A 115,343-nucleotide genomic window follows, 5' to 3' on the forward strand; every position below is an offset into this window, starting at 1 on the left:
TAAAGCACTGACTACCTCGCTAAATGTGGCAAAACAGTTTGATTTTTCAGTTATGGCCAAGCTCTCTGGCATGGGCGCCAAACAACTGCATGCCCTTAATCGGGGTTATTTAAAAAATCAAAGCTCTCCCCATGGACCGCACACTCTGTTATTACCTATAGAGCAACAAGCTTTATTAAAAAACCGCTTTTTTAAAGCCAATTTTGCAGGCGAATACATCGTTAAGAAAAATGACACGCTGTACGGTATTGCTAGGCATTTTGGCCTGCCTTTAGAAGTATTAAAACAGCTCAATAATAAGCAAAATAACTTTATTGGCGTTGGCGAAAAGCTTATTTTAGGGGAGCCGCAAACGTTGCCTGAGTCGCTCACTATTAACTATAAAATAAGCCCTTATCTAGAACAAAAAGAGCAAATCATTCCAACCATCGAGGTAGATTACCACGTAAAACCCGGTGACAACCTTTGGAATATAAGTCAGTTATACGGCGTTGCTCATAGCGATTTAGCGCGTTGGAATAAATTATCTGCCTCAAGCGTATTAAAACCTGGTACTCAGTTGGTTTTATTTATACCCCAAGCTGCGACACCTAAAACCACACCGGCTAAAAAAGATCTGTTACTCGACTTACAAAATACATTAAATCATCCCCGTTAAGTTTCTAAAGCGCAGTATTTCGCGTAAAATTGCTTTTTAATTTATTTAAATCTTAAAGAGACATGCATGCAAATCAGTAAAAATTCGGCCGTTGAATTTCATTACACCCTTAGCGAAGCCGGTGAGCAAATAGAAAGTAGCCTTAACGACGCGCCATTAAGTTACATTCACGGCAGCGAAGGCATGCTACCCGGTTTAGAAACCGCACTTGAAGGTAAAACTGCTGGTGATAAATTTAGCGTAACGTTATCTCCAAGTGAATCATACGGTGAGCGTGTTGATGACTTAATTCAGCGCATTCCGCTTAAGCACCTTCAAGGTGATGTAAAAGTATGGAAACCAGGCATGACTGCTATGGTGCAATCAAACCAAGGTCGCCACCAAGTAACCATTGTAAAAGTAGGCCGCTTTAATGCTGATTGTGATTTAAACCACCCATTTGCTGGTAAAACGCTGACTTTTGATGTTGAGGTTGTCTCAGTTCGAGAAGCAACAAACGAAGAGATTTCTCACGGCCATGTTCATGCTGAAGGTGGTTGCGGCCACGCACATTAATTGCTAATTAAAGGAACAAGTATGTCAAAAGTTGCAATAGTAACCGGTGGCTCTAAAGGCATTGGCTTTGCTGTGGTTCAGCGATTATTAACGAGCGGCTATCAGGTTCATAACCTAGATATTGAACCCAGTAAGAGTGGTGTTTTTCATCAATGTGATGTTAGTAATGTAACCGCCGTACGCCAGTGTATACAGGCTATTATTGAAAAAACACAACGCATTGATGTACTTGTTTCAAATGCTGGCAAGCACCTAAGTGCCACAATTGAGCAAACCGATGAAGCGACATTCGATGCGTTAATGGCACTGAATGTTAAAGGTGCGTACGCGGCTATACAAAGCGTATTACCAGCCATGAAAGCACAACAAGATGGCGCTATTGTGTTAATTGCCTCAGATCAGGCCATTATTGGCAAACAAAACTCATTTGCTTATAACCTGACTAAACATGCATTGGCTTCGATGGCTAAAACCACCGCCTTAGATTACGCAAGCTTTAATATTCGCACTAATGCCGTGTGTCCTGGCACCATAGAAACGCCATTATTTCATAATGCGATTGATGCATACTGCAAAAAAAGTGGCGCAAATAAGGCAGATATTGTTGCCGAAGAAGCTGCTTTACAACCACTTAATCGTTTAGGCCAAGCCGATGAAGTTGCAGCACTGGTAAACTTTTTAGTAAGTCCAGAAGCCAGCTTTATTACCGGCAGTTTGCAACGCATTGATGGCGGTTACACAGCGCAATGAGTACTAAAATTATTGACCCGCATGTGCATTTTTTTAATTTGCTGGAGGGTCAATACACCTGGCTGCAAGGTGCTAACCCACCCGCTTGGCCTAACTTAGATAAAATAAAACAACCGATTAGCGTTGCTGAACTAATCAAAAGTACGGACTTTGAACTCGTTGGTTTAGTGCATATAGAAGCTGGCTTTGATAATGAGCAACCTATTAATGAATTAAACTGGTTAGCAAAGCATATAAAAAGGCTACCTTACAAAGCGATTAGCTTTGCAACAATTAACCAGCCAAATAACGGATTTAAACTAGCACTTAAACATCTAAAACATTCATCCCTTGTCGGCATTAGAGATATCACTGAAGGTCATGATGCCACGCGCTTATTGAACCCTCATTGTCTCGATAACCTGCGCCACTTGAGCCACTTAAAACTGCATTTTGAAGCGCAATTTGAAATAGAAAACCTCAACATCACCGAGCAACTTATTTCTTATGCCAACCAAGTTAGTGACTTACAAATCATCATTAATCACGCAGGGCTTGCACACAACCTTGCTAACTGGGCAACTGCAATTGAACTACTTGCAAAACAGCCTAATGTTGCGATGAAGTTTTCAGGCTTTGAATTACTAATGCTTAATAGCGAGCAGCAAACCCAATGTTTAACACATATTTTAAAGCATTTTGGTATGCAAAGAGTGATGTTTGCCAGCAACTTCCCCGTGTGCCAAATTAACATTAACTACAATGAGTTATGGCAACATTATCGCAGCCTATGTAGCGATGAGCTTACATGGCAACATTTGAGTTACAAAAATGCAGCGCGACTCTATCAACTCTAAATAAAAACCGCTATATTTAGCTCAACAGTTTAAAAAACGAGCATGCGTATGGCCATTTTTAATTCATCTTCTCTCAAATACACATTACTCCCTTTTTCGCTAGCCACTTTATTAACAGGTTGTGGCGGTGGAGGTAGCGACAATGCGACCAATCCAACAACTAATAACGGTGGCTGGACTTCTGGTGTATTTGCTAGCTCAGGGCAATTTAAAGGTCAATGCCAAGCAATTAATGAAAAAAACTGGCTGCGCTCTTGGAGTAACGAAACCTACTTATGGTACGACGAAATTATTGATACTAATCCGGCATTAACGTCAGGTGTCATTGATTACTTTAATACTTTAAAAACGGAGCAACTGACTGAGTCGGGTGCGAAAAAAGATAACTTTCACTTTAGTTTGCCAACCGATGAGTGGCAAAGACAAAATCAATCAGGCCTAAGCTTTGGTTATGGCTTTAATATAAAAATAATCGCTGGTAGTGCGCCGCGCCAAGCAATTGTTAGCTATACCGAGCCAAATACCCCTGCTAGTAATCAAAATATTATTAGGGGCTTTGAGCTTTTAGAAGTTGATGGTGTTGATTTTATTAACACGACCTCATCAAGCGAGGTAGCTATTATTAACGCAGGTTTATTCCCAGAACAAACAGGTAAAGTTACCGAATTTGTATTTAGGGATATCAGCACTAATGAAAATCGCATTGTTACGCTCACATCTCAAAATATCGAGTCGCAACCAGTAATGAACGTACGTACTGATTTAGCAAACGGCGATGTGGGTTACTTTCAATTTAATAGCCACAACGCGATAGCCGAAACGCAGCTTTACAACGCCTTTAACCAACTCGCTGCCAGCAGCATTAAAGATTTAGTCATTGATGTGCGCTATAACGGCGGTGGTTTGTTACAAATGGCCAGCCAAGTAGGCTATATGGTGGCAGGTAGCAATACCCAAGGCAAAATATTTGAACGCACTATTTTTAACGATAAATACCCCAATACCAACCCTATCACAGGGCAAACACTGACCCCCATGCCCTTTACAAATCGTTTTGTCGGGTTTGAAAATAACCCTGCAATAGCTGCAGGCACCCCATTACCAACGTTAAATTTAGATCGGGTATTTGTACTCACCACCAGCAGTACCTGCTCAGCCAGTGAGGCTATAATTAACGGGCTGCGCGGAGCCGATGTTGAAATCATTCAGATAGGGGCTGGCACCTGTGGTAAACCGTATGGCTTTTACCCAACCGATAACTGCGACACTACTTATTTTACCATTCAATTTACTGGCGAAAATAACAAAGGTTTTGGTGAATATTCAGATGGCTTTGCACCGCAAAATACCATTGATAATGCGCGCCAGCCCGTACTTATTGCAGGCTGTGCTGTTGCCGATGACTTTAGCAAACGCTTAGGTGATGCAAGTGAAGGCTTACTTAATACCGCACTTAGTTATAGAGCAACCGGCAGTTGCCCAGCCCCAAGCTCAATAAATAGTGTTCTCGGTTTTGCGCCCACTATCGCCACCGATATGCCTGAAGTAAAAGACGCGCGAATTCAGACTGTACTTAAACAGAATATTATTCTTAGCGATAACATGAGATAAGCAATGAAGATTTTATTAGCAATAACTGCAATTTCGCTATTTTTAAGTGGGTGCTTAGCACAAAGCTCAGAGCCCACACCTAAATTGCAACATGCGTTACTAATTGAGCCTAATAGCGCTAAAGTAGCCGACGCAATTGCGCAGCTGCTGCATAGCTCGCAGGTTCAATTAGCAGACGATGTTTTTGTCACCTCAAGCACGGTTACCCTTGAGCAACTTAATCATAAAGATCCTCAGGGCAACCCTATTTTGGGCAAGCAACTTAATATGCCAGATCAATTTGAGCTCGTGACTAAGGGAGAGCGCTGTTTTGTTCGCCACCTTGATAGCAAAGCAACCATTGAACTAAAACAAGTACTTTGTAAAATAAACCCACAGCGATAAAAAAGCCGGTAAGTGACAACTCACTTACCGGCTATTTCTCAACAGAGTAAACTATTTTATTTCTACGCGTTGTGAGCGCATTACAATTTCATCGTTAAGCTCAATCCCAAGACCTGGTTCTTCAGATACTTCAAAAAAACCATTTTTAGGTTGTGGATCTTGTAAGCATAGCTCTCTATTCCACTTTTTAATCGCGTAAGTATGATGCTCGTGAATTAAAAAGTTAGGGATCGCTGTTTCTAAGTGCAATGATGCCGCCGTTGCAACCGGCCCTCCACATACGTGTGCCTGAATACGCACATCAAAAATATCAGCGTAATCACATACTTTTTTAGTTTCGGTAAAGCCACCACATAAGCCGATATCTGGCTGTAGTACATCAATACTTTGATCTTCTAAATAAGGACGTACACCCCAGCGGTTATACAAGCGCTCGCCGCCTGCAATAGGCACAGCCACTTTGTCAGCCACTTTGGCATGTAATGAATGGTTTAGGTAATTCACCGGCTCTTCAAAATACATACAGTCAAATTCTTCTGCAATTTCACCAATTTGAATTGCCGATGTCGCCCCTGGTAAGCTATGACATTCAAAAATAATATCTACTTCGTCACCCACGGCTTCACGAATAGCCTGCATACGAGCGCGGTATAGTTTCATTTCTGGACGAGAAATAATATTTGTGCGGTCGTAATAGGTGTTGCCGTCTTTATCGTATTGAATTGGATCGACCTTTACCGCATCGTAACCTTCCGCCACCGCTTTTAGTGCCGCTTCTGCATATTCTTGTGGCTGTACCAGCGCTTTAAATTCACTGTCCCAGTCAAACTGCAGCTGTGATGCATAAGTACGCAGCTTGTCGTTAACTTTACCACCAAGCAACTGATACACAGGTAAACCTAATGCTTTACCTTTTATATCCCAAAGTGCCGTATCAATCGCACTCATTGCTGCGTAAACCACCGGCCCACCGCCTAGACCCCAAAAACTTTCACGCAACATGCGCGACCATAGTTTTTCAGTTTGAAACGGGTCATGGCCAATTAAAAAGGCATCGGCCATTTCTTTGATCATCGCAGCAGCTGCACTGTGGCCTAAATCGTATGCAAGACCTGCTTCACCCACACCGCTAATACCTTCATCGGTATGAATTCGAACAAATACCGGCGTCCATGCAGGACGATCAGGGCAATGAATATCAAAGACTTCAACGCGATTTACTTTCATAAAAATTCCTTATTAACCTTCAGTGGGTTATTTTGCAAAACTAGGATCAAGACGATACGCTTTTCGTAACATGGCAGGCCATGCTAGCTGGCCCCCTGTACTGCCGCTGTGAACGACGTTCGCTTGGTTATAAATGTTATCAATAATAGCTTGAGGCACAGCAGTCGCTTCTTGCGCACTTGATTGAATGGCTAACTGTATTTCACAGGCACGCTGAAGGTCATAAAAGCGCATAAACGCATCGCCTACCGTTGGGCCTACTGTTAAACCGCCGTGGTTGACCAATAGCATATGATTGGTGGTGCCTAAATCTGTTTGCAGGCGTTTACGCTCATCGTCATTCACCGCTAGACCTTCATAGCCATGGTAAGACAGAGACGGCAATGAAAACATCGAATACTGACTTAGCGGTAACAGCCCTTCTTTTTGTGTTGCAACCGCAATCGTTTCTTTGGTGTGCAGGTGTATAACGCAATGTGCATCCTCACGTACTTCGTGAATGGCACTGTGAATAGTGAACCCTGCAGGGTTAATATTAAAGGGTGTATCGTCAATAATGCGGCCATTTAAATCTACTTTGACTAAGTTAGATGCAGTGATCTCATCAAACGTTAAGCCAAAGGCATTCACTAAATAATGATCAGTGCCCGGTAGGCGAGCAGAAAGGTGCGTATAAATTAAATCCCCCCAACGAAAATGGTCAACTAATCGATAACATGCGGCTAAATCAACACGTAGTTGCCACTCTTGTTCTGATACTTTATTTTTTAAATTGAGCTGGGGTAAATCAAACATAACAAGCCTTTTAAAACACAGCATAGCGCTAGTGATTGTAGATGTTTAGAAGTCTAAATGAGTATTAGCATGATCGCAATCACCAAATAAAAAAGCCACACATAGGTGTGGCTCTTTTTAATTAGCGTTAACGATTATTGTACTTTTGATAGGTAATCGGCAATCGCTTCAAACTCTTCATCAGTCACAGTCGCAACCATCGCTTTCATCGCCATAGACATACCGTTGTTACGAGCGCCTGACTTGATGTCTTTCATTTGCGCTACTAAATATTCTTTGTTTTGACCATTTAGTTTAGGGTACATCGCCATAATAGGTGCTTTACCTTCTTCACCATGACATGTTTGACAATTTTTAGCTGTGTAAAGTGCAGCGCCATCTGCAGCGGCTGCTGAAAATGAAAAACTTGCGGCTAAACCAATACCCGCGCCTAATAAAAGTGTTTTTATCTTGCTCATTGTATTTACTCTTCTTTTTACGGTTAAAAAAACGGTTGTGATTATTGTAGTCAATAAATCTTTAAAAAGCATACGTCCTTGGTAAGGTTTGACGATCAATCAGAACAAATACGTGTATCCCTCATAAAACACATACTAGCTTGCTTTAACTGAGCAGATACTTAATAGGCTTACCAAATAAGATCGTCTGGCACTTCAAAATCAGCATACGGATCGTCTTCATCTTTGGCTTTATTTTCAGGCTCAACATGAAACACAATATACTTTTCATCCACCTCAGCCACTTTACGCGCAGGCTCATCTTCTAATACGTAAAACTGACCTTCTAACACACAAATAGCTAAACGCCCGCCCGAGAGCGCCTTTTGCGTTTGCTCATTCACATCAAGCCCTTTCACTTTATTTTCATAAGTGAAGTTAAAGGTACGCTCACCGCGAATTGACTCTTGATTATGATGCTCTAAAATTTGCTTCACACGCGCGACTTGTTCGCGCTGCTTTAATTCTTCTTGGCGCGCTTTATTGAGCTCTTCAGCTTTTTGCTGCTGCTCCAACTTAGTTTGCTGAATATGCTTTTGTAAATCGTTCGGGTTGCTCGTCGCTCCCTTCTTTTGCTTTTTCTGTTGCTTGCGCTTTTCTGATTTAGCAACTTTAGCTTTATGTGATGTTGTTAAACCAGCTTGGAGCAATTGCTCTTGTAGTGACCCCATGGCGTGTTCCCACTAAAAACGAATATTAATGCTATTTTAATCACCAACGAGCGTAAATAACAGCGCTATTGGTATTAATCTAACAAACTACTGAAAACAAAGCATGATTTAGCGCAATAAAGGTTAATTTATGAAAACCCTAGCAGTTTTGTATATAATGCAGCTCAACTAATAAGCAATGTATATGGCAGTTAATGCGCTTACCTCACCTACTTATCTGTTCGGTTTTCATTTTTTTTGTTTTATACGCACCACAGCCATTATTAAGTTTATTTGCTACTGAATTTAATGTTGCTCCTGCTGTTGCAGGCAGCTTAATGACGGCCACTATGTTGCCTTTAGCTATTGCCCCTTTGGTGTATGGACTGTTTTTAGCTAAGCGAAACCCTTTATTGATATTACGCTTCGCTATGTTGTTACTGGGTGTGGGTTGTATCTTATTTATTTATGCCCCGAGTTTTGAATTACTTCTACTGGTAAGGTTTTTACAAGGACTGACTTTACCTGCCGCATTGACTGCCATGACCAGCTTTATTGGTATGAGCTATCAAGCCGATACATTACAAAAAAATATGACGCTATATATAGGTAGTACGATTGTCGGTGGTTATTTTGGTCGTGTATTGGCTGCGCTCTTTAGCGATGTTTGGTCGTGGCAGAGTTTTTATTACCTAATAGCAGCCATGCTGATTATTCTAGCGTTAAGTATTCCCCATAAACGTTTTAATCTCGTTAAATCAACCGAGGTTTTATCGCCATTAGATTATATAAAACAACTTAAAGAGGGCTCTGCACTTAAGCTCTATGGTGCCATTTTTTGTATGTTTTTTTGCTTTGCAGCATTATTAAACTACTTGCCTTTTATTTTAAAAAATACCTTTTTAATTAATAACACGCGCGACATTGGCTTTGTTTATAGTGGCTATTTGGTGGGTGCTTTGGCTTCTATTTTCACTCCTTGGCTATTAAAAAAAATGACTTCAGCCTGGCGATTGTTGGCCGCGGTATTCGTGTTTTATAACCTCAGTGTTGTGTTATTAATGAGTCATTCACTGTTGTTGTTTTTAATTGCATTCACACTCTTTTGCGGCGCTATGTTTGTGATTCATTCCACAGCGGCACCACTGGTTAATAAAATCAGTCACGCACCGCCAAGCGTTACCAACGGGTGCTATGTATCATTTTATTACAGCGGCGGCGCACTGGGCTCGTTATTACCAGGGGTGGTTTATCAAACTCATGGACAAACGGCGTTTATGGCAACATTACTCGCTGTATGTTTGTGTGGACTGGGGCTTATTTTGTGGGCTCAACGCGATGGCAAAAACATCACCCGCGGCTGATGCTCAGTAAAGTCAAAAAAACGCAGTAAATCAGGCTTAGTTAATAACCATGTTTGGGTATTTTCAAACGGGTGGCAATGAAATAAATCGCCAAACCAAATATCTTGATCAAGCCAAAGCGTTACATCACGCTGTTTGTCGTTCATTAAGCTGAGCATTGACACGCAACCTGGTGCAACCTTTAAGTACTTAGCCAAGCGCTCATTAGAGGCAAAGCCTAAGCGCGATAGCCCTTGCTGTACGGCAAGTGACTTTAAATCCAACTGTTTATCATGCGCGGTGATCACTAAAAAATGACGCTTACCTTCATTGTCTCGCAAAAATAGGTTTTTTAAACGTGTTCCTGGGCGATTTACCATCAGTTCATCGGCATCTAAACTGCCATGTAGCGCTGGATGTTCTATTACGTCATATTCTATATTTAGTTGGGTTAACACTGCCGCTAGTTTTTGTTTATCCGCTAACATATTACAAACAACGCCCTCTTAATTGCACACTTAAATCACGCCATAGTACTTCGTTTATTTCATGCTTATCTGCACAATAGTTACGCTGTGCTAGTTCTTTATTAAGAAACTCTACCGCTTGATCTTCTAATTGTAATTTTAAAACACTCGACTCTTCAAAATGCTCTTGCTCAGCAAAACGCTGAACATCACTACGGGTTAGTTTTTTATTGATATTAATTTGCTCACGACTTTTAGCCTTTACAGAAACCACATAAGCAAAAAGCTTGTTACCTTGCTCATCAAGGGTGTCATAAAATTGTTTATTATTAATTTCGTAGGGCGGTTCATCTACTGAACTGGCACAACCAAAAAGGAAAATCATGAAAACTAACGCGTATTTTTTCATCATGTATTGTCGTTTTAGTAAATATTGAGCTCGAGTTTAACAAAAATTAGTTAAAACGGAAAAATTTGTGAAAAAATACTTGACCAAAATCGTAAAAATATTTAAAGTTCACCCCGCTTGAGACTCAGCACTTAAGCATTTACATTATATGTAAATTAGGAATGTGGGGCTATAGCTCAGCTGGGAGAGCGCCTGCCTTGCACGCAGGAGGTCAGCAGTTCGATCCTGCCTTAGCTCCACCACTTTACTTTCCTACTCTATCCCCTAAGTAATATCCTTATTTTTATATTCTAAATAAATTTCTCTGTTAATAATTTTTTGCCCTGTTTTAATCTTTATGTTTGCTTAGTTGTTTGATTTTGCTAAATCGAGATCAAAAATGCCGAGCAAAAGCCCGGCATTTTTATCGTTTATTAGGTTGGGTAAGTTATTCGCGAACTTGACCAACACCATTAACTAAATATTTCTCAGTCGTTAGTGACTCAAGCCCCATTGGACCATAAGCATGCAACTTAGTCGTTGCAATACCAATCTCGGCGCCTAAACCTAGTTGTGAGCCATCAGAGAAACGTGATGACGCATTAACCATAACAACCGATGCATCCACACTACGTTGGAATAACTCTGCCGCAGCATCGTTTTTAGTACAGATAACTTCGGTATGATTTGAGCCAAATTGAGCAATGTGCTCAACGGCTGCATCAAAACTTGGCACAATACGAATTGCTAACTCTAAGTCTAAGTACTCTTCACCAAATTCGTTATCAGCAAGTACAGTGGCATTATCAAAATATTCAGCCGCTTTAGCGTCAGCATTAATTTTTACACCTTCTTGACGAAGTACAACTGCACACAAATTTAAAAACTCATCAGCAACATCTTGGTGTACTACTAACCCTTCTAAGGCATTACATACACCAGTACGCTGAGTCTTACCATTAAGTAGTAGATTAAGTGCCACTTCTAAGTCTGCATCTTTATCTACGTATAAATGACACACGCCTTTAAAGTGCTGAATAACAGGAATTGTACTGTTTTCTGTTACATAGTTAATAAGCCCTTCACCGCCACGTGGGATAATTAAATCAATACTGTCGCGTTGCTGCATTAATTCCATTAGTAAAGCACGGTCAGGATCTGGAATAACTGAAATTAGCGCCGTTGGCAAACCATGTTTAGTAAGCACGCTGTGCATTACACTAGCAATGGCTTGTGAGCTTTTAAGCGCTTCTTTACCACCGCGCAAAATAACACCATTACCCGACTTAAAGCACAATGCACCCGCGTCAGCCGTTACATTAGGTCGTGCTTCGTAAATCATACATACCACGCCCAGTGGTACACGCATTTTTCGAATTTTAATGCCATTTGGACGTTCAGTGATATCACGTAACTGGCCAACCGGATCATCAAGTGAAACAATCACTTCGATACCTTCAGCCATCGCTTCAATGCGCTCATCATTCAATGTTAAACGGTCTATCATTGACGCTGCTAAATTATTGTCACGCGCAGCGCTTAGGTCACTTTCGTTTTCTTTGATTATAAATTCTTTTTGATCTCTTAATGCCGCTGCCATATCGGTTAACACGTTGTTTTTAGTCTCGGTATCGAGTAAAGCAAGTGTATGTGCAGCTTTTGCTGCTTGGCGTGATATATCCGTAATTAAACTCATGACTTCTCCAATAATGCGATATCTTTTTCTGAAATAATTGGTCCAATTGAATCCTGCATTTTTTCGCTGAATTCACTCTGCTCGTTGTCTGCAATAAAGTTTAACAAGCAGCTACTGTAATTTGCTGTGGCTTTAGCTAAACGCGTACCATCTTCACTGCGAACTAAGATAGTATCGCCCACAGCAAACTCGCCATGTACTTCCTTGATCTCATCGCCTCGTAAACAGCCGTCTTCGCCTTCTAGCGAATCATCAAATGACCCATCGACAACCACTTCACCTTGTTCATTTGCGGTATGTGTCATCCAGTGAATAGAGTCTTGCATTGGTTTTTCATAAGGCAAGAACACACTACCTGGATTTTCGCCCGCTAATAAACGAGTAAAGGTTTCTTCTTTAAAGCCATTAATAATATACGTTGCAATACCATGTGATGTGGCTTTTTCTGCCGCTTCAATCTTGGTTTTCATTCCACCGGTGCCTACTGCACTGGTAGCACATCCTGCCATAGCATAAATAGAATCATCAATTGATTTTATTTCAGGCAATAATACGGCATCGTCATGCAGATTTGGATTTTTGTCGTACAGCCCATCTACATCTGAAAAAATCATTAATGCGTCAGCGTCAGCGGCAGCTGCCACCATCGCTGATAAGTTATCGTTATCACCCACTTTTAAATCATCTGTTGTCACCGCATCATTTTCATTAATGATAGGTAGCACGCCGTGCTCTAGCAAGGTAAATACGGTTTCACGGATACTCTGGTAACGCTCACGGTCACGTAAGTCACCATGAGTTAATAATAGCTGCGCTGATGGAAAATCAAAGAAACGATCCCACATGGCCATCATTTCTGTTTGCCCTGCTGCTGCCATGGCTTTTTTCATAACAACTGAGCGCGGCTTCTCTGATGGAAATAAATGCGAGCCTGCCGCTACAGAGCCTGATGACACTAAAATAACCTCTATACCACGTGCGCGACAGTGAACGATAAACTGTGCGATGGTTAACAAGTAGCGTGAACGACAGCCATCTTGATCGGGTGCAATTAAGGCACTGCCCACTTTAAGTACGATACGTCGCCAATTTAACTTTTGCATAAATGCTCAACTTTCCATTTTATTTGTATTCATCACACTGATGAATGAAACCAGGTCGCTATGTTTAAAACATAACGTCGAATTTGTTTATCATTGCCCACACTTTTTTTACACACGCGTACACCGTCTCTAAAACCATTGTTTTAAATTGAGATGCAAAAAATAAATAGTATTAACCCAATAAAATTGGATTGTACTAACTAAAAAAATATAAAGTGTTGTTTATGTATCGCTGTAAAAAGCTGTGTGCGGCTTTTTTATTAACAACATACATAGAGCCTCTTAAGTCTGGTACACCAACAGATAGGGTGATGACTTAAGGACCGAGATTTAACCGCCACGATGGGGATTAAATATTGAAAGGTAATAATTCAACTCAAACTTTAATTTATGTGCGTTACGCAGATAAACACCTTGAGCAAAACTATACCAAAGAGTTCGGTAAATGATATTTTATGTTCGAACATTATAAAACATCGCTGAAACAATCACTAAGAGAGTTAAGATGTTTATATCTAACACGTTTACTTACTTAAATAACAAACTTTATTAGATAACTAATTATTCGAACACGAAGTATAATACGTTAAAATAGCCGCTTAGATCAAGGCTAAAATTAAAGCTAAATAGGTCATAACAGACAAGGCATGCACATTTTGCAATAGATATCATAAAGTTAGACTACTATAAATAGTAATTATAGAGACTATAACTTTGATAACACTCTCAAAAAAGACGTTAACACTAAATAAATAAACATTATTTATTAGCTAAATTTAATTTACACGTGTATACCCACTGTATTACTGGTTGGTAACCGTTATACTTTTAAACATTATTAAAATTAAGGAGTTTTTACTCTATGTCAGCAATTTATATAGCCGGTATTGCACTGTGTTCAGTGTTAGCCCAATGGGTCGCTTGGGCGTTTAGAGTACCCGCTATTCTGTTTTTATTGCTTACAGGGCTTTTATTAGGGCCATTTAGTGGCGTATTAGACCCTGATGCATTATTAGGTGATTTACTTTTTCCTGTGGTCTCTTTGAGTGTCGCTGTGATTTTATTTGAAGGGTCCTTAACTTTACATTTTCGAGAACTTAAAGGGATCAGTAAAGTCGTCAGAAACCTCTGCTCTATTGGTATGCTTACAACTTGTATTGTTATTAGTTTTAGCGCCTATTGGTTACTCGAGTTAAATTGGCGAGTTGCTGCAGTACTTGGCGCAGTGCTTGTTGTTACGGGGCCAACCGTTATTGCTCCATTACTTAACTCGATGCGACCTACCCAGGATATCGATCGTATTTTACGCTGGGAAGGCATAGTAATAGACCCCATTGGCGCTTTATTTGCAGTACTAGTGTTTGAAGCCGTAATGCTGGTTGGTCAGGGTGAAGTACTTAGCCATACTATCGTTGCACTGGTTAAAACCGTTGGCGTTGGTTTAAGCATTGGTGTGGTTTCGGGTTGGATCACGACGCAACTAATGCGCCGAGAATGGCTGCCATTTGAGCTACATAAGTTTGGTATTTTAGCGTTAGTGTTAATTAGCTTTTCTATTTCAAACCACATAAGCCATGAGTCAGGCTTACTGGCTGTGACGGTGTTTGGCATTTGGTTAGCTAATCAAGATGACTTGGAAATAGATTCGGTACTCGAGTTTAAAGAAGATTTGTCGATGATTTTAATCTCGACTTTATTTATTTTATTGGCCGCAAGACTACAACTCTCTGATTTAATGATGCTCGACAGCGACGTATTTATATTTTTAGCTATTGTGCTATTTATTGCGCGCCCATTGTGTATTGCTATTTCAACCTTTGGTACAGACTTACCGATGAAATCACGCCTAGTACTTGCTTGGATTGCACCTCGCGGTATTGTTGCAGCAGCCGTTGGTTCAGTATTTGCGCTGAGTATGATGGAAGCGGGAGTGGCCGATGCCGAAAAAATGGTGCCACTCATATTTACTGTTATTATTGTTACTGTGGTACTGCAAAGCTTAACGGCTATCCCTGTTGCGAAACTACTTGGAGTGCGTCAACCATCCCCTAATACTATTTTAATCATTGGTGCAAACCATGTATCGCGTGCAATTGCACGTGGCTTAAAAGAGCAAAATATTCCTGTTCATCTATCAGATCCTGCTTGGGAGAACTGTAGAATGGCGCGCATGGATGGCCTTCCTTGTTATTACGGTAACCCGCAATCGGAGCATGCTGAACGTTATTTACCTTTAACCACGATTCGCAGTGTTTTAGCGCTTTCACCTAATCGCCACCACAACGCATTAGGGGTGCAGTACTTCTCTCATTTATTAAATGAAAAAAATGTATTTTCACTACGTTCCTCTTCATCACATGCTAAAGCAAATAAAGACAGTGCGACGTTTTTATCACGACAAATTCTGTTTGGTGAAAACGGCGCATATGCACGCTTAAGCAGTGTTATTGCCAAAGGCGGTAAAGTGAGTGCAACACGTATATCTGAAGAGTTTAGCTGGCAGCAGTATTTAGAAATGAATCCTGAAGCGATTCCACTGCTTATTCTCAAAGGGGATAAAGACAGTGATGAAGACGCACCAGTGAAAATGAGGCCTTTTACCAGTGATATGGAAAAGCCACCACAAGAGGGTGAACGAGTAGTTGCATTGCAACCGCCTAAAATATCGCTATTAAAAGATCCGGCCAATAACAAAGCCAAAGACAATAAAAAAGATGAGTAATAACTAAAAAGCGAGAGTGCTAAAAAAAGCACTCTCACTTTTTTATTTACAAACCTAAACTCTGATTAAGAGATTTACTAACATATTAAATCATAGTCATAATTAGGTTTATTTTCTCTAGCTAGAGTTTAGGTTACATAGGTAAGCGCGCGCGGGTAACGACACTAGCTGGCATTTTTTCAGCAAGTTTAGTTAATGCTCGCTCTATTTTTTTATGTGTCGCTTTATCGGCTACCGTGGTGTTAAACAGCCAACGATAAGCATCTTCAAAGTCTCTTGGACTACCATAGCCTTGATTAAACAAGCCCACTAATCGTAATTGCGCTTTTAAGTTACCTTGCGCTGAGGCCTCACGGAGGTAGGTTATTGCCATGGCTTTGTCTTTTTGGACTAACTGCCCAACATCGTAATAGCGACCTAGCTGCTCTAATGCTGCCGCTAAGCCCTGCTCAGCCGCTTTTTTCATGTAATACACACCTAAAGCTACATCACGCTCAACACACACCTTGTAGGCGAGCATATCACCGTATAAAAATTGATACGACGGCAATGCCATTTTATTGGCTCGCGCTTCTATATCTTGCACTAACTGGCAATTATCTGCCTTCACGCGGGCTAGATGAGTGTTCTCATTAATTAAAGCTATTAACTCAGATTCAGTATACAGCGGCACAGCTGCAGGGCTTTCTTCAGCTAAGCTATTGCTTATATTAAATAAAGAAAGTGTAAGTAGTGATAATGACCACACTGAGCAACGAGAAGATAAACGCATATTAACCACTTTAAAAATAAACTTACCAAATAATATACAAAGATCGTTCCACTATTAATAGGTATGCTTTTTTATAGACATAAAAAAAGCTGCACATGGCAGCTTCTTTTCAACATAAACCCAATTATGCAAATGGGCTACGAAGTATCATGGTTTCAACACGATCTGGACCTGTAGAGATAATATCAACAGGAACGCCAGTGATTTCTTCAATACGTTTAATGTAATCAATTGCTGCTTTAGGTAAACCTTCAATCGATGTTACACCCACGGTATTTTCAGACCAACCAGGCATTTCTTCGTATACTGGTGTTACTTTATCGTAACCTTCAGCCGCTAATGGCGTAACGTTAGTCACAGTACCATCTTCAAGCTTATAACCAGTACAGATTTTAAGTGTTTCTAAACCGTCTAAAACGTCAAGTTTAGTTAAACAAAATCCTGAAATGCTGTTAATTTGAACTGCACGGCGCATAGCCACTGCATCTAACCATCCAGTACGACGTAAACGACCAGTAGTAGCACCAAACTCATGACCTTTGTCACCTAAATGCTTACCTACTGGGTCTTGTTTTTCAAGGCCATCGTAAAGCTCTGTAGGAAAAGGACCTGAACCTACACGTGTTGTGTACGCTTTAATGATACCTAGTACATAATCAAGGTGTAATGGGCCAAAACCCGCACCTGTAGCAACACCACCAGCAGTCGTGTTTGAAGATGTAACATAAGGATAAGTACCGTGATCGATATCAAGTAATGTACCTTGTGCACCTTCAAATAAGATGTTGTCACCGGCTTTACGCGTTTGATCTAAAAGCTCAGTTACATCAACTACCATTGCTTTTAAGATGTCAGCAACAGCCATTGCGTCATCAAACGTTTTTTGAAAATCTACTGCATCTACTTTGTAGTAGTTCACTAATGTGAAGTTGTGGTATTCCAATACTTCTTTTAACTTAGTAGCAAATAATTCAGGATTGAATAAATCGCCAACACGTAAACCACGACGTGCTACTTTATCTTCATACGCTGGACCGATACCACGACCCGTTGTACCGATTGGTTTATCGCCACGCGCTGTTTCGCGAGCTACATCTAATGCAACATGGAAAGGCAATATTAGCGGACATGCTTCACTGATTAAAAGACGTTCGCGTACTGGTACGCCACGCTCTTCAAGCATGCCAATTTCTTTCATTAGCGCTTCTGGTGATAAAACAACACCATTACCAATCACACATTTAACATTGTCACGTAATACACCCGATGGAATAAGGTGTAGAACTGTCTTTTCACCGTCGATCACTAAGGTATGGCCAGCGTTATGACCACCTTGATAACGAACTACTAAAGATGCTTTATCTGTAAGGAGGTCAACTACCTTACCCTTACCTTCGTCACCCCATTGGGTGCCTAGTACAACAACGTTTTTACCCATTGCAAATTCACTTAGAGAAAATTAGGACGAGATTTTACCAGAAAACTAAAGCAAAGTTCACCCCGTTTAGCTTATTTTTTCCTCGTGCCCTTAGTAAACATCAGTGTTTAGCTAATAATCACATAAATAACAGTGATTTATAAGATTAAAATTCAGATAACAAAAAGCCCTGCAATTGCAGGGCTTTTTAAATTTAACTAAAGCTGTGATTACTGAGCTTTCGCGCCTTTCATGTATTGGAAGAAGTCGCTATCCGGTGATAACACCATCACGTCTTGCTTTCCTTTGAAAGTTTGCTTGTAAGCTTCTAAAGAGCGAACAAAGCTAAAGAACTCAGGGTCTTTATTATAAGCACTAGCGTAAATCGCAGCAGCATCAGCATCGCCTTGACCACGAACAGAACGCGCATTACGTTCTGCATCAGCAAGCATTACTGTTACACGGCGGTCAACACCTGCACGAATCGTTTCTGCTTTTTCCTGACCTTCAGAGCGGTGCTCTTTAGCAACGGCAGTACGCTCAGCACGCATACGTTGGTAAATAGAGCTACTCACCTCTTGAGGTAAGTTAATTTGCTTAACACGTACATCAAGTACTTCAATACCCAGCTCACTAGCACTTTCAGAGGCTTGTACTAACGCTTCTTCCATCAGCTCGCTACGTTCACCCGATACAATTTCACGAATAGTACGAGTACCAAAGTTAGTACGTAGGCCATTATTTACTTTTTGCTTAAGCAGTGTTTCAGCGTATTGCTTATCACCACGTGCACGCAGGTAAAAAGAGCTAAAGTCGTTAACACGCCATTTTACAAACGAATCAACAATTAAGTCTTTTTTCTCGCTAGTTACAAAGCGATCCGGTGTGCCATCTAGCGTTTGAATACGCGCATCAATGCGGCGCACTTGGCTAAAAAATGGCACTTTTAGATGTAGACCTGGGCCATAAACTACCGCTTGATCATCACTGTCTTTTTGTACTTTGCTAAATAAAAGTACAATCGCCTTTTGGCCTTCAGAAACCACAAATACTGACGAGAAACACATTACAATGGCAGCTAATAGGATTACTAAACTAAAGTTTTTCATTATGCTTATCTCCCGTCGTTGAAGCGATCATTGTTAAAGCGATCGTTACCACTATTAACAGTGCTGTTACGTGACGTATTTACCTTGTTACGTAAATCGTTAATATCGCTTGAGCTAGGTAAAGCAACGCGTGTTGATGAACCCTGTTTTTCCATGATTTTATCAAGTGGTAAATACATCATGTTGTTACCGCCCTTAACGTCAACCAATATTTTAGAGCTATTACCTAATACTTCTTGCATTGCGTCTATGTATAAACGCTCGCGTGTTACTTCTTTAGCTGCTTGGTATTCTGGAAGTAATTTCTCAAAACGAGCCACTTCACCTTGCGCTTCTAAAGTAATACGCTCTTGGTAACCTTCAGCCTCTTGCGTCATACGCGTTACTTGACCACGCGCACGCGGTTCAATTTCACGGGCATACGCTTCGGCTTCACGAATAAAGCGTTGTTCATCCTCTTGGGCTGCAATTGCATCATCAAACGCATCTTTAACTTCCATTGGCGGACGTGAATCCTTGAAGTTAACGTCAGTTACGATTAAACCTAAGTTATAAGGTTCGATGATTTGATTTAGCTCATCCCAGGTATTTTGACGCACAACTTCACGGCCGTTAGTCAGTACTTGGTCCATTTTTGAATGACCAACAACATAACGCAGTGCACTATCTAATGCTTCTTCAAGGCTGCTGTCAGCGTTAGTGACACTAAACTTGTATAAGTATGGGTCGATTACTCGATACTGTACTTCAAACTCAACGCTTACTACGTTTTCATCTTCAGTTAGCATAAAGCCTGATGCTGATAACGAACGAACAGCTTCGATATCGACTGGAATAACCGTCTCAACAAAGGTCATTTTCCAACGCAAGCCTGGATCTGCAATTCGGTCAAACTTACCAAATTGAAGAACGACACCGCGTTCAGCTTCTTTCACCGTATAAATACCGCTTAACGCCCACACAATGGCAGCGATAATAAGTACAAATGAAATACCGGCTCCGCCAAGTCCACCGCCGCTACCATTGCCGGATTTTTTACCGCCAAATAAGCCGTTAAACTTGTTACTGAATTTACGGAACACCTCGTCTAAATCAGGTGGGCCTTGATCACGTCCGCCTTTGTTATTCCACGGATCTTTGTCATTGCCATTATTACCCGGTTCATTCCAGGCCATAGCTATACTCCATTGTTATCTAAATAAATTCGGAAATTGTGTTAAATCTAACAAATCTTATGCATTTCTTATACTAAAACCGACATTAATCTTTCAGTTTTTAGTCGCAGCTAATAAAACTTTCAATCTCTGGGCCAAAATCTTTAATCAAACGATTCCACTCAATCATAGGTAATCGCACATCTAGCAACCAATTACCTTGCTCATCAAAACGTTCGTTATGTACTGCACTTAAGTTAAATAAAGATGCTCTTAAACGTCCATACTGAGGAGCCAGTATTAAAGTTTCACTCAACATCTTTTTAGCTAGTAGGTCACTAATAGCCTCACTTAGCAGCTCGCAACCTTCACCTGTTTTTGCTGATAACCATACCCTTATAGGTTGGCCTTCGTCATCGCGATCAATACGTGGGGTTACATCATCCAGCGCATCAATTTTGTTGTATACAAGTAATTGCGGTACATCATCAGCTTCAATTTCTTTGAGTACTTCTTGTACCTGTTCAATATTTTCTTTTCGACGAGGGTCGGCTACATCTATCACGTGTAATTGTAAATCAGCCTCTCGCGTTTCTGTCAGCGTTGCTTTAAATGCAGCCACTAAGTCATGCGGTAAGTGGCGAATAAACCCTACAGTATCCGCTAAAATAACCGAACCAACATCGCCAATATCTAATTTGCGTAAGGTTGGGTCTAGTGTTGCAAACAACTGATCAGCGGCATACACATCAGAATTTGTAATACGGTTAAATAAGGTTGATTTACCCGCATTAGTATAGCCCACTAAAGAAACCGTTGGGATCTCATTACGAGTACGTGCTCGTCTACCTTGCTCACGTTGTACGCCAACTTTAGCCAAACGGGCGCGTATATTTTTAATACGTGCACGTAATAAACGTCGATCGGTTTCTAACTGCGTTTCACCAGGACCACGTAAACCAATACCGCCTTTTTGGCGTTCAAGGTGGGTCCAACCTCGGATTAAACGAGTCGACATATGACGAAGCTGCGCTAACTCAACTTGAAGTTTACCTTCGTGAGTACGTGCGCGCTGAGCAAAAATATCGAGGATAAGTGTGGTTCTATCAAGCACCCGACATTGGCAAACACGCTCTAAATTACGTTCTTGAGACGGACTTAACTGATGGTTAAAAATGACAACATCGGCATTGTGGATTTTGACAATTTCAGCTATTTCTTCTGCTTTGCCGGTACCGACAAATAGCTTCGGATGTGGTGCTTGACGGCTGCCTTGCACAACCGCCAAACTACTAACACCAGCAGAAGATACCAACATTTCTAATTCGTGGAGATCTTCACGATCCCCCTCTTTAGGTAAGTCGATATGGACTAAAATTGCCTGTTCGCCAGATTCATAGCGGTCAAACAAGCATTACGCTCCTAATTTAAAAGTTTCCAGCTTCAGGTTCTTCAGTGTCTTCATTTCCCTGAACACCTTGGAAGTTGACTGCGCGTGCAGGTACAACTGTAGAAATTGCATGTTTATACACCATTTGGTTAACAGTGTTTTCCAGCAAAATTACAAATTGGTCAAATGACTGAATTTTACCTTGTAATTTTATGCCATTTACCAAAAAAATTGATACTGGAATGCGCTCACGGCGTAGTGCATTTAAAAATGGGTCTTGTAACGATTGGCCTTTTGCCATGTTATTATTCCTTCGTTCTAGGTGTTATTATAATTAAGTGGCTGAACTGATTTAACAAAGATAAATTTTGTTCAACTACTACTAGCTTAGCGAACTTACTACACGATGCAAGTTTTCTTCATCACCTGTTGTTAACCATGTAACATCAGGCCAGCTTCTTAACCACGTTAATTGACGTTTAGCCAATTGACGTGTGGCTGCAATGCCGCGAAAAATCATTTCATCATGATCAATTTCACCCGCAAGGTAATCCCACATCTGTCTATAACCTACACAACGAATAGAAGGCATATTGGGATGTAAATCCTCACGTAGATATAGGGTCGAAACTTCTTTTTCAAACCCCTGTTCAATCATTATTTTAAACCTTTCTTCAATTCGATGATGTAATTCACTGCGATCATCGGGTGCAATTGCAAATTGATGAAAAGTATAGGGTAATGCTGGCTGCTTTTGCTTTTGCAATTCAGTCATCGTTTTACCTGTTATACGGTAAACTTCCAAAGCACGATTAATTCGCTGCGAATCATTTTCACTCATCTTTTGTGCGGCTTGCGGATCAACTTTAACCAGCTCTTTGTATAAATAAGGCCAGCCATGCTCTTTAGCTTGTGTTTCTAGTTCGGCTCTAACGTCTGCATCGGCCTCAGGTAATGGCGACAACCCATCAATTAGCGCTTTGAAGTACATCATTGTACCTCCAACCAATACAGGCACTTTACCTTGTTGATGAAATTTATCAATTTTTTCTATAGCATCACGTCTAAAATCAGCAACCGAATACGTTTCACTCGGATCAAGTAAGTCAATTAAATGATGTGGGGCACGAGCTAATTCGTCGGCATCAGGCTTAGCCGTACCAATATCCATACCTTTATAAACAAGCGCAGAATCAACGCTAATAATCTCAGTATTTAAATACTCACACAGTGAAATTGCCAATGCTGTTTTACCAGCAGCGGTTGGGCCCATTAAAAATATGACCGGTAAATTACTCAACACGAATACCTTAATTAAATTGCGTTAGATAAGAGTTTAGATCTATTTTAACTGCTTTTTCTCGCAAGCGTTCAATTGTTTGCGGATTATTTTGTAAGCGCGCTTGCTGCTCTAAAAAGGCATTGCTCGCATAGAACCGTGCGGGAATTATATTTACCTGCCATCGTAGCCATTCATCAATACTTGCTAACTGAGCCTTACATCCCTCAAGCAATGCATCTATTGCAGCACTTACATCTAATAAGTACAGACTTGTAGGCAACTTCTTTACCATAACAAACTGCTTTTCTATTAATAACTCAAAACCTAGTAAGGTAAACCAAGACTGCTGAGCAGCAAGAAGCGCCGTGTCTTGTTTTGATACGTTGACACGCACAGGCAATAGGAGTGCTTTACCTTCAAGGCTGCCGTGCTCTTTTATTTGTGTATGCCAATCATCCGCTAATGCGTATTTAAAGTGTGAACAATAAAGTTGATTTTCATTATTGAACACGCAAACGCCCTTTTCAATGCTTATTATATCGACAGTGCGCAGTGCTGTATCTGATACTTGCGTCTCATTAGGTTGTAGAAATGCTGACGCAGTATCAAAGTGCTGCGCTTGTTGCTCATTCACGCCCTGAAAAAACGCATTCACATCATGGTAATTTTGGCTTTCAGCACGCACCTGTCTACCCCCACCTTGACGACTGCCACTATAAGAGGCACTACTTGTAGATGGCGAATGACTTGGTTGTAATGACGACTTAGGATAATCAAAAAGTTCACTACTGGAAGTGTGTTCTTGGTTAAACGATGTAACTGGTGAATGATGAGCGTGAGCGGCTGGCGAATTAACAAACTCAGCTTGAAGTGGCACCACAACTTGTTTAATAGCTTGTAAAATAAAGTCATGTACCAAACGACCTTGATGAAAACGTACCTCATGCTTTGCCGGGTGCACGTTAACATCCACTTGGCGTGGGTCTATATCTATGTAAATCACAAATCCGGGAAGTTCTTGCTCGCCACTGACCTCTTCAAATGCTTGACGAATAGCATGCAGAATAAGTTTGTCGCGCATCATACGATTATTGACATAGGTATACTGAGTAGTATTAGCCGATCCAACTGGCAATACCCAACCGTGTAGTTGCAACCCAGCCTCACCCGATTGAATATGCAATCCTTGCTCAGCAAACGCTTTACCCGCCACTTGTGCGACTCGCGTAATCGCTTGAGCGGGATCAGTTTTAGCGCGATACTGGCGCACCACTTTTTCATTATGGGTTAATGTAATTGATACATCAAAACGGCTCAGCGCAATACGCTTTATAAGCTCATCAATATGACTAAATTCGGTTTTTTCAGTGCGTAAAAACTTACGTCTTGCTGGGGTGTTAAAAAATAAATCTTTAACTTCAATTGTGGTACCGCTAGGGTGAGCAACCGGCTTTACCTCTACGGCCATATCTCGGCCTTGTGCAAAGGCTTGCCAAGCAGCTTCTTGATTTTCGGGTTTAGAGCTTAAGGTTAAGCGAGATACCGAACTAATAGATGCTAAGGCTTCCCCCCTAAAACCAAGAGAACAAATATTTTCTAGGTCGTCTAGGGACTTTAGTTTACTGGTTGCATGGCGGGAGAGCGCTAATGTGAGCTCATCCTTTGCAATACCCGCTCCATTGTCGCGAATACGAATTAACTTGTGGCCCCCGCGTTCAATATCTATTTGAATACGTGTCGCGCCTGCATCAAGGCTGTTTTCTACTAACTCTTTAACCACCGATGCGGGACGCTCAACAACTTCACCCGCCGCAATTTGGTTTGCTAAGCGCGCAGGTAATATTTCAATACTCATAACAACCTTAAATGTGTGCGCTTTTAAAATTAACTCTGAGGAATATCAAGTTCCTGACCAATAAATAGCGTATTTGAACTGAGCTTATTAACTTGTTTTATTTTACTGATACTCACGCCATATCGACCTGCCAACATGCTCAGTGACTCACCAGGGCGTACTTTATGTTTTGTTGGGTATTGAGACTTTAATGACGCAAACAGTGAGTCGTCAGGCGGGTTACGTAAATAGTAATTTTTAATTGAGGTAAACATGGCTTTAGCTAAGCGCTCTTGATGATTGGCACTTTTAAGCAGTCGCTCTTCACGTGGATTAGAGATAAACCCAGTTTCAACCAAAATAGACGGAATATCTGGCGACTTTAATACTGCAAGGCTGGCATGTTGCGGCTCTTTTTTATGAAGTTTAGCCACCTTTCGTAGCTCTTTAACTACTTCCTCAGCCACATTTAAGCCGGTTTTCATGGAGTGATCCATCGACATATCAAGCAAGGCTTGAGCTAAGTACTTTTCATTTGCAGCATCTTTAATTACATCGGCAGCACCGCCAAGTAACTCAGAGTGTTTTTCTTTATCCTCAATCCATTTACCAATTTCTGAATTGGCACGTCGCAGCGACAACACCCATACAGAAGCACCATTTGGCCCAGGGCTGGTAAACGCATCTGCATGAATAGAAACAAAAAAGTCTGCTTTTTTCTGACGTGCGCGGTTGGTACGTGTATTGAGTTTTACAAAGTAATCGCCACTGCGAACCATACGCGAAATCATGCCTCGCTCAGCATCAATCATCCGCTCTAAACGCTTGGCAATTTGCAGTGTAATGTCTTTTTCGTAAGTGCCTGTCGGGCCAATGGAGCCAGGGTCTTCACCGCCATGCCCTGCATCAATAGCAATTACAATATCGCGCTCTTGGCTTAATTGGCGTTTTTTAGCCGCCGTTTGCGCAGGGGTAATTGCACCTTTAGCTTGGCTTTTATCGTATAAATCGACCACCAATCTATTTTTATAAGGGCCTGTGGGGGCTAGTGCAAATATAACCGGTTTAACTGGCCCATTTAATTCAAACACTAAACGCACGCTGTGGTTATTTTTAGGTTTTGAGTAACGTAACTTACTAACAATTTGGTGTTTTGGTGGCACACCTGGCAATGTTTTCAACTCATCAGTGTTTTCTAAATCAACCACTAAACGGCTTGGATTTTTTAGCATAAAGTAGCTGAAATCGGGTTTATCGTCGAGATCAAACACCACCCGGGTGCTATCAGGGGATGGCCAGACACGCACACTATTAATAGTGTTTTGCGCCCACAATGGCAAGCTCACTGTAAAAACCATGAGGTAAATAAAAAGTTTAACTAAACCACGACTCATTTTGATAATCACTGCCTTAACTATTTTATTATCTATTATTTAGTTTTTCGACAATTGCTACACCACGCTCACTCGCACTGTTAATAACAATTTTACGCTCATCACCTACATAACTTAGCGTAGCATTTAGATCGGGAACAGGAATAAATTCTCCGCCTTTTTCCGGCCACTCAACAATACAAGTTGCCGTTTCTGAAAAATAATCACGAATTCCCATAAATTCAAGCTCTTCTGGGTCACCTAATCGGTATAAGTCAAAATGATAGACATTGCCACGCACAAGCTCGTAAGGTTCAACAAGTGTATAAGTGGGACTTTTAACCTTACCTGTATGACCAAAACCTTGCACTATACCGCGAGTAAATGTCGTTTTACCGGCCCCCAAATCACCATGCAAATAAATAACTGCGCCCTGTTCTATTATGGCAGCTAATTTATTACCCATAGCAACAGTGGCATTTTCATCGACTAAATGAAAATCAAAACTACACGACATGATTACCTCAAAATTTACGAAAAGCGCATATTTGTTAATCATACCAGATTATTTATTTAAGGTGATACTGCCTCTTTTTTAAAGATAAAAAAACCGGCCTGAGCCGGTTTTTAATTAGCATGAACTTTACAGCCCTAATTTCTTCTCAAGGTAGTGGATATTTGTACCACCGTTTTTGAAGTTTTCATCTGCAAGAATGCGTTTATGCAATGGCGTATTCGTTTTAATACCGTCGATTACCAGCTCATTGAGTGCATTACGAGCACGGGCAATAGCAACATCACGGTTTTCACCGTAAGTGATCAGCTTACCAATCATAGAATCGTAATGTGGCGGTACCGTGTAATCAGCATAAATATGGCTGTCCCAACGAATACCTAAACCACCAGCTGGATGAAAGCGGGTGATTTTACCTGGCGATGGAATAAAGGTTTCAGGGTCTTCAGCATTAATACGACACTCAATAGCGTGGCCACGAATAACAACGTCGTCTTGAGTGAATGATAATGGCTGACCAGCGGCAATTTTTAGCTGCTCTTTGATTAAATCCACACCGGTAACCATTTCAGTCACTGGGTGTTCAACCTGAATACGGGTATTCATTTCAATGAAGTAAAACTCGCCGTTTTCGTATAAAAACTCAAACGTACCTGCACCACGATAACCAATTTCGATACATGCACGTGTACAACGCTCACCAATGAACTTACGTACTTCTGCAGTAATCCCTGGTGCTGGCGCCTCTTCCACTACTTTTTGGTGGCGACGTTGCATTGAACAATCACGCTCACCTAGATGAACCGCGTTACCTTGACCATCGGCCAATACTTGTACTTCAATGTGGCGTGGGTTTTCAAGGAATTTTTCCATGTAAACCATGCTGTTGCCAAAGAACTGCTTAGCTTCTTGCTGCGTAAGCGCAATCGAGTTGATTAACTCAGCCTCGTTGCGTACAACACGCATACCACGACCACCGCCGCCGCCAGCTGCTTTAATAATTACCGGGTAACCAATACGCTTCGCAATTTGCATGTTGCGTTCTTTATCATCCGATACCGGACCATCAGAACCTGGCACACATGGAACACCGGCTTTACGCATCGCTTCGATAGCTGATACTTTGTCCCCCATTAGGCGAATAGTGTCGCCACGAGGACCAATAAATACAAAGCCACTTTGCTCAACTTGGTCGGCAAAGTCGGCATTTTCAGCAAGAAAACCATAACCTGGGTGAATAGCGACCGCATCAGTTATTTCAGCTGCGGCAATAATGCGTGGAATGTCTAAGTAACTTTCAGTTGCTGCTGGTTTACCAATACAGATGGTTTCATCTGCTAGTAATACGTGCTTAAGATCGCGATCCGCCGTTGAATGCACAGCAACCGTTTTGATCCCAAGCTCTTTGCAGGCGCGCAATATACGAAGTGCAATTTCACCTCGGTTTGCAATGACTACTTTATCTAACATGAGAGTTGGCCTTTTACGTTGCGCTATTATTCAATGATGAATAAAGGTTGATCAAATTCTACTGGCTCGCCGTTTTCTACTAAAATAGCTTTTACTGTACCGGCTTTATCTGACTCAATTTGGTTCATCATTTTCATTGCTTCAACGATACATAATGTGTCGCCAACTTTAACCTGTGAACCGACTTCAACATATGCTGGCGCTTCTGGAGAAGCTGCTGCGTAAAAAGAACCTACCATAGGTGATTTAACTTGGTGTCCTGTAGGACCTGCCGCTGGTACTTCAGACTCTGCTACAGGTGCTGCTGGTGCAACCGCAGGAGCGGGTGCTGGAGCATATTGCTGTGGAGCAAATTGCGCGTACGCAGGACCGGCACTCATGTTGTTACGGTTAATACGTACTGATTCTTCACCTTCAGTGATTTCTAGTTCTGCAATACCTGATTCTTCTACTAATTCAATTAGTTTTTTGATCTTGCGAATATCCATAAACGACCCGCCTATTAGTTTGTTAGTTTAAATTTAGTTTGAGTTTTGCAATCGGCTCACCGCTGCATGTAAAGCAGCGTGATAGCCCATTGCACCTAATCCACAAATAACGCCTTGCGCCACATCAGAAAAATAAGAATGATGGCGAAACGTTTCACGTGCATGCACATTACTTAAGTGCACTTCAAAAAACGGAATATCAACGCTTAGCAATGCATCACGTAATGCGACGCTTGTGTGCGTAAATGCTGCAGGGTTAATAATGATGTAATCAACCGCTTGCCAAGCATCATGAATGCGTTCAATGAGCGCTTGCTCACTATTACTTTGAAAATGCGTTAACGCCACATCTAAACTATTAGCAGCGCTATTTAACTCGCTCATAATATGCTCTAAAGAGTGCGAACCGTACTTATCGGGCTCACGCTTTCCTAGCATGTTTAAATTTGGGCCATTTATAACTAAAATCTTTAATTTTGCAGCCATAATACGCGATATATCCTATAAGTAATGAGTTAAGCGGTTACCAACTAATTTTTCACTAAAAAGTAAGCTGAAAAAAGTAAGATAGCAACAATTTCTCACGTTAACCAACTATTATAGTGATTTCGAAGTAAATAGCAGCAAAATACTGGTCTAATCTCTATTTTGGGGACAAATCTTGAGGGGGGAATAATGGCACAACATTAACAATCATGTTGTGCCATATAGAATGGTTATTCAGCGCTGGCACGCACTGCAGCAAGGTGCTTAGCGAAATCATCCGCATTTAAAAAGCCAGTAACACGTTGTGCACTTAGCTCTTCACCTTGAGTATTGAAGAATAAAATACTCGGTAAACCAAACACTGAATATGCTTCCATTAGCTCAATTGTTTCATTATCGCTTTGGGTTAAGTCAATTTGAATCAGTTGGTAATGGCTAAACTCACTTTGTACTTGCGGGTCGGGAAAGGTGTAATGCTCAAACTCTTTACACGCTACACACCAGTCAGCGTATAAGTCCACCATAACCATGCGCCCTTCGCTATTTGCTTGTGATACGGCTTGTTTAAGCTCAGCTAAATTGGCAACATGTTTAAACTCATTGTTTTGCGAGGTTGTTTGTAAACTCACGGCTTGTGTTGGCCAAAAATAGTTTTTGGTTAAATTAAAGCCGGTAAGCACTAATAAAACAGCCATAAACCACAATAAGGTTTTTAATTTACCTTGTGCTTGAGCGCTTTGCCAATAATGGAAATAAAGCGCTGTGGCGATAGCTAATAAGCCTGCCATAAGCATAATAATTTCAATATCTATAATGCGCTCTAGCAAAATAAGTGGCACAACTAACATAATAAAACCAAATAAGGTTTTGACTTGTTCCATCCAGCCGCCAGCTTTCGGTAATAGCTTACCTCCCGATGTACCTAATAATAACAGCGGTAGCCCCATACCTAAACTCAGTACGTAAAGTGTTAGCCCGCCGACTAGGTAATCGCCGCTTTGTGCCACAAATAATAATGCGGCTGATAAAGGCGCTGTAGTGCAAGGTGATGCAATAAGCCCTGATAAAACCCCCATCAAGAACACCCCAATATAGTTACCGCCTTTTTGGTTGTTGCTCACTTGGGTTAGCTTGTTCATCATGCCGTTGGGTAACTTTATTTCGTACCAACCAAACATCGACATAGCCAGCAGTACAAACAATAAGCTAAAACTAATTAATACATATGGATGCTGTAAATAGCCTTGCACTTGCCCGCCTAACGCAGCAACCACAAGCCCTAATGCTGCATAGGTAACCGCCATGCCTTGAATATAAACAAATGATAGGGCAAATGCTTTTTTGGTAGATAGGTTCTTTTGACCCGCAATTAAGCTAGATAAAATAGGGAACATCGGAAATACACACGGTGTAAATGCCAAACCCACACCCACGGCAAAGAAAATAGCTAAGTTAACCATTAAGCTTTGGCTGGCTAACTGCTCTGTAAATGTGAGCTCTTTATCAGGTGTTGATCCAGTTGCTGGTTTTTCTGCAGATTGGCTAAGTGCTGCAAATGCACTGCTTGCTGCGGTATTGTCATTAGTATTAGTTTCACTTGCCAGTACACTTAATGGAATGCTGATGATTTCAGGTGGATAACACAGCCCTGCTTTTGCACAGCCTTGATAACGCACCTTAACAACGCCATCTTCACTCACATTACTTAGTTTGCTGATAACGCTAAGAGAATTTAAAAACACCTCAGTTTTGCCAAAAAATTCATCTTCAATTATTTCACCAGCGCCCAACTCAGGCACGTCAATGCTGGCACCTTTGGCAATAATTTCTATTTTATCTTTATATAGGTAATAGTCATCAGCGATATCCCAACCAACAAATAACGTACTTCCTTGCTGGTCAAAATCAAATACAAACGCTTCATTTACCGGTAAAAATGTGTGCTGAGTCGGTTTTAGAAAATCATCAAGGGTATTTTGTGCCGCCCAAGCAGGCGCCATTAATACGCTTAATAAAAAAAATAAAATAAAGCGCATTAATGAAGCACCTCGTCCATCCAATTAAAGTAAGCCAAGTTACCCGTTGCTACATCAACAACTTGTATTTCTGGTACTTCGTAGCTGTGAAGATCTTTTAAGGTTAAAAATACATCGTTCATTTTGTCAGCCTTAGTTTTAATTAGCAGCTTTACTTCAGTTGCTTCAGCTACTTCACCTTCCCATATGTAAATAGAAGTCATGGCCGGTAAAATATTTACACAAGCAGCTAATTTCTTTTCAATTAGCGCCATAGCCAATAAACGGGCTTCATCGTTATCTTTGCAAGTGGTAAAAATAAGTTTAAATTGCGTTGTCATAGTGAACCTTTACTTGTTTACAGGGGTCTAGCCCCATAGTAGCTGATAGCGGGTATAATGTGTAGACACGAACTCTGTCTGCATTTTGGGTCTTTGCAGTAAATTGATTTAAACCCGCTACCTTTAACTCAACTAACACTAAAGTTTATTACTTACTCTTATTAGCTTGAAAATAGACCCGACAACCCTCACTTATATTTCATTAGCACCTTAATAAGTGTCATTTTTTTAGAGAGTCTTATGTTTAGAATTTTATTTTTGCTGTTTATCATCATCCCTATTATTGAAATTGCCTTACTAATTCAGGTTAGTGACGTGATAGGTGGCTTTGCAACAATCGCTTTAGTGGTACTAACCGCCATTGTGGGTGCAAAAATGGTGAAACAGCAAGGAATGGGCGCACTACAAAACGTACAAATGCAAATGGCTCAAGGGCAAATGCCTGCTAAAGAATTGTTTACCGGTATTTGCGTAATTATTGCAGGGGTACTTTTATTAACACCCGGCATTATGACAGATGTATTTGGATTACTACTCCTTACCCCTGCTATTCGAAACAAATTGGCTGCAGGACTTGCTAGTCAAGCAACTGTAAGAATGAGCGCCAGCATGCATCAAACTGGCACTTCAGGGTTTTCGCAAACTCATCAATCAATGCATCACGAGCAAGATGAAAACCGCCCTAAGACCATAGATGGTGAATACGAGCGAAAAGATTAAAAATTTATCATTTTTTCTCTTGGAATTTTTCACTCCACCCCCATTAATGAAAGCAAATTAGATACACTTTTTTCTGTACTGTTCAGAAACTGTTAGGAGAACTAAAAACATGAACATTCGTCCTTTACAAGATCGCGTAATCATCAAGCGTCTAGAAGAAGAAACCAAGTCTGCTGGCGGTATTGTATTAACTGGCTCTGCAGCTGAAAAATCAACTCGCGGAGAAGTTGTTGCCGTAGGTAATGGTCGCGTTTTAGAAAACGGTGACGTTCGAGCATTAGAAGTGAAAGCCGGTGACACTGTGTTATTTGGCTCATATGTTGAAAAAACAGAAAAGATCGAAGGTCAAGAGTACCTGATCATGCGTGAAGACAATATTTTAGGCATTGTAGGCTAAACCTACTTTTCGTTTAACACACATTTTAAGAATTTAGAGGAAATTAAACATGGCAGCAAAAGAAGTACTGTTTGCAGGCGACGCACGTGCAAAAATGCTAACTGGCGTAAATATTCTAGCAAATGCAGTAAAAGTAACATTAGGCCCTAAAGGTCGTAACGTTGTATTAGACAAATCATTTGGCTCTCCTGTGATCACCAAAGATGGTGTATCTGTAGCAAAAGAAATCGAACTTGAAGACAAGTTTGAAAATATGGGCGCACAAATGGTTAAAGAAGTAGCGTCTAAAGCAAATGATGCTGCTGGTGACGGTACCACTACCGCAACTGTGCTTGCTCAGTCTATTGTAAACGAAGGTCTTAAAGCGGTTGCTGCGGGTATGAACCCAATGGATCTTAAGCGCGGTATTGATAAAGCAATCATTGCTGCAGTTGCAGAACTTAAAGCGCTTTCTGTTCCATGTGCTGATACTAAAGCGATTGCACAAGTAGGTACTATTTCAGCTAACTCTGATAAAGAAATTGGTGAAATCATTGCTGATGCAATGGAAAAAGTAGGCCGTAACACAGGTGTTATTACGGTTGAAGAAGGGCAATCACTTGAAAACGAATTAGATGTTGTAGAAGGCATGCAGTTTGACCGTGGTTACTTATCTCCATACTTTATCAACAACGCTGAAAAAGGCGCGGTTGAGCTAGATAACCCATTTATCTTACTTGTAGATAAAAAAATATCTAACATCCGTGAATTATTACCAACATTAGAAGCGGTTGCTAAAGCAAGTAAACCTCTGCTCATCATCGCAGAAGACCTTGAAGGTGAAGCGTTAGCGACACTAGTAGTGAATAACATGCGTGGTATTGTAAAAGTATCAGCGGTTAAAGCACCTGGTTTTGGTGATCGCCGTAAAGCAATGCTACAAGATATCGCGGTATTAACTGGCGGTACTGTGATTTCTGAAGAAATCGGCCTTGAGCTTGAAAAAGCAACAGTTGAAGACTTAGGGACAGCTAAACGCGTAGTAATCACTAAAGACGACACAACAATCATTGATGGTGCTGGTGAAGAAGACGGTATTAACGGCCGTGTTGCACAAATCAAAGCACAAATTGAAGAAGCGACTTCAGACTACGATAAAGAAAAGCTACAAGAGCGCATGGCTAAATTAGCTGGCGGTGTTGCAGTAATCAAAGTAGGTGCCGCTACTGAAATTGAAATGAAAGAGAAAAAAGATCGTGTTGAAGATGCATTACATGCAACTCGCGCAGCGGTTGAAGAAGGTGTTGTACCAGGTGGCGGTGTTGCCTTAGTGCGTGCTGCTAGCAAATTAGCAGATTTACTAGGCGATAACGAAGACCAAAACCACGGTATTAAAGTGGCACTTCGCGCGATGGAAGCACCACTTCGTCAAATCGTTACAAACGCAGGCGACGAAGCATCTGTTGTTATTAACGCAGTGAAAGGCGGTGAAGGTAACTACGGTTACAACGCAGCCACTGGCGAATACAACGACATGATTGAAATGGGTATCCTAGATCCAACGAAAGTAACCCGTTCTGCATTACAATTTGCAGGATCGATTGCCGGTCTAATGATCACCACAGAAGCAATGGTCGCTGAAATTCCTAAAGAAGAAGCGGGCGCTCCTGATATGGGTGGCATGGGCGGAATGGGTGGTATGGGCGGCATGATGTAAATCATTCCCTCACACACCTAGCTCAAATAAAACCCAGCTTCGGCTGGGTTTTTAGCAATAGAGATAAAATAAATTCACTAAGACAACAATAAAATTATCTCAGTGTATTCCAATGCAACTGAGTTCCTGCAAGCTATACCCAGAGTAAATTTTATTTAACATGATTAAGGATATTAAGTTGAATACTAAACCTGAAATAATCATCTCATCACTGGATGCAGATCGATTGTATGCGCTAATGGAATCGTTACCTGCGAACAGTTTTGCGGGTGAAAAAGAACTTGAAGCAGAACTTGGTAGGGCTAACATCGTTGAGCCACACGAAGTTCCCTCAACCGTGGTAACCATGAATTCAACAGTGAACTTTGTTGTTGAATCTACAGGTGAGGAGTTTACTTTAACGCTTGTTTACCCGAAGAATATTGACTCAAGTGGCAACAAAATATCAATCTTAGCCCCTGTTGGTAGTGCATTACTTGGCCTTTCACAGGGAGATCAAATTGAATGGCCAAAGCCAGGCGGTGGGTTAATAACAGTAACTATTAAAGAGGTAACTTATCAACCAGAAAGAGCTGGCGAGCTTCATAGATAGACTTTTAAATCCTCATAATTTTAAATTAATAAACAAATTTATATAAAAAATCCAAGCAAGGCTTGGATTTTTTATATTGAGTTACTGCTGACTAATGTCGTATAGCCTTTGTGCTTGACTATTAGAGGCTTTACTTACTTCTCTAAAGTCTTCGGCATCGGCAGCATTTTGCCCTGATATTTCTCGGATCCGTTCCGCTAGTTTTTTAACATTGACGGTTACTTGAGCCTGCTCTTCTGTGGCTACGGCAATACTTGCTGAGCGCCCTTTAATGTCGTTAAATGCATCAACTATATTTTCATATTGCGTGCGTGTTGTATTTGAACGATCATTGACCACTTCTGAGAACTCTCGGCATTCTTGAATAACACTGACTCCTTTTGCAGCCGCTTGTTGTAACTGACTTATCATGGTTTCAATCTCACCAGCTGATTGTTGCGTTCTTTGTGCCAGTGTTCTAACTTCATCAGCAACGACCGCAAACCCCCTTCCAGAATCACCAGCACGAGCAGCCTCAATAGCAGCATTAAGCGCAAGCAAATTAGTTTGCTCAGAGATATTCATAATCACATCTAATACCGAACCAACCTGCTGTGAATCTTCAGAGATTTGTGATATTGCATTGGACGACTCAGTTAGTTTATTGAACAACAGCTGGATAGATTCTGCGTTTTGTTCAATAACATTAAATCCAGAGTTTACAAGATCTGATGACTTAGCGGTAATATCTGCAACGCCACCAATATCTTCTGATGCCGATGAAGCCGCTATCGACATTTCATTGATAGCCGTGGCTAACAGTTCATTTTCTTGCATTAGTTCATGTGCGCGTTGCTGACTATTACTACTCAAGTTATCAATAGATTCAGCATTGTTTTTTACTGAGGCCGCCTCTTCTTTAATCAGCCCAAGAATTTTAATAAGATGATCACCGTAATCATTAATTGCTTCGCAAAGATGACTCATTTCATCATCCCCCGATATTGGTAATTTAGAATCTGTTTGCCCTTGCATTAATGACCTAACTTGCGCCGAAGTCTGCTCTATTTGCTCAACTAATCGCTTACCAAAGACTAATAATGCCGATATAAATATAACAATGAGTACAATGAATGAACCATACAAATAATATGTCAGCGTATTAGCTGCTTTTTTTGCAATCGCTGTTGGAATTATCACGCCAGAGCGCCACTTTTGCTCCGGCAGTGAGAATGTCACTAGAATTGAGCTATCCCCCTTTATGACACCAGAACTAAACTCTGCTACGAGTCTATCTTCATTTTTCAAGGCGTTAACTAAAGGCTGTAAAGAGCTATCTTTACTCACAACTTGTGAAAAATTTAGCATGGCTAAATTCGTATCTCTAAATGCAGGAATAGAAACAAACTGCTGCGCACTATCAATAATAAAACTGTAGGTACCGGTTGCTTGGTTTTCAGCAAGTAGTGACTTTTCAATATGAGAAAGCTCTATATCTAAAGTAGCGACTCCCCAAAACTGATTATTACGCTCAATTTTAACGGAACAAGTTACCATAGGTACATTCGAAACTGCATCAATATAAGCCTCAGACCAAACACATACGCCTGGTTGAGCGTTAGCAGCACTTGTATACCAGCTTTCTTGTTGATATGGACTGCTATCAGCTTGGTTGTAGTCATCTAATAAAGTGTATTGACCATTATCGCCCTTAGCCCAAAACAAAGATGCCCTTTGTGCTGATGCATCTAACATATTTGGCTCTGGCCATATTCCACCACCGGCAATACCTGTACCACTAGCAATTAACGGTGCCAAATTTTTAATAAATTGATCTTTATCAAGGGGAAGTGTTTGAGCAACAACAGATAAGCTTTTAGTTAATGCTGCACTTTTTCCTAAATCCTTAGCAAATGATTCTCCGATTACTTTAGCCTGTAACTTAGCTGCAGAAATAGCTTCATTTTTTATAATTGGCGTTATCACCCATTGCATAATTCCGGTTAAAACGAGCAAAGAGAAAACGATAAGTAATAAGCTTCCCGCATACATTTTTTTCTGTATTAACATTTTTAACCTCAGTTACAACCAAACAGCGTTAACTAAGTATAAGAAGGTTAATGGATTTATCAAAAAAAGAACAAAATTAATATGAATGCTTTTATCTTATGGTTTTATATTATTAATTAACCGCCTCACTATACAAAACAGATCGCTAGGTAGCATACCTCGCTCTCCATTTTTTTGCCCAGCAATATCACCCGCTTTAGCATGCAGTGTAACACCATAGCAAGTCGCCTCAGCACAATCTAACCCTTGAGCAAGTAATGCCCCTACAATACCAGTAAGAACATCACCGCTACCGCCAACAGCAAGCGCAGGGCTTCCTTCTTCACAAACCCAAGTATGCTTACCATCGGCTATTAAAGTTCCTGCGCCTTTTAAAACACAAACTGCTGAGTAACGTTTAGCACATTGTTGAACATAGCTGAACCGATCAGACTCTATCTCCCCAGTCGACACCTTTAATAATCGAGAGGCTTCGCCCGGATGCGGGGTAAGTACACACCGCGTGGGCATTTTCGGTGAAGCTTGTTTAGCGAGTAAATTAAGTGCATCAGCATCAATAACTAAAGGCATATTATTATGTGTACAATACTCAATGACTTGATTAAAGGTATTTTGCGCCCATTCGTCTTGTCCAAGGCCTGGGCCAATAACAGCACAGCTTGCCCACTCCAATGCGTGTTGCAAGTTATTACTACTTACCATAAGCTCTGGTCGGCCAAAACTGACTGGCATAATTGAGCTTTCATGGGTATGCACTCTGACCATTCCAGCACCAGCTCTAAGCGCTGCCTCGCTTGTTAAGCTGATAGCACCTGCCGTTCCTTGATTCCCACCAATACACAGTAATTTTCCATAACTACCTTTATGACTATTCAAAGCACGTGGGCCTAAGCCTTTAAAACTATTGATATTAATAAGCTTACCCGAAGGGCTTGCTAATTCTACGAATGACTCGCCAATAGCCAAGTCATCAAAGATAAGTTCACCAACATACTGTTTACCCGCAGCCGTTGTTAACCCTTGTTTTACCCCTACAAAAGTAATTGTTTTAGTGGCTTTAATTGCAATACCTAAAGGTTGGCCTGTATCAGCATTTATACCTGATGGCACATCAATACTGAGTATTGGTTTAGTGCTTTCATTCGCCGCTTTAATTATAGTGGCAACATTATCGCGTACCGTATTTTCAAGACCAGTGCCCAGTAATGCATCAATGATTACATCACACTCATCGAGTGCATCAGCGCTAAAGTTACAAATTTCACCACCGGCATCAATCCAGCGCTTTTGTGCTTTTGCAGCATCGCCGGTTAATTCTTTATTTTCATCTACGGCACACACCACTACATGTCTATCGGCTTGTTTAATAAGGCTAGCCGCAATATAGCCATCTCCTGCGTTATTGCCACTCCCTACGAGTACTAGAGTCTGCTGTGCATTGAATGATTTCCAATTTAAAAATGCGGCATGCCCCGCTCGTTCCATTAGGGTAAACAGATCACAACCACTGGCTTTTGCAGCATTACCCTCATGCTCTCTTATTTGCTGTGCTAAATATACGAATTGCTTAACGCTGGAAGATGAAGGTAATAACGACATGATAGGCTCTATAAAAATAAGTGTTGATTAAGTAGACTTTGGGCTCATTGGTTTTTTTTCAAGTAAGATCAGAAATGTATCAATCAGAATAAGGGCGCAACCCCCTTATTTGAGTATTTATTACCAATTTATATGGATTTGCTACCTGATGCTGATACGTTATTCTTAGCGACAACGCAATAGAATGTCGCGGTCCCTACAGCGGTAGAGTATATATTAGGCCCTGAGGTGGTCGTCGCATTCTTTTACCCATAGGTTTCGAGATACTCAACCCATGATACAGTGGTCAAGTTAACGCTGTGCAGCTGATAGCTGACGGCTGATAGCTAATATTTTTACTTTCCTGCAGACGTAAAAAAGCCCGACTATTTCTAGTCGGGCTTTCTTTAATTTGGAGCCTGGTAATGTCCTACTTTCACATAGCAAATGCTACACTATCATCGGCGCTGTTTCGTTTCACTACTGAGTTCGGCATGGGGTCAGGTGGGTCCAAAACGCTATTGTCACCAAGCAAATTTGGTGTAAGGTCGATTTAATCGAGCTTACTAAAATTTGGAATTCTGATAATAAAGAGTAATTAAGTAATCTACTTTAGTCATATTAACTTCTGCGCTTAAACTATCACATAAAACGCGTTTGGCGTTGTATGGTTAAGCCTCACGGGTAATTAGTACAAGTTAGCTTAATGGCTCACACCACTTCCACATCTTGCCTATCAACGTTGTAGTCTTCAACGGCCCTTCAGAGACTTTAAAAGTCTAGTGAGAACTCATCTCGAGGCCTGCTTCGCGCTTAGATGCTTTCAGCGCTTATCAGTTCCGAACGTAGCTACCGGGCAATGCCATTGGCATGACAACCCGAACACCAGCGGTTCGTTCACTCCGGTCCTCTCGTACTAGGAGCAACCCCTCTCAATTCTCAAACGCCCACGGCAGATAGGGACCGAACTGTCTCACGACGTTCTAAACCCAGCTCGCGTACCACTTTAAATGGCGAACAGCCATACCCTTGGGACCGACTTCAGCCCCAGGATGTGATGAGCCGACATCGAGGTGCCAAACACCGCCGTCGATATGAACTCTTGGGCGGTATCAGCCTGTTATCCCCGGAGTACCTTTTATCCGTTGAGCGATGGCCCTTCCATTCAGAACCACCGGATCACTATGACCTACTTTCGTACCTGCTCGACGTGTCTGTCTCGCAGTTAAGCTGGCTTCTACCATTACACTAACCGTACGATGTCCGACCGTACTTAGCCAACCTTCGTGCTCCTCCGTTACTCTTTGGGAGGAGACCGCCCCAGTCAAACTACCCACCAGGCACTGTCCGTAACCCCGATTCAGGGGCCAACGTTAGAACATCAAAACTACAAGGGTGGTATTTCAAGGACGACTCCACAAAAACTAGCGTCTCTGCTTCTAAGTCTCCCACCTATCCTACACATGTAGGTTCAATGTTCAGTGCCAAGCTGTAGTAAAGGTTCACGGGGTCTTTCCGTCTAGCCGCGGGTACACAGCATCTTCACTGCGATTTCAATTTCACTGAGTCTCGGGTGGAGACAGCGTGGCCATGGTTACACCATTCGTGCAGGTCGGAACTTACCCGACAAGGAATTTCGCTACCTTAGGACCGTTATAGTTACGGCCGCCGTTTACCGGGGCTTCGATCAAGAGCTTCTCCGAAGATAACCCCATCAATTAACCTTCCGGCACCGGGCAGGTGTCACACCGTATACGTCATCTTGCGATTTTGCACAGTGCTGTGTTTTTAATAAACAGTCCCAGCCACCTGGTCACTGCGGCTCCAATCAGCTTAGGGAGCAAGTCCCATCACCAATCGGAGCGTACCTTCTCCCGAAGTTACGGTACGATTTTGCCTAGTTCCTTCACCCGAGTTCTCTCAAGCGCCTTAGTATTCTCTACCTGACCACCTGTGTCGGTTTGGGGTACGATTCGGTATAATCTGAAGCTTAGAGGCTTTTCCTGGAAGTATGGCATCAGCAACTTCATCACCGTGGTGACTCGTCTCGTGTCTCAGCCTAACAGCAACCCGGATTTACCTAAGTCACTAGCCTACACACTTTCACATGGACTACCATCGCCATGCTTGCTTAGCCTGCTCCGTCCCCCCATCGCAATTATACCAAGTACGGAAATATTAATCCGTTTCCCATCGACTACGCCTTTCGGCCTCGCCTTAGGGGTCGACTTACCCTACCCTGATTAACATGGGATAGGAACCCTTGGTCTTCCGGCGTGCGGGTTTTTCACCCGCATTATCGTTACTCATGTCAGCATTCGCACTTCTGATACGTCCAGCATACCTCCCGGTACACCTTCAACCGCTTACAGAACGCTCCCCTACCACTCAGAATAAATTCTGAATCCGCAGCTTCGGTGCATAGTTTAGCCCCGTTACATCTTCCGCGCAGACCGACTCGACCAGTGAGCTATTACGCTTTCTTTAAAGGATGGCTGCTTCTAAGCCAACCTCCTGGCTGTCTGGGCCTTTCCACATCGTTTCCCACTTAACTATGACTTTGGGACCTTAGCTGGCGGTCTGGGTTGTTTCCCTCTTCACGACGGACGTTAGCACCCGCCGTGTGTCTCCCGGATATTACTTTACGGTATTCGGAGTTTGCAAAGGGTTGGTAAGTCGGGATGACCCCCTAGCCTTAACAGTGCTCTACCCCCGTAAGTATTCGTCCGAGGCTCTACCTAAATAGATTTCGGGGAGAACCAGCTATCTCCCGGTTTGATTAGCCTTTCACTCCTAACCACAGGTCATCCCCTAACTTTTCAACGTTAGTGGGTTCGGTCCTCCAGTTGATGTTACTCAACCTTCAACCTGCCCATGGCTAGATCACCGGGTTTCGGGTCTATACCTTGCAACTATTCGCCCAGTTAAGACTCGGTTTCCCTACGGCTACCCTAATCGGTTAACCTCGCTACAAAATATAAGTCGCTGACCCATTATACAAAAGGTACGCAGTCACCCAACAAGTGGGCTCCTACTGCTTGTACGTACACGGTTTCAGGTTCTATTTCACTCCCCTCACAGGGGTTCTTTTCGCCTTTCCCTCACGGTACTGGTTCACTATCGGTCAGTTGGGAGTATTTAGCCTTAGATGATGGTCCACCTATATTCAGTCAAAGTTTCACGTGCTCCGACCTACTCGATTTCACTTAAAATGCGTTTTCATGTACGGGACTATCACCCTGTATCGTGGCACTTTCCAGAGCCTTCCATTAACACATAATAAGCTTAAGGGCTGTTCCGATTTCGCTCGCCGCTACTATCGGAATCTCGGTTGATTTCTTTTCCTACGGGTACTTAGATGTTTCAGTTCTCCGCGTTCGCCTCGTTAACCTATGTATTCAGTTAACGATACCTGCAAGCAGGTGGGTTTCCCCATTCGGAAATCCTAGTCTCAAGTGCTTTTTACTAGCTTGACTAGGCTTATCGCAAGTTAATACGTCCTTCATCGCCTCCAACTGCCAAGGCATCCACCGTGTACGCTTAGTCACTTAACCATACAACCCAAACGGGTCTTTGTTTTGTGACAGTTTAACTTCGCCAGAAGTTAATATTGAATACTAAAGTAGATACCAATCAACAAACATTAAACGTTTATTAAATGGCACTGAATGATACTGCTATCATTCTTTTTTACTTTTGAAAACTCTGTACAAATACAATGTATTCATACGAATTTTATTATCAGCTTTTCCAAATTTTTAAAGAGCATATTAATTAGTAAACTCAAAGAGCAAACTAACTAACAATCATCTGTGTGGACACTACGAACAAATAAGTTCTAAATCGTATAAGGAGGTGATCCAGCCCCAGGTTCCCCTAGGGCTACCTTGTTACGACTTCACCCCAGTCATGAATCACTCCGTGGTAAACGTCCTCCCGAGGGTTAGACTATCTACTTCTGGAGCAACCCACTCCCATGGTGTGACGGGCGGTGTGTACAAGGCCCGGGAACGTATTCACCGCGTCATTCTGATACGCGATTACTAGCGATTCCGACTTCATGGAGTCGAGTTGCAGACTCCAATCCGGACTACGACGCACTTTAAGTGATTCGCTTACTCTCGCGAGTTCGCAGCACTCTGTATGCGCCATTGTAGCACGTGTGTAGCCCTACACGTAAGGGCCATGATGACTTGACGTCGTCCCCACCTTCCTCCGGTTTATCACCGGCAGTCTCCTTAGAGTTCTCAGCATTACCTGCTAGCAACTAAGGATAGGGGTTGCGCTCGTTGCGGGACTTAACCCAACATCTCACAACACGAGCTGACGACAGCCATGCAGCACCTGTATCAGAGCTCCCGAAGGCACCAAACCATCTCTGGTAAGTTCTCTGTATGTCAAGTGTAGGTAAGGTTCTTCGCGTTGCATCGAATTAAACCACATGCTCCACCGCTTGTGCGGGCCCCCGTCAATTCATTTGAGTTTTAACCTTGCGGCCGTACTCCCCAGGCGGTCTACTTAATGCGTTAGCTTTGAAAAACAGAACCGAGGTTCCGAGCTTCTAGTAGACATCGTTTACGGCGTGGACTACCAGGGTATCTAATCCTGTTTGCTCCCCACGCTTTCGTACATGAGCGTCAGTGTTGACCCAGGTGGCTGCCTTCGCCATCGGTATTCCTTCAGATCTCTACGCATTTCACCGCTACACCTGAAATTCTACCACCCTCTATCACACTCTAGTTTGCCAGTTCGAAATGCAGTTCCCAGGTTGAGCCCGGGGCTTTCACATCTCGCTTAACAAACCGCCTGCGTACGCTTTACGCCCAGTAATTCCGATTAACGCTCGCACCCTCCGTATTACCGCGGCTGCTGGCACGGAGTTAGCCGGTGCTTCTTCTGTCAGTAACGTCACAGCTAGCAGGTATTAACTACTAACCTTTCCTCCTGACTGAAAGTGCTTTACAACCCGAAGGCCTTCTTCACACACGCGGCATGGCTGCATCAGGCTTGCGCCCATTGTGCAATATTCCCCACTGCTGCCTCCCGTAGGAGTCTGGGCCGTGTCTCAGTCCCAGTGTGGCTGATCATCCTCTCAAACCAGCTAGGGATCGTCGCCTTGGTGAGCCATTACCTCACCAACTAGCTAATCCCACTTGGGCCAATCTAAAGGCGAGAGCCGAAGCCCCCTTTGGTCCGTAGACATTATGCGGTATTAGCAGTCGTTTCCAACTGTTGTCCCCCACCTCAAGGCATGTTCCCAAGCATTACTCACCCGTCCGCCGCTCGTCAGCAAAGTAGCAAGCTACTTTCTGTTACCGCTCGACTTGCATGTGTTAGGCCTGCCGCCAGCGTTCAATCTGAGCCATGATCAAACTCTTCAATTAAAAAGTTTTATGTCTTTCGACAGCTCAATGAATTCTGAATTTATTTAATATCTTTCGATATTGAATTGACTGTGCTGAATAACTACCTAAGTAACTATTCTGTTGGTCACTCAGTTTCAATTGAGACTCTAAATTTGTTTGCCTCACTACCTAAGTAGCTTGGCTGTTAGAACTCAATCTGTACGAGTGCCCACACAGATGATTGCTTTATATTGTTAAAGAACGTTGCGATTAAAGCGTTTAACTTTATCTCGCTAGGGCTGCGCATACTACGCTTTCCTATTTTTTTGTCAACACTTAATTTTGTTAAACTTGAAATTTTTCGAAACTAAGTTTTACTCAACTCACTGAGTAGCTCGTGCCTCGCTATGCGTTGGCCTTCCCCGTCTCAGTGGGGTCGCATTATAGGGAGATCCGAAAACAGATCAACCCTTTTTTGAAGAAAACTTGAAATAAATGACTGTTCGCTGGATATTTGAACGATAGATACTAAAAACACAACATAACTATCAATTTATTAACAATAAACGCGGTATTTAAGCGTTTAACTGTGAGGTAGCCCTTAAATGTGTGAAAGAATGATCATCATGATCACCAATAGGAGAGTAACCGCTGCAGATCTTATATCTTTAGCTTGATCCGATGGAACATTAATCTCTGTACTTATACGATCTGCTAATGCTTTTATGGCTATAGTTGGATTTAATCACTCGACTATGAGAATTAACTCGCTTTAACTATTCGTGCGAGTTCTGCTAAATTTTAAACAAAATAAAGCCCCGCTTTTGCGAGGCTCTTACTTATGCTACACCGTATTGATCTCGGTATGCTTTTACTGCCGCTAAATGCTCATCCATGGTTCCTTGATTTTCAAGGTAACTGATTAGATCAGCCAATTTAACAATAGAAGTTACTTGAGTATTAAAGTCACGCTCTACCTCTTGTATAGCTGAAAGCTCAGCTTTACCTTTTTCTTGGCGATCAAGTGCGATTAAAACACCACTTAAATCTGCGCCATTTTCAGCAATAATTTCCATAGATTCGCGAATTGCAGTACCTGCAGTGATCACATCATCAACTAGCATTATCTTACCTTTAAGATCCGAACCTACTAAGCTGCCACCTTCACCGTGTGCTTTTTTCTCTTTACGGTTAAAGCAGTAAGGCACATCTTTGTTGTAATGATCAGCTAACGCAACTGCGGTAGTTGTTGCAATTGGAATACCTTTATAAGCGGGACCAAATAGTACATCATATTCAATTGCTGCATCTTCAAGTGCCGCTGCATAAAAGCGACCTAAGCGAGCAAGATCACGACCGGTATTAAACAAACCTGCATTAAAAAAGTATGGACTTGTACGGCCAGATTTTAAGGTAAATTCACCAAACTTTAATACCTGCTTTTCTAAAGCAAATTCAATAAACTCTTTTTGATATTCTTTCATCGCTGATTACCTATTTATGCTAGTGCTTGTTTTTGTACATCTATAATTTCACGAATTGAGTGCTTAGCGAGTGTAAGTAGCTCATCAAGTTCGTCAAACGAGAAAGGCTCGCCTTCAGCAGTCCCTTGTACTTCAATAATTTTACCTGTTTCAGTTAAAATTACATTCATGTCGGTTTCAGCGTCAGAGTCTTCAAGGTATTCTAAATCGCTAATCGCTTGGCCTTTATATATACCAACTGAAATAGCCGCGATCATATGCTTAAGTGGATTTGAATTAATCATCCCTTTTGCACGCATGTAAGTAAGTGCATCAACGAGTGCGACACATGCACCACTAATTGAAGCAGTACGTGTGCCGCCATCGGCTTGAATTACATCACAATCAATAGTAATTGTGTTTTCACCGAGTGCTTTTAGATCTATTGCTGCACGTAAAGAGCGAGCAATCAGACGCTGTATTTCCATTGTACGACCGCCTTGTTTACCTCGCGTCGCCTCACGACTATTACGTGTGTGTGTTGCGCGCGGTAACATGCCATATTCTGCGTTTACCCAACCTTTACCTTGGCCTTTCATAAAGCGTGGCACGCCAGCTTCAACTGTCGCGGTACAAAGTACCTTAGTGTTACCAAACTCTACTAATACTGAGCCTTCAGCATGCAAAGTATAGTTACGTGTAAACGTAACCGGTCTAATTTGATTAGGTGTTCTTTCGCTTGGACGCATTGACGATCCCCTTAATTCTGAATTTGCCACATTATATGTGGATGTGAATACAGATGCCATGTTGATTTAGATTAAAGTGTGTTTAAAAAACACTCAGTAGGCTAAATTTTCTTTAGAGCTTAAGCAGTGTTACGGTATAATCATTACACTATTGTATTTAAAAATGTAGGAAATCATCCATGATCCACAGTATGACAGCTTATGCGCGTCGCGAAATTAAAGGCGAATGGGGCACTGGCACGTGGGAAGTTCGTTCAGTGAACCAACGTTATCTTGAAACCTTTATTCGTGCACCAGAGCAATTTCGTGGCATGGAACCCGTTATCCGCGAGCGTCTGCGTAAGCATTTACAGCGTGGTAAGGTTGAAGTTTTCTTAAAGTTTGTCGCAAACCCTGCACATGTTGGTGAATTATCAATTAATCAATCTCTTGCTGAGCAGTTAATTAATAGTGCTAAGTGGGTACAACAACAAAGCAATGGTGATATTAATCCTGTTGACATTTTACGTTGGCCTGGCGTTATGGAAGCGCAAGAAATTGATATGGATAGTGTAAATACGGCACTCATTACTGGCCTTGACCAAGTAATTGAAGACTTTAAATCTGCACGTGGTGATGAAGGTGCAAACCTTGAAGAAATGATAGCTACACGATTAACCGCCATTTTAGAACAAGTTGATATCGTTGAAGCACACATGCCAGAAATTACTAAATGGCAACGTGAAAAGTTAGTACAAAAACTTGAAGATTTAACAACAAATATTGATGAGTCACGCCTTGAGCAAGAGCTGATTTACCTTGCACAAAAGCAGGATGTAGCAGAAGAGCTAGATCGTTTAAAGTCGCACGTTAAAGAAACACACAAAATTTTGAGTAAAGGTGGCGCTTGTGGTCGTCGTTTAGATTTTATGATGCAAGAGTTTAACCGTGAAGCAAATACCCTAGCTTCTAAATCAATCAACAGCGACATCACCAATGCTGCAGTTGAGCTAAAAGTACTGATTGAGCAAATGCGTGAGCAGATCCAGAATATTGAGTAACTTTTTTTGGCTTTACCACTCACTTGAGCATAATTAGCTAAATAAAGTACAATATAATAATTGAAGGCTTGAGCTGTTTATAGTTCGAGCCTGTTTATTTTTAGATAGAGAAAATAATGGCACACTCTCGCGGAAACTTATTTATTTTATCTGCGCCTTCTGGGGCGGGTAAATCGAGCTTAATAAATGCATTACTAAAAAAGCATGCTGATATGAAAGTATCGGTATCGCACACTACCCGCGTACCGCGCCCTGGTGAAAACGATGCGGAACACTACCATTTTGTATCGGTTGATGAGTTTAAGGCACTAATTGCCAAAGATGACTTTTTTGAATGGGCACAAGTATTTGACAATTATTACGGTACTTCTAAGCAAGCTATTGAAGAGCAACTCGCCGCTGGCATTGATGTGTTTTTAGATATTGATTGGCAAGGCGCTCGCCAAGTTCGAGAAATAATGAAAGACGTAAAAACTATCTTTATTTTACCGCCGTCAAAGCAAGAGTTAGAGCAACGTTTAAATAACCGTGGCCAAGACTCAGCTGAAATTATTGCCGGGCGTATGGCACAAGCTCAATCAGAAACCTCTCATTACGATGAGTATGACTTTGTTGTTGTGAATGATGATTTTGATACTGCTTTAAGTGAGATAGAAAGTGTTGTTATTGCACAGCGATTAACGCTAAAAGCGCAAACAACGCGTCATCAAACTTTAATTAATGAGCTACTCAAATAATCTAAATTAAGATTAATTAGGTGTTCATGCCCTAAAACAGATAAAAATTAACCACTGGCTATTGGCGAAACCTGCTGCGTGCAGTAAACTACGCCTTTGCTTTTAAATTATTTTGGAGTGCTAAGATGGCTCGCGTAACAGTTGAAGATGCAGTAGATGCAATTGGTAATCGTTTTGACTTAATTTTAGTTGCGGCCCGTCGTGCCCGCCAAATTGCTGTTGGTGGTAAAGATCCACTAGTAGATCCTGAGAACGATAAGCCAACAGTTGTTGCTTTACGTGAAATCGAACTTGGTTTAGTTGATAATTCTTCAATGGATGTTATTGACCGTGAAGAACAACAACACCAAGAAGCGGCAGAACTAGCTGCTGTTGCTGCCATTGTTGGTGGCAACCAATAATCAACCGCCCGGTTTGATTTAGCTAACGGCATAGTATTTCAACTATAGCCGTTGGCAATCCTTTGTTTTCATCGTATATTCGTAACTTATCCTAACTTATTTGCTTCACGAGAACATTGGAGTGTGAATGTATCTTTTTGAAGGTCTTAAAAAGAAAATCTCAAAATACTTGCCAGCAGACGATGTTGAGCTAGTTCAAAAAGCCTATGTGGTAGCCCGAGAGGCCCATGAAGGTCAAACTCGCTCAAGTGGCGAACCTTACATTACTCACCCCGTTGAAGTAACTCAGATACTAGCTAGCATGCACCTTGACCATGAAACGCTCATGGCAGCACTAATGCACGATGTGATTGAAGATACCGATTTTAGCCAACAAGATTTAGCTGAAATATTTGGTGAAACGGTGGCTGAACTCGTTGAAGGTGTGAGCAAGCTTGATAAGTTAAGCTTTAAAGATAAAAAAGAGTTTCAAGCTGAAAACTATCGAAAAATGATTATGGCAATGACCCAAGATATTCGGGTTATTTTAATCAAGTTGGCTGATAGAACGCATAACATGCGAACATTAGGCGCACTTCGCCCTGATAAACGCCGCCGTATTGCTCGCGAAACTCTAGAAATTTATGCGCCGATTGCTAATCGTTTAGGTATTCACGATATAAAAAATGAGCTAGAAGACTTAGGTTTTCAAGCGCTGTATCCAATGCGTCATCGTGCACTTAAATCTGAAGTGGCTAAAGCGCGTGGAAATCGCAAAGAAGTTATTTCAAATATTCAAACAGAAATTGAAGCACGCCTTGAGGAGTCTGGCATAAAGGCCACCGTATCAGGCCGTGAAAAGCATTTATACAGTATTTATAAAAAAATGCTCAACAAAGAGTTACTATTTAACGAAGTCATGGATATTTACGCTTTTCGTATTGCGGTAGATTCTATGGACACCTGTTATCGCGTACTCGGCGTTGCTCATAACTTATATAAGCCAATTGAAACCCGCTTTAAAGACTATATTGCCGTGCCAAAAACTAATGGCTATCAATCACTTCATACTTCTTTGGTTGGCCCGCATGGTATTCCTGTTGAAATTCAAATCCGTACTCACGATATGGATCACATGGCAGACAAAGGAGTCGCGGCTCACTGGATGTATAAAAAGTCTGGCGACAATGCAGGTCACACTGCGCAGCAGCGTGCTCGCCAATGGATGCAAAGCTTACTAGAGTTACAGCAAAGTGCGGGATCATCATTTGAGTTTGTTGAAAACGTTAAAACCGAACTCTTCCCTGAAGAAATTTATGTCTTTACCCCAGATGGTCGCATCGTTGAACTGCCAATGGGCGCGACTGCGGTCGATTTTGCTTATGCCGTTCATACTGATGTTGGTAATACTTGTGTAGGCGCACGCGTTAATCGTAAACCTTATCCTTTAAGTAAAGCCATTGATACTGGGCAAACAATAGAAATTATTACTAGCTCAGGCGCTCATCCTAACGCAACATGGCTTAACTTTATTGTTACTGGTAAAGCGCGACTGGGCGTACGTAACTACCTTAAAAGCCAACAGCATGAAGAAGCATTATTATTAGGTCGTCGCTTACTTGATTCAGCCCTAGGTGAAAACAAGTTTGATAACCTGCCAGCTGAAAATATTACGCGAGTGCTTGAGGAGCATGAACTCTCTTCAACCTTAGAGCTACTGGTAGAAATTGGCTCAGGTAATTTAATGAGCATGCTGATTGCCAAACGCTTATTACAAAACGATAACGATGACTTAAACGATATTGCTAAACGTGCAAAAGCAACCATTATTGGTACAGAAGGCATGTTAGTTAATTATTCTAAATGTTGTCGTCCAGTGCCTGGAGACGCTATTACAGCTCATGTCAGCCAGGGTAAAGGTTTAACGGTTCATCGCCAAGAGTGTAAGAACATTCGTGGCTGGGAAAATGATCGTTCAAAATACCTAGTCGTAAAATGGGATGATAATCCAGAAAAAGAATACATTGCGGCTTTACGAGTAGAAATTATTAACCACCAAGGTGCGCTAGCTAAATTAACCAATGTGGTCGCCACTACACAGGCCAATATTGTAGAAATAGCTACCGATGAAAAAGAAAGTAATTTATACGTGATAGACTTAGGGATCACAGTTAAAAACCGTATCCACGTCGCTAATATCATGCGTCGTATACGTGTGATGCCGGATGTACAAAAAGTCTATCGTAAAAAATAAAATAGGAACATCATGAATAAAGCATTTATATCAACGGATAAAGCACCTGCAGCGATTGGCACATACAGCCAAGCAGTAAAAGTGGGCACAGCGGTTTATTTATCTGGGCAAATTCCACTTGTCCCTGAAACAATGGACGTTATATCTGAAGACTTTAGCGAGCAAACACACCAAGTATTTAAAAATATTTGTGCGGTTTGTGAAGAAGCTGGCGGCACCATTCAAGATTTAGTAAAAGTAAATATTTACCTTACTGATCTTTCAAATTTTGCCATTGTTAACGAAGTAATGAGCCAATATTTTAAACAGCCTTATCCTGCTCGCGCTGCTATTGGCGTTCGTGCACTACCTAAAGGTGTACAAGTAGAAATAGACGGCATTATGGAACTTCCTTCAACAAACTAACCTCTATAAGCTATGAGCGCCGCTCATAGCTTTTATTCCAATCTGTAACTACACTTTGATGAATTCTTGACTCAAAACTAAAATTCTAGCACTCTGTAATCACGTTATTTTATTAAACCTTACTTTAGTAGTAGAAAAGGATAACTTGTGTTTAAGCTTGCTCATAATGGCAATGTATTGCTCGATACGAGTAAATCTGCACCCGCCAGTGCTGCTTTTATCATTGAAGCAATTGAACAATCGCCTTACAGCGAGTGTGAAATCAATCATGACGCCATAAATAACTATTTCAGCAGTGCAACACCTGAACGTATATTAGTCGTTGCAACACGTCATGATGCCACCTTAAGCGTGGAGATAAGTGATGATAAAATGCTAGCCACGGGCACGCTCACTCTTGCTAAAGGGGGAGCAACACTGAGTTTTGATGAAGCTAAAAAAGAATTAGTTAAAGCGCACGTCGCAAGAGGTTATAAACAAGCATTTTTAGAGCAACTTTTACAAAAGCAATCTGAACTCCCACCTGGCTCCGTAGTCAGTGGTCCACTCGCCAAAGGGCGCTTACCTATAGACGGTAAACCAACTAAATTTAACGCAATGGTTCAAACACTTAAAGATCGTCTCAAAGCCCCTAAATTAAAAGAAGATGGCAGTGTAGATATGCGTGACTTTGGTAAGTTAGCAAGTGTAAAACCAGGTGAATTACTAGTACAGCAACAACCCGCTACACCAGGCCAAGAAGGGTTTACCGTGTTAGGCGATGTATTACCTGCAAAACCCGGAGAGGTTCATACTCTAATTGCAGGTGAGGGCACTGAAATCTCAAAAAATAATCCGATGGAATTACTCTCTACGATTGCTGGCGTGCCGGTTGAAATAAATAATGGCATGCGTGTTGACGATATTTTTACTGTCAACGATGTGTCGGTAAAAACAGGGCATATCGACTTTGAAGGCAGTGTGATAGTGAGTAAAAATGTAGAGCCAGGAATGCGTATTAATGCAACGGGCAACATTACCGTTTTTGGTACGGTTGAATCTGGCGAATTAACCGCAGGAGGCGATATAACTGTAAAACAAGGGGTAATTGGCCATCAAAAGCCTGAAGATAAATCACTGTCTTGTAGAATAATATGCGCAGGCGATGTCCATGCCTCACACTCTCAATATTGTTACATTGAAGCTAATAACATTCTGCTTGAACGTCAAGCTAGCCACAGCTCAATGAAAGCAAAGAGTACAATACAAATTGGTCAATCAGAGTTACCTAAAGGAAAGCTATTTGGGGGTGAAATTCTAGATGCCACTAAACTGATTGCCGGCGAGATAGGTAATGAATCTGGTGCTAAAATGGTAATTAATTTAGCGGCTTCAGCCACTGAAATGACCAAAGAGATTGATAAATCTTTTAGTGAACTAACAGCAACAAATGAACAAGTTGATAGTTTACAAGCGGCTTTAGAAAAAGCAGATTTAATTAAAGATGCAGATAAAAAAAATGAACTCATAAATAAAATTGGCACCACGCAGCTACACCATAGTCAGCAAGCAGAACAATTAGAAAAGCAGGTAGCAGGTTTAGAGCAAAAACTGAATACGTTACTCGATGAAGCCATGTTGACTGTGAATAGCGTTTTACATTCGGGTGTAGAGATCCATATCTTCAATAAACTGCTTAAAACGACCCGTAACTTCCCACCGAGTAGTGTTAAGTTAGAAAATAATAAAATAGAAATTGAATTTAAAACTTAATAATAAGGGGCTGTTAGTAACAGCCCCAACTTTTTATAGTAAACCGTCTACACTTGTATAGGTTTGCGCTGGCCACACACCTACCTGCACTTGCCCTATATGTTGTTTTTGTAATAACAGCATCGCTAAACGAGATTGACCAATACCACCGCCAATTGTCTGTGGAAGCTTACTTTCTAGCAATGCCTTATGCCAGTCAAACTCTAAACGGTCTTCGTCTCCCGTAATACTTAATTGAGTTTGCAATACTTCAGGGCTTACACGAATTCCCATCGATGAGATTTCGAAAGCGTCTTCAAGCACTGGGTTCCATACTAAAATATCACCATTTAATCCCATGTACTGCTCGCATGTCGGGGTTGACCAATCGTCGTAATCTGGCGCTCTCACATCATGAATTTTGCCATCACTCAATGCTCCCCCAATACCAATTAAAAATACAGCGCCATATTCTTGAGTAATCGCCTTTTCACGCTGCTTGGCTGTAAAATCTGGGTACATTTTACGTAATGCTTCACTATGTACAAAAGTAATCTCTGTGGGTAAAAATGGTGTTAAACCAAAGCTGTCACTAACATATTTCTCAGTAGCTTTAATACCTTGGTAAATAGTTTCAACCGTTTGCTTCAAAGTAGATAAAGAACGCTGCGTACTTTCACAAATAACTTGTTCCCAATCCCACTGATCAACATACACAGAATGGATTGGACTTAATGAATCTTCATCAGGTCGCAACGCTTTCATTTGCGTGTAAATTCCTTCACCTTTAGAGAAACCATATTCGCCCAAAGTTTTACGTTTCCACTTTGCTAACGAATGCACGACTTCATAACGGCTATCTGTAATGGCTTTAATATTCACCGCAACAGCGTTCTCGTGTCCACTTAAGTTATCCTGAGTACCGTCACCTACTTTAGCTAAAATAGGTGCCTGTACTTCAATTAAGCCTAACTTTTGCTCTAATTGCTGTGAAAAAAACTGTTTAACTTTACTTATTTGCTGCTGCTGCTGCACATAGTGTGAACTCATAATAATTGGCCTCATTCCCAGTTATTGTATTGGCGACTCAGCGCTTAGTAGCGCTTCAATATGGTTATCGTAACAATTAAACGGTTTAATTCAATAACCCATAACAAAAATAGCTTCAAGATATTAAAATCATTAAAAAAATGGTATAAAAACATTAAATACAACAATACAAAGCAATTAAACCTATGGAAAATTATCAAATCGATAATCTAGACAAACAGATTCTGCATGCATTAATGGATAATGCACGTACACCCTATGCTGAATTAGCAAAGCGTTTCGGTGTCAGTGCAGGAACAATTCATGTGCGGATTGAAAAAATGAAACAAGCGGGGATCATTATAGGTACCCAATTAACCATTAATACCAAACAGCTTGGCTACGATGTATGTTGTTTTATCGGCATTAATTTAAATAATGCCAGAGACTACCCACAAACTCTGATTAAGCTTGAATCATTAGAAGAGGTTGTTGAAGCATATTACACCACCGGTAATTACAGTATTTTTATTAAAGTAATGACTCGCTCAATCGATCATCTACAAGATGTATTGATCAATAAAATACAAGCAATAGAAGCTATTCAGTCAACCGAAACCCTGATCTCATTACAAAACCCGATTAGCCGAACAGTGGTGCCTTAAGGTGAAAAATCTCGTATAATTTGCCGAAAAAGAGGACTCCCATGCAGCAAACTCGTTATCAAAGAATTGAAAGTGTACTTTCACGTCGTCAAACCGATCTTACCGTGTGTTTAGAAGACGTACATAAACACCATAACTTATCTGCCATAGTCAGAACGGCCGATGCTGTTGGTTGCCATCATGTGCATGCAGTCTGGCCAGAAAAGCAAAAGTGGCTAACCAATAATACCTCAGGTGGCAGTAAGAACTGGTTAGACACACACCTTCACAGAAATATAGATGATGCCGCAGCCAGTATCCGTGCTCATAACCCCGATGTACAAATTTTGGCAACTCATTTAAGTGAAGATGCCGTCGATTTTAGAGAAATTGATTACACGAAACCCACTGCAATTATTGTCGGCCAAGAAAAAACGGGGATCTCAGAAAAAGCGCTCGAATATGCAGATCAAAACATCATTATTCCAATGCAAGGCATGGTGCAATCGTTAAATGTATCCGTTGCAGCAGCATTAATCTTATTCGAAGCACAACGTCAACGTGAGTTAGCTGGGTTATATGATAGAAATATGCTGAGTGAAGAAATAAAACACCCAATGTATTTTGAAGGCTGCCACCCAATTATTGCAAGGCAGTGTAAGCAAAAGAACTTACCTTATCCCGCACTTGATGAGCATGGCGAAATCGTTGCAGATGAACAGTTTTGGCAGGCATTAAAACATACTTGATGCATATACAGTGTATAAGTACACTTAACTCACTAAATAACAATAATTGAGCCTACTTTGTCTAAACCTAGCTTAAGCCAATACCCAATCACAGAACTTAAAGGCGTAGGCCCTAAAATGGCTGAACGACTTTTAAAGCTAGGCATCACCACAGTGCAAGATATGCTTTTTCATTTACCGCTAAGGTATGAAGACAGAACGCGTATTTATGCTATTAGTGAGCTTACGGCACATAGCCATGTAACGGTTCAAGCAACCATTGAAACAAGCCAAATTACCTTTGGTAAAAGGCGTATGCTGGTTTGCCAAATAAATGATGGGACAGGTAGGTTAACACTACGATTTTTTAATTTTACCGCAGCACAAAAAAACGCATTTAGCGCGGGTAAAATAATTCGCTGTTTTGGCGAAATACGTCGCGGACGTGTTGGCTTTGAAATGAGTCATCCTGAATACAGTATTAGCGACACTTTTGAACAGCAACCAACATCATCAACACTTACGCCAGTCTATTCAACAACCGAGGGGTTAAAGCAACTCTCTATCAGGGCGTTGAGTGAACAGGCAATAGAATTGCTTCAAAAATACGCAGTAGAAGAGCTACTACCTCAACAATGGCAACCATCGCAACTACCGTTAAGTGATGCGTTATTGCTACTGCATCGCCCCCCTAATGATGTTGATATAATTGCGCTTGAACAAGGGACTCACCCAGCACAACAACGGCTCGTTTTTGAAGAGTTGTTGGCTCAAAATCTCAGCCTCTTAAAAGTAAGAGAGCAAGGACAACAAGTTAAAGCTATTGCCCTTGAGCCCACTAATCCATTAGAAGCGCAATTTCTAGCACAATTACCCTTTGCGCCAACCAATGCACAAAGCCGTGTAGTATCAGAAATTAAAACAGACATGCAACACGCTTACCCTATGATGCGACTTGTCCAAGGGGATGTAGGCTCTGGTAAAACATTAGTCGCAGCCCTGAGCGCTTTAACTGCGATAGCACAAGGCTATCAGGTCGCATTAATGGCGCCAACAGAGATATTATCAGAGCAACACGGAATTAACTTTTCCAGCTGGTTTGAAAACCTTGGAATATCGGTTGCTTGGCTAGGCGGTAAAACAAAAGGAAAAGAGCGAGTTAATACCCTTGCAATGATCGCCTCTGGTGAAGCGCAGATGATTGTGGGTACCCATGCTTTATTTCAAGATGAAGTAAAATTTAACAATCTCGTACTTATCATTATTGATGAGCAACATCGATTTGGGGTTCATCAACGTTTATCACTGCGTGAAAAAGGGCGCTTTGGTGATTGTTATCCACATCAACTAGTAATGACAGCAACACCTATACCACGTACGCTTGCGATGACTGCTTATGCAGATTTAGAAACCTCAGTGATCGACGAATTACCACCAGGAAGAACACCAATTACCACTGTTGCCATCCCTGATACCCGCAGAGATGACATCATTAGTCGGGTGAAACTTGCCTGTAATGAACAAGGTCGACAAGTTTACTGGGTATGTACTCTTATAGACGAGTCTGAAGTATTACAATGCCAAGCAGCGGAAGACAGTGCTTTACAATTAAAAGAAGCCTTACCTGAACTTAATATTGGTTTAGTCCATGGGAGAATGAAAGCCACTGAAAAGCAAGCCATTATGAGTGAGTTTAAAACGGGGAACATTCATGTACTTGTCGCAACAACCGTGATCGAGGTCGGTGTTGATGTCCCCAATGCGAGCCTAATTATTATTGAAAACCCAGAGCGCTTAGGTTTAGCACAGCTTCACCAATTACGAGGCCGTGTAGGACGTGGGGCAACCGCATCGCATTGCGTTCTTTTATACCATGCGCCACTTTCTCATACTGCACAGAAGCGATTAGGAGTACTGCGCGATAGTAACGATGGATTTGTTATCGCAGAACGTGATTTAGAAATACGCGGCCCAGGTGAAGTACTTGGAACTAAACAAACAGGTTTAGCCGAATTCAAAATCGCTGATTTAACACGCGATAAACAAACACTCAATCAAGTAAGACCCATCGCACAACAAATGCTTAAGCAATATCCTCAGCATATAGACCCACTTATTCACCGCTGGTTAGGTAATAAATCAAACTACGCACAAGCATAGTCGGTTTTTAAACTTTACTTTTCACTTCATCATCCAGACTTATACCAATTCGCTTAATTAAGCGGTCTATTTTGAGGCAGGAAAAACGGGTTGATAGCTAGGCAAAAAATTCGCTATTTAGTTGTTCTAAATGAGAATTTTTTAACACAGATAGCGACACGTTTAGCCCCGCAAAATGATTGAGTATTATTGCGGATTGGTATTACCCCAAACGGATATATTTTCATAATGCCTTTATCCTCAGGTCTTTTATTGCAAGATGTCGTGGTGTCGTCCAAAGCGTTAGAGTAGTCTTTAGGCGCTTATTCTTTTACTTTTACCTGATGCCTTTTACCTTTCACCTACGTTTTTACTTTTCTGCAGACGTAAAAAAGCCCGACTATTTCTAGTCGGGCTTTCTCAATTTGGAGCCTGGTGATGTCGTAGTGCCCACAGCGGTAGAGAGCCATATAGCAAATGTATAGAGTCGGCATTAGGCGCTTATTATTTTCCTTTTACCTGATGCCTTTTACCTTTCACCTGCGTTTTCACTTTCCTGCAGACGTAAAAAAACCCGTCACATCGCTGTAACGGGTTTCTCTTATTTGGAGCCTGGTAATGTCCTACTTTCACATAGCAAATGCTACACTATCATCGGCGCTGTTTCGTTTCACTACTGAGTTCGGCATGGGGTCAGGTGGGTCCAAAACGCTATTGTCACCAAGCAAATTTGGTGTAAGGTCGATTTAATCGAGCTTACTAAAATTTGGAATTCTGATAATAAAGAGTAATTAAGTAATCTACTTTAGTCATATTAACTTCTGCGCTTAAACTATCACATAAAACGCGTTTGGCGTTGTATGGTTAAGCCTCACGGGTAATTAGTACAAGTTAGCTTAATGGCTCACACCACTTCCACATCTTGCCTATCAACGTTGTAGTCTTCAACGGCCCTTCAGAGACTTTAAAAGTCTAGTGAGAACTCATCTCGAGGCCTGCTTCGCGCTTAGATGCTTTCAGCGCTTATCAGTTCCGAACGTAGCTACCGGGCAATGCCATTGGCATGACAACCCGAACACCAGCGGTTCGTTCACTCCGGTCCTCTCGTACTAGGAGCAACCCCTCTCAATTCTCAAACGCCCACGGCAGATAGGGACCGAACTGTCTCACGACGTTCTAAACCCAGCTCGCGTACCACTTTAAATGGCGAACAGCCATACCCTTGGGACCGACTTCAGCCCCAGGATGTGATGAGCCGACATCGAGGTGCCAAACACCGCCGTCGATATGAACTCTTGGGCGGTATCAGCCTGTTATCCCCGGAGTACCTTTTATCCGTTGAGCGATGGCCCTTCCATTCAGAACCACCGGATCACTATGACCTACTTTCGTACCTGCTCGACGTGTCTGTCTCGCAGTTAAGCTGGCTTCTACCATTACACTAACCGTACGATGTCCGACCGTACTTAGCCAACCTTCGTGCTCCTCCGTTACTCTTTGGGAGGAGACCGCCCCAGTCAAACTACCCACCAGGCACTGTCCGTAACCCCGATTCAGGGGCCAACGTTAGAACATCAAAACTACAAGGGTGGTATTTCAAGGACGACTCCACAAAAACTAGCGTCTCTGCTTCTAAGTCTCCCACCTATCCTACACATGTAGGTTCAATGTTCAGTGCCAAGCTGTAGTAAAGGTTCACGGGGTCTTTCCGTCTAGCCGCGGGTACACAGCATCTTCACTGCGATTTCAATTTCACTGAGTCTCGGGTGGAGACAGCGTGGCCATGGTTACACCATTCGTGCAGGTCGGAACTTACCCGACAAGGAATTTCGCTACCTTAGGACCGTTATAGTTACGGCCGCCGTTTACCGGGGCTTCGATCAAGAGCTTCTCCGAAGATAACCCCATCAATTAACCTTCCGGCACCGGGCAGGTGTCACACCGTATACGTCATCTTGCGATTTTGCACAGTGCTGTGTTTTTAATAAACAGTCCCAGCCACCTGGTCACTGCGGCTCCAATCAGCTTAGGGAGCAAGTCCCATCACCAATCGGAGCGTACCTTCTCCCGAAGTTACGGTACGATTTTGCCTAGTTCCTTCACCCGAGTTCTCTCAAGCGCCTTAGTATTCTCTACCTGACCACCTGTGTCGGTTTGGGGTACGATTCGGTATAATCTGAAGCTTAGAGGCTTTTCCTGGAAGTATGGCATCAGCAACTTCATCACCGTGGTGACTCGTCTCGTGTCTCAGCCTAACAGCAACCCGGATTTACCTAAGTCACTAGCCTACACACTTTCACATGGACTACCATCGCCATGCTTGCTTAGCCTGCTCCGTCCCCCCATCGCAATTATACCAAGTACGGAAATATTAATCCGTTTCCCATCGACTACGCCTTTCGGCCTCGCCTTAGGGGTCGACTTACCCTACCCTGATTAACATGGGATAGGAACCCTTGGTCTTCCGGCGTGCGGGTTTTTCACCCGCATTATCGTTACTCATGTCAGCATTCGCACTTCTGATACGTCCAGCATACCTCCCGGTACACCTTCAACCGCTTACAGAACGCTCCCCTACCACTCAAAATAAATTTTGAATCCGCAGCTTCGGTGCATAGTTTAGCCCCGTTACATCTTCCGCGCAGACCGACTCGACCAGTGAGCTATTACGCTTTCTTTAAAGGATGGCTGCTTCTAAGCCAACCTCCTGGCTGTCTGGGCCTTTCCACATCGTTTCCCACTTAACTATGACTTTGGGACCTTAGCTGGCGGTCTGGGTTGTTTCCCTCTTCACGACGGACGTTAGCACCCGCCGTGTGTCTCCCGGATATTACTTTACGGTATTCGGAGTTTGCAAAGGGTTGGTAAGTCGGGATGACCCCCTAGCCTTAACAGTGCTCTACCCCCGTAAGTATTCGTCCGAGGCTCTACCTAAATAGATTTCGGGGAGAACCAGCTATCTCCCGGTTTGATTAGCCTTTCACTCCTAACCACAGGTCATCCCCTAACTTTTCAACGTTAGTGGGTTCGGTCCTCCAGTTGATGTTACTCAACCTTCAACCTGCCCATGGCTAGATCACCGGGTTTCGGGTCTATACCTTGCAACTATTCGCCCAGTTAAGACTCGGTTTCCCTACGGCTACCCTAATCGGTTAACCTCGCTACAAAATATAAGTCGCTGACCCATTATACAAAAGGTACGCAGTCACCCAACAAGTGGGCTCCTACTGCTTGTACGTACACGGTTTCAGGTTCTATTTCACTCCCCTCACAGGGGTTCTTTTCGCCTTTCCCTCACGGTACTGGTTCACTATCGGTCAGTTGGGAGTATTTAGCCTTAGATGATGGTCCACCTATATTCAGTCAAAGTTTCACGTGCTCCGACCTACTCGATTTCACTTAAAATGCGTTTTCATGTACGGGACTATCACCCTGTATCGTGGCACTTTCCAGAGCCTTCCATTAACACATAATAAGCTTAAGGGCTGTTCCGATTTCGCTCGCCGCTACTATCGGAATCTCGGTTGATTTCTTTTCCTACGGGTACTTAGATGTTTCAGTTCTCCGCGTTCGCCTCGTTAACCTATGTATTCAGTTAACGATACCTGCAAGCAGGTGGGTTTCCCCATTCGGAAATCCTAGTCTCAAGTGCTTTTTACTAGCTTGACTAGGCTTATCGCAAGTTAATACGTCCTTCATCGCCTCCAACTGCCAAGGCATCCACCGTGTACGCTTAGTCACTTAACCATACAACCCAAACGGGTCTTTGTTTTGTGACAGTTTAACTTCGCCAGAAGTTAATATTGAATACTAAAGTAGATACCAATCAACAAACATTAAACGTTTATTAAATGGCACTGAATGATACTGCTATCATTCTTTAAACGTAAACGTTCATTAAATGGCACTGAATGATACTGCTATCATTCTTTTTTACTTTTGAAAACTCTGTACAAATACAATGTATTCATACGAATTTTATTATCAGCTTTTCCAAATTTTTAAAGAGCAGAGAATCAAAAACTTCTCAAAATTAAACACACTCTATTCTCAGGTGATTGTGCTACCCGATAAAAGAATATTTATTTTTAAGAAGTAAAGTGGTGGAGCTAAGCAGGATCGAACTGCTGACCTCCTGCGTGCAAGGCAGGCGCTCTCCCAGCTGAGCTATAGCCCCACATATGCTGGTCTTACTGTTTGTATACCGACTTCTTTTTAAGACAAGGCGTAAGTTGAGGCCGTTTAGTTTACTAAACAACGAAGCTTACAACGAAGTATTAAGAAGAAGTGGTGGGTCTGAGTAGATTTGAACTACCGACCTCACCCTTATCAGGGGTGCGCTCTAACCAGCTGAGCTACAGACCCAAACAATAAGTGTTGTTCTCTTTACAATTAACAATCATCTGTGTGGACACTACGAACAAATAAGTTCTAAATCGTATAAGGAGGTGATCCAGCCCCAGGTTCCCCTAGGGCTACCTTGTTACGACTTCACCCCAGTCATGAATCACTCCGTGGTAAACGTCCTCCCGAGGGTTAGACTATCTACTTCTGGAGCAACCCACTCCCATGGTGTGACGGGCGGTGTGTACAAGGCCCGGGAACGTATTCACCGCGTCATTCTGATACGCGATTACTAGCGATTCCGACTTCATGGAGTCGAGTTGCAGACTCCAATCCGGACTACGACGCACTTTAAGTGATTCGCTTACTCTCGCGAGTTCGCAGCACTCTGTATGCGCCATTGTAGCACGTGTGTAGCCCTACACGTAAGGGCCATGATGACTTGACGTCGTCCCCACCTTCCTCCGGTTTATCACCGGCAGTCTCCTTAGAGTTCTCAGCATTACCTGCTAGCAACTAAGGATAGGGGTTGCGCTCGTTGCGGGACTTAACCCAACATCTCACAACACGAGCTGACGACAGCCATGCAGCACCTGTATCAGAGCTCCCGAAGGCACCAAACCATCTCTGGTAAGTTCTCTGTATGTCAAGTGTAGGTAAGGTTCTTCGCGTTGCATCGAATTAAACCACATGCTCCACCGCTTGTGCGGGCCCCCGTCAATTCATTTGAGTTTTAACCTTGCGGCCGTACTCCCCAGGCGGTCTACTTAATGCGTTAGCTTTGAAAAACAGAACCGAGGTTCCGAGCTTCTAGTAGACATCGTTTACGGCGTGGACTACCAGGGTATCTAATCCTGTTTGCTCCCCACGCTTTCGTACATGAGCGTCAGTGTTGACCCAGGTGGCTGCCTTCGCCATCGGTATTCCTTCAGATCTCTACGCATTTCACCGCTACACCTGAAATTCTACCACCCTCTATCACACTCTAGTTTGCCAGTTCGAAATGCAGTTCCCAGGTTGAGCCCGGGGCTTTCACATCTCGCTTAACAAACCGCCTGCGTACGCTTTACGCCCAGTAATTCCGATTAACGCTCGCACCCTCCGTATTACCGCGGCTGCTGGCACGGAGTTAGCCGGTGCTTCTTCTGTCAGTAACGTCACAGCTAGCAGGTATTAACTACTAACCTTTCCTCCTGACTGAAAGTGCTTTACAACCCGAAGGCCTTCTTCACACACGCGGCATGGCTGCATCAGGCTTGCGCCCATTGTGCAATATTCCCCACTGCTGCCTCCCGTAGGAGTCTGGGCCGTGTCTCAGTCCCAGTGTGGCTGATCATCCTCTCAAACCAGCTAGGGATCGTCGCCTTGGTGAGCCATTACCTCACCAACTAGCTAATCCCACTTGGGCCAATCTAAAGGCGAGAGCCGAAGCCCCCTTTGGTCCGTAGACATTATGCGGTATTAGCAGTCGTTTCCAACTGTTGTCCCCCACCTCAAGGCATGTTCCCAAGCATTACTCACCCGTCCGCCGCTCGTCAGCAAAGTAGCAAGCTACTTTCTGTTACCGCTCGACTTGCATGTGTTAGGCCTGCCGCCAGCGTTCAATCTGAGCCATGATCAAACTCTTCAATTAAAAAGTTTTATGTCTTTCGACAGCTCAATGAATTCTGAATTTATTTAATATCTTTCGATATTGAATTGACTGTGCTGAATAAACCGCTCGACTTGCATGTGTTAGGCCTGCCGCCAGCGTTCAATCTGAGCCATGATCAAACTCTTCAATTAAAAAGTTTTATGTCTTTCGACAGCTCAATGAATTCTGAATTTATTTAATATCTTTCGATATTGAATTGACTGTGCTGCAATTCCTACCTAAGTAGTTATTGCTGTTGGTCACTCAGTTTAAATTGAGACTCTAAATTTGTTTGCCTTACTTAGTAAACTAAGCTTGGCTGTTAGAACTCAATCTGTACGAGTGCCCACACAGATGATTGCTTTATATTGTTAAAGAACGTTGCGATTAAAGCGTTTAACTTTATCTCGCTAGGGCTGCGCATATTACGCTTTCCTATTTTTTTGTCAACACTTAATTTTGTTAAACTTGAAATTTTTCGAAACTAAGTTTTACTCAACTCACTGAGTAGCTCATGCCTCGCTATGCGTTGGCGTTCCCCGTCTCAGTGGGGTCGCATTATAGGGAGATCCGAAAACAGATCAACCTTTTTTTTAGATCTTTTTACCGTTTGCTCAAGTTTCAAACAAACGAGGCTAAAATAGTACTGAAACGCCTTACCATCGGTTGTTTTTTACACTCTTATTAACTATTTGCTATAAATTTCATTGCTATGTTCAATTAAGACGTTAAGATAGCAAGTTCACAATGTTAAATTAATGTTTATTTCCTGTTTATTGGTAGATCAAAAATGAAATTACCCGATCAAAAATCTTTTATCTTCGCAGTTATTCTTGCTGTTGTTGGTTTTGTTATCGTTAAGTTTGCGCTTGCAAGCCTAGCATTAGACCCTGCACTTCTATTCGGTGCCGGTTTATTAATTGGTGGACTTGTTATTGCTGCAATGTCATCAGTAAGTACAGAAGAAGCCGAAGTAAAAACAAAAACACTTTATGTTGGCAATCTTCCTTATCGTGCAAATGAAGGTGTAGTTCGTACTTTATTTGAAGAGCAAGGCAAAGTATTTAACGTTCGTTTGTTAAAAGATAAGAATACTGGCAAGCGTCGCGGTTTCGGCTTTGTTGAAATGGCACAAGCAGATGCTGATAATGCAATTGCTAAGCTAAACGATAGTGAGTTCCAACAACGTACTTTGAAAGTACGTGAAGCAAAACAAAAACAAGAAGATGATTCTAACTCTTATCGTTCAGAGTCGGATCAAACAGTGTAACTTGCTTAACCGCTAGTTTATCACTACATACATCAGCCGTTGCATAATAGTGCAGCGGCTTTTTTATGCCTGCTTGATTATCACTTAATTTGAGTAAAGAACTAACTCGCTTAGCAATGGCCGCACCAGAGTCTAATAACTGTACTTGCGTATTAAAGTAATCACTAATTGGTTTAGCTAAAATAGGAAAGTGAGTACAGCCTAATACCAGCACATCTATATCGTTATTAATATTTAATCGGTTTAACTCAGTGTGCAACTTATCAAGATCTAAGTGCTGGGTAAAAAAGAGAGTCTCTGCCAAAGTAACCAGTTCAACACTACTATATAAACTTGTGGTTATCGATGAGGCATGTTCTTTTATAAGTGCATCAGTATACGGGCTTGATACCGTTGCGGGAGTTGCCAATAAACCTATATGCTTTGATTGCGTTAATTGCGCTGCGGGTTTAATTGCAGGTACTACCCCAACAATAGGAATATCGGTAATTTGACGTACCGAACTTAACGCTGATGTTGAGGCGGTATTGCAGGCTATAACAATTAAGTCGACATTTAGTGACTCATCTTTAATAAATTGAATCAATCCACATAGGCGATTAATGATGGTTTGTTGCGACTGTGCGCCATAGGGCAATAATGCATTATCCATAAAATAGCTGTATTGAGCATGAGGAATGCTTTGCTGAATATGCTCAAGCACGGTGGTTCCACCTATACCTGAATCAAATACCATGATGTGCGCTGACAAACTACCATTCCTACTCTTTACTAAGAACGGCAGTTTGCCATGTGGCTTTTGTAAAAGAAAGTAGTTTTACTCAGTGCCTAGCTTTGCAGTAGCGGCGTTTAATTTATCTAAGTTTTCAAACATGGTGTTAGTGTAATCAACCAGTTTATCTATTTCTTGTTGATCTTGATTTAGCCATTGAATGATACCTGATAGCTGACTTTCTAATCCTAGGGTTTGCGCTTTAGAGTAAGCCGATTTTAGATCATCATTAAAAGGGGCAACAGTTTCGGCAATGACTTTTTCTGATGTTGGCTTAATTTGTTCATACTCTTTAATGGCAGCAACGGTTTTGCTTTGACGTAAGTCCATTGAGAATGCCACCAGCTGTTCATTCCCTAAACTGAGTTCTTGGGCTTGTTCAAATGCTTTATCTAAATCGCCACTGAAAAAGGTTTTACTTACATCTTGTAACTCTGCCATTAAATCATTTATGGCTTGCTGCTCGTCTTCATTAAGCTCACCGTTTACTGACATCGAGAAAGAGAGCTCACGGGATTCAGAAAATTGCGTACTAAATGATTGTGAATCATCTGTTTTTTGATAGCGACTAGATGATTGCGATTGGTAAGCATCTGCAAAGCTAATACTCACCTCATCACCTTCTGCTGTGGTAAATGTATAATCAGCACTATTGCTTAAACTTACATATTGCGCCTGACTAACAGTTACGCTTGCAGGTTGTGGGTTAAATAAGTTCTGCTCAAATTTATCGAGGCCACTAAAGATACCCTCTTTAGATTTATCAATACCCTCTTCAAGTTCTTGATTAAATACGCCCATGCCTTTTAATTCATCCACAGCCTCATCAACACCCGTCTGCACTCCTTTACGTGCCTGATTCAGCATATCTTGTAGTTTGTCGTTATCGGCACCATTGGCTTTGGCTTTTTTTACCGAGCTTGTAACAAAGTCTAAAACATTTTTTACGACTTCATTAAAATCAAACAGTGGTTTGTCTTTTTTGGTTTCAGCGACCGGCAAACCTAATTCTTTTGCCATTTTGTCACCTAATACGGCAGCAGCCAGTTCTTTTCCTCGTTGCTGATAACTGGTTGGTGGCGAGTCTATTTTAGGCTGTGGCATTGCTTGTTTAGTATTGTATTTATTAGCATTACTGTTTGGAACAAAACTAAAGTTACCTATTTTCATGAGAAGACTCCTATTTAGACTTACCCTTATATCGGCCAAGTAAGCCTATACTGTAGTAAAATGCTCAAAAAAAGCTCACTATATTTGATCAAAACTAGACAAATACGCTTCGCTCCCTACAATAGCGCCGATAAACAGATCTCAACGATAAGGTTATACCGTTAATGGCAGTTATAAATATAGATACCACGCAGTACGATGCACAATTAAATGAAAAAGAGCAGCGTATTACAGAGCAATTTCAACGTTTTGGTGTAAAACAGTTAGAAGTATTTAGCTCTGAGCCCATTAACTACCGCCAACGTGCAGAATTTAGAGTATGGCACGATGGTGACGATCTGTTTCATATTATGTTTGATCAACAAACAAAAGATAAAATACGTGTTGATACCTTTGACCCTGCAGCTCCTTTAGTAGGTGAAATTATGCAGGTGATGATTGATAATTTAAAAGGCTGCGAAGTACTACGTCGTAAATTATTTCAAATAGATTATTTATCAACCCTCAGTGGTGAAATTTTAGTGAGCTTGCTATATCACAAGCCACTTGATGAACACTGGTTAACTGAGATCAATGCCTTAAAGGAAAAGCTAAGTAGCCAGTACAAAATTGACTTTATTGGCCGTGCACGTAAGCAAAAAGAAAAATTGGGCGATGACTTTGTTACTGAGCGCTTAATGGTGAATGGCCAAGAGCTAATCTATCAACAGGTAGAAAATAGCTTTACTCAGCCTAATGCGAAGGTGAATATTAAAATGTTAGAGTGGGCACAAGAGTTATGTAAACCACTAAACAATGATTTACTAGAGCTGTATTGTGGTAATGGAAACTTTTCTATTGCACTTGCTGGTTCATTTAATAAAGTGCTGGCGACGGAAATATCAAAATCGTCGGTGCATTCAGCGCAATATAATATTGCTCAAAACCAAGTAACTAACTTAGATATTATTCGCATGTCGAGCGAAGAGTTTACTCAGGCAATGAAAGGCGAGCGTACTTTCTCTCGCTTAGATGGCATTGACTTGAGTAGTTACAACTGCCAAACCATCTTAGTCGACCCGCCTAGAGCAGGCATGGACACGCTTACGTGTGACTTAGTGGCTAATTATGAAAATATTATTTATATCTCATGTAACCCAGACACATTAGAGCGTGACCTTGAACACTTAACGCAAACCCATGAGGTTAAGCGCTTTGCAATATTTGATCAGTTCCCTTACACACACCATATTGAATCTGGTGTATTTTTACAGAAAAAATAAAATCTAATACTATAATACCAGCGCCTTGATAAGTGCTGGTATTTGCTCTTCACTAAATACTTTAACTTGATTCTTTACCAATAACTTAGCGGTCAGCCCCATGCCTTTTACTTTCACCCCACTATGGCTTCCATCATAAATTGTATTACGGCCACACGAAGGACTAGACTCTTTTAGTAAAGCAAAGCGAATATTATGCTTATTACAAAGGGCTAATGCTTTATTAGCGCCAGCTTCAAATGCACTTGTTACATCCTCAGCAGTATTTGTAATAACTCGATTTTGCTTTATCTCAGCGGGCGCTCTAGGCACGAGTAAACCACCAGCAATCTCAGGACAAAATACAATTAATCTATTTTGCTTTTGCCACAAATTAAGTTGAGGGTGCAATATTGTTTGTCCTTTACCATCATAACGAACTGGCAAACCTAACAAACAACTTGAGATTAAAATTTTTTCCATAATGAATTTTCTTCTCCAAATAAAAAAGCTCCTTTCGGAGCTTTTTTATTTCACTAAACTACTTATTTATTTGCTAAGTAGTTAATAAGTGCGCTTACATCTTCTGGCGATGAAATGCCTGACTCGCCACCTAAGTTAAGCTTGTATTTACCATTAACGATAAACGTAGGAACGCCACGAAGTGCTCCTTTGCCTTTAAAGTAATCTTGGTCGCGTTTCATTTTAGAGCTAAGTGTACGTACCGAGAAGCTTTCAAATAATTTATCAAACTTGTCGCCATCTACGCCTTGCGCTAAAAATACATCTTTTACATCTGCCAACTCATTAAATCGTGCACGCTTTGCATGGATATGATCAAACATCGCTGAAATAATTTTATCTTTTTGAGGTAGTACTTCAGCTGTAGCTAATGCTTGGCTGATCATGGTTTGATGTTCTGGGTCACGTACACCCACAAAATCTACATGGCTTTTCTTAAACTTTACGTTTTTATCTAGCTTAGGTTTGATCTCGGCCAGCAGTGGTTCCATGTTATTACATGCAGGACAGTAAAAAGAGAAAAACTCTTTTACTTCTGGTTTTCTGGTTGCACGATCAGAGACGACATCGTAATGCACGCCCTCTTCGTAAGTGGCAGCAAAACTGGTTGCAGCTAAAGGGAGTAATACAGCAAGTAACCCTGCTTTAACTAATTTGATCATTATTGTGGTGCTCCAAAAATTATAGTTTTAGTAAAAAGCTAATTAACTCATCAAGTTCTTGTTGGCTCTTGATTGTATTAATATTGATTTTGTATTTGTCATTTACGATAAATGTAGGCACGCCAGTTAATGCACCAAGTTCAGAATATTTATTCTGTTTATCTTGCATGGCACGTTCAGCTGCTATGATAGGCAAACTGGCGATGTCGTTATCAAATGTCGTGTTATCAATTGCATTAAGCTCTAATAACTTTTTAACGTCTTTAATTTCAGTTAATGGCGCACGTTGTATATGAATGCTTTTAAAAATTTGCGCTGTTACCGCTTCAGCTTGACCGTGTTTCTTTGCGATTAAGTAAGCAAAGCTTAAATTACTTTGAGCTTGTGGTGAAACGCCTCCCAAAAAGTTGACATGATTTTTTACAAATTCAGCCCCTTCAGGTAAGTTTTCTGCAATCCCTTTGGCTACCGGCTCAAATTTAAAACAATGTGGGCAATAGAAAGAGAAAAACTCGGTTACATTCGGGGTTTTACTTTTTTCAACATCAATTACAGTGTATTGATTACCCGCTTCAAAGTTAGCAGCTAATGCTGCAAAAGGTAAACATAGGATCAGTAAACTTAGTTTTAATTTTTTAAGCATGAATATCTCGTTATACTTCTTTTTAAATAAAAATATTATGGCAATAATTTTAACGGGGCTTCTTGCAAAGCTGCAAACTGCTCTTTAAGCGCTAAAATTTGTTGCTCCCAGTATTTGTCATCTGCAAACCATGAAAAGTTCCGTACAAAAGCAGGATCACTCCAACGTTTTGCAACCCACCCCATGTAATGAATCATACGCATAGCCCGAAGCGGTTCGATCAGCTTAAGTTGTGAGTGATCAAAATCGCAAAACTCTTCATATGCATTCACTAAAGTGTCTAACTGTAACAGCTGTGTTTGTCGATCGCCACTGAGCATCATCCATAAATCTTGAATTGCAGGACCTTGACGGCTATCGTCTAAATCAACAAACATTAATGCATCTCCTGCCCATAGGATATTACCAGCATGGCAGTCACCATGTAAGCGAATGCCTTCTACATTTTTATATTGCTGTTGAGTTTGAGCAATGACTAAATCTAAAATAGTGTAAAAGGAAGTCTCTAATCCCATAGGGACTAACTTACTTTTTTGTAAATGAACTTTAGCTGTATCTAAATATTCATCACAGGTAACGGTCGGTCTTTGGGTAAAGGGTTTCGTTTTGGCTACTTGATGCATACGACCGATTAAACGCCCGAGCACATCGAGTTGATCTAAATTGTCCACCTCAAATAAACGCCCGCCTACACTTGGGAACAAAGTAAACAAATACCCTTGATGTTCAAACAAGCTTTGCCCATTGTGTTTTATTGGCGCCACCACCGGTACTTCAGCGGCGGCTAGTTCAAAAGCAAAGTCATGCTCTTCTTGAATTTGCGCTTTGCTCCAGCGCTCAGGGCGATAAAACTTAACGACGTAACGCTTTGCACCCTCGGCTACAAATTGATATACCCGATTCTCGTAGCTATTTAGCGCTAACAACCCTGACTCAGCATAAATATCCACGCTTTCTATGGCATCCAAAATAAGATCTGGAGTTAAGTCAATAAAGCTAAATTTACTCATATACTTCTTATATAAAAGAAAAGCGGGAATATCCCGCTTTTTTGTTAATAACAGTGCTCGTTTGCCTTTAATAAAGCGACTTATCGTGCCTTAAAAAAGTTGCTTGGCTGCGATATTTTATTATCGGGCTCGTTTATTGGCGACAACACAAAGTTAAACTCGGTCATTGGCGCTTTTAAATCATAAGGATCCATTACCAGTGATAGCGGTACATTATGCGATTCACCAGCGTTTACTGTAAAGGTAGTATCACCTAAGTATTTATAATTATCTAACCCTGTTACATCAATAGAGAATGTTTGCTCGTATTGTGCTTTGTTAATTACTTTTAAGGTGTAGGTGTTTTCAACTAAACCATTAAAATCGACACGATACAACTGATTACGGTCGCGAATAATATCAAAGTCCATGGTTTTACGCATGGCGATATTAGCAACCAGCGCACCGGTAAGTAAGATTAAAATAACACTGTAACCAATCAGCTTTGGACGCAGCGGATGGGTTTTATTCTCCGGTGTTTCTAAATTACGCTCGGTGGTGTAAGAGATAAGGCCTCGAGGGTAATTCATTTTATCCATTACGCCGTCACAGGCATCAATACAAGCGCCACAGTTTATGCACTCATATTGCAAACCATTACGAATATCAATCCCGGTTGGGCAAACCTGCACACACAAGTTACAGTCAATACAGTCACCTAAACCTAACTCTTTAGGGTCTTGTTTACGAGAACGTGGCCCTCGGTTTTCACCACGAGTTTCATCATAGCTTACAGTAAAGGTGTCTTTATCAAACATTGCTGACTGAAAACGTGAATACGGGCATATATGTAAACACATAATTTCTCGCATCCACCCAGCGTTACCATAAGTACAAATAGTAAATACAATGATACTAACTAAGGCATAACCGCCTACATTAAAGGTAACAAATTCAGGCAGTAGTTCGCGAATAGGCGTGAAGTAACCAACAAACGTTAACGCAGTATATAAAGAAAATAATACCCAACTAGTGTGCTTAGCTGTTTTACGCCAGAACTTGTCAAAATCCATCGGCCGTTGATCTAACTTTTTACGTTGGTTAGCGCTGCCCTCAAACTTTTCTTCAAACCAAATAAAAATGAAGGTCCATACTGTTTGCGGACATGTATAGCCACACCACACTCGACCATAAAAAGTGGTAACCAGAAATAAGGCAAACGCTGCTAGCATAAATATAAATGCAAGAATGGTGAAATCTTGTGGCCACAGGGTTAAGCCAAAAATATTAAATTTTTGCTCCATTAGCTCAAATAAAACAGCTTGTTGACCGTTAAAGTTGATCCATGGCAATAACATAAACGCCAGCATGCCTAAAAAGCCAATACGTTGTCTTAGTAATTGATGGAGTCCTGAAACAGCACGCACATAAATACGGTTGCGTGGGTTAAATCTATCTTCTTGACGGCTCAGATCGGGTTTTTGGATCTTAACCTCTGTTGGTATGTTTTTTACTTTAATTTGCTTATCCATTGAAGTTCCTCAACGCCGCTAGGAAATAAAAATTCAGCAATCTTTTTGTACTTTTCGCCTAAGTGTAGCAACTTACATGCTAAACATAATACGCTTTAGGTCGCACTTGTATACTTTCAGATATTTCAGAAATATCTAATTACTCCTCTTATTATACGCATATTGGCTAAAATTACTGACTAGATTGCTAATAATTTATTCAACTTGTGACTTGCTTTTAAGGTGTATTTTATTACACTTGCCGGCTACTAACGTGTTGTTTGGATCAAGGTTTGTGTATTTATGAAGAAATTTTTTATACTAGTGGTTGTGATCCTAGCATTTTTTACCATTGATCACCCCTTGGTAAAAGAGCCTCGTGAGCGCTTACTCGGTGATGGTATAGGCTTGTTAAGCAGCACAACTAAAGTCGATCGTTTTCCTGTCGCAACCATGACAAGAAACAAAATTAATAAACAGTTAGCACTTTCAAGATCCGAAGAAGACTATATTGATAAAACCTTTACCAATGATGAGTCAGTAAAGTTGTTTGAACTACGCTATTGTCGTCAAGGCGATCTAAACCTTTACTTTTATTCAGAACGTTTAACAACGGTATGTCGCATTATCAAAGAGTCATTAGCGCAAGCGAGAGTGAAATAATGGATTTTTCTGGATTAAATAAAAAAGCAAGTAACTCATTTCACAAGCACCGCACTATGCTTAAGCAGTTGGCACAAGGTAAAACACTTAAATGTGAGCATTGCCAGGGTGTATTAACGTTAAATTTAGCCACCAGCGAACCTGGTAAGGGAGTAATACAGTGCAAACAAGGTTGCACTGATATTGAATTAGAGATTGGCGCTTAAGGCTTTACCTACTTATTCATCCCACCCTTCATCGGTATACAAACCACTATTAAGCGCGACAATTTCTATAAGTTCAGCAAAACCTAACGCAAAGTCGCCCATTAATTCATACTGCTGCGCACACAAATGTAATTCATCGATATTATTTTGCTGTGCAATCTTTGCAATCGTTGGTTTATCTAATGCAAAAAAGCTAAGAGTCGCCTGTGCACTTTCAAGCGCTTGCTTGTATTGAATATCTAGTTGCTCACTCTGGAGTAACTTATGAGTATACGTTTGGCTTGCAGTTAAAAAACCTGCAGACCACTGCTGACAAAACTCACGGTCAAACTCAGCGGGTAACTTATAACCAAGTTCAAATACTTGTTCACTTACTTGATGATGTAATGCCATAAACAAAAACAACATGTCTTCATCAAGGTCGTTTGCTGTATCAGGGAGAATATTTTCTAACCATTGGTGAACTTCTAATGGCTCAGGTGAACATATAACGCCAAATAAATAACCTTGGCTTTGGGTAAGGCTCATTGCGCCTGATTGGGTATTTAAAAACTCGCTGAGCAGCTTAGCATGCTGCTCAGTAAACTGAGGTATTTGCATTAAAACTCTTTATATAAAATATTAAAATTTAAGTGGGTAACGACCTTGGTTATCTGGTCTGCCTAAAAACTTCACCGCGTCATGAACTTCTTTCGGTAAAGTGAGATCAGGTTTAACATATCCCGCTACTTTAAAATCAAAATTGGCTTTTAGTGTAGCATCAGCCTCTAACCCTAATCTATTATTTGGCTCAATAAGTATGGCTACATCGCCCGACTTACAACTTAACTTACCGCTTAAATCGCCTATATTAAACCAGCCAGTTAGCCCTTGCACATCAATATCAGGGCTGGCTATTTCACCTTGTAATGATTGGCAATAAGGAGCGCCTGAAACGTATTCATCGAGCTCTAAAATAACGCGTCCTTTAGCAGTAACCGGTAACGGTAAATCAATGCGCTGCATAGCGCGCTCAACCGTTGAACGCACTACAGTATCAGTTATTCTAAGTTCATCATTTGTGAGAGAATAACTAATATCTGCATACCCAGAAATGTCATCACGTTCGCGAGGATTACCAAAACGTAAGTTAGTATTTACTTGAGCTTTAAAGATTGACCAGCCTGATATATCCCAACGTACATTGTTCAACTGTTCACCTTGAAAGCGAAGCTGCATTATTTGACCTTGCCATAGCGTACCAAAAGTTTGCCCTACCTCTAACTGCGCAGGTAAGTAAGGTTTAGCAAAATTTAAAGCCACTGCAGCGGGCAATTTAATAACGCTAAAAACAAGAAAGCTAATTACAAAAACGATGGATAAAATTATTATTTTTTTCATTAACTACTTCTCTAATACTAAACGGCTAACGCGTACATAACCGGATTTATCATCTTGGCTTAAATCTAAATTTTCTACGCTTAAACCATGCTGATTAACCAGCTCGTCAATCCATTGGATTAATTGATTAAACTCCACTGAGTCGAGTGTTAAACGAAGTGAATTATCATTTGGCTGCATTTTACTAATATTAATGCTGTAACGACCGCGCGTATTATTCACTATTTGGCTGAGGTTTTGATTGCTCACCGCTTGCGCTTTACCTGCTGCTTTAAGTTTAACGATACTGTCGTCTACCCATGCTAGCAATTCTTGTTGTTTTATTTGTGATTGTTGCGCATTTTCTATTGCCGTATTTAAGGGTCTAAATATACCCATTACCAAAACAAAAATAATAAATACACCACCCGCAACCATTATTAACTGCTGCTCTTGTTCTTTTAATGAACCCCAATATTTCATGAACTGCTGTTTCATTGTGCACCTCGCAGTCTAATTTCGCCGACGATATAATCACCATCATTATTTAACGACCCCTGCTCAACAGTCACACCTTGCTGCTCAAGAATGGCTTTAACCTTACCAAAGGTTTGAAAGTCTTTTGCACGAGCACGAATACGTAATTCATTACGGCGCTTATCAAAACGTAAGGTTTGCGGTGTAAATTCGCTCACTTGTGAAAATACACTCACCAGCTTGCTGGTTAAATCTAAAAAGCCAGCATCGCTCGTACCTTGCACTTTATCCAGTGCTCCCTGTATTTGATTTTTAATTAAGTGAGGGCGCACCCGCGTGCCTGGAAAGGCTTTTTGAAATCGCTCTACTACTTGTGATTTAGCTACCTCAAGCTGCGAATTAAGCTGATGTAATTCAACCGCTTTAATAGCCACACTCGATAGCAAAGCAATAACACTAATTATGGTGGCACTTTTCCAGTAACCCCACCATAAAGCCGTTTTCTTTTTAATCGTGTAAGGCCCTTGACGCAAATTAAATTTAAGCTGATCTAACTGCTTAGCAAATAATGCTAACGGCAGCTCATAATCACTGGTTTGCGGATGCAAGGTAAGCGTTTCAGGAAATTGCTCTGCAGGGCTGTAATGTTTTATATCAGGGTTACCTAAAGCCGTTAGATATTCCTTTAACCAGCTGCTTTCAACCGCACCGATATGCCAGTCACCTTTTTTAAATAGCCATTGCTTGTTGAGCTCAATTGCCGCTACACAAGGCTCTTCTGCACTGGGCAATAACAAGCCATCCGGCACTATTTTATGAGCAGTGAGCTGGTGTTGCTCAAACACCTCTAACCAGTGCTCAAACCAATCGCGATTCATTAGCGCAACCCTAATTGCATGCTGCGCTTCAACCATTGTCGGCTCCCCTAGCGCTATATAGATATCGTCTATATCACAGGCAATATCCTCTTCGAGCATATAAGGCAGTGCTTGCTCTAGCTTACGGTTCCATTTGGTTGGCAGTATCACCGTTTTTAATTGCACTTGGTCACATGGTAAAAGTACCACGAGCTCTCGGGTTGATGCTTTTTCAGTTAGTTCACTTAACTGGCTGGCATTTTGTAACTCGCCACTGGCTATTATTTCTTGTTCTTGTGGTGAGTATATTAACCAGTTAAGCAAGTCTTGTTCGGTTTGACCCGTGCGGATCAACAGTATCTCTGTCACTGTACGCCTCCAAATTTTCGCGCCAGTATCGTTACCTCGCCATTGCTGGCATACAGTAATGTGGTCATCGAAAAACGCAAATCAACAAATTTTGCCTGCGTTTGTAATTTAAAATATTCACTTTTTAAACTAAAAAGCTTTTCTACTGCTTTGATATTTTTGCCGCCTTGTTGTTTAACAGACTCAAAAAACTCTTCAATATTATCAAAGCCATTTTCAGGTCGCGCTGCAATTACCGCTTGAGCACCCGAAACACTCAGTTCGTCTATTAGGCCACTGAGCAATAAAGCTTGCTCTTCAGTGACTGTATTAACATTAATTGAAAGTAACGTACTGCCTGGGATCACACAGACAAAAGGCAGCACTTTTTCCATCACTAAAGGGTTAAAGCCTTTAATTAAACGCAGTTCAGATACCGAAGCAAATAGGCTATTAGCCGTCATATATGGAAACTGACGCGATAAATACTCCCCCTCTTCGGCACCAGAGCGATAGGTTATACTGTTCTCATCAAGCCAATCAAACACACTGTCGGCCATCCCTTCTTCTGATTCATCACTGGGTAAATCATCTATATTTTCTAAAATAGCAAACAACGCTTTATGTGCTGGGTTAGTTTTATTACCGCTATTTGGGTCTGGCTCAACCCCAAGCGCGTTTAAATTTAAACACGCTTGTAAATCAGTCAACTGGCCGCTTAAAGTGCCGTTCTCAACAGGGTACTTTACATCGCCTTGCTTTGCCCAGGGCTGCGCTAAGGTGGTTTTTTCAGGATCGTCTTTTTTACTTTGAATTAAACCTTTAATTGCTAGCTCTTCAGCACCATAGGCATACCATTTCGCTTGTTGCTGACTTTGTAAATTGGTACTTCTTTGTACTTGCACCATTAAATTAGCACTCATTTCAACGGCTAAAATAGCTGCAAGCGCTACAATAAATAACACAATAACCAAAGCCGCGCCGCGCGAAGATTGTTGGTTCATCAAGGCGTACCCCGGCCATTAGGTTGCGACGGGTTAGTCCCCTCAGTTACTGGTTTAGGTAGCTCTTTACCGAGTCCTGGCACTAAAAACACACGCCTGATAGGCTCCGCATCCATTTGCTTTATAGTTACCGCAACGGCTTTAGGTAATGCCTTAATTTGCCAGTCTTCTTGCCACTTACCGCTACCATCTAAAAACTCAAATTTAAGCTCTTCGACTGCCGCTAAAATAACTTGGCTACGAGGCTCCATATTATCGAGTTGATCGACATAAATGCGATATACGCGTTCTAACTTGTCATCAATGACGCGATAACCAACAGCTTGTAACTCTGAGCGAGGAAGTAAGTTAATGGGATTCATCCAACCATCGCGTACAAAGGCAATACCATCAAGCTGGCTTTCTAAAATGTAGCGTCCAGCAAGTAAGTATCCCTCTTGAAAATCTCCAGCTTCATTACGTACTTGGCGTTTAGTCATTTGGCTAAAGTCTTGATCCATCAATCTAAATGCAGTTTGTAAGCCATTTAGTTCAGCAATTTTTTCATCTGATGCTTGTTTAGCTCGCGTTGTGGTATCAAGTATTTGGTGGGTGGCCATAATCACAAACGCCAACACACCTAGTGCCACCATCACTTCTAATAATGTAAAACCGCGCTGCTTCACTTAAAGCTTACCTTTATTTAAGTAAGTGCTTAACTCATAAATTGAATTTTCGTACTTATCATCCGTAAACACATTAATAGTGACTTTTACAAAGCTCTTGTCGGCAGTGGGCACAACATCTTGGCGCCAAAACCATTCAATACCCGCCATCATCTCACTGCCGCGGGTACCATTTTTACCTTGCCATTTTTCGCCTTTCGTTCGTTGTTCTACCAATACATTCTCAGCGACCCATGAGCCATACGTTTGTTCTTCAATACTTGATAAGTGATGAATATGCTCACCGGTTGCTTGCATTGCCGCAATACCCGCCATGGCACAAATACTCAGTGCAACTAAGACTTCTAATAATGTAAACCCGTGGTATTTTTTCATTATTGGGGCTCTCGACGAAAATCGACTGGGGCTGCAAATTTACCTTCAATAAAGTACACCGGCTCTGACTGATCTTTTAATTCAAGCATGAGCTGAAACGCACTTACATCGGCAGAGGATAAAATAAGCACTTGCGGTACTTTTAACTTTTTAAGCTCTAATAAACTGTCTTCATTGTTACCACTCATTAGCTCACGCCAATTTGACTGCTCTAGTAAGTTATCTTGTGCCCAAGGTAGGTCTTCAAGATTAAGTGTTAATTTAAATTGGGGTTCGATCTCAATTGGCTTAAATAAAGCTTCACGATCAAAGCTAATCCATTTTTCGCCATCAAAAACTAAAAATTCAAGCGTATTTTGCTCAACTAAAAGGCCTAATTCTATTTGATTAAGCACCGCAAATTCCGATGCGGCATTAATGGTGGTATGCAGCCTATTTGCTTGCTTGTCTAACGCTTCTTCAGCGCCGCCATCTAAGCTGTATACCACCATTTTGGTGGCAAAGGCGATGATCACCAATACCACTAAAATTTCTATTAAACTAAAACCATACTGCTTTGCACTCAGGTGCTTAGGGCTTACCTGCATGGCAAGCCCCAATGTATTATGTTTAAGTGCATGGTAAAGTTATTGGTCATTACTGCTTATCTTCATCCCAATTACCAATGTCATCTTCGGTGGCTGGTTCGCCATCTGGACCCATCGAAAAGATATCAAATTTACCTATTTCTCCAGGGCTGATTAATTGGTAATTATTACCCCATGGATCTTCTGGTAACTTGCTAATAAAGCCACCATCAGGAAAACGCTTTGGAATGGGCTCAATACTGGTTTTAGTAACTAATGCCTCTAAACCTTGCTCTGTACTTGGGTAGCTTTTATTTTTAAGCTTGTACAAACTCATAGCATCTTCTAACTGCTGAATATCTAAATGCGCTTTATCAATAGCCGCTTCTTCTTGCTGGCCCATAATATTAGGTGCCACAATCGACATGATCATCCCGATGATAACCAGTACCACCATGACTTCTAATAAAGAAAAACCTGATTGTTTATTCACGTTATTACCTCGTTATTCTAAAAACACTAAGCAAAAATGATTTGTTTAAATCATTAATATAAAAAATACTTAAAGACCTACGGCCTTGTTCATTGCCATAATTGGCTGCAAAATTGCCATTACTATGAAAAGCACAATCACTGCCATAGAGGCAATCATTGCCGGTTCCAATAATTTTAATGACACATTAACCATACTTTCAAACTCGCGATCTTGATTGTTAGCAGCACGCTCTAACATTTGCTCAAGTTCACCGGACTTTTCACCACTGGCTATCATATGTAGCATCATTGGTGGAAACAACTTAGTTTGCTGTAGTGAAGCACGAAGACTCGCCCCTTCACTGACTCTTTCTGCGGCATCAGCCACTGCTTGCTTTATTTTTTCGTTAACCAACACCCCGCCTGAAATACGCATTCCTTCAAGTAGCGGCACTGAGCTTGACGATAAAATACTTAATGTACGGGCAAAGCGCGCTGTGTTAATCCCTCTGGCAACCTTACCTATGCCTGGCATATGTAATACTTTTGCATCCCACCAAAACCGTACTTTAGGCTTTTTAAGTGCATATTTAATTCCAATAGCAATCGCTGTGATCGCTAATAAACTAACAAACCAATAGTTTTGTACAAAATGACTACCCGCCATGACCCATTCGGTTGTCCAAGGTAATACTTGTTTGGTTTTTTCAAACGTTTTTAGTATTTTAGGCACCACAGTACCTAATAATACTGAAACAATACCAATAGCGAACACGACCAAAATAATGGGATACACCATCGCTTGCGTAATTTGGCTACGCATATGTTGGCGTTGCTCGGTGTAATCAGCCAATCTGTTAAGTACTTGATCTAAGTGACCTGACTTTTCACCTGCGGCCACCATTGCACGGTATAAATCGTCAAATACATGCGGAAATTCACTCATCCCATCAGCAAGCGTATACCCTTCCACCACTTTAGAGCGCACAGACATTAACATACGTTTTAGCCGTGGTTTTTCACACTGCTCAGCAACCGCCATCACGGCACCCTCAACGGGTAAGGCTGACTGAATTAGGGTCGCAAGTTGACGTGTAATCAAAGCAAGATCTGACGTTGATATTGTCGGCTTAAATAAAGAGCCTAATAATGGCGCTTTTTGACCTCGAACTTGTTTATCATCTTGAGCAGCTGGCACGACCTCGAGGGGGGTTAGCTTTTGATCGCGTAAAAGTTGGCGAACTTGCTTTGCTGTATCCGCTTCTAAAATTCCTTTTTTTTCTTTTCCCCGGCCATCTAATGCACGGTATTCAAACGCCGCCATTGTTAGCCTTCCTCACGGGTTACGCGTAATACTTCTTCAAGCGTTGTTTTACCCGCAAGTACGCGGCTGCAGCCATCTTGACGAATACTTGGGCTGCGTTTACGAATATATTTCTCTACGCTTTGCTCACCTTTACCGCTGTGGATCATTTCACGAATAGTTTCATCAACGACTAATAATTCGTGAATACCTGTACGACCACGATAACCGTTAAAGTTACACTCTTCACACCCTACCGCGCGGTAAATCGTCGGAGCATTATCAAACGGTACGCCGAGTAATTCACATTCACGCTCATCTGCAATATGCCCTTCTTTACAGCTATTGCATAAGGTACGTACTAAGCGCTGTGACAATACGCCGAGTAATGATGACGATAATAAGAATGGCTCAACACCCATATCTTCCATACGGGTAATTGCACCTGAGGCAGTATTAGTATGCAATGTAGACATAACTAAGTGACCAGTCAGCGATGCTTGTACACCAATTTGAGCGGTTTCTAAGTCACGTATTTCACCAACCATAACCACATCAGGATCTTGACGTAAAATAGCGCGTAGGCCACGGGCAAAAGTCATATCAACCTTGGTATTAACCTGTGTTTGGCCAATACCTGGGATTTCATACTCAATGGGATCTTCAACCGTTAAAATATTGCGATCCCGCGAGTTAATTTGGCTCATACCCGCATATAAAGTAGTACTTTTACCAGAGCCTGTAGGGCCTGTAACTAAGATTATACCGTGAGGCTTACTAATTAAATCAGCAAATAGCTCTCGGTTTTTCGCGGTCATGCCTAAATCTTCAAGGTTTAAACGCGCATTGTTTTTATCAAGCAAACGCAATACGACTCGCTCACCAAAGCTCGATGGCATAGTCGATACACGCACATCTACTGCACGCCCTGCAATACGTAAACTAATACGGCCATCTTGCGGTATACGTTTTTCTGCAATATCGAGTTTGGCCATTACTTTAATACGCGATACCAGCAAAGAGGCTAATTTACGATTAGGTTTTAAAACTTCTTTGAGTACGCCATCCACTCGAAAACGAATAACCAGTTCTTGTTCAAACGTTTCAATGTGGATATCAGATGCGCCTTCCTTAATGGCCTCACTCAACATGGCATTAATGAGTTTGATAATAGGCGCGTCGTCATCACCAGCAAGTAAATCTTCAGTTTGAGGAAGCTCATCAGCCAGCGAGAATAAATCAACCTCGTTACCAATGTCTTCCATCATTTGCTGAGTTTCTGAGCTGTCACGTTGATACGAAGCTTCAAGTAATAACTCAAATTTATCATCTTCTAGTTGCTCAAGTGTGAAGCCATGTCCTGCAATGCGGCGCACTTCTAGCAATACATCAATATCCAACTCGCCACGGTAGTAAACAACTCGGTTATCCTTATGTTTACTAAGTAACGCACCCACCCGCCTTGCATATGAAAACGGCAAACGCTTTGCAGGCAGCTCAATTAAATCCTCTTGTTCAAGCATTTCATCGTTGTTATGTGCAGCTGGATGAACAACGTCTTGATTTATATCTTCTATCGCATTAGTCATTGTTACGCTCTTGTGCATTTTGTTTGCGTAAATGCTCTTCGTACGTAGGTGGTAACACTAATTCGTCATTCCACTCAGGTAAAATAGGCGTATCAGACATTGGCATCAAGTTAATGCCATCTTCACGCTTTTTAAATTGCTCACCGCGAATAAAGTTATATTTACTAAAGCTGAGCTTATTCATACTAACGCCATCGCGAATAATGGTCGGTCTAATAAACACGATTAGATTACGTTTTCGCTTTGTTGTATTAGTTGACTTAAACAAGTGGCCTAAAATAGGAATGTCGCCTAATAGTGGCACTTTTGAAACGCTCTCTTGTACATCTTCATCAATCAAGCCGCCCAATACCACCATACCGCCATCATCGGCCATTACAGTAGTTTTAATTGCGCGCTTGTTCACCGAAATATCGACTGCTGTTGCGCCACTAACACTTGAAACTTCTTGCTCTATAGTCAACTGCACCGCTGAACCATCATTAATTTGAGGGGTTACTTTAAGTTTAATACCCACCTCTTGGCGCTCAACCGTTTGAAATGGATTTTCGTTGTTACTACCTGTTTGCGAACCAGTAATGATTGGCACTTCTTGACCAACTAAAATAGATGCTTCTTCGTTATCCATTGTAGTAATAGATGGAGTCGCTAGAATATTCGAATTAGTGTCGGTTGAAACCGCTTGAACAATTGCGCCCCAGTCATTTTTAATTACCCCCATGGCCAAACCATTGATGCCACCAAGTAATGAGGCTAGTGGGCCGTAGTCACCTTCAGTTGTTTCATCATATTTGGTGACAGTACCTGATTCAGTACCAATGATATTTTTAGTCACCGTTTTATCACGGGCTTGTTCTGCCGCTACGGCTAACGAACCAACAGGTACTGTTGTACCATTATTAAATTGTAGCATCCCACCTTGCTCTGAAATCCATTGCAGGCCAAAGTTAACGCCATCACCTTCCATTACTTCAATAATAATGGCTTCTACTAATACTTGTGCGCGGCGAATATCTAAACGCTCAATAACCGATTCAAGTGAACGCATCGTATCTGGCTGAGCGGTGATCACTAAAGAATTTGAATCAGGATGTGCTTCAATACTCGTGTCGTTTCTATTACTACTACGCGCATTGTTGGTTGCTCCGCCTTTTGAATCCTCTGCCAGCGATTTACTCACACCTTGAAGTACTTTGACTAAATCTTCTGCCTTTGCGTAGTTTAGGTAAAATACTTTGGTATTACCTTGGCTTTCAAGTTCGCCGTCGAGACGTTTAATAAGCTCAATGGCGCGGGTACGAGCTTGACCTTCACCACTCACAATCACGCTATTAGTTCGGCCATCAGCCACAACTTTAGGAATTAAAAACTCAGGAACGCTGCCCTTGCCACTGTCTTTATAAATATTATCAACTACCGATACCACATCATCAGCTGTTGCATATTTAAGTTTTACAATATCAACGCGCTTATCACCCGCTTGGTCAACAGAGCGAATAATTTCTACCAAACGATTAACTGAGGCTGCGTGTCCTGTTAGCATCATCACGTTAGCGGCATTAAAGTTAGCAACATGACCGCCATCTTTTTGGTCACTAAACTGGCGAACCAAAGGGCCTAACTCTTGTACGCTGACATTTTTAACTCGCACAACCCGAGTGATCATCATATCGCCAGCTGCATCGCTGTCCGTTGTAATTAACGGTACATTGGATTTTTTAGCATCTGAACTTTTTTCTATTTTTATAATGTTGTTATCCATTTCAACAGCTGAATAGCCGTAAACTTCTAATACATTTAAAAAGAATTGATAATAAAGTGCCTCATCCATTAACTCATAACTGCGCACATTAACTTTGCCACGCACGTTAGGATCAATAATGATGGTTTTATTAAGGTTTTTGCCCACAATATTAATAAACTCATTAATATCTGTGCCCTTAAAGTTAGCAGCATATTCAACAGCAGCAACCGACATAGAAAGACTTGCCGCTAAAAAAAGTGCCGCATACTTAGCTAACCCTTTTTTAATTTTTTTGAGGTGAAGCACCTGAACCATTATGTTAAAACTCCAAAGCTAAGTTATTGCAGACTAAAAAGCACATCGATTTGCTCACCATCACGCTCTATGGTGATAGTTGCATCGGTACTATTTCGCAGCTCATTCATTGCTGCCATAGCCTGTTTTAAATCAGTTAATTGATAGCCGTTAATTGCCACGGCCAAATCGTTATTTTGTAATCCCATTTGTTTAAATAATTCAGGCTCTTTCCCTGGACTCAAACGGTAACCAATAAGTTCCCCATCATTCATAGCTTGGGCAACACGTATGTAATCAAATAGTTTACCTGGCTCTTCTAAAAGCTCTTCGCGGGTTTCTATTAATGCTTCTTTTACTTCAAGGTTGGCGGTTGCATCTATCTGCTCTTCACTTTGCGTTGAAGGTGCTAACGGCCCCATCTCAGGCTCATCTCGCGCAGCAAGTACCGGCATAGACACTGTTTTGGTAAAGTCGAGCCCATCAAGCATTAAGGTTTCAAAGCGGCCGCTTACATCTAAAATGACACGGTCTGGGAGTATTTGCGATACCTTTGCACGTGTCCCTTGAATAACATCTTCAACTAAGTAACTCGCCTGACGACCTTGCGATTCAATAATGGCCATCCCCGCTTTATCATCATTACTCACAGCAACAATACCGGTTAAATTTATACTTAAGCGCGTTTCAGGGGCATTATTAATAACTTTGGCTTGGGGGGCAGTATTGGTGTTTTTTGTTACATTTACTTTACCAAATAAAAATTGCCCAATAATCGAATCGACAGACTGGTTATTGCCGCCCGTGACTTGACTAGAGTAGCTACTGGGAGCAAGAGGAGTTGTTACTGGGTGCGGCCATAAAAGCCAAACGAGCTTTGATGACAAAAATGCAATATAAACAATAACTAAAACCATAACTAACACGCTTAATTTAGCGTGTGGCAAACGGTTTAATAGCAGTTTAAATTGTTGAACGTGCTGTTCCATAAGTAGTGTTCTTATTTTAATTTATAGCGAAATCACCCAGCCATAGTACCTTTTCATTTTTCATTCAACAAGCACGCTAATATTAAACTTTGTAAACAGATTAATTTATCTTCCTCATTAGTTACAGAATCAAGCTATAACTTCATGACATACCTATTTCATGGTAATTTAGCTAATAACCGAATTTACTAGAGATGTTCCATGACAAAGAAAGCTAAACTCAACGACAACTCAGAAAACTCGAGCGAACTTAAAGTCAGGTTAGATAAATGGTTATGGGCTGCTCGATTTTATAAGACGCGAGCAATAGCACGCGAAATGGTACAAGGCGGCAAAGTACATTATAATGGTCAACGTAGTAAGGCCAGCAAAATTGTAGAAATTGGCGCAGTTATAAAGCTAGCCCAAGGCGTTGATGAAAAAACTGTCACAGTATTAAATATACTTGAAAAGCGCCAAAGCGCCCCCATTGCACAGACCTTGTATCAAGAATCTGATGCAAGTATTGCTAAGCGTGAAGAAAATACTATCGCACGCAAAAATAACAGCTTCTTTGCACCTCATCCGGTTAAAAAGCCTGATAAAAAGCAAAGACGCGAACTTTTAAAAATGAAATCAAGTTAGGTATAGCCGCTCATGCAACAAGATTTACTTCATCGCTATTTATTCGACAATCTCGATGTTCGTGGCGAACTCGTACAAATAGACAACGCTTACAATGAAATGATTGCTAAACACAATTACCCAGAGCCCGTTAAAGCATTACTAGGTGAGCTGCTTGTTGCAACCTGTTTATTAACAGCAACATTAAAGTTTGAAGGCGAAATTGCCGTTCAACTACAAGGTGATGGGCCGGTAAAATATGCTGTTATTAACGGTGACGACCAACAAAATATGCGTGGCATAGCACGACTTCAAAGTGAAGTGACAGGGTCAACAGTTAGAGAGCTTATAGGCCAAGGTTACATGGTTATCACTATTACTCCAACGCAAGGGGAGCGTTACCAAGGTATAGTGCCTTTAGAGCATGATACCTTAAGTGAATGTATAGAAAGCTATTTTGAGCAATCTGAACAATTAAAAACGCGCCTTTGGTTTGCAACCGACACTACAGAGGGAAGCGCCAAAGCATGTGGGCTATTTTTACAAGTGCTACCTGTTGATAAACAAAAGTCGATTGAAGATTTTGCTCACTTAGAAGCACTCAGCAATACCATTAAAGATGAAGAGCTATTAGAGCTCGATGCCAATACTATTTTAACGCGTCTTTATCATGAAGATAATCCGCGAGTATTTGATCCTCAACCAATTCAATTTAAATGTGGCTGTAACCGCGAAAAAACGATGACGGCTTTAGTTAATGTTGGCCAACAAGCGCTTTTGGACGATGTTGAAAAAAATGGTGAGATTAAAATTAGCTGCCATTACTGTTTAAAAGATTATGTGTTTAACGAGCAAGATATAAAAAGTATATTTAACTAATCTACTTTTATAAAACACAGCACAAAATAGCCATAATTTTTTATGGCTTTTTTGTGCCTAAAAAATGACACCGGTATCACAAGCTGAGCATTTTTCATGACACCGGTATCATTGAAATTATTCATGTTTTTTCCTTAATTTATATGTTTTTACGGTGTTTATAAGCTCGAATATCCTTAATCCATCTGTTACTATAATTGCAGCTTAAAGGTTACTAAGACCCAGAGCTATCCCGTTCAATCTCACACAATTTAGGTATAAACATGACTTCAAGCGCTACCCGTTTTGTCGATCTAACTGCAGCTGAACTTGTCGAACACGCTATCAGCCGTGGCGAAGGGACTTTAGCCGCCAATGGTGCTTTTGTAGCTAACACTGGTCGTCGTACCGGTCGTTCTCCAAAAGATCGTTTTATTGTTCAAGAATCAAGTACTGAAAATGAAATCCAATGGGGTAATGTAAATCGCCCATTCGATGCAGATAAGTTTGACGCGTTATGGGCACGTGTAGAAGCACATGTGCAAAGCAATGACCACTTTATCTCTCACCTTGAAGTTGGCGCTGATCCAGAGCACTATCTTCCAGTGGTTGTAACAACAGAAACTGCTTGGCACCATATCTTCGCTAAAAACATGTTCATCCAACCAGAATCATACAACAAAGCAGACTTCCCTCAGTGGCAAGTAATGAATGTACCTTCGTTTGTATGTGATCCAGAACGCGATGGTACCAATAGCGATGGCACAGTTATTATTAACTTTGCACAACGTAAGGTGTTACTTGCTGGCATGCGCTACGCGGGTGAAATGAAAAAATCGATGTTCTCTGTGCAAAACTTCCTACTACCAGCGAAAGGTGTATTACCAATGCACTGTTCTGCTAACGTAGGCGAAGCAGGCGATACTGCGTTATTCTTTGGTTTATCTGGTACAGGTAAAACAACGTTATCAGCCGATCCAACTCGCTTCTTAATCGGTGATGACGAGCACGGCTGGGCACCAGGTAGTGTATTTAATATCGAAGGTGGTTGTTACGCTAAATGTATCGACCTTTCTCAGAAAAACGAACCCGTTATTTGGGATGCTATCCGTTTTGGAACCATCTTAGAAAATGTCGTACTTGATGAAAATCGCGTTCCTGATTTTAATGATACCAGCCTAACTCAAAATAGCCGTGCAGCTTATCCACTGGAGCATGTTGAAAAACGCAAAGTTGAAAACCGTGCAGGCGAGCCTAAAGCGGTTGTATTCTTAACATGTGATGTAAGTGGTGTCCTTCCTCCAGTATCTGTACTAACCGAAGAAGCTGCAGCATTCCACTTCTTAAGTGGTTACACTGCAAAAGTAGGCTCTACAGAAATTGGCTCTACCAGTGATATCGAATCTACATTTTCAACCTGTTTTGGCGCACCTTTCTTCCCACGTCCTGCAGGTGTCTACGCAGAACTTCTAATGAAGCGTGTACGCGAGTTCGGCGCTAAAGTTTACCTAGTTAATACAGGCTGGACAGGGGGTCCGTACGGTATTGGTAAGCGTTTCGATATTCCAACAACACGTGCTGTTGTTGACGCAATCGTATCTGGAAAGTTAGCTGGTGTTGAAACTCAACACATTGACGTGCTAAATCTAGACGTACCAGTTGCAGTACCAGGCGTTGATAGCAAGCTGCTTAACCCAATTAACACATGGGAAGACAAAGCAAAGTATGCTGAATATGCAGCTAAACTAGCCGCTGATTTCACAGAAAACTTCGCAAAATACGACGTATCTGAAGAAATTAAAAATGCAGGCCCTAAGGTTTAATAATTACCTTTAACCTCATAATTGAAACGCCAACCTTGAGTTGGCGTTTTTGATCCTACTTGGTTTATTCCACAAATATCATTTCTTTAATATATTCTGCAAAATCATCTAATAGCTAAAATAAAGACCATAGTCACTTTTCAGCCCAACTTAAATGAGTTTTTCTATATGCATACAGCGATCTTATAAGGCCTTAAAAAAGCTGTAGCTGATTCGTTTAAACATTATATATTTAGGCTAGCAATATATGCGTACATTAGACTTGATAGCGATGTGAAGTACACGCTTCCCCTTCTATATTCAGGTCACACACGACTATGACTTCACCAACAAAGTAGATTAGTATTGTACACAGTCCTAAGTAATCACGTTGGGCTTAATCGCTGAACTCCCTTAGCATTTTACTCACCACAGGCCTTTAGTGTGTCATTCCTGCGTACGTAAAAAGCCCGACGATTGCTAATCGGGCTTTCTAAATTTGGAGCCATGGTGCGCTACTTCGTAGCAACAACACAATAGAATATCGTGGTGTCAGCTCTGATCAACTCTCTTCCTTTAACCTATTACCTTTTACCTTGACCTGCATTTTCACTTTCCTACAGACGTAAAAAAGCCCGACGATTGCTAGACGGGCTTTCTCAATTTGGAGCCTGGTAATGTCGTAGTGCCCACAGCGGTAGAGTATGTATTAGGCTCTAAGGTGCTCGTCGCATTCTTTTACCCATAGCTTTCGAGATACTCAACCCACGCTACAAAGTACAGGTTGACACTGTGCAACTGATAGCTGATAGCTGATAGCTAATATTTTTACTTTCCTGCAGACAACAAAAAACCCGTCACATCGCTGTAACGGGTTTCTCTTATTTGGAGCCTGGTAATGTCCTACTTTCACATAGCAAATGCTACACTATCATCGGCGCTGTTTCGTTTCACTACTGAGTTCGGCATGGGGTCAGGTGGGTCCAAAACGCTATTGTCACCAAGCAAATTTGGTGTAAGGTCGATTTAATCGAGCTTACTAAAATTTGGAATTCTGATAATAAAGAGTAATTAAGTAATCTACTTTAGTCATATTAACTTCTGCGCTTAAACTATCACATAAAACGCGTTTGGTGTTGTATGGTTAAGCCTCACGGGTAATTAGTACAAGTTAGCTTAATGGCTCACACCACTTCCACATCTTGCCTATCAACGTTGTAGTCTTCAACGGCCCTTCAGAGACTTTAAAAGTCTAGTGAGAACTCATCTCGAGGCCTGCTTCGCGCTTAGATGCTTTCAGCGCTTATCAGTTCCGAACGTAGCTACCGGGCAATGCCATTGGCATGACAACCCGAACACCAGCGGTTCGTTCACTCCGGTCCTCTCGTACTAGGAGCAACCCCTCTCAATTCTCAAACGCCCACGGCAGATAGGGACCGAACTGTCTCACGACGTTCTAAACCCAGCTCGCGTACCACTTTAAATGGCGAACAGCCATACCCTTGGGACCGACTTCAGCCCCAGGATGTGATGAGCCGACATCGAGGTGCCAAACACCGCCGTCGATATGAACTCTTGGGCGGTATCAGCCTGTTATCCCCGGAGTACCTTTTATCCGTTGAGCGATGGCCCTTCCATTCAGAACCACCGGATCACTATGACCTACTTTCGTACCTGCTCGACGTGTCTGTCTCGCAGTTAAGCTGGCTTCTACCATTACACTAACCGTACGATGTCCGACCGTACTTAGCCAACCTTCGTGCTCCTCCGTTACTCTTTGGGAGGAGACCGCCCCAGTCAAACTACCCACCAGGCACTGTCCGTAACCCCGATTCAGGGGCCAACGTTAGAACATCAAAACTACAAGGGTGGTATTTCAAGGACGACTCCACAAAAACTAGCGTCTCTGCTTCTAAGTCTCCCACCTATCCTACACATGTAGGTTCAATGTTCAGTGCCAAGCTGTAGTAAAGGTTCACGGGGTCTTTCCGTCTAGCCGCGGGTACACAGCATCTTCACTGCGATTTCAATTTCACTGAGTCTCGGGTGGAGACAGCGTGGCCATGGTTACACCATTCGTGCAGGTCGGAACTTACCCGACAAGGAATTTCGCTACCTTAGGACCGTTATAGTTACGGCCGCCGTTTACCGGGGCTTCGATCAAGAGCTTCTCCGAAGATAACCCCATCAATTAACCTTCCGGCACCGGGCAGGTGTCACACCGTATACGTCATCTTGCGATTTTGCACAGTGCTGTGTTTTTAATAAACAGTCCCAGCCACCTGGTCACTGCGGCTCCAATCAGCTTAGGGAGCAAGTCCCATCACCAATCGGAGCGTACCTTCTCCCGAAGTTACGGTACGATTTTGCCTAGTTCCTTCACCCGAGTTCTCTCAAGCGCCTTAGTATTCTCTACCTGACCACCTGTGTCGGTTTGGGGTACGATTCGGTATAATCTGAAGCTTAGAGGCTTTTCCTGGAAGTATGGCATCAGCAACTTCATCACCGTGGTGACTCGTCTCGTGTCTCAGCCTAACAGCAACCCGGATTTACCTAAGTCACTAGCCTACACACTTTCACATGGACTACCATCGCCATGCTTGCTTAGCCTGCTCCGTCCCCCCATCGCAATTATACCAAGTACGGAAATATTAATCCGTTTCCCATCGACTACGCCTTTCGGCCTCGCCTTAGGGGTCGACTTACCCTACCCTGATTAACATGGGATAGGAACCCTTGGTCTTCCGGCGTGCGGGTTTTTCACCCGCATTATCGTTACTCATGTCAGCATTCGCACTTCTGATACGTCCAGCATACCTCCCGGTACACCTTCAACCGCTTACAGAACGCTCCCCTACCACTCAAAATAAATTTTGAATCCGCAGCTTCGGTGCATAGTTTAGCCCCGTTACATCTTCCGCGCAGACCGACTCGACCAGTGAGCTATTACGCTTTCTTTAAAGGATGGCTGCTTCTAAGCCAACCTCCTGGCTGTCTGGGCCTTTCCACATCGTTTCCCACTTAACTATGACTTTGGGACCTTAGCTGGCGGTCTGGGTTGTTTCCCTCTTCACGACGGACGTTAGCACCCGCCGTGTGTCTCCCGGATATTACTTTACGGTATTCGGAGTTTGCAAAGGGTTGGTAAGTCGGGATGACCCCCTAGCCTTAACAGTGCTCTACCCCCGTAAGTATTCGTCCGAGGCTCTACCTAAATAGATTTCGGGGAGAACCAGCTATCTCCCGGTTTGATTAGCCTTTCACTCCTAACCACAGGTCATCCCCTAACTTTTCAACGTTAGTGGGTTCGGTCCTCCAGTTGATGTTACTCAACCTTCAACCTGCCCATGGCTAGATCACCGGGTTTCGGGTCTATACCTTGCAACTATTCGCCCAGTTAAGACTCGGTTTCCCTACGGCTACCCTAATCGGTTAACCTCGCTACAAAATATAAGTCGCTGACCCATTATACAAAAGGTACGCAGTCACCCAACAAGTGGGCTCCTACTGCTTGTACGTACACGGTTTCAGGTTCTATTTCACTCCCCTCACAGGGGTTCTTTTCGCCTTTCCCTCACGGTACTGGTTCACTATCGGTCAGTTGGGAGTATTTAGCCTTAGATGATGGTCCACCTATATTCAGTCAAAGTTTCACGTGCTCCGACCTACTCGATTTCACTTAAAATGCGTTTTCATGTACGGGACTATCACCCTGTATCGTGGCACTTTCCAGAGCCTTCCATTAACACATAATAAGCTTAAGGGCTGTTCCGATTTCGCTCGCCGCTACTATCGGAATCTCGGTTGATTTCTTTTCCTACGGGTACTTAGATGTTTCAGTTCTCCGCGTTCGCCTCGTTAACCTATGTATTCAGTTAACGATACCTGCAAGCAGGTGGGTTTCCCCATTCGGAAATCCTAGTCTCAAGTGCTTTTTACTAGCTTGACTAGGCTTATCGCAAGTTAATACGTCCTTCATCGCCTCCAACTGCCAAGGCATCCACCGTGTACGCTTAGTCACTTAACCATACAACCCAAACGGGTCTTTGTTTTGTGACAGTTTAACTTCGCCAGAAGTTAATATTGAATACTAAAGTAGATACCAATCAACAAACATTAAACGTTTATTAAATGGCACTGAATGATACTGCTATCATTCTTTTTTACTTTTGAAAACTCTGTACAAATACAATGTATTCATACGAATTTTATTATCAGCTTTTCCAAATTTTTAAAGAGCAGAGAATCAAAAACTTCTCAAAATTAAACACACTCTATTCTCAGGTGATTGTGCTACCCGATAAAAGAATATTTATATTAATTAGTCAACTCAAAGAGCAAACTAACTAACAATCATCTGTGTGGACACTACGAACAAATAAGTTCTAAATCGTATAAGGAGGTGATCCAGCCCCAGGTTCCCCTAGGGCTACCTTGTTACGACTTCACCCCAGTCATGAATCACTCCGTGGTAAACGTCCTCCCGAGGGTTAGACTATCTACTTCTGGAGCAACCCACTCCCATGGTGTGACGGGCGGTGTGTACAAGGCCCGGGAACGTATTCACCGCGTCATTCTGATACGCGATTACTAGCGATTCCGACTTCATGGAGTCGAGTTGCAGACTCCAATCCGGACTACGACGCACTTTAAGTGATTCGCTTACTCTCGCGAGTTCGCAGCACTCTGTATGCGCCATTGTAGCACGTGTGTAGCCCTACACGTAAGGGCCATGATGACTTGACGTCGTCCCCACCTTCCTCCGGTTTATCACCGGCAGTCTCCTTAGAGTTCTCAGCATTACCTGCTAGCAACTAAGGATAGGGGTTGCGCTCGTTGCGGGACTTAACCCAACATCTCACAACACGAGCTGACGACAGCCATGCAGCACCTGTATCAGAGCTCCCGAAGGCACCAAACCATCTCTGGTAAGTTCTCTGTATGTCAAGTGTAGGTAAGGTTCTTCGCGTTGCATCGAATTAAACCACATGCTCCACCGCTTGTGCGGGCCCCCGTCAATTCATTTGAGTTTTAACCTTGCGGCCGTACTCCCCAGGCGGTCTACTTAATGCGTTAGCTTTGAAAAACAGAACCGAGGTTCCGAGCTTCTAGTAGACATCGTTTACGGCGTGGACTACCAGGGTATCTAATCCTGTTTGCTCCCCACGCTTTCGTACATGAGCGTCAGTGTTGACCCAGGTGGCTGCCTTCGCCATCGGTATTCCTTCAGATCTCTACGCATTTCACCGCTACACCTGAAATTCTACCACCCTCTATCACACTCTAGTTTGCCAGTTCGAAATGCAGTTCCCAGGTTGAGCCCGGGGCTTTCACATCTCGCTTAACAAACCGCCTGCGTACGCTTTACGCCCAGTAATTCCGATTAACGCTCGCACCCTCCGTATTACCGCGGCTGCTGGCACGGAGTTAGCCGGTGCTTCTTCTGTCAGTAACGTCACAGCTAGCAGGTATTAACTACTAACCTTTCCTCCTGACTGAAAGTGCTTTACAACCCGAAGGCCTTCTTCACACACGCGGCATGGCTGCATCAGGCTTGCGCCCATTGTGCAATATTCCCCACTGCTGCCTCCCGTAGGAGTCTGGGCCGTGTCTCAGTCCCAGTGTGGCTGATCATCCTCTCAAACCAGCTAGGGATCGTCGCCTTGGTGAGCCATTACCTCACCAACTAGCTAATCCCACTTGGGCCAATCTAAAGGCGAGAGCCGAAGCCCCCTTTGGTCCGTAGACATTATGCGGTATTAGCAGTCGTTTCCAACTGTTGTCCCCCACCTCAAGGCATGTTCCCAAGCATTACTCACCCGTCCGCCGCTCGTCAGCAAAGTAGCAAGCTACTTTCTGTTACCGCTCGACTTGCATGTGTTAGGCCTGCCGCCAGCGTTCAATCTGAGCCATGATCAAACTCTTCAATTAAAAAGTTTTATGTCTTTCGACAGCTCAATGAATTCTGAATTTATTTAATATCTTTCGATATTGAATTGACTGTGCTGAATAACAGATGATTGCTTTATATTGTTAAAGAGCTATACCGGTTATCCGGTTGCGATTAAAGCGTTAAACTTTATCTCGCTAGGGCTGCGCATATTACGCTTTCCTATTTTTTTGTCAACACTTAATTTTGTTAAACTTGAAATTTTTCGAAACTAAGTTTTACTCAACTCACTGAGTAGCTCATGCCTCGCTATGCGTTGGCGTTCCCCGTCTCAGTGGGGTCGCATTATAGGGAGAATCGATTTTAACGCAAGCGTTTTTAAAGGCTTTTTTGCATTTAATTTTTACCCCAAAGATACCTAAAAAGACAACTAAACTCAAGCATATTTAGCTTCAAATGAGGTTATAAGTTATTTTTTAATGATAACGTGTTGATGTTGATGTTGAAATCGCTTGCAAATAGCATCCGATTTCTTGCTATAACTATTTTAGCTAGTAGAACACTAAGGGCATTTGGCAAAAAACATAGCATATAGGTAAGGCTTTCTTTACTTATGTATTTACTGTTTCAACCTATGACGTTAATCACAACCTTAAGTTATATAATTAGCTTATTTTTACCAATCATAGCTAAATAGCATATATAGGTCAGGGGTAACATGAAGAAAGTATTTAAATAAGCGAACTATTTTTCTGTTAGTAGCAAATAGACTGCCTTTATTGATATGGGGCTGTTGTTTATTATTGATAAAAAAATTGGGGAGGACTTGTCGCGACCCTATTACCGTGTGATAAATTTTAGGTATTAAAAAGCCGAGCATAAGCTCGGCTTTTTGGTGTCTCTTTAAAGACTTACTCTGCAGACTGTGCGTCTTCTTGAACTTCTTCGCTCGCCGCTGGGCGACCAACTAGTTCAATATAAGCCATTGGTGCATTATCACCAGCACGGAAGCCACACTTAAGAATACGAGTGTAACCACCTGGACGGTCTGTATTACGAGGACCGATTTCGCTGAACAATTTACCAACTACTTCATTATCACGCGTGCGGGCAAATGCTAAACGGCGATTTGCTACGCTGTCAGTCTTAGCCAGTGTGATTAAAGGTTCAATTACACGGCGTAACTCTTTCGCTTTAGGCAAAGTAGTTTTGATGATTTCATGTTTCACCAAAGAACCTGCCATATTGCTGAACATCGCTTTACGATGGCTACTGTTACGGTTTAATTGACGACCACTCTTACGATGGCGCATGACCCTATCCTTCTAACTAAACTAATATAGTGATTTAGATTATTCAGCTAGGCTTGCAGGCGGCCAATTTTCTAGGCGCATACCTAGAGAAAGACCACGTGAAGCTAGCACGTCTTTTATTTCAGTTAGAGACTTCTTACCTAAATTAGGCGTTTTAAGAAGCTCAACTTCAGTGCGCTGAACTAAATCACCGATATATTGAATTTGCTCGGCTTTCAAACAGTTTGCTGAACGTACTGTTAGTTCAAGATCATCAACTGGACGAAGTAGAATAGGATCGAATTCTGGCTTCTCTTCTTTCTCTTCTGGCTCAGTTACATCGCGTAAATCTACGAATGCATCTAGTTGCTCAGCTAAGATAGTAGACGCACGGCGGATCGCTTCTTCAGGATCTAAAGTGCCGTTTGTTTCCATATCAATGATTAACTTGTCTAAGTCTGTACGTTGCTCAACACGGGCTGATTCAACCGAGTACGCAATACGTTCAACTGGGCTGAATGATGCATCAAGCAGCAATCGACCAATTGGACGCTCATCGTCATCAGAGGATAAACGACTAGATGCCGGCACATAACCACGACCACGCTCAACACGAATACGCATGCTGATCTCGCTGTTATTTGTAGTTAAATTACAAATAACATGATCTGGGTTAGCAATTGTTACATCGCCATCGTGCTGAATATCTGCCGCAGTCACAGGGCCTACACCAGATTTAGTCAGGGTCAGAAAAACTTCATCTTTGCCTTCTAACGTTACCGCTAGACCTTTAAGGTTTAGTAGTATTTCAATGATGTCTTCTTGTACGCCTTCTTTCGCGCTGTACTCATGCAATACACCGTCGATTTCAACTTCAGTTACTGCACATCCAGGCATAGATGATAACAGTATACGGCGTAAGGCATTACCCAAAGTGTGACCAAAGCCACGCTCGAGTGGTTCTAAAACTACTTTAGAACGCGTTGGGTTTATAGCGTCGATATCGACTAACCTTGGTTTTAGAAATTCTGTAACAGAACCCTGCATTTTATCCTCTCTTAACTCTTAACTTTACTTAGAGTAAAGTTCGACGATTAGTTGTTCATTAATGTCCGCAGACAGATCTGAACGCTCAGGTAGGCGCTTGAAGCTACCTTCCAATTTCTTACCGTCAACTTCAACCCAAGTCGGCTTTTCACGTTGCTCAGCCAACTCTAGAGCAGCGATGATACGTGCTTGTGTCTTAGACTTCTCACGGATTACAACAGTATCTTCTGGAGTAATTACGTATGAAGGAATGTTCACAACACGACCATTAACTAGAATCGCTTTGTGGCTTACTAACTGACGTGCTTCAGCGCGTGTGCTAGCAAAACCCATGCGATATACAACATTGTCTAAACGTTGCTCTAAAAGCTGTAACAAGTTTTCACCTGTATTACCTTTAAGGCGAGCAGCTTCTTTGTAGTAGTTACGGAATTGCTTTTCTAATACACCGTAGATACGACGTACTTTTTGCTTTTCACGTAATTGTAAACCGTAATCAGATAAGCGTCCTTTACGAGCGCCGTGCTGACCAGGTGCAGTCTCAAGTTTACACTTAGAGTCGATAGCTCTTACGCCGCTCTTAAGGAACAGGTCAGTACCTTCACGACGACTCAGCTTGAGCTTAGGGCCCAAATATCTTGCCATGTTATTTCTCCTAACCTATTGTTAAACGCGACGTTTCTTCGGTGGACGACAACCATTGTGTGGTATTGGCGTCACGTCAGTAATGTTGGTGATACGGTAACCAGCAGCATTCAAAGCACGTACAGCAGATTCACGACCTGGACCTGGACCTTTGATGAAAACTTCTAGATTTTTTAAACCGTATTCTTGAGCAGCAGTACCTGCACGCTCTGCAGCAACCTGAGCAGCAAATGGAGTAGATTTACGTGAACCACGGAAACCTGAACCACCGGCAGTAGCCCATGATAGTGCATTACCTTGACGGTCGGTAATTGTTACAATAGTGTTGTTGAAAGACGCATGAACATGAGCCATACCATCAGCAACTTGCTTTTTAACCTTTTTACGACGAATTGGTGTCTTAGCCATTTTACTATCCCCTTATCGCTTAATAGGCTTACGAGGACCCTTACGGGTACGCGCGTTAGTCTTTGTTCTTTGACCACGAAGTGGTAAAGAGCGACGGTGACGTAGGCCACGGAAACAACCAAGGTCCATAAGGCGCTTGATATTCAAAGTAACTTCACGACGAAGGTCACCTTCTACAGTGTACTTGCCAACTGCTTCACGCAATACGTCAAGTGTTTCGTCTGAAAGTTCACCGATTTTTGTGGTCTCGGCGATACCAGTCGCTTCTAAGATAGCCTTAGAGCGAGTCTTACCTATGCCATAAATAGCTGTTAAACCAATAACTGCATGTTTATGATCAGGGACGTTAATGCCAGCGATACGGGCCACTAACACATCTCCTATATTTGAATTTGGTAATCATCTGTTTGAAAAGCCCGTAAGGATACTCAAACGAAGACCAAATCACAACTAAAAACACAGGCCGAGAAACCTCAGCCTGCACGACTGTTTACTTAGCCTTGCCTTTGCTTATGCTTAGGCTCACTGCAAATTACGCGTACTACACCAGCACGTTTAATAACTTTACAGTTACGGCATATTTTCTTAACGGAAGCACGTACTTTCATTGCTCAACTCCGTAAACTGACCTTATCGACCGTAGCCTTTAAGGTTCGCTTTTTTCAGCACAGAATCATACTGATGTGACATCAGATGCGTCTGTACTTGTGCCATAAAGTCCATGATTACTACAACGATAATCAAAATTGATGTACCGCCGAAATAGAATGGCGTTTGCCATGCCATAGTCATGAATTCGGGCACCAGACAGATAAAGGTTATATACAAAGCACCTGCCAATGTCAGGCGTGTCATCACTTTATCAATGTATTTAGATGTCTGCTCACCTGGACGAATACCTGGGATAAATGCGCCAGATTTTTTCAGGTTGTCTGCCGTTTCACGCGGGTTAAAAACCAACGCTGTGTAGAAAAAGCAGAAGAAGATGATAGCCGCAGCTAAAACCATTGCATACAAAGGCTGACCTGGAGTCAACGTTGTAGCAATTGCTTGTAGCACATCAGCAACCGGACCTTCACCCTGGCCGAACCAGCTTGCAATTGTACCAGGGAACAGAATTATACTGCTAGCGAAGATTGGTGGAATAACACCCGCCATATTTACTTTCAGAGGTAAATGCGTGCTTTGAGCAGCAAATACTTGACGACCTTGTTGACGTTTGGCGTAGTTAACAACGATACGTCGTTGTCCACGTTCAAAGAATACAACAAGATAAGTAACAGCGAATACTATAACCGCAACCATCAACAGTACAAAAACATTCAAATCACCTTGGCGCGCCATTTCGGCTGTCGAACCAATAGCAGACGGCAGGTTAGCTACAATACCAACAAATATTAGAACTGAGATACCGTTACCGATACCACGTTCTGTTATCTGTTCGCCCAACCACATAAGGAACATAGTACCGGTTACTAAACTCACCACTGCGGTGAAATAGAATCCCATACCTGGGTTAACAACTAACCCGTTCATCATGCCCGGTAAGCTTGTGGCAATACCGATTGATTGGATAGTAGCAAGCACAAGCGTGCCGTAGCGTGTGTACTGGCTTATCTTTTTACGCCCTTGCTCACCTTCTTTCTTAAGCTCTATAAACGGCGGATACATATGCGTTAATAGTTGCGTAATAATCGAAGCCGAGATATACGGCATGATACCCAGTGCTAACACTGAAGCTCGCTCAAGCGCACCACCGCTAAACATGTTGAACATCTCAACAATGGTGCCCTTTTGTTGCTCGAAGAAATCGGCAAGTACAGCGGCGTCAATCCCAGGGATCGGCACAAATGAACCTAGACGGTAAATTATGATAGCACCCAATACGAAGAGTAATCGGCGCTTCAATTCCGAAAGTCCACCTTGTGCACTTTGTGTATCTTGACCTGGTTTAGCCATTAGTACTTCCTTAGTCTTCTACCTTGCCTCCGGCAGCTTCGATAGCTTCGCGTGCACCTTTAGTAGCCTTAAGGCCTTTAACGGTAACAGCGCGTGAAACTTCGCCAGATTTAACAACTTTAACGAACTGAACGTTCTTTTTAACTAGACCAGCTGCTTGTAACGCGCTTAGGTCTACCACATCGCCTTCAACTTTAGCGATTTCGTATAGGTTAATTTCTGCAGATACTAATGATTTGCGAGAAGTGAAACCGAACTTAGGTAGACGACGTTGCATAGGCATTTGACCGCCTTCGAAACCAACGCGTACTTTACCGCCAGAACGTGATTTTTGACCTTTGTGACCACGGCCACCAGTCTTACCAAGACCAGAACCGATACCACGACCAACACGTTTTGGAGCAGTTTTTGAACCTGCAGCAGGTGAAAGTGTATTCAAATGCATCGAATTACCCCTCTACCTTAACCATGTAATAAACCTGGTTAATCATACCACGTACACATGCTGTGTCTTCTAACTCAACAGTGTGATTGATACGACGTAAACCAAGACCGCGTAATGTAGCTTTATGCTTCGGTAAACGACCGATAGAGCTTTTTACTTGTGTTACTTTTACAGTTTTATTAGCCATGGTTTACCCCAAAATCTCATCTACTCGAAGACCACGTTTTGCAGCGATCGACTGAGGAGAATTCATGTTCTCAAGAGCTGAGATCGTTGCACGTACAACGTTGATCGGGTTAGTAGAACCGTAACATTTAGAAAGTACGTTCTGCACACCAGTCACTTCAAGTACTGCACGCATAGCACCACCTGCAATGATACCAGTACCTTCAGATGCTGGTTTCATAAACACTTGTGAGCCAGCATGACGTCCTTTAACAGGATGCTGTAATGTGTTGCCATTTAGGTCTACGTTGATCATGTTACGACGTGCTTTTTCCATTGCTTTTTGAATAGCAGCTGGAACTTCACGTGCTTTACCATAACCGAAACCTACTTTACCTGCGCCATCACCAACTACAGTTAGTGCAGTAAAGCTAAAGATACGACCACCTTTAACTACTTTAGACACACGGTTCACCGCGATTAGCTTTTCAGCTAAATCAGGCTGTTGTTGCTTTGCTTCTACGTTAGCCATTGTCTACTCCTAGAATTGCAAACCGGCTTCACGCGCAGCATCAGCTAGCGCCTTCACACGGCCGTGATATTTAAAGCCACTGCGATCAAAAGCAATCTTTTCGATGCCTTTGTCAGCCGCACGTTCAGCAACCGCTTTACCAACTGCTTGTGCAGCTGCAACGTTGCCTGTGCCTTTAACTGTTTCGCTAATAGCTTTCTCAACAGTAGAAGCAGCAGCCAGTACATTACCCTCAGCGTTTACAACTTGAGCGTAAATGTGACGTGGCGTGCGGTGGATAACAAGACGCGTTGTGCCTTGTTCAATATAATTTCTACGAGTGCGTTTAGCACGACGTAGACGAGCTGTTTTTTTATCCATCGTCTTACCTTACTTCTTCTTAGCCTCTTTACGGCGTACATTCTCATCTGAATAACGAACACCTTTACCTTTATAAGGCTCAGGTTTACGGTATGCACGAATGTTAGCAGCTGTTTGACCAACTAACTGCTTATCTACGCCCTTAACTAGAACTTCTGTTTGGCTTGGAGTTTCAATCGTAATTCCTTCAGGAACTGCGAAATTAACTGGGTGCGAGAAACCAAGAGTTAAGTCTAAAACTTTGCCCTTAGCTGCAGCACGGTAACCAACACCTACTAACTGAAGTTTCTTCTCGTAACCTTCATGCGTACCAACAACCATGTTGTTGATTAGAGCGCGAGCAGTACCTGCTTGTGCCCATGCATTGGCTACGCCTTCACGAGGTAAAGTTGTAATAACGTTGTCGTTAACTTGTACTTCAACTGCATCGTTGATAGTACGAGTAAGTTCACCGTTTTTGCCTTTAACTGTGATTTCCTGGCCTTTTAATGTAACTTCTACACCGGCAGGAACGTTTATTGGTGCCTTTGCTATGCGAGACATAGTTCCCCTCCGATTAAGCTACAAAACCAATGATTTCACCACCAACGCCTGCACTACGTGCTGCGCGGTCTGTCATTAGGCCTTTAGAAGTTGATACGATAGCGATACCTAAACCACCCATTACCTTTGGTAATTCGTCACGTCTCTTATAGATACGTAGACCAGGGCGACTTACACGCTGGATATTTTCAATAACAGCTTTGCCTTCGAAGTACTTTAACTCGATAGAAAGCTCAGGTTTTACATCACCACTTACTGAGAAGTCTGCGATGTAACCTTCATTTTTTAATACATTAGCTACTGCTACTTTCAGTTTCGAATTAGGCATCGTTACAGATACTTTCTTCGCTGACTGACCGTTACGGATTCGTGTAAATAAATCCGCGATAGGATCTTGCAAGCTCATAGTCTTACTCCCATGATTCTATTACCAGCTAGCCTTTTTAAGGCCAGGAATTTCACCGCGCATAGCTGCTTCGCGAACTTTAATACGGCTCATGCCGAATTTGCGAAGGAAACCATGTGGGCGGCCCGTAATGTTACAACGATTACGTTGACGTGCAGGGCTAGAATCACGAGGTAAAGCTTGTAGCTTAAGTACCGCGTCCCAACGATCATCTTCAGATGTATTAACATCACTGATGATAGCTTTTAGTGCTGCACGCTTTTCAGCGTACTGAGCAACTAGTTTAGTGCGCTTTGCTTCGCGCGCTTTCATAGAATTCTTTGCCATAACCCTACCCTTATTTCTTGAATGGGAAGTTAAACGCTTCTAACAACGCACGGCCTTCCTCATCTGATTTCGCAGATGTAGTGATTGTGATATCCATACCGCGTACACGGTCTACTTTATCATAATCAATTTCTGGGAAGATGATTTGTTCACGTACGCCCATGCTGTAGTTACCGCGTCCATCAAAAGACTTAGCACTCACACCACGGAAGTCACGGATACGTGGGATAGCGATTGAAACCAAACGCTCAAAAAAGTCCCACATACGCTCGCCGCGTAGGGTTACTTTACAACCAATCGGGTAACCTTCACGCACTTTGAAGCCAGCAACAGATTTGCGTGCTTTAGTGATTAAAGGTTTCTGACCAGAGATAGCTTCTAGATCCGCAACAGCGTTATCTAAAATCTTCTTGTCAGCTAAGGCTTCGCCCACACCCATGTTTAATGTGATCTTTTCGATCTGAGGGACTTGCATGACAGAGCTGAAACCAAACTTCTCTTGAAGTTCAGCAACTACTTTGTCTTTATATACTTCATGCAGTTTCGCCATCATTCTACTCCAACTATTAGATAGTTTTACCAGTAGATTTAAAGATACGTAATTTCTTACCATCTTCAATCTTGAAACCTACACGATCTGCTTTGCTCGTTTCCGAGTTGTAGATCGCAACGTTTGATACGTCGATAGACGCCTCTTTCTCAACAATACCGCCAGCTTGGTTCAACTGTGGAACCGGCTTTTGGTGTTTCTTGATTAAGTTAATGCCTTCGACAAATACTCGACCAGACTCGGTTACAACTGAAAGCACTTTGCCGCGCTTACCTTTGTCTTTACCTGCTAGTACGATTACTTCGTCATCACGACGGATTTTTGCTGCCATGATAGACTCCTTACAGTACTTCTGGGGCTAGTGAAACGATTTTCATGAACTTTTCATTACGAAGTTCGCGAGTCACAGGGCCGAAAATACGAGTACCAATAGGCTGCAAGTTATCATTTAAGATAACAGCCGCATTGCTGTCGAAACGGATCAATGAACCGTCTGGACGACGAACGCCTTTTTTGGTACGCACAACTACCGCGTTTTTAACATCACCTTTCTTCACTTTACCGCGAGGAATCGCTTCTTTTACAGAAACTTTAATGATATCGCCAATCGCTGCATAGCGACGGTGTGAACCACCAAGGACTTTTATACACTGCACTTTGCGAGCGCCGCTGTTATCAGCAACTTCCAGCTGAGTTTGCATTTGGATCATGTTAATGACCTCCGGTGTAGTAATTACAACTTGTCTTAAATTTGTTTAAAATCAAGACATTTCGATTGAATTCCACTCAAAAAACATACTAGATGTCTCTTAAGGGCGGGCAATTGTATCAGCATTGAGGGGGGAGTGGTAGGTTATTTTTTAATTAATTTAATAGGGATGCTAAATTAAAACGAGGTTTTCTATGCTATTTATCTAATTTACAGGTGGTTATAAAACAAACAAGGCATCTTGTTGATGCCTTGTTTTATATCAGTAATTAAAATTAGCCAAACAAACCTTTTAATTTGTCTTTAATTTTATCTTTAGCTTTGTCTTTTGCATCATCAAGCTTTTGCTTAGCTTCATCTTTTAAAGCATTGCTTACATCAAGCTTTATATTCACGTCATGAAACGGGCCTTTTATGCGTAAAGGAACTTTAAAGCCAGTACTGTCATCGGTTGTACCTTGACCTTCAATAGAGTCCACGACGCCTGTTACTAGTCGATAGTTAACCAGCGTTTGCGGTAAATCAACGTCTCCTTCACCTGAAATGCGTATTAAAGGGCTGATCAACGATAAATCAGTATTTTTGCCTACGCCATTGGTAAAGTTAAAACTACCAGAAAGTGCAGAGAAATCGGTTTTCTCAGATTCTTCAAATCCTGTATCTAATCCCTCAGACACGGCATTAAAGTTGCCTTTAACTAGCTCTTTACCCTTACGCACCATTTCCGCTACGTTTGCTCCCTTAACGGCACCATCCGCGAACTTGAACCCTAGCTTACCATTAAGCGCGTTAATGAATGTTTTTTGGCTTTGCCCTGCCGTGGTTAGATTCCAACTTAAAGAGCCCTTGCCCATTAGCTTATCAAAGCCTGCAGCATCGCTAAGTAATGGCTGTGCGTCTATTTTATCTAAATCGAAGTTGGTTGCTATTTTATAAGGGGTATTTTGGGCATTGATAGTAACCACCCCTTTACCTGTTCCTTCATAAGCGGCAAAGCTATCTAAGCTTAATTTAGCAATGCTATTTTTAAGTGCCACAGTAAACTGATTAGCGCCTAGTTTAATGTCGTTAGCTTTTAAACCACTTGAACGAACAATCACATTTGCATCTAATGCACTTAAGCCACTTAAATCAATTTTAGTATCATCCCATACAATCGGTTCTGCAGGCTTAGACTCGTCTTTTGCAGGGGCTTCTTTTTTAGCTACGGTTTCTGGTAAGTAAGGATTTAAATCAAGCATCCCTAGGTCAATATCAGCATTAACCGCTAAACGACTGCCTAGATTCACCTTACTTTTACCTTTAATCTCGAGTGCATCGAGCGTTGCAACTAATTCAGTTAGGTTAAACTCCTCACTTAGCAAGTGCATTTGGGCATTGATACTAAAGGCATTAAACGCATTGTCTTTAGCGTTTAAGTCAACCCCTTGCCAGTTAGCAATATTTTTAACTGAATCACCGTTAAGTGCTAATAATCCTTTAATATCTTGGCCTTGTTTGGCTATGCTGCCATCAAACGTTAAATCGACTAAACGTGAGTTAAGCGTTTGCTTTACATTAAATGGGGCACCTTCAATCGCTTTTGCTGGAGTATCAAGTTTTACATCAAGCTCAAATCGCTCTTGCATATAAGTAATAGCCCCTTTGACTTCGAGCTGTTTGCGCAGTGAAGGCAGTAATATAGCCAGTTCTAAATCGCTAATCTGTTGTTTAGCACCCGTTTGACCATCTAAATATGTAAACGACCCGCCATAAATAGCGACTTCACCTAATTGAATATCAAAGTTTTCAGGTAGTTTGACTGCCTCACCCGATTGAACTTGCTGCTCAGGTTGCTTGGCCACTGCATCAAATAACTGCCAGTTAGCTTTACCGCTTTTATCGGTTTCTAGCAAAATATCAGGCTCATTAATGACAAACTTTTCTAGCTTTAACTCGCCACCGAGTAATGAAAGCCAAGGAATATGAACGGCAAGTTGCTGCATACTTGCCATATCAGCGCGAGAGCCGCTAGGCATATTGGCAAAATGCACATCATTAAGCTCCAGCTTTAATGCAGGAAATACACTGAGGGTTTTATCGCCCTTTATGGTTAATGTGCGCCCAGTTGTTTTTTCTACCTGCTCAGACACTTTATTAAAAATGGTATCGGTAGGAATTAAAAATGGTGCAGCAACAATTAACGCTATGCATAGCAATAATATGACACCAATAACTTTAAATAAGGTCTTCATGATCATCCTTTCAAACGTGCAAATAATGTTCTTATCATAGCGGGAGTTAACACTAAAAGCATTGTTAAATAAATAAAAAACATATCAATTAGGGCATCCCTTTTTAAAATCAGGTTTTCAAAACTCATTTTAATAAATTTAAAGATTCATGCCCCTGATTACATTGCTGCAATTGTTCGGTATGATGCGCGCCCCTGTTGTATTTAGCCTAAATAAGCTAAAATGTAGCGACTAAAAAATATATCTAACCGGAGAGTCTACAAGGCATGAAGAAACTGCTAATTTCACCGTCAAAAATGGCATTAGGCGAACAAGAAAGTCAAATTTATCAAAACATTCTGAAGCAATCTTCAGAGCTAAGCCTAAACCTGATGGCCGTGAAAGTGGAAAACCATCCAGAAGATTTTTTAGGTTGGTGTTACGAGCTATTAAGTGCAAGCCGCGACCGCATTAATTACGACTTACTCGAAACCTCACAATTACCATTATTAAAAAAACTGCACGACCAACTTATTTCAGCGATTAGCTTTTTACAGTTAAAAACATTACGGGTAGCACCTTGGCCGGTAGTGAGTATGTTTGTAGAACAACATAAAGAACTGGTGGCACTTGATGAGCAATTACGTTTAACTGCTTATATCTCAGGCCTGCGTGAAAAGCCGTTAAAAGATATGATCCCTGAAGACTTACTCGCTTTTAGCGGTAAGCATATGGCATCACTCGATCCGAGTACTTATAACTTTGATGTAGAATGGTTTGCCTCTACCAAAAGCGCCAAAGGTTTTCACCTGATGCTGGCTGATTTGCCAGGTGCATTCGACGATGCACTCAGCAACATTCCACTTGAGGGTGATGTAGCGCTAGGTAATTACCAACAATTTGTAATTGCTTACTTGAGTGCATTTAATGGTAGTGATGAAAAACCAACTCTGGCGCCTGCCACCCGTTTATTAGCAATGCGCCGCCCTGATGTATTTACACCGATTAGTAACAGTCGCTTAGATGCACTTTGCTCCGCACTTGGTATCACCAAATTAAATAACCGTGACTTTGAGCGTTACTGGCAAGATGTAGTACAAAGCATTCACGCTATGTCATGGTTTAAAATGGCCAATGCAGGTAATGAACTAGAAACTCAGTTAGTGGATATAAAAGCGCTAATACCTTGCTTTTTTTATTATGCAGATACGAATACTGCAGATAACTCTAACTACATTAAGCTACTAAATAAACCTACACGTAGCACTTCGAGCAGCAGTAAAGCGCCACGCCGAGGTAAAGAATCTGCTGAGATTTTAGTGGATCGCGCTCTTGCTGCTGATGATATCCCAGAACATATTCGTGCTAAACGTGACTCTATTATTAGCGAAGTACAAAAAGGCCGTAGTGTAAACGAAACAATTACACTTATGCGTACCATTTTTGGTTAAAACGTATATCAAACGCAATTAGCTTTAATAAACTAGCTTAACGTTAGGGTCTGTAGACCTTCCAAGGTTAAATTTTCAAAGGTCAATAGATCCTAATATAGATAGCCTGGTAGCGCTCTAATGGTGCAGCCAGGCTTTTTTTTGCACCAGCAGTGTGTTCTTTCCTTACATACTTTTCACTAAGCGTCTTTGCGCATAACTTCAACACCTTGTTTTATAATATAAAATTTATTTTTTATTAAATAAATGGAAGCTGGCACATACAGTGCAATTCCCCCTGCAGTAACGTAATAATACGCCGCCGTTCAAAAGGTTGTAGTCGTTTATAATAAAAAACCTTGGCGTGCAAAATCATACAATGGGAAATGAAACATGCTAAAACTACAAAAAACAATACTCATCGGTGCATTGGCATTAACAGGAATGACATCAACTACTGCATTTGCCGAAGTAACAGCCAATGCAGCCGCTACTTCTAACTACTTATGGCGCGGACAAGAGCAAACTGGGGGCGATGCAGCTGTATCTGGCGGTATTGATTACGCTAATGAATCTGGATTTTATGCAGGTACGTGGGCGTCAAATGCGTCTTGGGCCGATGAAATGACCTACGAACTAGACTTATACGCCGGTTTTGGCGGCGCTATTAATGAAAACGTAAGTTATGACGTAGGTTATATTTATTACGCTTACCCAGATGCGGCATCAGGTGCAGATGCTGATTTTTCAGAAGTTTACGGTAGCATTAGTGTGCAAGGTTTTACATTTGGTGCAGCCGTACTTGCAACATCTGCTGCCAGTGGTGATGGTACTGATTTTGGTGATTCACTGTATTTAAACGCCGATTACAGCTTCGCTGTTGGTAGCAATGGCACTGAAATGGCGCTACACATAGGGCATTACTCAGGCGATTTCATCGGTGATGACAATATTATTGATTATGATGTATCAGTGTCTAAAGATGGTTTTACCTTTGGCCTATCTGATAACGACATGGACGGCTCAGATGTTAAAGCTTATGTAGCCTACGCTGTCGACTTTAGCCTATAAAAAGAATGTGTTACTTGCTGCAACACTAAGGGCCGAAAGGCCCTTTTCTCGTTTTAAATAACTTAACTAGATCTAATCACGCCACACCTTGTTAACAAACCGTTACAATTAATAAATCAACTTACCTCGCTTTTACCTTAGTATATGACTGATAACTATATAGTTCACTATTGAGAAAATCATAAAGGAATAATCATGAAGTCATCTAACGCGCTATCTGCTTGTATCGACATTTTTATCAGCCCAAGCAAGGCTTTTAATGGGCTAAAAGAAGCTAAAGGCTGGTCTTGGCTTGCTTTTGCACTTCTCGCTCTAACCCTTGCAGCCTCTGCTTATACATTTTATACCACTGCAGACTCACAATTTATTTTAGACCAGCAGGTTGCTGCAGCGAGTGTGGATGCCACAATCGGCGAGAAAAAAATGATCCGTCAAAGTATGGAGCAAAGCCTCGATAACCAAGTGTGGTTTGCAATTGGCGGGGGTATTTTCGGCCTTCTTTTTATAAATGCACTCCTATCTGGGTATTACATGTTGATATCTAAGCAAGACCCTGATGCTAATTATAGCTATGGTGCGTGGTATGGTTTTGGTGTTTGGAGCATGATGCCCATGGTTATTTCAAGTTTAGGTGTTGTTGCGCTAGTTCTTACAGCCAGTAACAATGAATTACCTATTAGTTTATTCAATTACGCGTCTATAAATCAGTTATTTCTGGGATTAGAGCTTGGAGATAGCTTCTATAATATGATGGAGAGTTTAAGTATTTTTAGTCTTTGGAGCATAGCTTTGGTTGCTATTGGGTTAAAGTGTTGGACTAATTTCAGCTTTAATAAAGCACTTCTTTTTGCTGCGCTACCGACCATTATCATTTACAGCATCTGGACAATTATTATTGTTGCTTAAAGGAATGTAGGCAAACTTTTCTGCCTACTCATAAATACGGAAATAAAAATGAAAAAAGCGATTATCATTACCCTTGCAATTGCAGCTTTTATTGCTCTTATCGTATCAAAGCAAATTACTGGCGATGAAAAAGCACCAGAGGTAAATGTTGCACAGGTTGAGCAAGGTAGTATTGCAGACTCCATTATGGCCTCTGGCAATTTAGTCTTTAATACTCAAGTGCAGTTACGTTCAGAGGTAACCGGACGAGTCGACAAGGTGTTTGTTGAAGAAGGGCAAAGTGTAAAACAAGGCGACATTTTAATGCGCTTAGATACCACTGCTTTTGAGTCAGAAGTAACACGTAATAAAGCGGTATTGCGAGCTAGCGAAATAGAAATAAAACATAGTAAAACACGCCTTTTGAACTTTGAACGTCAGCTTAAACGTCAAAAAGAGCTTTATGACGTAGGCCTAGCAGGGCAAGAAGTATACGAGAACTTACAAAATGCACGCGACCTTGCCAAAATAGATATTGAAGCCAGAGTAGAGTCTTATAATCAAGCCAAAGCCTCTCTTTCAATCGCTGAAGATAGACTTAGCAAAAGTGTATTTCGTGCTCCAATGAGTGGTTTGCTCGCCTCAGTAAATATTAAAGAAGGCGAAACCGTTATTGCCGGCACCACTAATATTATTGGCTCAGATTTAATGCTGGTTGCCGACCCAAGCGCTATTTTAGCTGAGCTCAGAGTTGATGAAACTGATATTGCTGGCATTAAATTGGACCAGCATGCAGATATTTATGCTGCTGCGTACCCCAATCAACCCTTCACTGGCAAGGTCATTAACATTGGAACCTCAGCAAAAAACCAAGCAGGTTCACAAGGTTTATCATTTCGAGTGAAAGTGTTACTTGATAATACCGATAGGCAACTATATGCAGGTATGAGCTGCCGTGCAGAAATCGCAACAAGCCTTGCTGTGAATGGCTTAAAGCTCCCTATCGAAGCCGTACAAAAAGAAGATGATAAAACGTTTGTATGGCGTTTAAACGACGATAACACTGTAAGCAAAGCCTATGTAGAAGTGGGTATTTCTTCAGATATAGAGCAAGCAATTACCCAAGGTTTAAATAAAGGAGAGCGTATTGTTATTGGCCCTGCACGCCCAATCAGTAAGTTAAAAGAAAATGATACAGTAAAAGTTAAGCAATCTACCGCCAAGGATACACAATAATGTCGGCGGTAATTAAGCTTGAGCATATTAACAAGCAATACAAAATGGGTGAGCAAATATTTAAAGCCCTTGATGATGTAAACGTGGTCATTAATGAAAACGAGTATGTCGCTATAATCGGTCCTTCAGGTTCAGGTAAGTCAACTTTAATGAACTTATTGGGTTGCTTAGATACTCCAACTACTGGGGATTACTTTTTAAAAGATAAACTTGTAAAAAGTATGACAGAAACCGAGCTCGCTCATCAGCGTAACGAAAGTGTTGGCTTTATTTTTCAGAGCTTTAACTTACTTCCGCGTGCGTCGGCACTTGAAAATGTGATGCAGCCTTTGGTTTATAGGTTTATACCCGCAAAACAACGTAAACAAAAAGCCCTCGATGCACTCAAACGTGTAGGACTCGGTGATAAAGTGGATCATCTATCAAGCCAGTTGTCTGGTGGGCAACGCCAGCGTGTTGCCATTGCACGAGCGCTAGTGACTAAACCGCATATTTTACTCGGTGACGAACCAACCGGGAATCTAGACAGCAAAACTACCACTGAAATTATGGCGCTATTTGATGAGCTACATAATGAAGGCCACACCATTATTTTGGTAACTCACGAACAAGAAATTGCAGATCATTGCCAGCGAGTTATTCGCTTAGTTGATGGCAAGGTAGTGAGTGATGTTCGTAAAGGCGAGGGAGACAAACAACATGTTTAAATCTGCTATTGCAATTATGGAAGGAACAAAAGCAGCACTAATGGCCATTAAAGCCAATGCCATGCGAAGCGCACTCACTTGTTTAGGGATTATAATTGGGGTTGCCGCGGTTATTACAGTGGTAGCCGTTATGCAAGGCTTTACTAAGCAAATTAACGATCAACTCGCAGATATGGCACCTGATGTAACCACAATTAAACCCTTTACCAGCATTGAACAAGAAATGGTGGGCAAAAATGCTAAACTCACTTACAACGATTTTTTAGTCTTAAAAGCCCGAGTAAAAGAGGCTGAAACACTCACTGCACTGATGTTTACTTGGCGTTTTTCTGGTGGCGCTGAATATGGAAATAAAAGCCACTCATCACGAGTAATGGGTACAGAGCAAGATTACCAAAAAGCGTATAGAACCTTTCCAGAACTTGGGCGCTTTATTCGCGCAGAGGATGATGAAAAGCGCCGTCGAGTCGCTTTTATTGGTCCATCCATTATTGAAAAGCTAAACCTGCCAAAAAACCCTGTAGGCGAATATATTAAACTTGGCGGCGAGTGGTTTAGAATTATTGGCGTGGCTGAAAAACAAGGTAGTTTATTGGGGTTCGATCAAGACGATTATATTAATATTCCCATCAGTACCATGAGCGCATTAGAGGGTCCAAGTAGCAGCAGCAATGTACAAATTATGTTTAGACTCAAAGAAGACAGTGATGAAGAATTGGTACTTGCTAAAATCACTCGCATTTTACGCCAATTACATAAACTAAAAGACAATCAAGAAAACGACTTTGAATTTGAAACAGCTGAAAAAGCACGCGCTAACGTTGATAAATTTACAGGTAGCGCTACAGCAATTACCGCAGGGATTGTAGGTATCAGTCTTGTTGTTGGCGGTATTGGTGTAATGAACATTATGCTTGTATCTGTCACCGAACGCACCCGTGTGATAGGCACATTAAAAGCACTGGGGGCGACTCCTGGTTTTATCATGCTGCAATTTTTAGTTGAAGCCGTGGTGCTGTCATTATTTGGAGGCTTAATTGGCTTAGTCATTGGCTATGGTGCTGCCGAGCTCATTTCGCTCTCTGTACCAAGCATGCCCGACGCTTATATACCAGGCTGGGCTATTATGCTGTCGTTTGGTTTTACCTCTTTAATCGGTATTGTATTTGGTTTAGCTCCCGCAATAAAAGCAGCTAGGCTTAATCCCATTGATGCCTTACGTTATGAATAAACACTCAAAATAGCGACCTGTTTGCTTAAAATAGTATCCTAAAATAGCTGACTTTTACTGTTTTAGGATACCTAATAGGCTCTTATCTATTGGCTAAGCCTTGTAATATGATATAAATATTTTATGCGTAGCGCGGGTTTTATAAACCTTAGCAGATAAAGCCTTTGCTGCTATTTTAAACCACACACTCTAAAAATAAGAAGCGAACAGCCATGCAAAATCATAAAAGCCAACCATTAGCCGATTTTATAGAATACCCTCAAGAGGAAATGCTGACGCGTGCGAATGAGTTTTTACAAACGAGTCAACGCCGTCATAGTATTCGCAGCTTTAGTAACCGCCCAGTGCCAAAAGAAATCATCGAAACCTGTATAAAAGCGGCAGGTACAGCGCCTAGTGGCGCAAACCACCAGCCTTGGCATTTTGTAGCCATTAATAGTGCAGATGTTAAAAAACAAATACGAGAGGCCGCTGAAAAGCTAGAGCGCTCATTTTATGAAGGTCGCGCAGGCGAAGAATGGCTTGATGCATTAAAACCCTTAGGCACTGATGCTAACAAACCCTATTTAGAGCACGCGCCATGGTTAATCGCGGTGTTTAGTCAAAAAAAGGGGGGTGTAAATACGGACGATAAAAACACCAATTACTATGTGCATGAATCGGTAGGCCTTGCCACTGGCTTTTTAATTCAAGCCTTGCACCGCGCAGGCCTTGCAACACTTACCCACACACCAAAACCGATGAGTTTTCTAACCGATATTTGTGGACGTGATAAAGACAACGAACGCCCTTATATGTTACTTATTACTGGTTACCCAGATGAGCATGCAACAGTGCCGCTGCACGCCCTAGATAAAAAGTCGATTGATGAAATTGCGAGTTTTATTTAATCGCTTTGACTTGGCATGTAATCAACAGCAAGTACATCACCCTCTTTTAGGCCTGCTATTACGTGTTGCTGGTTATTTATAATACTGCCTAAACGCACGAAACGTTTAACCAGCGTTTCGTTTTCAAGTACATACACCATATTGAGCTGACCAAACTCATGCACCCAACGTGGATCAATTAATACACCTTGGGTACTTTTTATTGGTAACTGTAGTTGAGCATAAAGGCCTGGCATTAAACCAAGTTGCGCATCGGCTTCTAAACGAATAAGCAAGCTGCGCGCCGCGTTATCTGCCACTGGTACAATTTCGCTCACCGTTGCGGGTGTTGTTATATCTAGAGAAGGTAATACCACATTTAAACTGTCCCCGACTCTTAATTTTACTGCTTGTTGTTCACGTACATTAAATTCAAGCTGTAACTGTAATGGGTTATACAAAGTAATCAGCGGTTTACCGGGTGTTGCAGTATCGCCAGGTTCAGTTAGGCGCTCAACGACCACGCCCGAAATAGGGGCAGTAATACGCGTATAATTAAGCGATACCTGAGCTTGCGTTTGCTGTTGCTTAGCAACCGCTAAATTAGCGGTTAAGTTTTCAAACTTTGCTTTGGCGTCATCTAATTCACTAACAGATACTAATCCTTGCGCATTTAAATCAATCATTCTGGCTAGTTGCTTTTTAGCTTGCGTTAACGACGCTTGCACCGCATTAATATTTGCGCTGCTTTGCGCTAACGCCGCTTTAAAATCATCTTGCTTGAGCATAATAAGTAAATCGCCCTTAGCGACTTTATCGCCAGCACGTACTTTTAACTGCTCAACCTGCGCCATAACATGCGATGAAATTTGCGTATTTTGTTTTGCTATTACACTACCTGGTACCTGCTCAGTGCCTGCAATACTTTGCAGCGTTACCGTTACTCGCTCACCTTGATAGCTCGTTATTTGTGATTCTTTTAAGCCAGCAGCTTGCTTGTCAGAAAAGCTGCCTGCCATATAAAACACAGCCATAATAATGACAAATAACGCGGCAAATGTGCCTATAAGTTTTGATTTACCCTGCATGCGCTTCATCCTCTGTGCTTGCAAACACTAAATAATAAACAAGCGGTACTACAAATAATGAAAATAATGTAGACGCCACAATGCCAAAAATAATCGCAATCGCGAGCCCGCTAAATACCGGATCGAGTGTGATCACTAAGTTACCTAATAAAGTGGTACCTGCGGTTAGGAGCACAGGGCGCATTCGCACCGTACCCGCTGCAACAAGCGCCTCTTTAATTGCCATGCCTTGGCCACGAGCTTGATTAATAAACTCAACCAAAATAAGTGAGTTACGCACCACGATACCTGCAAGGGCAATCATGCCTATCATCGCTGTGGCAGTAAATAATACCGGCTCTGGGGCACTTGCTATGGAGCGCTCACCAAACTGATTTAACAGCCAAAAACCTGGCATTATACCTATCACTGTTAACGGAATAGCCGACATGATAATCAGCGATAAACTCGCCGACTGTGTTTGTACCCGTAAAATTATAAATATGGCACTGAGCGCAAACGCAAAGGCAATGCCCATATCTCTAAATACATCAATGGTTATGCGCCATTCCCCCTCGCCGCTAAAGCTGACATGGGTTCCTTGTGGTAGTTGCCATGGGGCTGTTCCGCCATTATTAAAAAAGTGACGACCTACCCACGATGTTTTAACAAACTCATCGTTTGATACATTTAAATCAGCATTCACATCAGCAATCACTTCCGCTGGTGTGCGCCCATTAAGCTCAGCCATAACATAAATTACGTCACGCTGATCTTTACGAACAATCGTTTTAGCAACATGATGTTGTGTAAATTCACCGAGTTCTGAAAGCGATACTAACGGCCTTGGCGCACTGCTTAAACCAAACTCGTTACTGGTTTTAGCTAAATCTCTGTCGCCCCTAACCTGAAGTGCAAGTAATTGCGAAAGCTGATTTCGCTCGCTGTACGGTAGCTGTAATTTAATATCAACGGGCTCTGTTTCATTGCTCACATAAAGTACACCCACGTTTTCACCTTGAGAGGCAATACTGAGTGTTAGTGCAATATTTTGAGTTGAAACCGCACTTAGTGCGGCCTTGGTTTTATTGGTAACAAAACGTTGTAATGGCGAGGGTGCCACCATTGAGGTATCGACTTCAACTACATGAGGTTCTTGTTGTAAACGCGCAGCTAACTGCAAGGCAGCTTGAGAATGTGTTTGCTCATCAACAAAAGCATCTCGGTAAACCTCAGCAACTAAGGTACTCAGTACCGGCGGCCCTGGTGGTACTTCAACCACTTTTATTACAATGCCATCGGTTGCTAGCATCGCGAGCTGTTCGCGAAGGCGCATAACTACTCCATGCGATTGATGATCGCGCTCAGACTTATCCACTAACAATACCCTCAGCTCGGCGAGATTCGCTGCCTCACGGCG

Annotated in this window: 105 protein-coding genes, 3 tRNA genes and 9 rRNA genes (2 of these 117 only partly in view); 36 read left to right on the forward strand and 81 right to left on the reverse strand. The window is 41.9% G+C overall.

Annotation, left to right across the window (positions count from 1 at the left end; translation table 11 throughout):
- The 6 genes from PISS_RS14145 to PISS_RS14170 form a co-directional block, all read left to right on the forward strand.
- Nucleotides 1-658 carry the 3' end of a transglycosylase SLT domain-containing protein gene (locus PISS_RS14145; RefSeq protein ID WP_024601946.1) on the forward strand. 791 nt of this gene lie to the left of the window's left edge, so the window shows 658 of its 1,449 coding nt (coding positions 792-1,449); its start codon lies off the left edge, out of view; the stop codon is at nucleotides 656-658.
- A 66-nt stretch (nucleotides 659-724) separates the two neighbouring features.
- Nucleotides 725-1,213: an FKBP-type peptidyl-prolyl cis-trans isomerase gene (locus PISS_RS14150; protein WP_024601945.1), complete on the forward strand. Its 489-nt coding sequence runs from the start codon at nucleotides 725-727 to the stop codon at nucleotides 1,211-1,213.
- A gap of 21 nt (nucleotides 1,214-1,234) precedes the next feature.
- Nucleotides 1,235-1,963: an SDR family NAD(P)-dependent oxidoreductase gene (locus PISS_RS14155; RefSeq protein ID WP_058155313.1), complete on the forward strand. Its 729-nt coding sequence runs from the start codon at nucleotides 1,235-1,237 to the stop codon at nucleotides 1,961-1,963.
- On the forward strand, nucleotides 1,960-2,799 hold the full coding sequence (locus tag PISS_RS14160; protein WP_024601943.1) for an amidohydrolase family protein: 840 nt from the start codon (nucleotides 1,960-1,962) through the stop codon (nucleotides 2,797-2,799). The genes PISS_RS14155 and PISS_RS14160 overlap by 4 nt, the downstream gene beginning before the upstream one ends.
- A 48-nt stretch (nucleotides 2,800-2,847) precedes the next feature.
- Nucleotides 2,848-4,410, forward strand: a complete 1,563-nt coding sequence (locus tag PISS_RS14165) for a S41 family peptidase (protein WP_058155314.1) — start codon at nucleotides 2,848-2,850, stop codon at nucleotides 4,408-4,410.
- 3 nt (nucleotides 4,411-4,413) lie between these two features.
- Nucleotides 4,414-4,794, forward strand: a complete 381-nt coding sequence (locus PISS_RS14170) for a hypothetical protein (protein ID WP_013466013.1) — start codon at nucleotides 4,414-4,416, stop codon at nucleotides 4,792-4,794.
- 51 nt (nucleotides 4,795-4,845) lie between these two features.
- On the opposite strand, the gene PISS_RS14175 is transcribed toward PISS_RS14170, so the two are convergent.
- The 4 genes from PISS_RS14175 to PISS_RS14190 form a co-directional block, all read right to left on the reverse strand.
- Nucleotides 4,846-6,021: a mandelate racemase/muconate lactonizing enzyme family protein gene (locus PISS_RS14175; protein WP_010391702.1), complete on the reverse strand. Its 1,176-nt coding sequence runs from the start codon at nucleotides 6,019-6,021 to the stop codon at nucleotides 4,846-4,848.
- Nucleotides 6,022-6,048: 27 nt separating this feature from the next.
- Complete coding sequence (locus tag PISS_RS14180; protein WP_033103740.1) at nucleotides 6,049-6,816, reverse strand: class II aldolase/adducin family protein; 768 nt, start codon at nucleotides 6,814-6,816, stop codon at nucleotides 6,049-6,051.
- A 134-nt stretch (nucleotides 6,817-6,950) separates the two neighbouring features.
- Nucleotides 6,951-7,274, reverse strand: a complete 324-nt coding sequence (locus PISS_RS14185) for a c-type cytochrome (protein WP_058155534.1) — start codon at nucleotides 7,272-7,274, stop codon at nucleotides 6,951-6,953.
- A gap of 170 nt (nucleotides 7,275-7,444) precedes the next feature.
- Entirely contained in the window at nucleotides 7,445-7,984 is a 540-nt protein-coding gene (locus PISS_RS14190; protein WP_010391699.1) for a DUF2058 domain-containing protein, read from the reverse strand.
- Between the two features lie 194 nt (nucleotides 7,985-8,178).
- Here PISS_RS14190 and PISS_RS14195 point away from each other — a divergent pair, with 194 nt between their 5' ends.
- On the forward strand, nucleotides 8,179-9,327 hold the full coding sequence (locus tag PISS_RS14195) for an MFS transporter (RefSeq protein ID WP_058155315.1): 1,149 nt from the start codon (nucleotides 8,179-8,181) through the stop codon (nucleotides 9,325-9,327).
- Here PISS_RS14195 and PISS_RS14200 read toward each other — a convergent pair.
- Both PISS_RS14200 and PISS_RS14205 read right to left on the reverse strand, forming a co-directional pair.
- Complete coding sequence (locus PISS_RS14200) at nucleotides 9,294-9,794, reverse strand: prolyl-tRNA synthetase associated domain-containing protein (RefSeq protein ID WP_058155316.1); 501 nt, start codon at nucleotides 9,792-9,794, stop codon at nucleotides 9,294-9,296. The two genes, PISS_RS14195 and PISS_RS14200, sit on opposite strands and share 34 nt — an antisense overlap.
- Nucleotide 9,795: 1 nt before the next feature.
- Entirely contained in the window at nucleotides 9,796-10,182 is a 387-nt protein-coding gene (locus PISS_RS14205; RefSeq protein ID WP_013466017.1) for a hypothetical protein, read from the reverse strand.
- A 165-nt stretch (nucleotides 10,183-10,347) separates the two neighbouring features.
- On the opposite strand from PISS_RS14205, the gene PISS_RS14210 reads away from it, so the two are divergent.
- Nucleotides 10,348-10,424: transfer RNA gene (locus PISS_RS14210), tRNA-Ala, on the forward strand.
- 185 nt (nucleotides 10,425-10,609) lie between these two features.
- On the opposite strand, the gene PISS_RS14215 is transcribed toward PISS_RS14210, so the two are convergent.
- Together PISS_RS14215 and proB are read right to left on the reverse strand one after the other, a co-directional pair.
- Nucleotides 10,610-11,857, reverse strand: coding sequence for a glutamate-5-semialdehyde dehydrogenase (locus PISS_RS14215; RefSeq protein ID WP_028835552.1), 1,248 nt, complete (start codon nucleotides 11,855-11,857; stop codon nucleotides 10,610-10,612).
- Nucleotides 11,854-12,960 (reverse strand): glutamate 5-kinase, encoded by a 1,107-nt coding sequence (gene proB / locus PISS_RS14220; protein WP_013466019.1) that lies wholly within the window; start codon nucleotides 12,958-12,960, stop codon nucleotides 11,854-11,856. The genes PISS_RS14215 and proB overlap by 4 nt, the downstream gene beginning before the upstream one ends.
- Before the next feature lie 862 nt (nucleotides 12,961-13,822).
- Between proB and PISS_RS14225 the strand changes: the two genes are divergently transcribed.
- Nucleotides 13,823-15,682: a cation:proton antiporter gene (locus PISS_RS14225; protein ID WP_058155317.1), complete on the forward strand. Its 1,860-nt coding sequence runs from the start codon at nucleotides 13,823-13,825 to the stop codon at nucleotides 15,680-15,682.
- Between the two features lie 133 nt (nucleotides 15,683-15,815).
- On the opposite strand, the gene PISS_RS14230 is transcribed toward PISS_RS14225, so the two are convergent.
- The 15 genes from PISS_RS14230 to cutA form a co-directional block, all read right to left on the reverse strand.
- Entirely contained in the window at nucleotides 15,816-16,454 is a 639-nt protein-coding gene (locus tag PISS_RS14230) for a tetratricopeptide repeat protein (protein WP_013466021.1), read from the reverse strand.
- 124 nt (nucleotides 16,455-16,578) lie between these two features.
- The gene (locus PISS_RS14235; protein ID WP_058155318.1) at nucleotides 16,579-17,892 is read right to left on the reverse strand and encodes an adenylosuccinate synthase; all 1,314 of its coding nucleotides are present in this window, start codon (nucleotides 17,890-17,892) and stop codon (nucleotides 16,579-16,581) included.
- A 209-nt stretch (nucleotides 17,893-18,101) separates the two neighbouring features.
- Nucleotides 18,102-18,980, reverse strand: a complete 879-nt coding sequence (gene hflC / locus PISS_RS14240; RefSeq protein WP_013466023.1) for a protease modulator HflC — start codon at nucleotides 18,978-18,980, stop codon at nucleotides 18,102-18,104.
- Nucleotides 18,981-18,985: 5 nt separating this feature from the next.
- Nucleotides 18,986-20,155 carry an FtsH protease activity modulator HflK gene (gene hflK, locus PISS_RS14245; protein ID WP_013466024.1) on the reverse strand — a complete coding sequence of 390 codons (1,170 nt, stop codon included), beginning with the start codon at nucleotides 20,153-20,155 and terminating at the stop codon, nucleotides 18,986-18,988.
- A gap of 100 nt (nucleotides 20,156-20,255) precedes the next feature.
- Nucleotides 20,256-21,545, reverse strand: a complete 1,290-nt coding sequence (gene hflX / locus PISS_RS14250) for a ribosome rescue GTPase HflX (RefSeq protein ID WP_013466025.1) — start codon at nucleotides 21,543-21,545, stop codon at nucleotides 20,256-20,258.
- A 16-nt stretch (nucleotides 21,546-21,561) separates the two neighbouring features.
- Entirely contained in the window at nucleotides 21,562-21,825 is a 264-nt protein-coding gene (gene hfq / locus PISS_RS14255; RefSeq protein WP_013466026.1) for an RNA chaperone Hfq, read from the reverse strand.
- Between the two features lie 81 nt (nucleotides 21,826-21,906).
- Nucleotides 21,907-22,824 carry a tRNA (adenosine(37)-N6)-dimethylallyltransferase MiaA gene (gene miaA / locus PISS_RS14260; protein ID WP_024601935.1) on the reverse strand — a complete coding sequence of 306 codons (918 nt, stop codon included), beginning with the start codon at nucleotides 22,822-22,824 and terminating at the stop codon, nucleotides 21,907-21,909.
- A gap of 10 nt (nucleotides 22,825-22,834) precedes the next feature.
- Entirely contained in the window at nucleotides 22,835-24,661 is a 1,827-nt protein-coding gene (gene mutL, locus PISS_RS14265) for a DNA mismatch repair endonuclease MutL (RefSeq protein ID WP_058155319.1), read from the reverse strand.
- 29 nt (nucleotides 24,662-24,690) lie between these two features.
- Nucleotides 24,691-26,034 carry an N-acetylmuramoyl-L-alanine amidase gene (locus PISS_RS14270; protein ID WP_016899733.1) on the reverse strand — a complete coding sequence of 448 codons (1,344 nt, stop codon included), beginning with the start codon at nucleotides 26,032-26,034 and terminating at the stop codon, nucleotides 24,691-24,693.
- Nucleotides 26,035-26,062: 28 nt separating this feature from the next.
- On the reverse strand, nucleotides 26,063-26,530 hold the full coding sequence (gene tsaE, locus PISS_RS14275) for a tRNA (adenosine(37)-N6)-threonylcarbamoyltransferase complex ATPase subunit type 1 TsaE (RefSeq protein ID WP_013466030.1): 468 nt from the start codon (nucleotides 26,528-26,530) through the stop codon (nucleotides 26,063-26,065).
- Nucleotides 26,531-26,656: 126 nt separating this feature from the next.
- Nucleotides 26,657-27,997, reverse strand: a complete 1,341-nt coding sequence (gene accC / locus PISS_RS14280; protein ID WP_013466031.1) for an acetyl-CoA carboxylase biotin carboxylase subunit — start codon at nucleotides 27,995-27,997, stop codon at nucleotides 26,657-26,659.
- Nucleotides 27,998-28,023: 26 nt separating this feature from the next.
- Complete coding sequence (gene accB / locus PISS_RS14285; RefSeq protein ID WP_013466032.1) at nucleotides 28,024-28,485, reverse strand: acetyl-CoA carboxylase biotin carboxyl carrier protein; 462 nt, start codon at nucleotides 28,483-28,485, stop codon at nucleotides 28,024-28,026.
- Between the two features lie 33 nt (nucleotides 28,486-28,518).
- On the reverse strand, nucleotides 28,519-28,971 hold the full coding sequence (gene aroQ / locus PISS_RS14290; protein WP_013466033.1) for a type II 3-dehydroquinate dehydratase: 453 nt from the start codon (nucleotides 28,969-28,971) through the stop codon (nucleotides 28,519-28,521).
- A gap of 230 nt (nucleotides 28,972-29,201) precedes the next feature.
- Nucleotides 29,202-31,007 carry a protein-disulfide reductase DsbD gene (locus tag PISS_RS14295; protein WP_058155320.1) on the reverse strand — a complete coding sequence of 602 codons (1,806 nt, stop codon included), beginning with the start codon at nucleotides 31,005-31,007 and terminating at the stop codon, nucleotides 29,202-29,204.
- Complete coding sequence (gene cutA, locus PISS_RS14300) at nucleotides 31,007-31,327, reverse strand: divalent-cation tolerance protein CutA (RefSeq protein ID WP_013466035.1); 321 nt, start codon at nucleotides 31,325-31,327, stop codon at nucleotides 31,007-31,009. The genes PISS_RS14295 and cutA overlap by 1 nt, the downstream gene beginning before the upstream one ends.
- Nucleotides 31,328-31,567: 240 nt before the next feature.
- Between cutA and PISS_RS14305 the strand changes: the two genes are divergently transcribed.
- From PISS_RS14305 to rnk, 4 genes are all read left to right on the forward strand, one after another.
- On the forward strand, nucleotides 31,568-32,047 hold the full coding sequence (locus PISS_RS14305; protein ID WP_013466036.1) for an FxsA family protein: 480 nt from the start codon (nucleotides 31,568-31,570) through the stop codon (nucleotides 32,045-32,047).
- Nucleotides 32,048-32,156: 109 nt separating this feature from the next.
- On the forward strand, nucleotides 32,157-32,444 hold the full coding sequence (locus PISS_RS14310) for a co-chaperone GroES (protein ID WP_008113511.1): 288 nt from the start codon (nucleotides 32,157-32,159) through the stop codon (nucleotides 32,442-32,444).
- Nucleotides 32,445-32,493: 49 nt separating this feature from the next.
- Nucleotides 32,494-34,140, forward strand: a complete 1,647-nt coding sequence (groL, locus tag PISS_RS14315) for a chaperonin GroEL (protein ID WP_013466037.1) — start codon at nucleotides 32,494-32,496, stop codon at nucleotides 34,138-34,140.
- Between the two features lie 178 nt (nucleotides 34,141-34,318).
- Nucleotides 34,319-34,732, forward strand: a complete 414-nt coding sequence (gene rnk, locus PISS_RS14320) for a nucleoside diphosphate kinase regulator (RefSeq protein ID WP_024601929.1) — start codon at nucleotides 34,319-34,321, stop codon at nucleotides 34,730-34,732.
- An 81-nt stretch (nucleotides 34,733-34,813) separates the two neighbouring features.
- Here rnk and PISS_RS14325 read toward each other — a convergent pair whose 3' ends face one another.
- The 8 genes from PISS_RS14325 to rph all read right to left on the reverse strand — a co-directional run bounded on the left by PISS_RS14325 (nucleotide 34,814) and on the right by rph (nucleotide 45,916).
- Nucleotides 34,814-36,781, reverse strand: coding sequence for a methyl-accepting chemotaxis protein (locus PISS_RS14325; RefSeq protein WP_024601928.1), 1,968 nt, complete (start codon nucleotides 36,779-36,781; stop codon nucleotides 34,814-34,816).
- Between the two features lie 96 nt (nucleotides 36,782-36,877).
- The gene (locus PISS_RS14330; RefSeq protein WP_013466040.1) at nucleotides 36,878-38,380 is read right to left on the reverse strand and encodes a bifunctional ADP-dependent NAD(P)H-hydrate dehydratase/NAD(P)H-hydrate epimerase; all 1,503 of its coding nucleotides are present in this window, start codon (nucleotides 38,378-38,380) and stop codon (nucleotides 36,878-36,880) included.
- Between the two features lie 396 nt (nucleotides 38,381-38,776).
- Nucleotides 38,777-38,891: ribosomal RNA gene (gene rrf, locus PISS_RS14335) — 5S ribosomal RNA — on the reverse strand.
- 135 nt (nucleotides 38,892-39,026) lie between these two features.
- Nucleotides 39,027-41,913, reverse strand: a 23S ribosomal RNA gene (locus tag PISS_RS14340).
- 294 nt (nucleotides 41,914-42,207) lie between these two features.
- Nucleotides 42,208-43,743, reverse strand: a 16S ribosomal RNA gene (locus PISS_RS14345).
- Together the 16S, 23S and 5S rRNA genes form the textbook arrangement of a ribosomal RNA operon.
- Before the next feature lie 562 nt (nucleotides 43,744-44,305).
- Nucleotides 44,306-44,437: a diacylglycerol kinase gene (locus PISS_RS19125; RefSeq protein WP_138687202.1), complete on the reverse strand. Its 132-nt coding sequence runs from the start codon at nucleotides 44,435-44,437 to the stop codon at nucleotides 44,306-44,308.
- Nucleotides 44,438-44,543: 106 nt separating this feature from the next.
- The gene (pyrE, locus tag PISS_RS14350; protein WP_013466041.1) at nucleotides 44,544-45,188 is read right to left on the reverse strand and encodes an orotate phosphoribosyltransferase; all 645 of its coding nucleotides are present in this window, start codon (nucleotides 45,186-45,188) and stop codon (nucleotides 44,544-44,546) included.
- A gap of 14 nt (nucleotides 45,189-45,202) precedes the next feature.
- Nucleotides 45,203-45,916, reverse strand: a complete 714-nt coding sequence (gene rph / locus PISS_RS14355; protein ID WP_008111261.1) for a ribonuclease PH — start codon at nucleotides 45,914-45,916, stop codon at nucleotides 45,203-45,205.
- Between the two features lie 179 nt (nucleotides 45,917-46,095).
- On the opposite strand from rph, the gene PISS_RS14360 reads away from it, so the two are divergent.
- The 6 genes from PISS_RS14360 (at nucleotide 46,096) to PISS_RS14385 (ending at nucleotide 52,484) form a co-directional block, all read left to right on the forward strand.
- Nucleotides 46,096-46,956 (forward strand): YicC/YloC family endoribonuclease, encoded by an 861-nt coding sequence (locus PISS_RS14360; RefSeq protein WP_058155321.1) that lies wholly within the window; start codon nucleotides 46,096-46,098, stop codon nucleotides 46,954-46,956.
- Between the two features lie 116 nt (nucleotides 46,957-47,072).
- Nucleotides 47,073-47,693 (forward strand): guanylate kinase, encoded by a 621-nt coding sequence (gmk, locus tag PISS_RS14365; protein WP_058155322.1) that lies wholly within the window; start codon nucleotides 47,073-47,075, stop codon nucleotides 47,691-47,693.
- Nucleotides 47,694-47,818: 125 nt separating this feature from the next.
- Entirely contained in the window at nucleotides 47,819-48,094 is a 276-nt protein-coding gene (rpoZ, locus tag PISS_RS14370; RefSeq protein WP_008108220.1) for a DNA-directed RNA polymerase subunit omega, read from the forward strand.
- Between the two features lie 127 nt (nucleotides 48,095-48,221).
- Nucleotides 48,222-50,327, forward strand: a complete 2,106-nt coding sequence (gene spoT / locus PISS_RS14375; RefSeq protein ID WP_013466063.1) for a bifunctional GTP diphosphokinase/guanosine-3',5'-bis pyrophosphate 3'-pyrophosphohydrolase — start codon at nucleotides 48,222-48,224, stop codon at nucleotides 50,325-50,327.
- A gap of 12 nt (nucleotides 50,328-50,339) precedes the next feature.
- Complete coding sequence (locus PISS_RS14380) at nucleotides 50,340-50,732, forward strand: RidA family protein (protein ID WP_013466064.1); 393 nt, start codon at nucleotides 50,340-50,342, stop codon at nucleotides 50,730-50,732.
- A gap of 147 nt (nucleotides 50,733-50,879) precedes the next feature.
- Nucleotides 50,880-52,484, forward strand: coding sequence for a DUF342 domain-containing protein (locus tag PISS_RS14385; RefSeq protein WP_058155323.1), 1,605 nt, complete (start codon nucleotides 50,880-50,882; stop codon nucleotides 52,482-52,484).
- A gap of 33 nt (nucleotides 52,485-52,517) precedes the next feature.
- Here PISS_RS14385 and asnA read toward each other — a convergent pair whose 3' ends face one another.
- The gene (gene asnA / locus PISS_RS14390; protein WP_058155324.1) at nucleotides 52,518-53,513 is read right to left on the reverse strand and encodes an aspartate--ammonia ligase; all 996 of its coding nucleotides are present in this window, start codon (nucleotides 53,511-53,513) and stop codon (nucleotides 52,518-52,520) included.
- A 185-nt stretch (nucleotides 53,514-53,698) separates the two neighbouring features.
- Here asnA and asnC point away from each other — a divergent pair, with 185 nt between their 5' ends.
- The 3 genes from asnC to recG are packed head-to-tail and all read left to right on the forward strand — an operon-like array spanning nucleotide 53,699 to nucleotide 57,024.
- Nucleotides 53,699-54,157, forward strand: a complete 459-nt coding sequence (gene asnC / locus PISS_RS14395; protein WP_058155325.1) for a transcriptional regulator AsnC — start codon at nucleotides 53,699-53,701, stop codon at nucleotides 54,155-54,157.
- A 41-nt stretch (nucleotides 54,158-54,198) separates the two neighbouring features.
- Nucleotides 54,199-54,885 carry a tRNA (guanosine(18)-2'-O)-methyltransferase TrmH gene (gene trmH / locus PISS_RS14400; RefSeq protein ID WP_058155326.1) on the forward strand — a complete coding sequence of 229 codons (687 nt, stop codon included), beginning with the start codon at nucleotides 54,199-54,201 and terminating at the stop codon, nucleotides 54,883-54,885.
- A 57-nt stretch (nucleotides 54,886-54,942) separates the two neighbouring features.
- Entirely contained in the window at nucleotides 54,943-57,024 is a 2,082-nt protein-coding gene (gene recG, locus PISS_RS14405) for an ATP-dependent DNA helicase RecG (RefSeq protein ID WP_024601821.1), read from the forward strand.
- A gap of 589 nt (nucleotides 57,025-57,613) precedes the next feature.
- On the opposite strand, the gene rrf (PISS_RS14410) is transcribed toward recG, so the two are convergent.
- From rrf (PISS_RS14410) to PISS_RS14430, 5 genes are all read right to left on the reverse strand, one after another.
- Nucleotides 57,614-57,728, reverse strand: a 5S ribosomal RNA gene (gene rrf, locus PISS_RS14410).
- A 135-nt stretch (nucleotides 57,729-57,863) separates the two neighbouring features.
- Nucleotides 57,864-60,750: ribosomal RNA gene (locus PISS_RS14415) — 23S ribosomal RNA — on the reverse strand.
- 354 nt (nucleotides 60,751-61,104) lie between these two features.
- Nucleotides 61,105-61,180 (reverse strand) — tRNA-Ala (locus PISS_RS14420).
- A gap of 111 nt (nucleotides 61,181-61,291) precedes the next feature.
- Nucleotides 61,292-61,368 (reverse strand) — tRNA-Ile (locus tag PISS_RS14425).
- Between the two features lie 76 nt (nucleotides 61,369-61,444).
- Nucleotides 61,445-62,980: ribosomal RNA gene (locus PISS_RS14430) — 16S ribosomal RNA — on the reverse strand.
- Between the two features lie 790 nt (nucleotides 62,981-63,770).
- Here PISS_RS14430 and PISS_RS14435 point away from each other — a divergent pair.
- Nucleotides 63,771-64,250, forward strand: a complete 480-nt coding sequence (locus PISS_RS14435; protein ID WP_013464268.1) for an RNA recognition motif domain-containing protein — start codon at nucleotides 63,771-63,773, stop codon at nucleotides 64,248-64,250.
- Here the strand turns inward: PISS_RS14435 and murI are convergent.
- A complete protein-coding gene (murI, locus tag PISS_RS14440; RefSeq protein WP_058155327.1) occupies nucleotides 64,213-65,001 on the reverse strand; it encodes a glutamate racemase in 789 nt (262 codons plus the stop codon). The genes PISS_RS14435 and murI overlap by 38 nt on opposite strands.
- 66 nt (nucleotides 65,002-65,067) lie before the next feature.
- Complete coding sequence (locus tag PISS_RS14445) at nucleotides 65,068-66,192, reverse strand: DUF5610 domain-containing protein (RefSeq protein WP_058155328.1); 1,125 nt, start codon at nucleotides 66,190-66,192, stop codon at nucleotides 65,068-65,070.
- A gap of 164 nt (nucleotides 66,193-66,356) precedes the next feature.
- Between PISS_RS14445 and trmA the strand changes: the two genes are divergently transcribed.
- On the forward strand, nucleotides 66,357-67,454 hold the full coding sequence (trmA, locus tag PISS_RS14450) for a tRNA (uridine(54)-C5)-methyltransferase TrmA (RefSeq protein ID WP_013464265.1): 1,098 nt from the start codon (nucleotides 66,357-66,359) through the stop codon (nucleotides 67,452-67,454).
- 9 nt (nucleotides 67,455-67,463) lie between these two features.
- Here trmA and PISS_RS14455 read toward each other — a convergent pair whose 3' ends face one another.
- The 5 genes from PISS_RS14455 to ccoG all read right to left on the reverse strand — a co-directional run bounded on the left by PISS_RS14455 (nucleotide 67,464) and on the right by ccoG (nucleotide 71,781).
- The gene (locus PISS_RS14455; RefSeq protein WP_008113397.1) at nucleotides 67,464-67,916 is read right to left on the reverse strand and encodes a 2-thiouracil desulfurase family protein; all 453 of its coding nucleotides are present in this window, start codon (nucleotides 67,914-67,916) and stop codon (nucleotides 67,464-67,466) included.
- 62 nt (nucleotides 67,917-67,978) lie between these two features.
- Entirely contained in the window at nucleotides 67,979-68,617 is a 639-nt protein-coding gene (locus tag PISS_RS14460) for a thiol:disulfide interchange protein DsbA/DsbL (protein WP_008113400.1), read from the reverse strand.
- A 19-nt stretch (nucleotides 68,618-68,636) separates the two neighbouring features.
- Complete coding sequence (locus tag PISS_RS14465) at nucleotides 68,637-69,260, reverse strand: thiol:disulfide interchange protein DsbA/DsbL (RefSeq protein ID WP_013464264.1); 624 nt, start codon at nucleotides 69,258-69,260, stop codon at nucleotides 68,637-68,639.
- Nucleotides 69,261-69,295: 35 nt separating this feature from the next.
- A complete protein-coding gene (locus PISS_RS14470; protein WP_013464263.1) occupies nucleotides 69,296-70,270 on the reverse strand; it encodes a serine/threonine protein kinase in 975 nt (324 codons plus the stop codon).
- Between the two features lie 80 nt (nucleotides 70,271-70,350).
- Entirely contained in the window at nucleotides 70,351-71,781 is a 1,431-nt protein-coding gene (ccoG, locus tag PISS_RS14475; RefSeq protein WP_013464262.1) for a cytochrome c oxidase accessory protein CcoG, read from the reverse strand.
- Between the two features lie 282 nt (nucleotides 71,782-72,063).
- On the opposite strand from ccoG, the gene PISS_RS14480 reads away from it, so the two are divergent.
- A complete protein-coding gene (locus PISS_RS14480) occupies nucleotides 72,064-72,423 on the forward strand; it encodes a hypothetical protein (protein WP_013464261.1) in 360 nt (119 codons plus the stop codon).
- Nucleotides 72,423-72,629 (forward strand): hypothetical protein, encoded by a 207-nt coding sequence (locus PISS_RS14485; protein ID WP_013464260.1) that lies wholly within the window; start codon nucleotides 72,423-72,425, stop codon nucleotides 72,627-72,629. Before PISS_RS14480 ends, PISS_RS14485 begins: the two co-directional genes overlap by 1 nt.
- Nucleotides 72,630-72,641: 12 nt before the next feature.
- Here PISS_RS14485 and PISS_RS14490 read toward each other — a convergent pair whose 3' ends face one another.
- The 13 genes from PISS_RS14490 to gspC form a co-directional block, all read right to left on the reverse strand.
- Nucleotides 72,642-73,229 carry a UPF0149 family protein gene (locus PISS_RS14490; protein WP_058155329.1) on the reverse strand — a complete coding sequence of 196 codons (588 nt, stop codon included), beginning with the start codon at nucleotides 73,227-73,229 and terminating at the stop codon, nucleotides 72,642-72,644.
- A gap of 21 nt (nucleotides 73,230-73,250) precedes the next feature.
- Nucleotides 73,251-74,009 (reverse strand): type II secretion system protein N, encoded by a 759-nt coding sequence (locus PISS_RS14495; RefSeq protein ID WP_013464258.1) that lies wholly within the window; start codon nucleotides 74,007-74,009, stop codon nucleotides 73,251-73,253.
- A 3-nt stretch (nucleotides 74,010-74,012) separates the two neighbouring features.
- The gene (gene gspM / locus PISS_RS14500) at nucleotides 74,013-74,486 is read right to left on the reverse strand and encodes a type II secretion system protein GspM (RefSeq protein WP_013464257.1); all 474 of its coding nucleotides are present in this window, start codon (nucleotides 74,484-74,486) and stop codon (nucleotides 74,013-74,015) included.
- A complete protein-coding gene (gspL, locus tag PISS_RS14505) occupies nucleotides 74,483-75,691 on the reverse strand; it encodes a type II secretion system protein GspL (RefSeq protein WP_013464256.1) in 1,209 nt (402 codons plus the stop codon). The genes gspM and gspL overlap by 4 nt, the downstream gene beginning before the upstream one ends.
- On the reverse strand, nucleotides 75,688-76,674 hold the full coding sequence (gene gspK / locus PISS_RS14510; protein ID WP_013464255.1) for a type II secretion system minor pseudopilin GspK: 987 nt from the start codon (nucleotides 76,672-76,674) through the stop codon (nucleotides 75,688-75,690). The genes gspL and gspK overlap by 4 nt, the downstream gene beginning before the upstream one ends.
- On the reverse strand, nucleotides 76,674-77,339 hold the full coding sequence (gspJ, locus tag PISS_RS14515) for a type II secretion system minor pseudopilin GspJ (RefSeq protein ID WP_013464254.1): 666 nt from the start codon (nucleotides 77,337-77,339) through the stop codon (nucleotides 76,674-76,676). The genes gspK and gspJ overlap by 1 nt, the downstream gene beginning before the upstream one ends.
- Nucleotides 77,340-77,714, reverse strand: a complete 375-nt coding sequence (gene gspI, locus PISS_RS14520; protein ID WP_013464253.1) for a type II secretion system minor pseudopilin GspI — start codon at nucleotides 77,712-77,714, stop codon at nucleotides 77,340-77,342.
- A complete protein-coding gene (locus tag PISS_RS14525) occupies nucleotides 77,714-78,301 on the reverse strand; it encodes a prepilin-type N-terminal cleavage/methylation domain-containing protein (RefSeq protein ID WP_058155330.1) in 588 nt (195 codons plus the stop codon). The genes gspI and PISS_RS14525 overlap by 1 nt, the downstream gene beginning before the upstream one ends.
- Before the next feature lie 49 nt (nucleotides 78,302-78,350).
- Nucleotides 78,351-78,773 carry a type II secretion system major pseudopilin GspG gene (gene gspG / locus PISS_RS14530; protein WP_016900325.1) on the reverse strand — a complete coding sequence of 141 codons (423 nt, stop codon included), beginning with the start codon at nucleotides 78,771-78,773 and terminating at the stop codon, nucleotides 78,351-78,353.
- 69 nt (nucleotides 78,774-78,842) lie between these two features.
- Nucleotides 78,843-80,078: a type II secretion system inner membrane protein GspF gene (gene gspF, locus PISS_RS14535; protein WP_016900324.1), complete on the reverse strand. Its 1,236-nt coding sequence runs from the start codon at nucleotides 80,076-80,078 to the stop codon at nucleotides 78,843-78,845.
- 2 nt (nucleotides 80,079-80,080) lie between these two features.
- On the reverse strand, nucleotides 80,081-81,646 hold the full coding sequence (gspE, locus tag PISS_RS14540) for a type II secretion system ATPase GspE (RefSeq protein WP_024601513.1): 1,566 nt from the start codon (nucleotides 81,644-81,646) through the stop codon (nucleotides 80,081-80,083).
- Nucleotides 81,639-83,705, reverse strand: coding sequence for a type II secretion system secretin GspD (gene gspD, locus PISS_RS14545; RefSeq protein WP_016900322.1), 2,067 nt, complete (start codon nucleotides 83,703-83,705; stop codon nucleotides 81,639-81,641). The genes gspE and gspD overlap by 8 nt, the downstream gene beginning before the upstream one ends.
- Before the next feature lie 23 nt (nucleotides 83,706-83,728).
- A complete protein-coding gene (gene gspC / locus PISS_RS14550; protein WP_058155331.1) occupies nucleotides 83,729-84,673 on the reverse strand; it encodes a type II secretion system protein GspC in 945 nt (314 codons plus the stop codon).
- A 201-nt stretch (nucleotides 84,674-84,874) separates the two neighbouring features.
- Between gspC and hslR the strand changes: the two genes are divergently transcribed.
- A complete protein-coding gene (gene hslR, locus PISS_RS14555; protein ID WP_013464246.1) occupies nucleotides 84,875-85,297 on the forward strand; it encodes a ribosome-associated heat shock protein Hsp15 in 423 nt (140 codons plus the stop codon).
- 12 nt (nucleotides 85,298-85,309) lie between these two features.
- Nucleotides 85,310-86,155 (forward strand): Hsp33 family molecular chaperone HslO, encoded by an 846-nt coding sequence (gene hslO, locus PISS_RS14560; RefSeq protein ID WP_013464245.1) that lies wholly within the window; start codon nucleotides 85,310-85,312, stop codon nucleotides 86,153-86,155.
- On the opposite strand, the gene PISS_RS19130 is transcribed toward hslO, so the two are convergent.
- Nucleotides 86,152-86,280, reverse strand: a complete 129-nt coding sequence (locus tag PISS_RS19130) for a hypothetical protein (RefSeq protein WP_013464244.1) — start codon at nucleotides 86,278-86,280, stop codon at nucleotides 86,152-86,154. The two genes, hslO and PISS_RS19130, sit on opposite strands and share 4 nt — an antisense overlap.
- Before the next feature lie 138 nt (nucleotides 86,281-86,418).
- On the opposite strand from PISS_RS19130, the gene PISS_RS14565 reads away from it, so the two are divergent.
- Nucleotides 86,419-87,957: a phosphoenolpyruvate carboxykinase gene (locus PISS_RS14565; protein WP_013464243.1), complete on the forward strand. Its 1,539-nt coding sequence runs from the start codon at nucleotides 86,419-86,421 to the stop codon at nucleotides 87,955-87,957.
- A gap of 869 nt (nucleotides 87,958-88,826) precedes the next feature.
- Here PISS_RS14565 and rrf (PISS_RS14570) read toward each other — a convergent pair.
- The 21 genes from rrf (PISS_RS14570) to PISS_RS14670 all read right to left on the reverse strand — a co-directional run bounded on the left by rrf (PISS_RS14570) (nucleotide 88,827) and on the right by PISS_RS14670 (nucleotide 105,448).
- Nucleotides 88,827-88,941, reverse strand: a 5S ribosomal RNA gene (gene rrf, locus PISS_RS14570).
- Nucleotides 88,942-89,076: 135 nt separating this feature from the next.
- A 23S ribosomal RNA gene (locus PISS_RS14575) occupies nucleotides 89,077-91,963 on the reverse strand.
- A 368-nt stretch (nucleotides 91,964-92,331) separates the two neighbouring features.
- Nucleotides 92,332-93,867: ribosomal RNA gene (locus PISS_RS14580) — 16S ribosomal RNA — on the reverse strand.
- An 870-nt stretch (nucleotides 93,868-94,737) separates the two neighbouring features.
- Nucleotides 94,738-95,139 (reverse strand): 50S ribosomal protein L17, encoded by a 402-nt coding sequence (gene rplQ, locus PISS_RS14585; RefSeq protein ID WP_013466072.1) that lies wholly within the window; start codon nucleotides 95,137-95,139, stop codon nucleotides 94,738-94,740.
- Between the two features lie 39 nt (nucleotides 95,140-95,178).
- Entirely contained in the window at nucleotides 95,179-96,165 is a 987-nt protein-coding gene (locus tag PISS_RS14590) for a DNA-directed RNA polymerase subunit alpha (RefSeq protein WP_008115371.1), read from the reverse strand.
- A 24-nt stretch (nucleotides 96,166-96,189) separates the two neighbouring features.
- Entirely contained in the window at nucleotides 96,190-96,810 is a 621-nt protein-coding gene (gene rpsD / locus PISS_RS14595; protein WP_002959461.1) for a 30S ribosomal protein S4, read from the reverse strand.
- A gap of 21 nt (nucleotides 96,811-96,831) precedes the next feature.
- Nucleotides 96,832-97,218, reverse strand: coding sequence for a 30S ribosomal protein S11 (gene rpsK / locus PISS_RS14600; RefSeq protein WP_002959471.1), 387 nt, complete (start codon nucleotides 97,216-97,218; stop codon nucleotides 96,832-96,834).
- A 12-nt stretch (nucleotides 97,219-97,230) separates the two neighbouring features.
- Entirely contained in the window at nucleotides 97,231-97,587 is a 357-nt protein-coding gene (gene rpsM, locus PISS_RS14605) for a 30S ribosomal protein S13 (protein WP_008115377.1), read from the reverse strand.
- 125 nt (nucleotides 97,588-97,712) lie between these two features.
- Nucleotides 97,713-97,826, reverse strand: coding sequence for a 50S ribosomal protein L36 (rpmJ, locus tag PISS_RS14610; protein WP_002959476.1), 114 nt, complete (start codon nucleotides 97,824-97,826; stop codon nucleotides 97,713-97,715).
- 22 nt (nucleotides 97,827-97,848) lie between these two features.
- Nucleotides 97,849-99,177: a preprotein translocase subunit SecY gene (secY, locus tag PISS_RS14615; protein ID WP_008115380.1), complete on the reverse strand. Its 1,329-nt coding sequence runs from the start codon at nucleotides 99,175-99,177 to the stop codon at nucleotides 97,849-97,851.
- Between the two features lie 10 nt (nucleotides 99,178-99,187).
- Entirely contained in the window at nucleotides 99,188-99,622 is a 435-nt protein-coding gene (gene rplO, locus PISS_RS14620; RefSeq protein WP_013466073.1) for a 50S ribosomal protein L15, read from the reverse strand.
- 4 nt (nucleotides 99,623-99,626) lie between these two features.
- A complete protein-coding gene (gene rpmD / locus PISS_RS14625; protein WP_008115384.1) occupies nucleotides 99,627-99,809 on the reverse strand; it encodes a 50S ribosomal protein L30 in 183 nt (60 codons plus the stop codon).
- A gap of 3 nt (nucleotides 99,810-99,812) precedes the next feature.
- Nucleotides 99,813-100,319, reverse strand: coding sequence for a 30S ribosomal protein S5 (gene rpsE, locus PISS_RS14630; protein ID WP_008115387.1), 507 nt, complete (start codon nucleotides 100,317-100,319; stop codon nucleotides 99,813-99,815).
- Between the two features lie 9 nt (nucleotides 100,320-100,328).
- A complete protein-coding gene (gene rplR / locus PISS_RS14635; protein ID WP_008115388.1) occupies nucleotides 100,329-100,679 on the reverse strand; it encodes a 50S ribosomal protein L18 in 351 nt (116 codons plus the stop codon).
- Nucleotides 100,680-100,688: 9 nt separating this feature from the next.
- Nucleotides 100,689-101,222, reverse strand: a complete 534-nt coding sequence (rplF, locus tag PISS_RS14640; protein WP_006794247.1) for a 50S ribosomal protein L6 — start codon at nucleotides 101,220-101,222, stop codon at nucleotides 100,689-100,691.
- A 13-nt stretch (nucleotides 101,223-101,235) separates the two neighbouring features.
- On the reverse strand, nucleotides 101,236-101,628 hold the full coding sequence (gene rpsH / locus PISS_RS14645; RefSeq protein ID WP_016899320.1) for a 30S ribosomal protein S8: 393 nt from the start codon (nucleotides 101,626-101,628) through the stop codon (nucleotides 101,236-101,238).
- Nucleotides 101,629-101,649: 21 nt separating this feature from the next.
- Nucleotides 101,650-101,955, reverse strand: coding sequence for a 30S ribosomal protein S14 (gene rpsN, locus PISS_RS14650; protein WP_006794245.1), 306 nt, complete (start codon nucleotides 101,953-101,955; stop codon nucleotides 101,650-101,652).
- A 10-nt stretch (nucleotides 101,956-101,965) separates the two neighbouring features.
- Nucleotides 101,966-102,505, reverse strand: a complete 540-nt coding sequence (rplE, locus tag PISS_RS14655) for a 50S ribosomal protein L5 (RefSeq protein ID WP_010392500.1) — start codon at nucleotides 102,503-102,505, stop codon at nucleotides 101,966-101,968.
- A gap of 16 nt (nucleotides 102,506-102,521) precedes the next feature.
- The gene (gene rplX, locus PISS_RS14660) at nucleotides 102,522-102,836 is read right to left on the reverse strand and encodes a 50S ribosomal protein L24 (protein ID WP_004589210.1); all 315 of its coding nucleotides are present in this window, start codon (nucleotides 102,834-102,836) and stop codon (nucleotides 102,522-102,524) included.
- A 10-nt stretch (nucleotides 102,837-102,846) separates the two neighbouring features.
- Entirely contained in the window at nucleotides 102,847-103,215 is a 369-nt protein-coding gene (gene rplN, locus PISS_RS14665) for a 50S ribosomal protein L14 (protein ID WP_008115397.1), read from the reverse strand.
- 274 nt (nucleotides 103,216-103,489) lie between these two features.
- Nucleotides 103,490-105,448 carry an AsmA family protein gene (locus PISS_RS14670; RefSeq protein ID WP_058155332.1) on the reverse strand — a complete coding sequence of 653 codons (1,959 nt, stop codon included), beginning with the start codon at nucleotides 105,446-105,448 and terminating at the stop codon, nucleotides 103,490-103,492.
- Between the two features lie 266 nt (nucleotides 105,449-105,714).
- On the opposite strand from PISS_RS14670, the gene PISS_RS14675 reads away from it, so the two are divergent.
- The 7 genes from PISS_RS14675 to PISS_RS14705 all read left to right on the forward strand — a co-directional run bounded on the left by PISS_RS14675 (nucleotide 105,715) and on the right by PISS_RS14705 (nucleotide 112,877).
- Nucleotides 105,715-106,878, forward strand: coding sequence for a hypothetical protein (locus tag PISS_RS14675; protein ID WP_033102756.1), 1,164 nt, complete (start codon nucleotides 105,715-105,717; stop codon nucleotides 106,876-106,878).
- Between the two features lie 372 nt (nucleotides 106,879-107,250).
- A complete protein-coding gene (locus PISS_RS14680; protein ID WP_058155333.1) occupies nucleotides 107,251-107,928 on the forward strand; it encodes a TorF family putative porin in 678 nt (225 codons plus the stop codon).
- Nucleotides 107,929-108,123: 195 nt separating this feature from the next.
- Complete coding sequence (locus tag PISS_RS14685; protein ID WP_013466079.1) at nucleotides 108,124-108,834, forward strand: YIP1 family protein; 711 nt, start codon at nucleotides 108,124-108,126, stop codon at nucleotides 108,832-108,834.
- 48 nt (nucleotides 108,835-108,882) lie between these two features.
- Nucleotides 108,883-110,049 (forward strand): efflux RND transporter periplasmic adaptor subunit, encoded by a 1,167-nt coding sequence (locus PISS_RS14690; RefSeq protein WP_013466080.1) that lies wholly within the window; start codon nucleotides 108,883-108,885, stop codon nucleotides 110,047-110,049.
- Nucleotides 110,049-110,756 (forward strand): ABC transporter ATP-binding protein, encoded by a 708-nt coding sequence (locus PISS_RS14695; protein WP_008467268.1) that lies wholly within the window; start codon nucleotides 110,049-110,051, stop codon nucleotides 110,754-110,756. Before PISS_RS14690 ends, PISS_RS14695 begins: the two co-directional genes overlap by 1 nt.
- Nucleotides 110,749-111,987: an ABC transporter permease gene (locus PISS_RS14700; RefSeq protein ID WP_013466081.1), complete on the forward strand. Its 1,239-nt coding sequence runs from the start codon at nucleotides 110,749-110,751 to the stop codon at nucleotides 111,985-111,987. Before PISS_RS14695 ends, PISS_RS14700 begins: the two co-directional genes overlap by 8 nt.
- Before the next feature lie 212 nt (nucleotides 111,988-112,199).
- Entirely contained in the window at nucleotides 112,200-112,877 is a 678-nt protein-coding gene (locus tag PISS_RS14705; protein WP_013466082.1) for a nitroreductase family protein, read from the forward strand.
- Here the strand turns inward: PISS_RS14705 and PISS_RS14710 are convergent.
- The gene (locus PISS_RS14710) at nucleotides 112,874-113,944 is read right to left on the reverse strand and encodes an efflux RND transporter periplasmic adaptor subunit (RefSeq protein ID WP_033102759.1); all 1,071 of its coding nucleotides are present in this window, start codon (nucleotides 113,942-113,944) and stop codon (nucleotides 112,874-112,876) included. The two genes, PISS_RS14705 and PISS_RS14710, sit on opposite strands and share 4 nt — an antisense overlap.
- Nucleotides 113,934-115,343, reverse strand: partial view of an efflux RND transporter permease subunit gene (locus tag PISS_RS14715; protein ID WP_058155535.1) — the final stretch only. Its footprint extends 1,866 nt past the window's final position; only the last 1,410 of its 3,276 coding nucleotides appear in the window; its start codon lies off the right edge, out of view; it ends in the stop codon at nucleotides 113,934-113,936. The genes PISS_RS14710 and PISS_RS14715 overlap by 11 nt, the downstream gene beginning before the upstream one ends.

The organism is Pseudoalteromonas issachenkonii (assembly GCF_002310795.1).
GTDB classification, from domain to species: Bacteria; Pseudomonadota; Gammaproteobacteria; order Enterobacterales; family Alteromonadaceae; genus Pseudoalteromonas; species Pseudoalteromonas tetraodonis.

Excerpts from the sequence above, each read along its gene's own strand:
- PISS_RS14150 (WP_024601945.1), top strand. The coding sequence starts at position 725 with ATGCAAATCAGTAAAAATTCGGCCGTTGAATTTCATTACACCCTTAGC.
- PISS_RS14155 (WP_058155313.1), top strand. The coding sequence starts at position 1,235 with ATGTCAAAAGTTGCAATAGTAACCGGTGGCTCTAAAGGCATTGGCTTT.
- PISS_RS14160 (WP_024601943.1), top strand. The coding sequence starts at position 1,960 with ATGAGTACTAAAATTATTGACCCGCATGTGCATTTTTTTAATTTGCTG.
- PISS_RS14165 (WP_058155314.1), top strand. The coding sequence starts at position 2,848 with ATGGCCATTTTTAATTCATCTTCTCTCAAATACACATTACTCCCTTTT.
- PISS_RS14170 (WP_013466013.1), top strand. The coding sequence starts at position 4,414 with ATGAAGATTTTATTAGCAATAACTGCAATTTCGCTATTTTTAAGTGGG.
- PISS_RS14175 (WP_010391702.1), bottom strand. The coding sequence starts at position 6,021 with ATGAAAGTAAATCGCGTTGAAGTCTTTGATATTCATTGCCCTGATCGT.
- PISS_RS14180 (WP_033103740.1), bottom strand. The coding sequence starts at position 6,816 with ATGTTTGATTTACCCCAGCTCAATTTAAAAAATAAAGTATCAGAACAA.
- PISS_RS14185 (WP_058155534.1), bottom strand. The coding sequence starts at position 7,274 with ATGAGCAAGATAAAAACACTTTTATTAGGCGCGGGTATTGGTTTAGCC.
- PISS_RS14190 (WP_010391699.1), bottom strand. The coding sequence starts at position 7,984 with ATGGGGTCACTACAAGAGCAATTGCTCCAAGCTGGTTTAACAACATCA.
- PISS_RS14195 (WP_058155315.1), top strand. The coding sequence starts at position 8,179 with ATGCGCTTACCTCACCTACTTATCTGTTCGGTTTTCATTTTTTTTGTT.
- PISS_RS14200 (WP_058155316.1), bottom strand. The coding sequence starts at position 9,794 with ATGTTAGCGGATAAACAAAAACTAGCGGCAGTGTTAACCCAACTAAAT.
- PISS_RS14205 (WP_013466017.1), bottom strand. The coding sequence starts at position 10,182 with ATGAAAAAATACGCGTTAGTTTTCATGATTTTCCTTTTTGGTTGTGCC.
- PISS_RS14215 (WP_028835552.1), bottom strand. The coding sequence starts at position 11,857 with ATGAGTTTAATTACGGATATATCACGCCAAGCAGCAAAAGCTGCACAT.
- proB (WP_013466019.1), bottom strand. The coding sequence starts at position 12,960 with ATGCAAAAGTTAAATTGGCGACGTATCGTACTTAAAGTGGGCAGTGCC.
- PISS_RS14225 (WP_058155317.1), top strand. The coding sequence starts at position 13,823 with ATGTCAGCAATTTATATAGCCGGTATTGCACTGTGTTCAGTGTTAGCC.
- PISS_RS14230 (WP_013466021.1), bottom strand. The coding sequence starts at position 16,454 with ATGCGTTTATCTTCTCGTTGCTCAGTGTGGTCATTATCACTACTTACA.
- PISS_RS14235 (WP_058155318.1), bottom strand. The coding sequence starts at position 17,892 with ATGGGTAAAAACGTTGTTGTACTAGGCACCCAATGGGGTGACGAAGGT.
- hflC (WP_013466023.1), bottom strand. The coding sequence starts at position 18,980 with ATGAAAAACTTTAGTTTAGTAATCCTATTAGCTGCCATTGTAATGTGT.
- hflK (WP_013466024.1), bottom strand. The coding sequence starts at position 20,155 with ATGGCCTGGAATGAACCGGGTAATAATGGCAATGACAAAGATCCGTGG.
- hfq (WP_013466026.1), bottom strand. The coding sequence starts at position 21,825 with ATGGCAAAAGGCCAATCGTTACAAGACCCATTTTTAAATGCACTACGC.
- mutL (WP_058155319.1), bottom strand. The coding sequence starts at position 24,661 with ATGAGTATTGAAATATTACCTGCGCGCTTAGCAAACCAAATTGCGGCG.
- PISS_RS14270 (WP_016899733.1), bottom strand. The coding sequence starts at position 26,034 with ATGAGTCGTGGTTTAGTTAAACTTTTTATTTACCTCATGGTTTTTACA.
- tsaE (WP_013466030.1), bottom strand. The coding sequence starts at position 26,530 with ATGTCGTGTAGTTTTGATTTTCATTTAGTCGATGAAAATGCCACTGTT.
- accC (WP_013466031.1), bottom strand. The coding sequence starts at position 27,997 with ATGTTAGATAAAGTAGTCATTGCAAACCGAGGTGAAATTGCACTTCGT.
- accB (WP_013466032.1), bottom strand. The coding sequence starts at position 28,485 with ATGGATATTCGCAAGATCAAAAAACTAATTGAATTAGTAGAAGAATCA.
- aroQ (WP_013466033.1), bottom strand. The coding sequence starts at position 28,971 with ATGGCTGCAAAATTAAAGATTTTAGTTATAAATGGCCCAAATTTAAAC.
- PISS_RS14295 (WP_058155320.1), bottom strand. The coding sequence starts at position 31,007 with ATGCGCTTTATTTTATTTTTTTTATTAAGCGTATTAATGGCGCCTGCT.
- cutA (WP_013466035.1), bottom strand. The coding sequence starts at position 31,327 with ATGACAACGCAATTTAAACTTATTTTTACCACTTGCAAAGATAACGAT.
- PISS_RS14305 (WP_013466036.1), top strand. The coding sequence starts at position 31,568 with ATGTTTAGAATTTTATTTTTGCTGTTTATCATCATCCCTATTATTGAA.
- PISS_RS14310 (WP_008113511.1), top strand. The coding sequence starts at position 32,157 with ATGAACATTCGTCCTTTACAAGATCGCGTAATCATCAAGCGTCTAGAA.
- groL (WP_013466037.1), top strand. The coding sequence starts at position 32,494 with ATGGCAGCAAAAGAAGTACTGTTTGCAGGCGACGCACGTGCAAAAATG.
- PISS_RS14325 (WP_024601928.1), bottom strand. The coding sequence starts at position 36,781 with ATGTTAATACAGAAAAAAATGTATGCGGGAAGCTTATTACTTATCGTT.
- PISS_RS14330 (WP_013466040.1), bottom strand. The coding sequence starts at position 38,380 with ATGTCGTTATTACCTTCATCTTCCAGCGTTAAGCAATTCGTATATTTA.
- pyrE (WP_013466041.1), bottom strand. The coding sequence starts at position 45,188 with ATGAAAGAATATCAAAAAGAGTTTATTGAATTTGCTTTAGAAAAGCAG.
- rph (WP_008111261.1), bottom strand. The coding sequence starts at position 45,916 with ATGCGTCCAAGCGAAAGAACACCTAATCAAATTAGACCGGTTACGTTT.
- PISS_RS14360 (WP_058155321.1), top strand. The coding sequence starts at position 46,096 with ATGATCCACAGTATGACAGCTTATGCGCGTCGCGAAATTAAAGGCGAA.
- gmk (WP_058155322.1), top strand. The coding sequence starts at position 47,073 with ATGGCACACTCTCGCGGAAACTTATTTATTTTATCTGCGCCTTCTGGG.
- rpoZ (WP_008108220.1), top strand. The coding sequence starts at position 47,819 with ATGGCTCGCGTAACAGTTGAAGATGCAGTAGATGCAATTGGTAATCGT.
- spoT (WP_013466063.1), top strand. The coding sequence starts at position 48,222 with ATGTATCTTTTTGAAGGTCTTAAAAAGAAAATCTCAAAATACTTGCCA.
- PISS_RS14380 (WP_013466064.1), top strand. The coding sequence starts at position 50,340 with ATGAATAAAGCATTTATATCAACGGATAAAGCACCTGCAGCGATTGGC.
- asnA (WP_058155324.1), bottom strand. The coding sequence starts at position 53,513 with ATGAGTTCACACTATGTGCAGCAGCAGCAGCAAATAAGTAAAGTTAAA.
- asnC (WP_058155325.1), top strand. The coding sequence starts at position 53,699 with ATGGAAAATTATCAAATCGATAATCTAGACAAACAGATTCTGCATGCA.
- trmH (WP_058155326.1), top strand. The coding sequence starts at position 54,199 with ATGCAGCAAACTCGTTATCAAAGAATTGAAAGTGTACTTTCACGTCGT.
- PISS_RS14435 (WP_013464268.1), top strand. The coding sequence starts at position 63,771 with ATGAAATTACCCGATCAAAAATCTTTTATCTTCGCAGTTATTCTTGCT.
- PISS_RS14445 (WP_058155328.1), bottom strand. The coding sequence starts at position 66,192 with ATGAAAATAGGTAACTTTAGTTTTGTTCCAAACAGTAATGCTAATAAA.
- trmA (WP_013464265.1), top strand. The coding sequence starts at position 66,357 with ATGGCAGTTATAAATATAGATACCACGCAGTACGATGCACAATTAAAT.
- PISS_RS14455 (WP_008113397.1), bottom strand. The coding sequence starts at position 67,916 with ATGGAAAAAATTTTAATCTCAAGTTGTTTGTTAGGTTTGCCAGTTCGT.
- PISS_RS14460 (WP_008113400.1), bottom strand. The coding sequence starts at position 68,617 with ATGATCAAATTAGTTAAAGCAGGGTTACTTGCTGTATTACTCCCTTTA.
- PISS_RS14465 (WP_013464264.1), bottom strand. The coding sequence starts at position 69,260 with ATGCTTAAAAAATTAAAACTAAGTTTACTGATCCTATGTTTACCTTTT.
- PISS_RS14470 (WP_013464263.1), bottom strand. The coding sequence starts at position 70,270 with ATGAGTAAATTTAGCTTTATTGACTTAACTCCAGATCTTATTTTGGAT.
- ccoG (WP_013464262.1), bottom strand. The coding sequence starts at position 71,781 with ATGGATAAGCAAATTAAAGTAAAAAACATACCAACAGAGGTTAAGATC.
- PISS_RS14480 (WP_013464261.1), top strand. The coding sequence starts at position 72,064 with ATGAAGAAATTTTTTATACTAGTGGTTGTGATCCTAGCATTTTTTACC.
- PISS_RS14485 (WP_013464260.1), top strand. The coding sequence starts at position 72,423 with ATGGATTTTTCTGGATTAAATAAAAAAGCAAGTAACTCATTTCACAAG.
- PISS_RS14490 (WP_058155329.1), bottom strand. The coding sequence starts at position 73,229 with ATGCAAATACCTCAGTTTACTGAGCAGCATGCTAAGCTGCTCAGCGAG.
- PISS_RS14495 (WP_013464258.1), bottom strand. The coding sequence starts at position 74,009 with ATGAAAAAAATAATAATTTTATCCATCGTTTTTGTAATTAGCTTTCTT.
- gspM (WP_013464257.1), bottom strand. The coding sequence starts at position 74,486 with ATGAAACAGCAGTTCATGAAATATTGGGGTTCATTAAAAGAACAAGAG.
- gspK (WP_013464255.1), bottom strand. The coding sequence starts at position 76,674 with ATGAACCAACAATCTTCGCGCGGCGCGGCTTTGGTTATTGTGTTATTT.
- gspI (WP_013464253.1), bottom strand. The coding sequence starts at position 77,714 with ATGAAAAAATACCACGGGTTTACATTATTAGAAGTCTTAGTTGCACTG.
- PISS_RS14525 (WP_058155330.1), bottom strand. The coding sequence starts at position 78,301 with ATGCAGGTAAGCCCTAAGCACCTGAGTGCAAAGCAGTATGGTTTTAGT.
- gspF (WP_016900324.1), bottom strand. The coding sequence starts at position 80,078 with ATGGCGGCGTTTGAATACCGTGCATTAGATGGCCGGGGAAAAGAAAAA.
- gspE (WP_024601513.1), bottom strand. The coding sequence starts at position 81,646 with ATGACTAATGCGATAGAAGATATAAATCAAGACGTTGTTCATCCAGCT.
- gspD (WP_016900322.1), bottom strand. The coding sequence starts at position 83,705 with ATGGTTCAGGTGCTTCACCTCAAAAAAATTAAAAAAGGGTTAGCTAAG.
- gspC (WP_058155331.1), bottom strand. The coding sequence starts at position 84,673 with ATGGAACAGCACGTTCAACAATTTAAACTGCTATTAAACCGTTTGCCA.
- hslR (WP_013464246.1), top strand. The coding sequence starts at position 84,875 with ATGACAAAGAAAGCTAAACTCAACGACAACTCAGAAAACTCGAGCGAA.
- hslO (WP_013464245.1), top strand. The coding sequence starts at position 85,310 with ATGCAACAAGATTTACTTCATCGCTATTTATTCGACAATCTCGATGTT.
- PISS_RS19130 (WP_013464244.1), bottom strand. The coding sequence starts at position 86,280 with ATGAATAATTTCAATGATACCGGTGTCATGAAAAATGCTCAGCTTGTG.
- PISS_RS14565 (WP_013464243.1), top strand. The coding sequence starts at position 86,419 with ATGACTTCAAGCGCTACCCGTTTTGTCGATCTAACTGCAGCTGAACTT.
- rplQ (WP_013466072.1), bottom strand. The coding sequence starts at position 95,139 with ATGCGCCATCGTAAGAGTGGTCGTCAATTAAACCGTAACAGTAGCCAT.
- PISS_RS14590 (WP_008115371.1), bottom strand. The coding sequence starts at position 96,165 with ATGCAGGGTTCTGTTACAGAATTTCTAAAACCAAGGTTAGTCGATATC.
- rpsD (WP_002959461.1), bottom strand. The coding sequence starts at position 96,810 with ATGGCAAGATATTTGGGCCCTAAGCTCAAGCTGAGTCGTCGTGAAGGT.
- rpsK (WP_002959471.1), bottom strand. The coding sequence starts at position 97,218 with ATGGCTAAGACACCAATTCGTCGTAAAAAGGTTAAAAAGCAAGTTGCT.
- rpmJ (WP_002959476.1), bottom strand. The coding sequence starts at position 97,826 with ATGAAAGTACGTGCTTCCGTTAAGAAAATATGCCGTAACTGTAAAGTT.
- secY (WP_008115380.1), bottom strand. The coding sequence starts at position 99,177 with ATGGCTAAACCAGGTCAAGATACACAAAGTGCACAAGGTGGACTTTCG.
- rplO (WP_013466073.1), bottom strand. The coding sequence starts at position 99,622 with ATGCATTTGAATACACTTTCACCTGCTGCAGGTTCAAAAACTGCTCCA.
- rpmD (WP_008115384.1), bottom strand. The coding sequence starts at position 99,809 with ATGGCTAATAAAACTGTAAAAGTAACACAAGTAAAAAGCTCTATCGGT.
- rpsE (WP_008115387.1), bottom strand. The coding sequence starts at position 100,319 with ATGGCTAACGTAGAAGCAAAGCAACAACAGCCTGATTTAGCTGAAAAG.
- rplR (WP_008115388.1), bottom strand. The coding sequence starts at position 100,679 with ATGGATAAAAAAACAGCTCGTCTACGTCGTGCTAAACGCACTCGTAGA.
- rplF (WP_006794247.1), bottom strand. The coding sequence starts at position 101,222 with ATGTCTCGCATAGCAAAGGCACCAATAAACGTTCCTGCCGGTGTAGAA.
- rpsH (WP_016899320.1), bottom strand. The coding sequence starts at position 101,628 with ATGAGCTTGCAAGATCCTATCGCGGATTTATTTACACGAATCCGTAAC.
- rpsN (WP_006794245.1), bottom strand. The coding sequence starts at position 101,955 with ATGGCAAAGAATTCTATGAAAGCGCGCGAAGCAAAGCGCACTAAACTA.
- rplE (WP_010392500.1), bottom strand. The coding sequence starts at position 102,505 with ATGGCGAAACTGCATGAAGTATATAAAGACAAAGTAGTTGCTGAACTT.
- rplX (WP_004589210.1), bottom strand. The coding sequence starts at position 102,836 with ATGGCAGCAAAAATCCGTCGTGATGACGAAGTAATCGTACTAGCAGGT.
- rplN (WP_008115397.1), bottom strand. The coding sequence starts at position 103,215 with ATGATCCAAATGCAAACTCAGCTGGAAGTTGCTGATAACAGCGGCGCT.
- PISS_RS14670 (WP_058155332.1), bottom strand. The coding sequence starts at position 105,448 with ATGAAGACCTTATTTAAAGTTATTGGTGTCATATTATTGCTATGCATA.
- PISS_RS14675 (WP_033102756.1), top strand. The coding sequence starts at position 105,715 with ATGAAGAAACTGCTAATTTCACCGTCAAAAATGGCATTAGGCGAACAA.
- PISS_RS14680 (WP_058155333.1), top strand. The coding sequence starts at position 107,251 with ATGCTAAAACTACAAAAAACAATACTCATCGGTGCATTGGCATTAACA.
- PISS_RS14685 (WP_013466079.1), top strand. The coding sequence starts at position 108,124 with ATGAAGTCATCTAACGCGCTATCTGCTTGTATCGACATTTTTATCAGC.
- PISS_RS14690 (WP_013466080.1), top strand. The coding sequence starts at position 108,883 with ATGAAAAAAGCGATTATCATTACCCTTGCAATTGCAGCTTTTATTGCT.
- PISS_RS14695 (WP_008467268.1), top strand. The coding sequence starts at position 110,049 with ATGTCGGCGGTAATTAAGCTTGAGCATATTAACAAGCAATACAAAATG.
- PISS_RS14700 (WP_013466081.1), top strand. The coding sequence starts at position 110,749 with ATGTTTAAATCTGCTATTGCAATTATGGAAGGAACAAAAGCAGCACTA.
- PISS_RS14705 (WP_013466082.1), top strand. The coding sequence starts at position 112,200 with ATGCAAAATCATAAAAGCCAACCATTAGCCGATTTTATAGAATACCCT.
- PISS_RS14710 (WP_033102759.1), bottom strand. The coding sequence starts at position 113,944 with ATGCAGGGTAAATCAAAACTTATAGGCACATTTGCCGCGTTATTTGTC.